Raw genomic sequence first — 113,063 nt, forward strand, 5'->3', positions numbered from 1 at the left:
CGCGTAGTTGGACTCGCGCCGGGTGGGCAGCGTCGACGGGAAGACCTCGAGGGATTCGAGGATTTCGACCTCGGCCTGCTCATTGTGCCGGGCGCGGTCGAGCAGCGCGGGCAGTGATCCGATGTTGTGGGTACCGAAGACCACGTCGACCCAGGGCGCCTTGGTGACGATGTCGCCCCGGTCCTTCTGCGCCAGGCAGCCCCCGACCGCGATCTGCATGCCCGGGTGGTTCAGCTTGGTGGGGCGCAGGTGGCCGAGGTTGCCGTACAGCCGGTTGTCGGCGTTCTCCCTGACCGCGCAGGTGTTGAAGACGACGACGTCCGGTGTGTCGGCTTCGTCGGCTCGGACATATCCGGCAGTCTCCAGCAGACCGGAGATGCGCTCCGAGTCGTGCGTGTTCATCTGGCAGCCGTACGTCACGACCTTGAAACTTCTTGGCACCTCTCGGCCCCTTCTCGTCGACCACCCAGAGTAGCTGGAGAGGTGCTCGCCTCCGCCACACCCCGGCTCCGGCTGCGCCCCTCGAACGTAGCTGGAGAGGTGCTCGCCTCCGCCACACCCCGGCTCCGGCTGCGCCCCTCAAACGTAGCTGGAGAGGTGCTCGCCTCCGCCACACCCCGGCTCCGGCTGCGCCCCTCAAACGTAGGCGTCCGCGCGAGGGGCGGAGTCCGGGGCGAGTGCGTCAGGACCGGCGGGCCCTCCCCGGCTCAGCGGGCGATCTCGGTGACCCTCGATTCGCGCACGACCGTGACCCGGATCTGGCCGGGGTAGGTCAGCTCCTCTTCGATCTGCTTGGCCACGTCCCGGGCCAGCACCGCGGCGCCGATGTCGTCCACGTCGTCCGGCTTGACCATTACCCGGATCTCCCGGCCGGCCTGCATGGCGAAGACCTTCTCCACTCCCTGCTTGCCGCCGGCGATCTCCTCGATCCGCTCCAGCCGCTTGACGTACGCCTCCAGGCTCTCCCGCCGAGCCCCCGGCCGGCCGCCGGAGCAGGCGTCCGACGCCTGGGTGAGGACGGCCTCGATGGTCTGCGGCGGTACCTCGTTGTGGTGCGCCTCGATCGCGTGCACCACCTCCTCGGCCTCGCCGTACTTGCGGGCCAGGTCGGCGCCGATCAGCGCGTGGCTGCCCTCGACCTCGTGGGTCAGCGCCTTCCCGATGTCGTGCAGGAACGCGCACCGCTTGATCAACGGGGCGTCCAGCCGCAGCTCGGCCGCCATGATTCCGGAGATGTGAGCGGTCTCTACAAGGTGCTTGAGCACGTTCTGCCCGTAGCTGGTGCGGTAGCGGAGGCGGCCCAACAGCGCGATCAGTTCGGGATGCAGATCGGTGATGCCGACCTCGACCAGAGCGTCCTCGGCCGCCCGCAGGCACAGCCGCTCCACCTCGTGCTTGGCGAGGTCGAAGACCTCCTCGATGCGGTGCGGATGGATTCGCCCGTCGAGTACCAGCTTCTCCAGGGTCAGCCGGCCGATCTCCCTGCGTACCGGATCAAAGCAGGACAGCAGCACCGCCTCGGGCGTGTCATCGATGATCAGGTTGACCCCGGTGACCGACTCGAAGGCACGGATGTTGCGGCCCTCGCGGCCGATGATGCGGCCCTTCATCTCGTCGGTCGGCAGGTGCAGGACGCTGACCACGCTCTCCGCGGTCTGCTCGCTGGCCACCCGCTGGATGGCGTCCACCACGATGTGCCGGGCCCGCTGGTCGGCGGTGTTGCGCGCGTCGCTCTCGATGTCCCGGACCAGCAGCGCGGCCTCGCGCTTGGCCTGCGTCTCGATCCCCTCGATGAGCTCGGACTTGGCCATGTCGGCGGTCAGCCCGGCCACCCGTTCCAGCTCGCGGTGGCGGTCCTCCTCCAGCTGGGTGATCGCGTTCTCCCTGCCCAGCAGGCCGGTCTCCCGCTCGGTCAGGTCCAGCTCGGAGGCGGCGATCCGGCGGTCCCGCTCGGCGAGGCGCTCGGCCTCCTCGGCGAGCAGCCGCTCGCGCTCGTCGAGCCGCTGCTGCCGGCGCTCGGCATCGGCGGACTGCTCCCGGGCCGTCGCGGTGAGCATGGCGATCTCCCGTTCGCCGGTGCGCCGGGCCGTCACCCGGGCCTGCTCGGCGTCCTGCTCGGCCTGCCGGTGAGCGCGCTCCAGGATGGTGTCGGCCTCGGTGTGCGCGGCGGCGAGCACCCGCTTGGCCTCCGCGCGGGCCGCGTTCGCCTCGGCCTTGGCCGCGGCCAGCTCGGTACGCGCGGTGGTGGCCTTGGCCCGCGCCTCCTCCGCCACGGTGCTGGCCTCGTCGGCGGCGTCGCGCAGCGCGGCCAGAGACTGTTCCTGCCGGTCCCGCTCGGCGACGAACCCCTCGTCGTCGGCCAGCTGCGCCGCGCCCGACTGCTCGGTACGCAGCGGACGCACGACCCGGAGGGTCGCGACGAGGCCCACGGCGACGAGGGCGACGAGTATGACGACCACGCCCACGAGAACCACGACGAGGGCTGTCACGGCCGCCTCCCTTCCCGCCGCGCCGGGCTAGGGAAGCCAGAGCGCGTTGCCCGGTCGAGGAGACGTCCGATGCGCGGGTGCGGTCAACGGTGCCGTACGGCGATGGTGCCGTAAAGCGGGTACGCCAAGTCGTCGCGCATTGACCGTGCGTCGACGAAAGGTGGTGCATGCCGCGTAACCGCGACAAAATGATGTCGTACTGTTATGCGATCTATGTTGTGCGGTTAGCCGCGATGGTCGGACGTTCTCCTCTGGTAACCCGAGGCTAGGTGTCCGATACCGGTTCGGTCAAGAACACCTGATCGGACAGCAGCCGGTACAGACTGCTACGCCTCGCCTACCAGGGGAAACGTCCGCATCGTTATTTCGGCCGACGGGGGGTCAGCGGATCGGATCGTCGGTCTCGCCGACCAGATCGGGCAGGTCGTCCGGATCGACGACGTCGGCGAACTCCCCGATCTCGTCCCTCCGGGCCGCGACCGCCTCCTTGACCACGGTGATCGCCAGCCCCGGCGGGTACCCCTTCCGGGCGAGCATCCCGACCAGCCGACGGAACACGGCCTCGGGCGACACGGCCGGCATGCTACGCAGCCTCCGGTCCACCAGCGCTCGCGCGGTGGCCGCCTCGGTCTCCTGGTCGACCTCCTCCAGGGCGGCCCCGACCAGTTCACCGTCGACCCCGCGCTTCTTCAGCTCGCCGGCGAGTGCCCGACGGGCCAGCCCCTTGCCGTGGTGCCGGCTGGTGACCCACGCCTTGGCGAAGGCGGCATCGTCGATCAGCCCTACCTCGTCATAACGGTCGAGGACCTCGGTCGCCACTTGGTCGGAGATGCCCCGTTTATGCAGCACGGCCGCAAGCTCGGACCTGGTACGGGGACGGACCGCCAGCTGCTGCAGGCAGATGTCCCGGGCCACCTGGGCGGGGTCCCGGGGCGGCTCCGGCCGACGCTCAGCATCGTCCCGCCCGCCGCTGCCCTGCCCGCCACCGTCGCGCCCGCCACCGTCTCGCCCGCCGCCGTCGCGCCCGCGACCGCCTCGGCCGCCTCCGGCCCGGCCGTCGCCCCACCGTGAGCGGCCCCGGCCGCCTCGCTCGCGCGACTCCCGCGCACCGCGTTCGTCGGCGCCTTGGTCGTCAACGGCCCGGCCCTCGACGACCAGGTCGTCGGCCGCCCAGTCGTCGGCGGACCGGTCCTCGGAGCCTCGGTCCTCGGAGCCTCGGTCCTCGGAGCCTCGGTCCTCGGAGCCTCGGTCACTGGAGCCTCGGTCACCGGCGACCCGGGCACCGAGGCCGCCGCCCCCGCCCGGCTCGCGGCCCCGGGCCGGGGCCGGGGCGCGGGTGTACGTGTCCTCCTCCGGAGTCCACAGCGGATCGTCCGCGGCGGCCCAGGTGACCTCGTCGTCCGAGGTCGCGGCCGACCCGGCCGGCGGCGAGTCTTGACGAGGACGGGGTGGAGCGGCATCCCAGCCCCGCCCGGTGCGAGCGCCGCGTCGCCTAGCCGGCACGATCAGAAGTCAACCGCGACGACCTCGGGGCCGCCGGCAGCATCGGTCGCCAGCCCGGCGCCCACGCCCAGCTTCTCGAGAATCTTCTTCTCGATCTCGGCGGCCACGTCGGGGTTCTCCTTCATGAACTTGCGGGCGTTCTCCTTGCCCTGGCCGAGCTGGTCGCCGTCGTAGGTGTACCAGGCGCCGGACTTGCGGATGATGCTCTGCTCGACGCCGACGTCAATGAGCGAACCCTCCCGCGAGATGCCGTGCCCGTAGATGATGTCGAACTCGGCCTGCTTGAACGGCGAGGCCACCTTGTTCTTCACTACCTTGACCCGGGTCCGGTTGCCGACCGCGTCCCCGCCGTCCTTCAGACTCTCGATGCGCCGCACGTCCAGCCGCACCGAGGCGTAGAACTTGAGCGCCTTGCCACCGGTCGTCGTCTCGGGGCTGCCGAACATGACACCGATCTTCTCGCGCAGCTGGTTGATGAAGATCGCGGTGGTACCGGAATTGTTGAGCGCACCGGTGATCTTCCGCAGCGCCTGGCTCATCAGCCGGGCCTGCAGGCCGACGTGGCTGTCGCCCATCTCGCCCTCGATCTCGGCGCGCGGCACCAGGGCGGCCACCGAGTCGATCACGATCACGTCCAGCGCGCCGGAGCGGACCAGCATGTCCGCGATCTCCAGCGCCTGCTCACCGGTGTCGGGCTGCGAGACCAGCAGCGCGTCGGTGTCGACCCCGAGCGCCCGGGCGTAGTCGGCGTCGAGCGCGTGCTCGGCGTCGATGAACGCCGCGATGCCGCCGGCGGCCTGCGCGTTGGCCACCGCGTGGAGGGCGACCGTGGTCTTACCGCTGGACTCCGGCCCGTAGACCTCAATGATCCGGCCGCGCGGCAGGCCACCCACGCCGAGCGCCACGTCCAGGGCGATCGAGCCGGTCGGGATCACCGCCATCGGGACCACCGGCCGCTCGCCCATGCGCATGACTGAGCCCTTGCCGAACTGTTTATCGATCTGCGCGAGGGCAAGGTCGAGTGCCTTCTCGCGGTCAGGCGCTGCTGCTCCCATCGCTGCCACCCCTACGTTCGCGGATTTCGCTGATGTCTTGGCCGAGGAACTCTTGGTCACGCGGACACGCTAGGCGCTGGGTCCGACAGAAAACAGCCGACTGGCCGAGCCCTGTGGATAAGCACCATGCTGTGGACAATACCCGTACAGGTGTACGACGCATGGAGCGACACCCCGAGGTCAGCGGATTGTCTTAGGTACCCGGTCCGGATAGGCCGCCACGACCGCGCGCCAGACCACGACGGTCTCCTCCCCCGCGGCCAGGGCCTGCTGGATGGTCCGGCCGCCAAGCTGGGGCAGCACCTGGTCGGCGGCGACGCTGGCCGCGTAACCAGGCCCGAAGACCTGGTCCAGCCGGTACCAGAAGTCGGTCAGCCGCACGTCGCACCCCTTCGAGGTCAGCCCCGCGGCCGCGGGGCGCCGACCCGGCAACGGTACCCCGGCCCGGGGCGGCCGGCCGGCGCCATTTCGGCCGAGCCATCCGGGGGGCGATCGGCAGGTTTCGCGGGACCCGGGACAGACCGGAGGGCGATACCCAGACCGGACGCGATGCCCGACCGTCAATGCCCGGACCGTCGATGCACCGACCGTCAATGCCAGGCCACCGATGCCGGGGCCCGCCGAACCCGGCCCGGCCCAGCGCCCGCCCGGGCGGCGGAGCCCGGACGGTGCGGCGCAGCCCGGACGGGAGCCCGGACGGGAGCCGGGACGGTGAAGCCCGAGGGGCGGATGTGACAGCGGGCGGGCGCGGCATCGGGCGGTACGCCGCGTTGCTAGGGTCCTTACGTGCAGCAGGAGATGCTTGGAGACTGGCTGGAGCAGTTGGGCTCGTCAGCCTCAACACCCGGCGGCGGCGCGGCCGCCGCACTCGCGGCGGCCTCCGGTGCCGCACTGGTCGAGATGGTGGTCAACCTGACCGTCGGCAAGAACGCGTACGCCGAACATGAGGCGTACGTCCGGCCGATCGGCGAGGAGGCCCGGCAGTTGCGCCTGCGCGCGCTGGAGCTGGCGGGGGCCGATCAGGCCGCGTTCGACGCGGTGATGGCCGCCTACGGCTTGGCGAAGCAGACCGACGAGGAGAAGGCGGCGCGGAGCCTGGCGATCCAGACGGCCACCGCCGAGGCCGCCCAGCCCCCGCTGCGGGTCGCCGGGGTGGCCGCACGGATCATCGAACTGGCGGCGTCGCTGCCCGGCCGGTCCAACCGCAACGTGCTCTCCGATGTCGGGGTGGCGGCGTCGCTGGCAGTGTCCGCGCTGGAGTCCGCCGCGATCAACGTCGAGGTCAACCTGGCCACGCTGAAGGACGAGACCGTCCGCTCCGAGCTGCGCCGGGAACTGGACGCTCACGTGGCGACGGGCCAGCTGGGTCGGGAGATCGTCGGCAACGTGCGGCGGGGCGTCTCGGGCTAGCCGGGAGCCTCCCGTCGGCGGGTGGATCGCGAGGTAGGGGAAGCATGTTGATCGACGGCAAGAAGATCGCCGAGGAGCTGCGCGGCGAGCTGACCGGGCGGATCGCCGCGCTGGGCGAGGCCGGTGTCGTACCGGGGCTGGTCATCGTGGTGGCCACCGAGGACGAGGGCTCCGCGTGGTACGTGCGATCGCTGGTACGCGCCGCCGGAAAGCTGGGCATTCAGGCCCGCACCGTCGAACTGCCCACCGACGCCGACGCCGCCACGATCCGGGACGCGCTGGCCCGCGCCGGCGCCGACCCCGAGGTGCACGGTGTCATGTGCCAGACCCCGCTGCCCGCCGGGCTGCGCCTGGAGGACGTCGGGAGCGCGATCCCGCCCGAGGTCGACGTGGACGGGGCCAACCCGGTATCGCTGGGACTGCTGGCCTCCGGTTCGGCGGACGCGTTCCCGCCGGCGACGGCCGCCGCGGTACTCAAGATCTTGAAGCACGAGGACACCCCGCTGGCCGGCCGCCGAGCGGTGGTCATCGGCCGTTCCAACGTGGTCGGCAAGCCGGCGGCGCTGATGCTGCTCGCCGAGCACGCGACCGTAACCGTGTGCCACTCCCGCACCGCCGACCTGCCGGCGGTGGCGAAGGAGGCGGACGTCCTGGTGGCCGCGGTGGGCCGGGCCCAGATGGTCACCGCCGACTACGTGAAGCCGGGCGCGGTGGTCATCGACGTGGGTACCAACGCGACGCCGGACGGCGGGCTGGTGGGCGACGTGGACACCGCGGCGGTGGCGGAGGTGGCGGGCGCCATCACGCCGGTGCCCGGCGGGGTCGGCCCGGTCACCACCATGCTGCTGATGAGCCATGTGGTGACCGTGGCGGAGCGCCGCCGCGCCTGACGCCGAGCCCTAGAGGCCCAGCGAACGGCCGACGATCTCTTTCATGATCTCGGTGGTGCCGCCGTAGATGGTCTGCACCCGGCTGTCCAGCCAGGCCTTGGCCACCGGGTACTCCCGCATGTAGCCGTACCCGCCGTGCAGCTGCACGCAGCGGTCGGCGACCTTGGTCTGCAGTTCGGTCGTCCACCACTTCGCCATCGCCGCGTCCGCGATGGTCAGCCGGCCCGCGTTGTACTCCGTCACGCAGTGGTTCAGGAACGTGCGGGCGATCGTCACCTCGGTGGCCAACTCCGCGAGCAGGAACCGGTTGTGCTGGAACGTCCCGATCGGGCGGCCGAACGCCTCGCGGGTACGCGCGTAGTCCAGCGTGACGCCGAGGATGTGCTCGGCGCCCGCGACCGCGGCGACGGCGATGCTCAGCCGTTCCCGGGGCAGGTTTGCCGTCAGGTGGTAGAAGCCCTGGTTCTCCGCGCCGATCAGGTTGGTCGCGGGCACCCGGCAGTCGGCGAAGAACAGCTCAGCCGTGTCGTTGGCCGACAGCCCCACCTTGTCCAGCCGCCGGCCGCGCTCGAACCCGGGCGTACCGCGCTCCACCCCGAACAGCGACAGCCCGTGCGCGCCGGCCTCCGGATCGGTACGAGCGACCACGATCACGAGATCGGCGAGCTCGCCGTTGGTGATGAAGGTCTTCTGCCCATTGAGGACATAGTCGGAGCCGTCGCGCACGGCCGAGGTGCGCACCCCTGCCAGATCGGAGCCCGCGCCCGGTTCGGACATCGCGATGGCCGTGATGGCCTGCCCTGAGCAGAACCCGGGCAGCCAGCGCTTGCGCTGCTCGTCGGTGGTCAACTCGGTGAGGTAGGGCGCCACTATGTCGTTGTGCAGCCCGAAACCCAGGCCGCTGGTGCCGGCGGCGCACATCTCCTCGACGAGTACCGCGTTGAACCGGAAGTCGCGCTGGCCGCCACCGCCGTACTCCTCGGGCACGTCCGGGCCGAGCAGACCGGCCGCGCCGGCCTTGCGCCAGACCGCGCGATCGACCAGGCCGGCCTTCTCCCAGGCGGCGTGGTGCGGCACGGCCTCGCGGGCCAGGAACGTCCGGCACAGTTCCCGGAACTCCTCATGGACCGGCTCGTACAGATGCTGCTCCATGGCAACCGAGTCTGTCAGATTCGCCATCGACGCGCCCCGCTCGACAACCGACCGGTCAGGTTCCTTCGGTCCAATACCTGGCCAGCCGCGCCACGGCCTCATCCCTGGACATCGCCGCGATGTCCGACTCGTACCGCGTGGATGAGCGCGGGCGCCTGGTCAGGTCAGCGCGTCCGCGACCACTTTGAGGTCCTTGACGAAGCCCGCGTACGCCGCGTCCCGGTCGTCCGCGCGCAGGATCGCCGACGGGTGCAGCGTCGCCATCACCTGGGCCGACCCGCCGGGCTGCGCGTAGTCCTCCGGGTGGTAGGCCGACTCCGGCCACGGCATCAGCCTCCCGCGCGATCGGGTGACCCGGAACGACGGGCCGAGCAGCGCCTGGCCGGCCGTCGCGCCCAGGGCGATCACGAAGCGCGGCGCCAGCTGGGCGAACTCCGCAAGCAGCCACGGGCGGCACGCGACGATCTCGACCCGGTCCGGAGTCTGGTGGATGCGGCGCTTGCCGGTGGCCGCCTGCCGGAACTTGAAGTGCTTCACGGCATTCGTGATGTAGAGGTCCTTCGGCTGCAGGCCGACGTCGCCGACCGCGCGGCGCAGCAGTACCCCGGCCGGCCCGACGAACGGCTCGCCACGCCGGTCCTCGACGTCGCCGGGCTGCTCGCCGACCAGCACCACCCGGGCCCGGGAACCACCCTTCCCGAACACCGTCTGGGTGGCGTCCCGCCACAGGTCGCAGCCCCGGCAGGAGCGCGCCTCCTCGCGAAGTTCGTCGAGGTCGGCACCGGCCGGTACGAAGGAAGCCATGTCGGACATACCGAAGGTGTACCCGATCCTTCGGGGTTTAGCACGGCGCGGCCGGAACGCCCGCGGGCGCGGGCCGGCGAGCTACACCGCCGCCTCGACGACCGCCCGCGAGGTCATCCAGACCCCGTCGTGCGCGCTGCAGTCGTACGGCACACAGTGCAGATCCTGGACGCCCCGGTCCCAGGCCACGCTGTTGATGAGGTCGGCCAGGTGCACGTCGGGAACGATGTATTCATTGCGGACGTCCTGCTTGCGCACGGTCAGCCGCCAGAGCCGACCGATGGGGAACTCCAGATACCGCTCCACGTCGCTCTCCTCGCTATCGAATTGTGGGCGCAGCGGATGACTCGCGCCTCGGCCCGGTAGCGGCCAGGCCGAGGATCAGGACCAGGATGAACGCACCGGGGGCGACGCCGAGCACTATCCAGCCGCTCGCGCCGGCCAGGGAGCAGAGGAGAAACGCGACCACCCCGACCGCCAGGGCGACCCCGCAGACCACCGCGTAGTTCGTCGCCGCGTGCAGCCCGCCGTTGACGTGCACCTCGGTCTCGATCGACACGGGGGGAACGGTGACCTGAAACCGCATGCGATCGGGCACCAGCGGTGGCCCGTAGACCCTCGGCGAGGGCTCCACCGCGGACTCGTCGATCGAGTCCGCGACATCGGGAGCCGCACTCTCCGCGGAGCTTGCCATGCCTCGTCCCCCACCCGTTTCCGTACGGCGACCACTCCGCCCGGCAGTCACGCACCGTCGATATTAACCTAGGTCACTCAACTTTCACGCACTGATCCGTCACTAGAAATTACAATAAGACGCACACGTTCGCGGTCATAAGACTCTGATCACGCGAGCATGCCTGACCGGCGACAATGCGTGGCCGCCGCGCTCGCTGGGCATCCCGATCACGCCCCGCCAGGGTACGCCGCATCGGTGATCTAGCAACGCAGCGTTAGTTACCCGACAGTACGGACAGTGATCATCCGGCCCGGCGCCACGGCTTCCCGACCCGCTGTAGGCCCCTCACCAGCAACGATAGGGGCGGGCGACGCGTGGACTTGTGACGTTTGCACGACTACCGTAAGAGCGTTCGTCACACATCGGAGCGCGGAATGAGCGACTGACATGAGCGCATTATGGGAACAGAATGTGGTGCTCCAGTTACCCGATCAATACTCGATATGGCATCATGAGCCGTACGAGAGGAGACGAACGCAATGAGTGATCGGCGCCATCAATAAGGCGGGCGGCGCACCGATGCCCCGGTAACGCCGCCCTCGTCGCAACCCCTCGACCGAGATCAGGAGATCGGACTACATGAGTCTGCTACATACGGTTGCTGGAAACACACAGGGGGACACTGAAAAAATGGAACCCGACAGTGCGAAGCGCCGCGCCTCCGGCCAACCGCCGACTCCGCCTGCGGCCAGCCCGGCTCACACCGGGGGATCGCTGACGCGGGTCACCGCCAACTTCACTCCGCGGGCCGCCGCCTCACTCGAGCGCATCGCGGAGAAGACCGGCGATTCCCGGACCGATGTCCTCAACATGGCCGTCATGGCGTACGAGACCATCCTCGAGCTGATCGAGGAAGGGGACGGCCGCACGCTGCGGGTCCAACTGCCCAACGGAGAGGTGCGGGTCCTGCAGTTCATCGGCTGAGTGCCGGACCGCGACCTGCCGCCACTCTCGCCGGCGCGCGTCGCCAACGCCGTCGAGACGCGTGCGCGCCCGTGGCTCACACGCGGTACCCGTGCGCCGCGCCGCGCACCGCGTCCAGCATCGCGTCCGCCAACGGCTCGATGTCCTTCATGGACAGTGGGCTGACCGTGATCCGGATCGCCGGCGGGGTGGCCAGGCGGAACAGCGAGCCCGGGGCGACCGCGTACCCCGCGTCGCGCAGCCGGCCCACCGCCACCGTCTCGTCCGGCACCGGCAGCCAGACATTCAGCCCGCTCTCGCCGGCCGCGACCAGCCCGCGCGCCGCCAGCGCCGAGCGCAGCCCGGCCCGCCGGGACGCGTAGGAGTCCCGCGCCCGGTCGATCTGGGCGGTCACGGCCTCGTCCCGCCACAGCCGCGCCACGATCCGCTGCAGGATGCTGGACACCCAGCCGCCGCCGACGCGCATCCGGCCCTCGACCCTGGCCACCGTCGCCTCATCGCCAGCCAGCGCGGCCAGCCGCAGATCCGGCCCGTACGGCTTGGACACCGAACGCAGGAACGCCCACCGCCCGGTCGTGCCGGCCAGCGGGTGCAGGGACAGCATGGACAGCTCCGCGGCGTGATCGTCCTCGATCAGCAGCAGGTCGGGGTGCCGGCGCAGCAGGGTGCGCAGCGCAGCGGCCCTGCCCCGGGTCACCGTCGCGCCGGTCGGGTTGTGCGCGCGGGCGGTCACCACCAGCGCGTCGATGCCGGCGGACAGCGCCGCGACCAGCCCGTCGGGGGACGGCCCCTGCTCATCGACCGGGATCGGCACCGGCGTCAGCCCCTGAGCGGCGACCAGATCGAGCAGGCTGGACCAGCCCGGATCCTCGACGCCCACCCGGTCACCGGGTCGCAGATGCGCGGCGAGCAGCCTGTCCATGCCGTCCAGGGCACCGCCGGTAACGGTCAGCGCGGGCACCGGTACGCCGTCGGACTCCAGCCTGGCGACGATCAGCTCGGCCAACTCCGGGATCGGGCTGTCGTCGCCGTACCCGTGCGGGGCGGCCGGCTCCGGGCGGGGTACCCGGGGCAGCAGCCGGGCGTCGGGCTCGCCGGCCGACAGGTCGAGCACACCCGGCGGTACGGGCAGCCGGCGCACGCTACGGGTCGGCGCCACCGGAGGCCGGGGCCGGATCCGGGTGCCGTTGCGCCCGGCGGTCTCCACGATCCCCCGCTGCCGCAGCGCCTGGTATGCCGAGGCGACCGTGCCGGCGCTGACGCCGAGGGTGCCGGCCAGCTCCCTGACCGGAGGCAGGCTCTGCCCCGCCGCCAGGGCTCCGCGGCGCACACCCGACTCGATGCTGCCGGAAATAGCCGCGGCTGTAGCACCCTCAATCTGATAACGTACCGCCACAGTTCAGGGATTGTACCAGAACAAAGGAGCCACCGATGGGAACGGACTACTCGGTGACCGCACGCATCACCCCGACCCGGTACCCGGACCGGGTCTCCTACCGGCGCGACCTCGCGCACGCGATCCTCGACGAGGCGTACGTCTGCCATCTCGGCCTGATCGGCGACGGCCTGCCCCGGGTGCTGCCCACCCTGTTCGCCCGCGTCGACGACACCCTGTACGTGCACGGCTCCACCGGCAGCGGGCCGCTGCTCGCACTGCGCGACGGCGGCCCGGTGTGCGTCACCGTGACCCAGCTCGACGCGCTGGTCTTCGGCCGCTCGCAGTTTCACCACAGCGCCAACTACCGGTCGGTGGTCTGCTACGGCACCGCGCGGCCGGTCACCGACCCCGACGAGAAGTCCCGGGCGATGACCGCACTGGTAGACAAGATCGCCAACGGGCGCTCGGCGGACAGCCGCCCGCCCACCCCCCGCGAACTGGCCGCCACCGGCGTGCTGGCGCTGTCGCTGTCCGAGGTCTCGGTGAAGGTTCGGGCGGGTGGGCCGGCGGACGACCCCGACGATCTCGGGCTGCCGTACTGGGCGGGGATCGTCCCGCTGCGCTCGACCGCCGGCGTACCGGTGCCGGGCGACGACGTCGCCGTGCCGGTCCCCGGGTACCTGCGCCCCGCCCGCTCGCCCTGGCTCGAACCGGTCACCATGGCCGGCCGGCACGTGATCCTCGAACCGCTGGACCCGTGCCACGCCCAGGCGCTGTTCGAGGCGCTCGACGACGACGAAGCACACCGCTACATTCCGCAGCCCAGGCCGACCTCACCTGCGGAGATGGCCGCGACGGTGGCCCGCCTGCTGAGCGAGGCCGCGGACGGCCGCCGGGTGCCGTGGGTCCAGCGGCATCCGGGCACCGGCGAAGTGATCGGCACCACGTCCTACGCCCCCGCGGATGAGATCAACCGGGGGGTTCACATAGGCTCGACGCAGCTGGGCCAGCGGTGGCGACGCACCGGCGTCAACACCGAGGCCAAGCTCCTGCTGATGACCCGGGCCTTCGAGGACCTGGGCGCGGTACGGGTGGAGTGGCAGACCGACATCCTCAACTCGCGCTCACAGGCCGCCATCGAGCGGTTGGGCGCGACCCGGGAGGGCGTGCTGCGCCGGCACAAGCGGCGGGCAGACGGCACCTGGCGGGATTCGGTGTTCTACGGGATGACAGTGGACGAGTGGCCATTGGCCAAGAAGCGGCTGGTCGAGCGGCTTTCCCGGGGGTAGCACGCGCCCCGGGTCGCCGGCTTCGACCGATGCGTGTCGGGCGTAGCTCGGAAGGAGGATGGGACGTGTTCGGTGTCACCAATATCTGGGCGTATCTCCTCGGTACGGTCGCGATCGTCCTGTTACCCGGGCCGAACTCGATGTACGTGCTGTCCACCGCGGCGCGGTCGGGGATTCGCAGCGGGTACGCCGGGGCGTCCGGGGTGTTCCTCGGCGACGCGCTGCTCATGACGCTGTCCGCGGCCGGGGTCGCCTCGCTGCTGCGGGCGCAGCCGACGCTGTTCCTGCTGGTGAAGTACGCCGGCGCCGGGTACCTGTGCTGGATAGGGCTGACCATGCTGCGCCGGGCCTGGCGCGGCCGGCGCGCCGCGGCACCAGGCCGGACGTCACCGGACGGGGCGGTATCGGACGAGATGGCATCGGACCGGGCCGACCCCGCTGAGAACCGGCCGGACGGAGTGGGTGCCGGGTCGACGGCCCGCAGCCCGTTCCGCAAGTCGCTGGTGGTCAGCCTGCTCAACCCGAAGGCGATCCTGTTCTTCATCTCCTTCTTCAGCCAGTTCGTCCGGCCCGGATACTCCCACCCGTGGCTGTCGTTCCTGGTGCTGGGCGTGATCCTGGAGGTGATCAGCGCCGCGTACCTGACGACGCTGATCTTCACCGGCAGCTACCTGTCGGCCTGGTTCCGCCGCCGCAGGCGGCTGTCCGGAGCGCTCGCCGCCGGCGTCGGCGCGGTCTTCGTCGGCTTCGCGATCAAGCTCGCCACCGGGTCGCTCGGGTAGCTCGCCGGGCTACGAACCGTCGGTCAGGCCGTGCCGGTAGGCGTACTGCACGGCCTGCGCCCGGTCGCGTACCCCGGTCTTCGCGAACAGCCGGTTGATGTGCGACTTGACGGTGGCCTCGCTGACGAAGAGTTTGGCGGCGATCTCCCGGTTGGACAGGCCGCCCGCGATCAGGCGCAGGACGTCGCCCTCGCGCGCGGTCAGGCCGTCCGGCAGTGCGCCCTCCGCGGCCGGCCCGGCACCGCTGGCCGCCGCGAGCAGCCGCTGCTGCACCTGGGGATCCAGTACCGACTGGCCGCCGGCCGCCGCCCGGACCGCCGCCGCGATCTGCGCCCGGCCGGCGTCCTTCGTCAGGTACCCGAGGGCCCCGGCACGCAGGGCGGCCAGGATGTCGGCGTCCTCCGCGTACGTGGTCAGCACGACGATCTGCGTCTCCGGGTGCTCGGCGCGGATGCGGGCGGTGGCGGTGGGCCCGTCGCAGCGGGGCATCCGCAGATCCATCAGCACGACATCGGCGCCACGCTCGTTGACCAGCGCGATCGCCTCTTCCCCATCCGCCGCCGCGCCGACCACCGTCACGTCGTCGAGCAGGTCAAGCAGCAGCGCGAGCCCTTCGCGTACCGCTGTCTGGTCGTCGGCGACGACCACCCGGATTGTCATGCCGAAATCCTTGCACTCGCTGGCCGGTCCTGCCCGGCCCACCCCTCCGGCGGACCGAGCGGACCGGTGATCATCGATAGTGTGCCGGGATGGACCACGACAACCCCATCCGGCTACGGCCGGTGATCGAAGACGATCTGGCCATGTTCCGGCGGTTCCTCACGGAGCCGTTCCTCATCGGCCGCGACTGGTTCGGTTTCCGGGACGCGCAGGGGCCGGCGCGCCGGTTCGCCACCGACGGGTACCTCGGCGAGGACAACGGCCGGCTGATCGTCGAGGTCGAACGGGACCGGGCGGTCGCCGGGTTCGTCAGCTACATGTCCGGGGTGTACGGCGGGGCGGCCAGGTACTGGGAGATCGGGATCGCGCTGCTGCCCGACTGGCGCGGGCTCGGCATCGGCTGGCGGGCGCAGGCGATGCTGTGCGACTACCTGTTCAGCCACACGCCGGCCCAGCGCGTCCAGGCCGGTACCCAGCCGGAGAACGTCGCCGAGCAGCGGTCGCTGACCAAGGCCGGCTTCCAGTTGGAGGGCGTCGTGCGGGCATGCGAGTTCCGGGCGGGCCAGTGGCGCGACGGGTACCTCTACAGCCGGCTGCGCGACGACCCCTCGCCGCTGTGATGTCCGGTTCGCGATCCCGACGAATCCCACCCGCTACGCGGGCTCCGGGGCCAGCCGGATCAGCAGGTCCTGCCGGTTGAGGGCGGCCAGGATCTCGTTGACCACCCGGGCGTCCTCGGTGAGCGTCCGCACCGCGCCCCGCTCGCCGCGCCCGTCCCGACGCAGTACGAAGTAGTGCACGGCGGCCCGGACCTTGGCGCGGTCGGCGGCGCTCGCCCGCATCGTCTCGGTGACGAGGCCGCCCAGCACCTCGGTGATCCGCTCGGCCAGCATGACGTCGCCGGGTCCTCGTGCCGCCCGAAGGCCGGCGAGGTTCCCGTCGAGTTGACGGAGCAGTACGTCCGTTTCATGCCGCGATCCGCGCGATGCCCTGATCACTGGGGATACCTTCCGTACGGTGACGATTACGTCACTCTTCGTCGCCGGTGCGTCGAACCTACTTGATTGCCGGATATGACGGCAAGTCTGAAGCGGCGTACACACGGAAGATTCCGCCATTAAGCGGACGCGGGCCGGCCTGTCGTACCCGCGAGAGAGTATTGACCCGTGTTCAACGAATTCGGGCCGACGACGAGCGCGTGGTTCCAGTCCGCGTTCGCCGGTCCGACGGCTGCGCAGGCCGGTGCCTGGCGCGCGATCAGCGCCGGACACAACGCGCTGGTGGTCGCGCCGACCGGATCGGGCAAGACGCTCGCCGCTTTCCTGTGGTCGCTCGACCGGCTCGCCACCACGCCGCCGCCGGAGGACCCGACGCAACGCTGCCGGGTGCTCTACATCAGTCCGCTCAAGGCGCTCGCGGTGGACGTCGAGCGCAACCTGCGCACCCCGCTCACCGGCATCCGGCAGGCGGCCCACCGCCTCGGGCTCGAACCGCCGGACATCACCGTCGGCATGCGCACCGGCGACACCCCGGCCGACGAGCGCCGCGCCTTCGTCAAGCACCCGCCGGACATCCTGATCACCACTCCCGAGTCGCTGTTCCTGTTGCTCACCTCGTCGGCACGGGAGTCGCTGGCCAGCGTGGAGACGGTGATCGTCGACGAGGTGCACGCGGTCTGCGGCACGAAGCGCGGCGCGCACCTGGCGCTGTCGCTGGAGCGGCTGGACGCGCTGCTGCCCCGGCCCGCCCAGCGCATCGGGCTGTCCGCGACGGTCCGGCCGGTCGACGAGACAGCGCGGTTCCTCGGCGGTGCGGCGCCGGTGGACATCGTCGCGCCACGCTCGGCGAAGACCATCGAGGTCACCGTGCAGGTGCCGGTCGAGGACATGACCAACCTGGCCGGCGGCCCTCGCTCGCCCAACGACCCGGCTCCCGATGGCGACCGGCCCCGCGCCTCAATCTGGCCGGCCGTCGAGGAGCGGGTGCTCGACCTGATCCAGGCGCACCGCTCGACCATCGTCTTCGTCAACGCCCGGCGCGCCGCCGAGCGGCTGTGCGCGCGCCTCAACGAGCTGGCGCTGGAGCGCGCGGGGGTCGAGGTCGAGCCGACCGGCTCGCGGATGCCGTCCGAGATCATCGCCCAGTCCGGAGTGGGGCTCGGGGTGGGCCCGGCCGGCGAGCAACTCCGGGCGGACCCGACCGGCTTGGGCCCGGCCACCGCTGGTTCGGCCTCCGCTGGTTCGGTCGCCGTGAGTTCGGCCGGGTCCGACGGCAGCGCGCGGGTGGTGGCCCGGGCGCACCACGGCTCGATGTCGAAGGAGGAGCGCAAGCACATCGAGGAGTTGCTGAAATCCGGCCGCCTGCCCGCGGTCGTCGCCACCAGCAGCCTCGAACTGGGCATCGACATGGGCGCGGTGGACCTGGTCGTGCAGGTCGAGGCGCCGCCGAGCGTGGCCGCCGGGCTGCAGCGCATCGGCCGGGCGGGGCACCAGGTGGGCGCCGTGTCGCGGGGCGTGGTGTTCCCCAAGCACCGCGGCGACCTGGTGTCCTGCGCGGTCGTCGCCGAGCGGATGTCCGAGGGCGCGATCGAGGAGCTGCGGTACCCACGCAATCCCCTCGACGTGCTCGCCCAGCAGGTCGTCGCGATGGTCGCGATGGACCCGTGGCACGTAGCCGACCTCGCCGCGCTGATCCGGCGCAGCGCGCCGTTCGCCGAGCTGCCCGCCTCGGCGCTGGAGGCGACGCTGGACATGCTGGCCGGCCGGTACCCGTCGACCGCCTTCGCCGAGCTACGCCCGCGGCTGGTCTGGGACCGGCACACCGACCTGCTCACGGGCCGCCCCGGGGCACAGCGGCTCGCGGTGACCAGCGGAGGCACCATCCCGGACCGGGGACTGTTCGGCGTGTTCCTGGTCGGCGCCGAGCGGGCCGCCAGGGTCGGCGAGCTCGACGAGGAGATGGTGTACGAGTCCCGGGTCGGGGACGTCTTCCTGCTCGGCTCGACCTCCTGGCGGATCGAGGAGATCACCCCCGATCGGGTGCTGGTCTCCCCCGCGCCGGGCGCGCCGGCCCGGATGCCGTTCTGGAAGGGCGACACGCTCGGCCGACCGGTGGAGCTGGGCCGGGCCATCGGCGCCCGGCTGCGCGGTCTGGTCAAGGCCGCCCCGGACGACGCCCGGTCGTCGCTGGCCGAGGCCGGGCTGGACGAGTGGGCGGTGGACAACCTGCTGTCCTATGTGACCGAGCAGCGGGAGGCGACCCGTTCGCTGCCCGATGACCGCACGGTGGTCGTGGAGCGGTTCCGGGACGAGCTGGGCGACTGGCGCCTGACCGTCCACTGTGTACTCGGAGCGCGGGTCAACTCGCCCTGGGGGCTGGCGATCGGCCGCCGGCTGACCGAGCGGTACGGGTTCGACGCACAGGTGCTGCCGTCGGACGATGGCATCGTGATCCGGCTGCCCGACATCGCGGACGAGCCGCCCGGCGCCGACCTGGTCGCGTTCGATCCGGAGGAGATGGCCTCGATCGTCGAGGAGACCGTGGGCACCTCCGCGCTGTTCGCCGCCAGGTTCCGGGAGTGCGCGGCCCGGGCGCTGCTGTTGCCCCGCCGCGACCCGCGCCGGCGCAGCCCGCTGTGGCAGCAGCGGCAGCGTTCGGCTCAGCTGCTCGACGTGGCCCGCGAGTACGCCGACTTCCCGATCACGCTGGAGGCGGCCCGCGAGTGCCTGCAGGACGTGTTCGACGTTCCGGGCCTGGTCGGCCTGATGCGCGACCTCGCCGCGCGGAAGGTCCGGATCGTCGAGGTGGAGACGTCCAGCCCGTCGCCGTTCGCGCGGTCGCTGCTGTTCGGCTATGTCGGCGCCTTCGTCTACGAGGGCGACGCGCCGCTGGCCGAGCGGCGGGCCGCGGCGCTGGCCCTGGACTCCACCCTGCTGGGCGAGCTACTCGGCCGGGTCGACCTGCGCGAACTGCTGGACCCGGCGGTGGTCGCCGAGACCGAGCGCCGGCTGCAGTGGCTGACGGAGGACCGCCGGCCACGCGATGCGGAGGACGCCGCCGAAATCCTGCGCCTACTCGGGGATCTGTCCACAGTGGAGGCCCAGGAACGGGGCGTGGAGCCGGCCTGGCTGGAGGAGCTGGAACGGGCCCGCCGGGCCATCCGGGTCCGGATCGCCGGGCAGGAACGCTGGCTGGCGGTCGAGGACGCGGGACGGGTCCGCGACGCGCTGGGGGTGGCCCTGCCGGTCGGGCTCGCCGCCGCGTTCGTCGAGGCCGGCCCGGACCCGCTCGGCGACCTCGTCGCCCGGTACGCGCGCACCCGCGGCCCGTTCGCGGCGGCGACCTGTGCGGCGCGGTTCGGGCTCGGCGTGTTCGTGGTCGAGCAGGCGCTGCGCCGGCTCGCGGCGACCGGGCGCGTCGCGTCCGGCGAGTTCACCCCGAGCGGGGCGGGCAGCGAGTGGTGCGACACGCAGGTCCTGCGCATGCTGCGCCGCCGGTCGCTGGCCGCGCTACGCAAGGAGATCGAGCCGGTACCGCCGGCCGCGCTGGCCCGCTTCCTGCCGGCCTGGCAGCACGTCGGCTCCTCGGCCCGGGGCGTGGAGGCAACGGCCGCCGCCATCGAGGGACTGCAGGGCCTCGCGCTGCCCGCCTCGGCCCTGGAACGGCTGGTGCTGCCGGCCCGGGTCGCCGACTACTCGCCGGCCCACCTCGACGAGCTGTGCGCTTCCGGCGAGGTGGTCTGGGCAGGCACGGGCGCGATCGCCGGCGGAGACGGCTGGATCAGCCTGGCCTTCGCCGACGCCGCGCCGCTGCTGCTGCCCGAGCCGGCACCGAGCTTCACGCCGACCCCGCTGCACGACGCCATCCTGGCCGCCCTCGACGGCGGGGGCGCCCTGTTCTTCCGGGCGCTGGCCGACCGGGTGGCGGCGAGCGGGGCCGGGCAGCCCTCCGGCCCGGCCACCGGCGCCGGTGCGGTTGGCGCGGCCGGCGACGGGGCGGTGGCCGATGGCGGCGCGGCGCCGACCGATGCCGAGTTGCTGGCCGCGCTCTGGGATCTGGTCTGGGCCGGGCTGGTGTCCGGCGACACCCTGGCTCCGCTGCGCGCCGCGCTGTCCGGCTCGGGGGCGCACCGGGGCCGGCCGGCCGCGGGCCGCAGCCGGTACCGGCGGCCGGGCCGGCCCGGCGGGCCACTGAGCGGCGGCTCACGGGCCGGCGGGTCACTGGCCGTGGCACGGTCCGGGCCGCCCACCGCCGCGGGGCGGTGGTACAGGCTGCCCGGGCGTGATCCCGACCCAACCCGGCGCGTCGCGGCGCTCGGCGACGCGCTGCTTGAGCGGCACGGCGTGGTGACTCGGGGCGCCGTGATGGCCGAGGGCGTCGAGGGCGGGTTCGCCCGGGTGTACCCGGTACTCGCCGCGCTGGAGGAGCGCGGGGCGGTGCGCCGCGGGTACTTCGTGGAGGGCCTGGGCGCGGCGCAGTTCGCCGTGCCGGGCGCGGTCGACCGGCTGCGCTCGCCGACCGAGGGCAACCGGTGCACCGTGCTGGCCGCCACCGACCCGGCCAACCCGTACGGTGCCGCGCTGCCCTGGCCCGAGCGCGTGGTGGACGCCGGCGATCCCGAGCCGACCGGGCACCGGCCCGGGCGCAAGGCGGGCGCGCTGACCGTGCTCGTCGGCGGAGAGCTGGTGCTCTACGTCGAGCGGGGCGGACGGACGCTGCTGTCCTACAGCGACGAGCAGGAGACGCTGGCGCTCGCCGCCAAGGCGTTGGCCGACGCCGTACACGGCGGGGCGCTGGGGCAGATGTCGGTGGAGCGCGCGGACGGCGCACCGGTACACGCGACCCCGCTGCGGGAGGCGCTGGCCGGCGCGGGCTTCCGGGCCACGCCCCGGGGCCTGAGGCTGCGCGGCTGACCCGGGCCGCCCGCCGGCGGTCGGGCAATCGGCCGGCGGAAGCAGACCCTGCGGAAACAGAGGTCGGCCGCGGGGGCAATGGTCGATCCGGGGCGGGCGCGGGTCCGCCCCGGACCCGATCTGGTTCATCGGGTCCGGGGCGGAGCCCCTGCTCTTGAGTTGTCGGGTTACCCCATCTGCCGGGCCGAGGTTCAGCCGAAGCAGTTGGGCACCGTGGTGGTGCCGCCGGCGCAGTTGCCCGGCCGGTTCCCCACGATGACCGACGCGGGGTCCACCGTGATGGGGCTGTTCTGGGCGAAGAGCCCGCCCGGCCCCGCGGTCGAGCTGTTGTTCTCGATGTGGGTCGAGAACAGGGCAACGGTGCCGCCGGACACGGAAGCGAGGCCACCCTGCGCGTCCCTACCGATCGCGTTGTTGTCGCTAATCTCGCCACGCCGCAGGACCACGTCGGACCCCGAGTTGAACAGCCCGCTGCCGTCGCCCAGGCTGGTGTTACCAGTGATCTTGCTGTCCTCGACCGTCGTGGCCGAGCCGCCGGAGACGAAGACGCCGCCGCCGTTGCCGCCGGTGTAGTTGCCGCTCACCGTGCTGTTGCCCCGCAGGGACAGGATGCCCTGGCTGAAGATGCCACCGCCGTTGGACGCGGCGTTGTTGTCGCTGATGGTGCTGTGGTTGACGGTCGTGGTACCCGCCAGGTTGTTCAGGAACACCGCGCCACCCTGCTGGGAGGCGTGGTTGTGGCTCAGCGTGCTGTCGATGAGCTCGAGCCCACCGTTGCTGAAGACCGCCCCACCCCGCGCCCCGGTGTTGCCGCTGAGCGTGGAGTCGTCGACGCCGAGGAATCCGTTGTTGCGGGCCCCTCCTCCGTCGCCGGCGGCGGTGTTGCCGGTGACCACGCTGTCGGCGAGCACGACAACGCCGGCGTTGTCGATGCCGCCGCCCCCGCCCGCGACCGACTGGTTGCCCCGTACCGTGATGTGGCTCAGGTTGGCGTTGCCGCCCGCCTGAACTCGGATCCCGGCACCACCGGCGGACGCAGAACTGTCCAGACCGCCGGAGACGGTCAGGTTCTGCAGCGTCAGGCTGCCGCCGTTACCCACATCGAAGATGCGGAACGCGGTGGCGCTGGCCGCTCGCACGATGGTGGCGTTGTTACCGACGATCGTGACCGGCTGCACGATGGTCGGCAGTCCGTCCCCAACCTGGGCGGCCGGCGGAGCCGATACCGCAGTCAGGGTGTAGGTGCAGTTGTTGGCGAGCGACAGGGTGCCGCCGCCACCGGTGTTGGTCGACACCAGCGCCGAGATCAACGCGTCCGCGTTACAGTCCACCGACGTGGTCGGGCCCGTGGTGGTGCCACCGGGCGCGGTACCACCAGGCGCGGTACCACCAGGCGCGGTACCACCAGGCGCGGTACCACCAGGCGCGGTACCACCAGGCGCGGTACCACCAGGCGCGGTACCACCAGGCGCGGTACCACCAGGCGCGGTACCACCAGGCGCCGAACCACCGCGCTGACCCGAACCACCGCGCTGACCCTGACCACCCCGGGCCGGACCGGCATCGGGGCCGGGGTCGGGGCGGGCGTCCGGAGCCGCATCGGGCCGGGAGCCCTGGGCCTGCGCGGCATCCGGCGCGCTACCGTCCGGCCCCCCGCTGCTCGATGGGCCCGGTGCCGGGTCGTCCGCCGCCCCGTCGTCGCCGCCGGTGACCGGCTGCGGATCGTTGTAGACCGGATTGGCGATCGCCGGCGACGGCTGCGTCACCGGCTGCATGTTGGGCGTGCCGGGGGCGCCGAAGGCCACCCCGGTCATTCCCGCGATTAGACCCCCGGCAAGGACCCCGGCCAGCGGCCACCTGGCCCTTCGCGTTCGTTGTGCCGCCGGAGGGGCGGCGTCCGGCAGTCGAGTTCCTTCCTCGGCCATAGATGCTGCCTGCCCTTCTTTCAGTTCAGACGCGGCCACATCATCGCTATACAGGCGACGCTGCAGCCACAAAACGGGCGTTTGTCCTAGTCGCCACCATAGAATCGCTTTCACCTCAATAGGTGCCTAAACGAGCAATCTACACATAAGAGTGGAAAACATCTCAAGACGGCCAGCCCGCGCGGTGGATGGGGTCGGATAGTGTCCGCACATGGCCGCAGAAGTACAGATGTCCGAGGTCCACGACCATCCGGAGTCCCACCCTCAGCCAGCGCCGGAAGCGGACACGCCACCCCACCCGGAGCCCGCCGACGACCTGGTGACCACTCGGCACACTTTGCGGATCGGTGGCGCCGAGCGGGCGTACACGACCACGGCCGGCCGGATAGTGGTGCGCCAGGAGGTGCACAAGGACGACGTCTTCAACGGCCACAGGGCCAAGGCCGAGGTGTTCCTGACCTCATACACGCTCGACGGGGTCGAGCCGGGGCAGCGGCCGGTGACGTTCGCCTTCAACGGCGGGCCCGGCTCCGCCAGCGTCTGGCTGCACATCGGTCTGCTCGGGCCGCGCCGCGTGGTGATGGGCGACGCCGGTGCCCTGCTGCCGCCGCCGTACGGCGTGACCGACAACGCCGAGACCCTGCTCGCCCACTCCGATCTGGTCTTCATCGACCCGGTCTCGACCGGGTATTCGCGGGCCGCGCAGGGCGAGAAGCCCAAGGACTACCACGGCTACACCGGGGACATCGAGTCGGTCGGCGAGGTGATCCGGCTGTGGACCTCACGCAACAACCGCTGGCTGTCGCCCAAGTACCTGTGCGGCGAGTCCTACGGAACCCTGCGCGCGGCGGCCCTGTGCCGTCACCTCCAGGAGCGCTTCGGCATGAACCTCAACGGCCTGATGCTCATCTCCTCGGTGCTGGACCTCGGCACCCTCGAATTCAGCCCGGACCAGGACGTCTCGTACCCGCTCTACCTGCCCACCTACGCGGCCATCGCGCACTACCACGGGCTGCACGGCGAGCGCCCGCTGGCGGACGTGCTCGCCGAGGCCGAACGGTTCGCCGGCCGCGAGTACCCGTGGGCCCTGGCCCGGGGCTCCCGGCTGGCGCCGCAGGAGCGGGCCGAGGTCCTGACCACCCTGGCGCGGCTGACCGGCCTCGACGCGGGCTACCTCGACCGGGTCAACCTGAGGGTCGAGCACGTCAGGTTCTTCACCGAACTGCTCCGCTCCCGCCAGCGCACCGTCGGCCGCCTGGACGGCCGGTTCCTCGGCTGGGACGCCGACTACGGCCAGGAGCGCTTCACCGCCGACCCGTCCTACGACGCGATAGTGGGGCCATACACCGCCGCGATCAACCACTACCTCCGGGCCGAGCTGGGTTACGCCAACGACCTGCCGTACGAGGTGCTCACCAACCGGGTGGAGCCCTGGTCGTACAAGGAGTTCGAGGGTAAGCCCGTCACGGTGGCCGACAAGCTCGCCGCCGCCATGCGGGCCAACCCGCACCTGCGCGTGTACGTCGCCTGCGGGTACCACGACGGCGCCACGGCCTATCACGCCACCGAGCACACCATCTCGCACCTGGCCATCCCCGACCAGCTGCGCGCGAACATCGAGCTGCGCTACTTCGAGGCGGGCCACATGATGTACGTGCACGAGCCGAGCCGGCTGGCCCTGTCCCGGCAGCTGGCCGCGTTCGTGAGCGGGGCGGCGAGCGAGGATTCCTGACCCGGGCGGCCGCCGGCACTAATCTTCCAGGCATGCCTCGGTACGACTGGATGACGCTGACCACCGACTACGGGCTCACCGACGGATTCGTGGCCGCGCTGCACGGGGTGGCGGCCAGGCGCTGTCCCTGGCTGCGGGTCATCGACGTCACCCACCAGATCCCGGCGGGCGACGTGGCCCGGGGCTCGGCCGTACTGGCCCAGACGGTGGCGTACCTGCCGGCGGCCGTGCACGTGGCGGTGGTCGACCCGGGCGTGGGTACCGCCCGCCGGGCCATCGCCGTCCAGGCGCGCGACGGGATCCTGGTCGGCCCGGACAACGGCCTGCTGCCGGCGGCCGCCGACGCGCTGGGCGGGGTGCGGCTGGCGGTGTGGCTGGACGATCCGGGCTGGTTCCTGCCGGAGGTCTCCCGCACCTTCCACGGCCGGGACGTGTTCGTGCCGGTGGCCACGCGGCTGGCCGGCGGGGCGCCGATCGAGTCCGCGGGTACCCGGCTCGACCCGGCCGCCCTGGTGCGGCTGCCCGACCCGGTGGTCAGCGTCGGCGACGGGTACCTGGAGGCCGAGGTGCTCACGGTGGACGGCTTCGGCAACGTCCAGCTGGCCGCCGCCGGGGCGGCCCTGGACGGCCTGGGCGAGCGGCTGACCGCGGGGGGCCAGCACGCGGCCAGGGGCGGCACGTTCGGCGATGCGCCGCCCGGCGAGCTGGTGGTCTTTGTGGACTCGGCCGGCCTGGTGGCGCTGGCCATCAATGGGGGACGGGCCGCGGACGTGCTGACCGTCTCCCCCGGCGACGTGCTGCGGGTCGCCACCCGCTAGTGCGCCACCCGTGCGTCAGCGTGCCACCCGTGCGTCAGGGCGCCACCGGGTCGGCCGCCTGGCCGGGCTCGACCGCGGACTCGAGGCTCAGCGACTTCGGCTCGAAGCCGTGCCGGCGGTAGAAGGCGATGGCGCGCTCGTTGGCCGCGTATGCGGTCACCGACATCCGGCGGGCCCCCTGGCTCGCCGCCCACCGCGCGAACGTCAGCACCAGTCCGGTGCCCACGCCCTTGTCGCGCGCGTCGGGCTCGACGAACACGTTCTCCAGCTCGGCCACCTTGATCGGCCGGGTCGGGTACGGCCCGTTCACCCGCGCGACCAGGTACCCGATCGTCCGCCCGTCCTCGACGGCGATCCAGCACGCCGCGCCATGGGTGGTGAGCACGGCCCGGTAGTAGCGGTGCCCCTCCCGGGCGGGCCAGCCCACGTCGAGGTAGGCGTCACGCAGCCCGCCATCCTCGGCGAACAGGCCGCTGGACAGCGCGACGACCGCGGGAATGTCGTCGAACGACGCCAGGCGAATCTCCATCCGAACGACGGTACGCGGCGCGGGCCCCACCCGAGCGCCATCCCGCTAACGGCACGCGATGGCCCGCCAACGCCACGCGACGGCCCGCCAGCAGGAGGCGACGCCCCGCCGCCAGCGGCGCCCAACACACCGCAGCCGGACGTGCGGAACCAGCCGGACGTGCGGAACCAGCCGGACATGCGGAACCAGCCGGACGTGCGGAACCAGCCGGCACGCCGAGGCCGACGCCGACGCGGACGGCCGTGGTCAGGCCGATCCGGTCAGCAGCAGTGCGCCCAGGGCGCCGGCCATCCCGACCACCGCAAGGCAGGCCCCCGTGCGACTCAGCCGGCCCAGCGACACCGCCACCCCCTGCGAGCGGCAGCGCTCGTACCAGATCAGGGTGGCCAGCGACGCCCACGGCGTGATGATGGGGCCGAGGTTGGTACCGACGAGCAGCGCCAGCAACTGGTCGTGGTTGGGTACCGGCACCACGGCCTCCCCCGCCAAGTACGCCGGCAGATTGTTAAGCAGGTTGGACAGCCCGGCGCCCACGCCCGCCGCCCGGAACAGCCCGACCGCTCCGCCGTCGGGACCGATCAGCGTCCGCAGCAGTGAGTCCAGCCCGTGCCGTCCGATCGTCTGGATGACCAGGAACAGCCCGGTGACGAACACCAGCAGCCGCAGCGGGATCAGGCCCCAGCGCAGGTTCGCCCGGTCGGCGACGAGGAACCCCACCACCGCGATGCCGGCCGCGACGGCGCTGGCCACCTCCAGCGGCACCGCCAGCAGGATGCCCACGATGAACAGCAGGCACGCCCCGCAGCAGACCAGGAACAGCCCGGACCGGTGGGGCCGACGCGGCAGCGGCGGGGTGTACCGGTCGGCACCCCGCGCGCCACGACGCCAGTAGAAGACCCAGAGGAACAGCATCGTGGCCAGGATCGCGGCCAGTTGGGGCAGCAACATCCGGTGCGCGAACACCACCGGCGCCAACCCGACCCGCTGGGCCGCCAGGACGTTGGTGAGGTTGGACACGGGCAGCAGGAGGCTGGCGGTGTTGGCCAGCCAGACCGTGGTCATTGCCAGCGGCAGCGGGCTGCCGCCGATCCTCGTCGCCAGCGCGAGCATGACCGGGGTCAGCAGCACCGCCGTGGTGTCCAGGTTGAGGGTGATGGTGGTGAACGAGGCGAGCACGACGCAGAGCAGGAACAGCAGCGGGTAGCTGCCCCGGGCCAGGCGCGCGATCCAGGCCGCGATCACGTCGAACACCTCGGCCGCTGCGGTCAGCTCGGCGAGCGGGATCACCGTGGCCAGGAACAGCAGGATGGGCAGGATGCGCCGCAGGGTGGCGTCGGTCTCAGACAGCGGCAGCAGGCCGCTGGCCACACACCCGGCACCGGCGACAAACAGGACGATCGCGACCCAATCCAGCGGGTGCAGCCCACGCAGCCGGTACGCCAGACCGGCCGGGCCCGGCATCGATGGCGGATTCTCCGGCTTGATCATTGGGCGGCATCCTAACCCGGGGGTCCGGCCGGACGTCGAACGACGCTCGGCCCGTACCGAGCCGGCCCGGACCGAGCCGGCCCGTCCCGCCGGTACGCGATGGTCGGCCTCGACCGACCTGGCCATACGGCAGGATGGTGGCATGCCGGAGGGGGACACGGTCTGGAACACCGCGCGCGTGCTTCACCGCGCGCTGGCGGGCTGCCGGCTGACCGCCTCGGACTTCCGGGTACCACGGCTGGCCACCGTCGACCTGACCGGCGCCACGGTGCTGGAGTCGGTCAGCCGCGGCAAGCACCTGCTGCTGCGCCTGCTCGAACCGGACGGCGAGGGCCGGGTGAGCCTGCACTCACACCTGCGGATGGACGGTGCCTGGCGGGTGTACGAGGCGGGTGCCCGGTGGGCATCGCATCCGGCACACCTGATCCGGGTGGTACTGCGCACCCACGACCACGTGGCGGTCGGACACCACCTGCACGACCTGGCCCTCGTCCCGACCGGGCAGGAGGAGACCCTGGTCGGGCACCTGGGGCCCGACCTGCTCGGCCCGGACTGGGACGAGGACGAGGCGGTGCGCCGACTCGCCGCCCACCCGGACACCAGCATCGCCGAGGCGCTGCTGGACCAGTCCAACCTGGCCGGCATCGGCAACCTGTACAAGTCCGAGGTGCTGTACCTGCGGGGCGTCTGGCCGTGGACCCCGGTGCGGAAGGTTGCCAACCTCGGTGCCGTCGTCGGGCTCGCCAAGAAGCTGCTGCACGCGAACCAGGGCCGGTGGACTCAGAGCACCACCGGATCGCTGCGTAGGGGCCAGACGACCTACGTCTACAACCGCCGCACCCAGCCGTGCCGGCGCTGCGGAACCCTCATCGAAGAGGCCGAGCAGGGCGAGCGGATCACCTTCTGGTGCCCGGTCTGCCAGCCCGCGCCCGCCTGACCCGGCCGCCGCCCGTGGCCCGCGGCCGATGGCGCGTACCGGGGTGGGCCGGCCGCGTGCCAGAAGCGGCGGGCGGTGCGGCTCAGCCGAGGGTACGCAGCTCGGACAGGCCGGCCGCGACCCCGCGCAGCAGGTCGGTGGCCTCCCGCATGCGGCCGACCGCGGTGCCGTCCGTCGACAGCCGGCCGTTGGCCGCCACGTACCCCGCGGCCGCCCCGACCAGCTTCTCGTAGGCGTCCACGCCCTCGGTGAAGTGCCTGAGCAGGTCGGCGTGCGCGCGCTCCAGTTCGGCGTCGTCCGACGTCACGGTCAGCGCCCGCTCCACGGCCGCGGTGCGCTCCCCGAGGTCGCGCAGGGTGTGCTCGGCGGACCTCGCCTCCAGTGCCACCGGCTGCGCCGTTCCGTCCAGCCGCGGGGCGAGCCCGGCGAAGGTGTGCGCGGCCCGGTCGAGGCGCGTCCACGCCGGCAGCACCGAGGATCCGTGCAGCCGTGCTCGCGTCCGGACGCGCTGAAGCTCGGCGACCGCGCTGCGCCCGGCCGGCAGCCGGGACACCAGCGCCTCGACCCGGGACCAGCTCCGCTCGCCGGGCCGGATCGGATCCGGCGGCTCGGGGGCCGGCTGGGCGGTCAGCTCACGCAGGTCGCTCCACCGCCACCAGGTCAGCGCGGCCGAGCCACCGAACAGTGCGGCCCAGACCGCGTCAGGCCAGCCGACGCCGTGGTACGGCACCAGGATCGCGGTCGCTCCGGCGAACGATCCGGCCACCACACTCCACCGGCGGGCGGAGCGGCGCAGCCGGCGGAGCTGCCGGAAATACCGTGCCCGTTGGTCAGCCATCGCCACTCCCCCCGTTACGGTGCCAGGGCTCAGCCGGTCGCCTGGTCGCCGGTCGCCTTGTCACGCGACATGTTGGCGCGGATCTCGTCCAGCCGAGCGACGCTCGCGTCCTTCTGCGCGTTGCCGGCGGGAGCGGCCTCGACCGCGGGCTGCGCGGGCGCGCCGGCCAGCTGCTCGCCGGCCATGCTGGCCCGGATCTGCTCCAGCCGGGAGGCGCCCGCCATGTCCAGCGTGGACTTCTGCACCTCCAGCATGCGGCCCTCGACCGAGTTCGAGGCCAGCTCGGCGCGGCCCATCGCGGTCGCGTACCGCTGCTCGATCTTGTCCCGCACCTCGTCGAGCGAGGGCGTGTTGCCCGGCGCCGCCAACGAGGACATCGACTCCAGCGACCTCGCCACGGTCTCCTGCATCTTGGCCTGCTCCAGCTGGCTCATCAGCTGGGTGCGCTCGGCCAGCTTCTGCTGGAGGATCTGCGCGTTGTTCTCCACCGCACGGCGGGCCTGGGTGGCCGCCGACAGCGCCTGGTCGTGCAGGGTCTTGAGATCCTCCATCGACTGCTCGCTGGAGACCAGCTGGGTCGCGAAGGTCTGCGCGGTGGTCTCGTACTTGACCGCCTCGTTCTCGTTGCCTGTCGTACGGGCCTTGTCCGCGAGCACCAGGGCCTGGCGCGCCGAGGACTGCAGCTTCTGGACCTCGTCCATGGTGCGGGACAGCTTCATCTCCAGCTGGCGCTGGTTTCCGATGACCGCCGCCGCCTGCTGGACCAGGGCCTGGTGCTGCCGCTGTGCGTCCTCGATCGCCTGCTGGATCTGCACCTTGGGATCGGCATACTCGTCGATCTTGGCGCCGAACAGCGCCATCAAGTAGCGCCAGCCCTTGACGAACGGATTCGCCATATCTGTCGGTTCCTCTCTGCGGCCGTGGTGATGTGCGTCGCCTCTGTCGTCTTCCCCATCGTCGCAGGAGGATGCGAACCCGTCACGCCGGCTACGGGGCAACTCAAGGTTGGTCCGGACAATACGCTTATCCGGACCAGGCGCAGATACCCAGTGTGCGCGCTGCTCGGGGCAGGTGGCCACTTCTCCGGCCGCCCTCGGCTTGATCGCCTGGCGCCCAAACGGACGCGGGTAGGGCCACGGCGGAATTCGCTCATCCGGGCGGCGAACCCGGCGTGGGCGATCCCGGCTGCGAACCCGACCCGATCATCTTGATCAAATTCCGATATTGATCAAGCCTCGGCGCTCAATCGGTCAGACAATTTCGGGCCGCCACCCCGGTGATCCTTGATCGGTTCGCCGCCGGAAAGGCGTGGGACGCTGGCCCCACGCCGCCTGGGCGGACCCTCGGAGGAGACGGCGCCGATCAGACGCCGGACAACACGTCGCGCCGGATGGTCCGGGCGCGCAGCGTGGTGGACAGCGGAGTATCCCGCCGGATCATCACGGCCATGTGGCCGTCGACCGTGGTCGCGACGCTCGCCTCGGCGGCGGCGTGCCCTGGACGCGCGGCGGACGCCGACGCGAGTGCGGCCGAGTCGGACCCCTGACGACCTTCGGAGGCCCCGACCAGGGCCACCGGCTCGGACGCCTGGCCCTCCGGAACCTCGGCGGACCGCTCGGGTGCGGAGGCCACTGCCCGCTGCTCGGGGGTCGGCGCGGCGGTTTCGCCCCGCTCGCTGCTGGCCACCGTGGAGCTGACCTCGCGAAGGAGCTCGGAGAGCCGCGCGCCAAGGGCGTCGCAGACCGCCGCCAGCAACTCGCTGGAGGCCTCCTTCTGGCCGCGCTCGATCTCGGAGAGGTAGCCCAGGCTGACGTTGGCGGCGGTGGAGACTTCCCGCAGGGTCCGGTGCTGTGCCTGCCGGCGGGCTCGCAGTGCGTCGCCGATCACCCGACGTAACAGGATCATCGCACCCCCTCGCGGTTTCCCGCCACGGTACCCGGTTCCGGCGCCACGACACCACTGCCCCGCCGAGCCGGACACTCTTGCACAGGCAATAACGCCCGGCACCCGAGCACAGCTTCCCGAACCGTCGAAAAAGTTTTGGCGCGTCCGGACCGCCCGGCCGCCTCCGGCCTCCCCCGGCCCTCCGGGCGGATGGCCCCGGTCGAGACCACCGGGCGAGACCACCGGACGAGTGACCGACGATATCCGCAGGCGCCTCCGCTGGACCGGCGCCTCTGCTAGGCCGGCGCCTCCGCTAGGCCGCCAGCGCCTCGGCGAGCAGGGCCAGCACGGCCCGGACGGCGGCACGCCGGATGCCGGGCCGGTCACCCGTCAGGGCGAGGCGGCGCACCTCATCCCGACCGCCGGGGCCGTGCAGCCCGATGTAGACGGTGCCGGCCGGTACCCCGTCCTGCGGGCCCGGCCCGGCGACGCCGGTGGTGGACAGGCCCCAGTCGGACCCGCAGCGCTCGCAGACGCCGCGGGCGAGCGCGACCGCCACGTCGGGGTCGACCGGCCCCCGCTCGGCGAGCAGCCCCGTGTCCACACCCGCCAGCGTCGCCTTCAGGTCAGTGGCGTAGACCACCAGGCCGCCCCGGAACGCGGCGCTGGCACCGGGGACGTCGACGATCGTCGCGGCCAGCAGGCCCCCAGTCAGCGACTCGGCCACCGACAGGGTCTGCCCCCGGCCGCGCAGCGCGGCCAGCAGGTCGCCGGTCGGCGACTCCGCCACCGGGACCGGCCCGGCGACACCGCTGGCCCCGCCGGACGAGGCAAGATCGCTCATGCCGGATCCTCGCTCCGCTGCGGTCCAGCATGAGGCACAGTCGCGCCGCAATTCCGATTCGCTCGCTCACGCTCGCTCATGCCGACTGCCACGCCTCGTGGGCGGCGCTGACCCGCCGCCACAGCTGATCGCGCTCGTACTCGCCGAGGTCCGGGGTGAGCCCGAAGACATCGGCCAGCGCCTCGTACCACTCCGACCGGCTGGCCAGCTCGCGGACGCCGCCGTCCGGCAGCCGGTGCAGGATCCGGCCGCGCAGCATGTCCACGCCGGTACCGTGGCGCCGCTGCACGGTGACCACCCGCGCGTACGGCGACTCCGGCGCGGTGGACAGCCACTCGTGCATGGCCTGGAATTCGCTGGGCACGGCCGTGTCCGCCCTCAGGTCAAGCGCGGCGAAGGAGCCGGCCGGGTCGTGGCGCATCCGCCAGCCGAGCAGCTCGACGGTCGAGGGCTCGAGCACGTACCGGTGCGGGCCGTCGGGATACTCCCCGGGGCGCAGCGGCAGCGGGGAGTATGGCCCGTCGCCGAGGCCGACATCGACCAGCCACATGCCGTCCGGGTTCCCCCGCGCCGGCAGGCCATGCACGGTGAGCCCGAGATGGTTGCCGTTCGCGCCGACCGGCCCGGGCTCGTCGCGGCCCTGCACGCCGGCCCGGTGCCAGCGCACCGAGTACCCGAGGGCGGACAGCAGCAGCGAGAAGGCGCCGTTGAGGTGGTAGCAGTACCCGCCCCGGCCGGCCAGGATCCGGGCGGCCGAGTCGTACGGGTTGATAGTGGTGATCTCGCCGAGGTGGACGTGCAGGTTCTCGTACGGCACCCGCTCGACGTGCGCGCGCTGGAGGGCGGCGAGGCCCTCCGCGCTGGGCCGGCCGGGATCGGTTATCCCGAGCCGGTTCAGGTAGCCGGCGACGTCGAACTCGAACACCCTCACGCCCTTCCCGCACGGCGCAGCCGAACCGCCCGTACCACGTAGTCCAACCCCGTGATCACGGTGACCACCACCGCCGCCGCCATGATCGCTGCCCCTACCCGCTCCACCTGCGCCGAAAACGGCCAGAGGTACCAGGCGATGGCGAGGATCTGCAGGGCAGTCTTGATCTTGCCGCCCCGGCTGGCCGGGATCACTCCGTGCCGGATGACCCAGAACCGCAACCCGGTCACCCCCAGCTCCCGGGCCAGGATCACCACCGTCACCCACCAGGGCAGCTGGTCGTACCAGGACAACAGGATCAGGGCCGTACCGGTCAGCAGCTTGTCCGCGATCGGATCGGCGACCTTGCCGAAGGAGGTGACCAGATCCCAGGTGCGGGCGATCCAGCCGTCCACGAAGTCGGTCAGCGAGGCCACCAGGAACGCGCCGCAGGCCAGCATCCGCAGCCCGGGGTGGACCAGACCGGAACTCGCCGTCAGCACGACGAAGACCGGAATGAGCACGAGCCGCAGCGCGGTCAAGCCATTTGCCGGATTTGCGATGGAGACTTGGCGCTGGGCCGCCCCGACCGCAGGGTCCGGCGGTTCGCTCATCCCCGCGCCGCCCGGCCGGCCCGCGCCGGGCCGCCGCTCACCGAGGCGCCGTCCCCGACCTCTCCGCCGGCCCGATCGGCGTCGCCGGGGTCGTGGTGGGTGGGGATCGGGCTGGCGACCAGGTCGACGCCGCTGCTGCCGGTGACCACCGCCGTGACGAGATCGCCCGGGCGCAGCCCCGCGACGTCGCCGACCAGCGTGGTGCTTCCGTCGATCTCGGGTGCCTGGTGCGCGGCCCGGCCCTCCACCTCGTCCGCGTCGACCTGCTCGACCAGCACCTCGACGGTGGAGCCGATCCGCTCCTCGGCGCGCTGCGCGCACAGCTCATCGACCAGCGCGGACAGTCGGTCGTACCGGCGCTTGATCGTCGCCCGGGAGACCTTCCCGGGCAGCGTGACGGCCTCGGTGCCCTCCTCGTCGCTGTAGTCGAACACCCCGATCGCGTCGAGCCGAGCCGAGGTCAGGAAGCGCTCCAGCTCGGCGACGTCGGCGCGCGACTCACCGGGGAAGCCCACGATCACGTTGCTGCGCGCCCCGGCCTCCGGCGCCAGCGCCCGGACCGAGTCCAGCAGCTCCAGGAACCGCTCGGTCGAGCCGAACCGGCGCATCCGGCGCAGCACGGGCTCGGACGAGTGCTGGAACGACAGGTCGAAGTAGGGCGCGACGCCGGGCGTGGTGGCGATCGCCTCGACCAGGCCCGGCCGGGTCTCCGCGGGCTGGAGGTAGGACACCCGGACCCGCACGATGCCGGCCACCCCGGCGAGCTGGGGCAGCAGCTTCTCCAGCAGCCGAGGGTCGCCGAGGTCCTTGCCGTACGACGTGGAATTCTCGCTGACCAGCACCAGCTCGCGGACGCCCTCGCCGGCCAACCACTCGGCCTCGGCGAGCAGTTCGTCGGGCGTGCGGGAGACGAACGCGCCGCGGAAGGTCGGGATGGCGCAGAACGCGCACCGCCGGTCGCAGCCGCTAGCCAGCTTGAGCGAGGCGACCGGCCCCTTGGTCAGCCGCTGGCGCAGCACCGGGCGCAGGTGCGCCGGGGTGTGCCGGTCGACCGTCGAGTGGCCCGGCAGCACCACGTCGGAGACGCGCCGCTCGACCGGGGTCAGCGGCAGCAGCGTGCGCCGGTCGCGGGGCGCGTGCGACTCGATGGTCTCGCCGGCCGCGATCGCGGCGAGCTTGGCCGAGATGTCCGGATAGTGGTCGAAGCCGAGCACGGCGGCCGCCTCGGGCAGGCTATTGGCCAGCTCACGCCCGTAGCGCTCGGCCATGCAGCCGGTGGCCACCACCTTCGCGCCGGTATCCGCGGCGGCCAGCAGCGTCTCGATCGAGTCCTGCTTGGCCTTCTCCACGAAGCCACAGGTGTTGACGAGCACCACGTCGGCGGCGGAGCCGTCGGTGGTTACCTGCCAGCCGTCGGTGGACAGCCGCGCCGCCAACTCCTCGGAGTCGACCTCGTTACGGGCGCAGCCGAGGGTGAGCAGCGCAACGCGGCGGCCTTCGGGGGCGGGTATGGACACCCTCCGAGGTTACCGGGCCGGCCGGACGGGATCGCGGCCCGCCCGGCGTGATTGCGCACGACCGGTCCGGTGCCGCCCGTCTGGCCCCCGCACACCGACGCAGACGCCGCACGGCGACCCAGACCGGCCGTCAGCCTGCCGGACGGGCCCGGTGCGCCTCCACCGCCAGCAGGACGGTCAGCGCGGCGGTGATCACGGCCAGCTGCCAGATGCCCAGCACCCGGCCCACCGGCACGGTGACCAGCGCACCGACCGCGCAGGCCACCCGGTACCAGGGCCGGCCGATCCGCATGATCCGCCGGAAGATCAGATCCCCGGCCAGGAACACCGCGATCCCGCCGCCCAGCGCCAGGGCACCCGGGGTGCTCATCGGCCGGAATGTGTGTCCGATCACGTTCTTGACGCCGGCGGCCACCAGCACGATGCCCAGCAGAATCGGGTAGTGCGCGTACCCGTAGGCGCGCAGCGCGGTACGGGCACGCCGCGTGGCGTCCTCGATCCGGTCCATCGCGTGCTCCGCGCGCTCGTCGTCCCCGCCGAAGTAGGCCCACCAGAGGTTGTAGGCCAGGACCAGTCCGAGCACCGCGGCCAGGATCAGCCGCCAGCCCAGCGACGTGCCCCGAGCGCCGACGCCGATCGCCACCACCGACTCGCCCAGCGCGATGATGACCACCAGGCCGTGCCGCTCGACGAAGTGCGCCGCGGAGATCGTGAACCCGCCGATGGGGTGCAGGTACGGCGACGCGATCTGCACCGCGAGCGCCGCGCCCCAGGCCACGGACCGCCACGCAACCGGCAGGAACCCGCCGGCCAGCACCAGGCCCGCGCTGGTCAGGTTCAGCGGGAAGAGGGCCGCCGCGGCCCGCGCCGCGCCCCGGCCGGCGGAGTACCGGAACAGTCCGCTATGGACGAGATTGACCGCGAAGTACCCGACCCCGAACGCCCAGCCGGTGCCGCCGAACGCGTCCGGGATGGCCAGCGCCATGACGAGGAAGCCCGCCATCCCGATGATCATCATGCCGCGCCGGTACGAGCTGACCGGCGCGACGGCGTTGGTGAGCCAGGCGTAGCCGCCGTACATCCACCAGATCACCCCGAGCAGCAGCATCACGCGCAGCACCGCGAGGACGGTCACGTCCTCGTCGACAACGCTGGTCAGCTGGGTGATCGTGAACACGAAGACGAGATCTAAGAACAACTCGAGCGTGCTGACCCGTACCGCCGGCTCGGTCGCGCGCTCGGCCTCCACCATCCCGCGAGACTACCCATCGGGCGCGCACGCGCTCGCCGGAGAGCCTCACTCGGCCGAGGAGCCCCGCAACTCCGCCATCACGCCGTCCAGCTCGTCGGGCTTGATGAGCACCTCCCGGGCCTTGGAACCCTCGGACGGGCCGACGATGCTCCGGGTCTCCATCAAGTCCATCAGCCGACCGGCCTTGGCGAAGCCGACGCGCAGCTTGCGCTGCAGCATCGAGGTGGAGCCGAACTGGCTGGTCACCACCAGCTCGATCGCCTGCACCAGCAGGTCGAGGTCGTCGCCGATGTCCTCGTCGACCTTCTTCTTCTCCTGCACGGGCGTCAGCACGTCCGGCCGGAACTCCGGCTCCCGCTGGTCCTTGCAGAACTTCACCACGTCGTGGATCTCGGACTCGTTCACCCAGGCGCCCTGGATCCGGATCGGCTTGGACGCGCCCATCGGCAGGAAGAGTCCGTCGCCCCGGCCGATCAGCTTCTCGGCGCCGGGCTGGTCGAGGATGACCCGGGAGTCCGCCAGCGAGCTGGTGGCGAACGCGAGCCGGGAGGGCACGTTGGCCTTGATGAGGCCGGTCACCACGTCCACCGAGGGGCGCTGGGTCGCCAGTACCAGGTGGATGCCCGCCGCCCGGGCGAGCTGCGTGATCCGGACCACCGCGTCCTCGACGTCACGCGGCGCCACCATCATGAGGTCGGCCAGCTCGTCGACCACGACCAGCAGGTACGGGTACGGGCGGATCACCCGCTCGCTGCCCGGTGGCGGCTTGATCTGGCCGGCCCGCACCTTCTTGTTGTAGTCGTCGATGTGCCGCACTCCGCTGGCCGCCAGGTCGTCGTAGCGCATGTCCATCTCGCGCACTACCCAGTCCAGCGCGTCGGCGGCCTTCTTCGGATTGGTCACGATCGGCGTGACGAGGTGCGGAATCCCCTCGTACGAGGTCAGCTCCACCCGCTTCGGGTCGACGAGCAGCAGCCGCACCTCGTCCGGCGTGGCCCGGGTCAGCAGCGAGACCAGCAGCGAATTCAGCATCGAACTCTTGCCGGCGCCGGTGGCCCCGGCGATCAGGATGTGCGGCATCTTGGCCAGGTTGGCCACCACGTAGCCGCCCTCGATGTCCTTGCCGAGCGCGACCAGCAGCGGGTGGTGGTCGCCGGTCGCGGCGCGGGAGCGCAGCACGTCGCCGAGGGACACGTTCTCCCGGTCGACGTTGGGAATCTCCACGCCGACCGCGCTCTTGCCCGGGATCGGGCTGATGATGCGCACGTCCGGAGATTTGACGGCGTAGGCGACGTTGCGCGACAGCTGGGTGATCCGCTCGACCTTCACGCCGGGCCCGAGCTCGACCTCGTACCGCGTGACGGTCGGCCCCCGGGTGAAGCCGGTGACCGCGGCGTCCACGTCGAACTGCTCGAAGACTCCCTGCAGCGCGTTGATCATCTCGTCGTTGGCCTTGCTGCGCGACTTCGGCGTCTCACCCACGACGAGCAGCTGCGGCGGCGGCAGCTTGTAGCCGGCGTCGGTGAGCGCCAGCTGTTCGGCCCGGGTGGGCAGCGGCGAGTGCTCCGGCGCCTCCGGCTCCAGCCGGCGGGGCGCTTTCCGCCGGCGGGGTGGCGGGGCCTCCTCGATCGTTTCGGCCTCGGTGTCGTGCGGCTCGTCCGGGGTCTCCTCCACGAACGTGGCCTGCCGGCGCCGGGACGGGCGGCGACGGGTCACCGGCGGCGGCTCCGGTTCGAACTCCTCCTCGTCCTCCAGATACTCCTCGTCCTCGTCGGCCTCGGCCTCGCCGGTGCGGCCCAGCGCCAGGTCGCGTAGCTGGGCGAGCCGCTGGGGAACCCGGTTGATCGGCGTGGCGGTGACCACGAGCAGCCCGAACGCGGACAGCATCGCCAGCAGCGGCGTCGCCACCCACGCGGTCACCGCCTGGGCCAGCAGTCCGCCGGCGGCCCGCCCGACGAAGCCTCCCGCGTGCTCGATGCCGTGCAGGTCGTCCGGGTGGCCGGCGCCGAGGTGGAACAGTCCGGTGGTGCCGACGAACAGCGCGGTCCAGCCGACCACGCCGCGGCCGGCGCGCGTCTCCTCGTTCGGGGTGCGCATCAGTCGCACCGCACGGACCACCAGCAGCACCGGCAGGGTCACCGCGATGTTGCCGATGACCAGCCGGGTCAGCAGCGCGACGTAGACGCCGAACGGTCCGCCGGCCCGGAACCACACGGCGGCGGCCAGCAGCAGGGCCAGCGCCAGCACCAGCAGGCCAGCCCCGTCCCGGCGGTGCTCCTGGTCGAGCTCGCGGGCGTCCGCCGCCCGGCGCCCGACGGCGCGGACGATCCAGCCGACGCCGTGCGCGATGCCCATCCAGAGCAGAACGAACAGCCTGCCGAGAACGTCGAGGGGTCCGCCTCCGCGGTTGTTCGCGTACCCGCCGCGCCCGGCCCGCCCGCGTGCCGCGGTGCCGCGACGGCGGCTCGCCTGAGAGGTGCGGCCCGCCATGCTGCCACGGTAACGGGGGCATGCCCGTATCGGTACCAGGCTCGCCGGCCGCCTGGGCGGGGGGTGGGCGCACGGGCGGCCGGCCCTGAGGGGCGGCAGCGATCAGCCGGCGCCGAACAGTTGGCCGATGGTGTGCACGATGTCCGCGTAGAAGGTGCCGTTGAGGTGGCGGAACAGGGAGAACGGCTGGCCCGGGTCGCCGAAGAACGGCCGCAGCGTCCAGCCGAGCTGGGTGCCCACGAAGCCGAACAGCAGGATCCAGATGTACAGCAGGCCCATGCTCGCCTGTTGCGGCTGCGGATTCGCCGGCGGCTGCCGGTGCTGTGGCGACGGAAACGGTCCGTATCCGGACGGCTGCGCCATCGGGTGAGGCGGGATCGGCCCGTGCCCGGCCGGCGGCACCATCGGTTGCGGCGCCTTGGCCACCAACGGGACCGGCGCGCCCGAGGTCGCCTGGGCCGCGGCGAGTGCGTCGTTCCCGGCCTCGGCGCCGCTGGGAAGGCCGCCGGCCGCGACGCCCCCGGCACCGCCCGCGTCCCGACCGTTCGCGCCGACCTGTGCCGGCACGGGCGCCGGCAGCGGTACCGGCGCGACGGCCGGGGATGCGGCCAGTCCCTGCTGCTCGTTGAGCGCACGCATGCCCTGCACCAGGAAGCGCAGTCCGACGATGGCGGTGAGCATCAGGATCGCGACGTTGAGCAGCTTGAAGAACGCGTAGCCGTGCGCGGTGACCAGGAAGAACAGGCTGATCGGTGCGAACGCGAGGGTGAGCACCGAAGTAACGGTCACCGACACCATGATGAGCGCCACCGCCTGGACCACCGACAGCCGCGCGCCGAACACCAGGTTGAACAGGTACAGCGTGGGCAGGCAGATGCACAGCGTGATGAGGAACAGCAGCGGGAGCTTGACCAGCGAGGACAGGGCCTGCTGCCAGCCGAGCGAGGCGCCGAGCACGGCACCGTAGAGCGCCAGGCTGACCCCGGCGCTGACGAGCATCCGCACGATCAGCTCGCGCAGGCCGCGCTCCTCGACGATCTGGCGCCAGATGCCGTCGCGGTCGCGAAGAATGCGTTCGATGACGAGAGACCCGCCACCAGGTGAAGGACCCGTCATGTTCTACCACCCCCATCGAAACATTGAGTGGCGTCACGGTACCTTCGTGCGCACCACCACGCTGCCCCAACGCCTAGGCTGGCGGCCATGGACACCTCGCGGCAGCGGGCGTCGGACGAGGACCGACAGCGGGTGGTGCGCGCGCTGGAGCGGCACACGGCGGCAGGGCGGCTGGATCTCGACGAGTACGCCGAGCGGGTGGACCGCGTGCTCGCCGCGCGCACACACGGCGAGCTGGCCGAGGTGACCACCGACCTGCCGGCGGATCCGCGGCCCGAGCCGGGCGACGCCGCAGCCGGCCCGCGGGTCGGTCAGCTCGGCGTCGCCTTCCTGCTGGCGCTCCTGGCCCTGATCGTGGTGGCCGGCCTGGCCGCGCTGCGCTCGGCCTGATCGGAGGTGGCGGGTCGAGCCGTCAGACCTCGACCACGTTCGGGAAGATCAGCGGCCGGCGCCGGTACGTGTCGTTGACCCACCTGCCGACCGTGCGCCGCACGATCTGCTGGAGCTGGTGCGGGTCGGTGATGCCGTCGGTCGCGGCCCGGTCCAGCGCCTCGGTCACCAGCGGAAGCATCCCCTCGAACACCGCAGGATCGTCGGAGAAGCCCTTCGCCGAGACAGTCGGGCCGCCGACCACCTTGCCGGTCACCGAGTCGACCACCACGGTCGCCGCGATGAAGCCACCATCGCCCAGGATGCGCCGCTCGGTGAGCAGCGACTCGCCCACGTCGCCGACCGCCAGGCCGTCCACGTACACGTACCGGCTCTTGACGTGCCCGACCAGGCGGGCCTGCCCGTCGACCAGGTCGACCACGTCGCCGTCCTCGCAGAGCACCACCCGCTCCGGGGCCACCCCGGACTCGACCGCGAGCCGCGCGTGCGCGCGCAGGTGCCGCCACTCCCCGTGTACGGGCAGGAAGTTGCTCGGCTTGACGACGTTGAGCAGGTACAGCAGCTCGCCGGCCGGCGAGTGGCCGGATACGTGCACCTTGGCCACGTCCTTGTGCACCACGAACGCGCCCGCCCGGGACAGCTGGTTGATGACCCGGTAGACCGCCGTCTCGTTGCCCGGCACCAGGGAGGAGGCGAGCACCACGGTGTCGCCGGGCGCGATCACGATGTGCCGGTGATCGCCGGTCGCCATCCGGCCCAACGCGCTCATCGGTTCGCCCTGCGACCCGGTGGACATCAGCACTATCTGCTCGGGCGGCAGCGTGGTCGCCTCGTCGAGCCCGACCACCAGCCCGCCGGGGATGCGCAGCAGGCCGAGGTCGCGGGCGATGCCCATGTTGCGCACCATGGAGCGACCGATGAAGGCCACCTTGCGGCCGTGCGCGGCGGCAGAGTCGAGCACCTGCTGCACCCGGTGCACGTGCGACGCGAACGAGGCCACGATGATCCGGCCCCGGGCGGCCCGGAAGATGCCGTCCAGCACCGGGCCGATCTCGCGCTCCGGCGCGACGAAGCCCGGCACCTCGGCGTTGGTGGAGTCGGCCAGCAGCAGGTCCACGCCGTCGGCACCGAGCCGGGCGAAGCCGGGCACGTCGGTGAGGCGGCCGTCCAGCGGCAGCTGGTCCATCTTGAAGTCGCCGGTGTGCAGCACCACTCCGGCCGAGGTGCGGATGGCTACCGCCAGCGCGTCCGGGATCGAGTGGTTCACCGCGAAGAACTCGCACTGGAACGGGCCGAGCAGCTCGGTCTGCCCCTCGTGGACGGTCAGCGTGTACGGCTCGATGCGCCGCTCGGCCAGCTTCGCCTCGACCAGCGCCAGGGTGAACTGGGAGCCGACCAGCGGGATGTCGGCCTTGTGGGCGAGCAGGTAGGGCACCGCGCCGATGTGGTCCTCGTGGCCGTGGGTGAGCACGATGGCCTGCACGTCGTCGAGCCGGTCCAGGATGGCCGAGAAGTCCGGCAGGATGAGGTCGACCCCGGGCTGGTCGACGTCGGGGAACAGCACCCCGCAGTCGACGATCAGGAGCCGGCCGTCGAATTCGAACACGGTCATGTTGCGGCCGATCGCGCCGAGGCCGCCCAGCGGGATCACCCGGAGCGCCCCCGCGGCCAGCGGGCCAGGAGCGGTGACCTCGGGTTCGGACGACTCGCTCACCATGCCGACTGCTCCGCGTCCGCCCGCGAGACCGTGCCCGGCAGGACTATCCCGGCCTGCGCGCAGTCCGCGCGCAGGGCGTCGATCTCGGCCTCGGTGGCGTCCACCATCGGTGGCCGGACCGGCCCGCTGGGCAGATCGAGCAGGGCCAGCGCCGCCTTCACCAGAACCACCCCCTGGCTCCGGAAGATGCCGGTGAACAGGGGCAACAGCTCGCGGTGCAGGGCCAGCGCCCCGGCGACGTCGCCCGCCTCGTGAGCCAGGATCATGCGCTTGGCCCGCGCGCCGGTCAGGTGCGTGGACGTGCCGACCAGCCCGACACCGCCGACCGACAGCAGCGGCAGGGTCACCGCGTCGTCCCCGCTGTAGTAGGCGAGGTCGCATCGGCTGGTCACCCAGGAGGTGGCGGTCAGGTCGCCCTTGGCGTCCTTGACCGCCACGACCCGCTCGTGCTCGGCGAGCCTCACCAGCGTGTCGGTGGCGATCGCGGTGCCCGTGCGATGCGGGATGTCGTAGAGCATCACCGGCAGCTCGGAGGCGTCGGCCACCGCGGTGAAGTGCGCGACCAGGCCGGACTGCGGCGGCTTGTTGTAGTACGGGGTGACCAGGAGCACGCCGTGCGCGCCGGCCTTCTCGGCCGCCCGGGTCAGCTCCACGGAGTGGTGGGTGTCGTTGGTTCCGACGCCGGCCACTACCTTCGCCCGGTCGCCCACCGCCTCGACCACCGCGCGCAGCAGAGCTTCCTTCTCCCCGTCGCTGGTGGTCGGCGCCTCGCCGGTGGTGCCGCTGATCACGAGCCCGTCGTTGCCCTGCTCATCCACCAGATAGGTGGCAAGCCGGCCGGCGCCGTCGAGATCCAGCGAGCCGTCCGGACGGAGCGGGGTGACCATGGCGGTCAGCAGCCGGCCGAATGGCCGGTTCGGTTCGGTACCCGTACTACTCATGTTCTTAACCTAACTGACCGGAACGACTTGGTGGATGCTGACTGTGGCCGGCCGCGTGCCTCCGCCGGTCAGCACTCCCAGGCGTAAGGACTGGCCGCGATCTCGGTGCCGTCGTCCAGCGCCGAGATGGTGAAGTCGGCGAATACGTTGGGCGCCACCTCCTGGAGCTGCCGCAGGCACTCCACGGCCAGCTCGCGGATCTCCACGTCCGCGTGCTCGGACGCCCGCATCGCGATGAAGTGCCGCCAGGCCCGGTAGTTGCCGGTGACCACTATCCGGGTCTCGGTGGCGTTGGGCAGGATTGCCCGCGCCGCCTGCCTGGCCTGTTTGCGGCGCAGCGTGGCGTTGGGCACGTCGGCGAACCGCTTCTCCAGGCCCTCCAGCAGCTCCGTGTACGCCCGGACGGCCGTCTGGGTGGCCTCCATGAACGTCTTGTGCAGCTCCGGATCCTCGGCGATGGCCTCCGGCTCCACCATGGCGGCGTCCCGTTCCGGCACGTAGCGCTGGGACAGCTGGCTGTACGAGAAGTGCCGGTGGCGGATCAGCTCGTGGGTGAAGGACCGGGACACCCCGGTGAAGTAGAAGGTGACGGTGCCGTGCTCGAGCACGGACAGGTGCCCGACCTCGAGGAGGTGCGCCAGGTAGCCGGCGTTGGTCGCGGTAGCCGGGTTCGGCTTGCTCCAGGACTGGTAGCAGGCCCGGCCGGCGAACTCGGCCAGCGCCTGGCCCCCCTCCGCGTCGGTGGACCACGGCACGTCCTCCGGCGGCTGGAAGTGCGTCCAGGCGATGAGCTTCACCCGGGGCTCCTCGATCTCGGCCACGGGCGGCTCCTCTCCGGTCGGCTCTTCCCGATTTTCTGGACTTCACCCGAGCGTAACGGTCGACCGGGTGAGTGCGGCTCGTGGTACGCCGGCCGGTCAAGGTACCCGCATCGGGTGACGGTTGACTGACGCCACCTATGACGTCATAGTGACGTCATGAACCTCGGGCCGCACATCGACTCGCTACGCCGGGATCTCATCGCCAGCGCCGCCCCGGGCGGGCCGGAGGTTCGCGGCGCCGCCGAACTGCTCGCCGGAGCACTGGACGCCTCGGCCCGGCTCACCATGCTGGAGCTGCTCGCGGACGCGGCCGCCGAGATCACCGCCCAGTTCGGCTCGGCCACCGTGGAGGTGCGCCTGCGGGGCCGGGACCCCGAGCTCGTGATCACGGAGCTGGCCTTGGTCGAGGAGCGAGAGCCGCCGGCGGCTCCGGCGCCCGAGAGCGGTCACGTGTCGCGGATCACACTGCGCCTACCCGAGCCGCTCAAGGACCAGGCGGAGCGTGCCGCGTCGGGCGAGGGCATCTCGGTCAACGCGTGGCTGGTCAGGGCAGTTGCCGCCGCGCTGCGCGGGCCGGACAGCCTCGGCCGCCGCCCGACCGGCTACGCCCGAAGCTGAGGGCGGTCCGCACCGGGCACGGTTCAGACGAAGAACCAGTTGAACGGGGCCCAGGGCAGGTTGCGCAGCACGGTGAACACGCCCCAGGCCCCCAGGAAAATGGCCAGCGCCTTCGGGGACACGCGCAGCGGAGGCAGCTTCCGCTTGAACGCCGTGTCGGCGACCCAGACGATGTACGCGTAGACCAGGAACGGCGCGGCGAACACCGCCAGCAGGTGCGACCGGGCGGCGGCCGGAATGTTGCCGTGCAGCAGGTACCAGAAGGCGCGGGTGCCACCGCAGCCCGGGCAGTCGAAGCCGGTGGTGAGCCGGATCAGGCAGGTGGGGCTCGACATCGCGTTGGCGTCGGTCGGGTTGGTGGCCAGCACGTAGCCCACCCCGCCGAGGAAGCAGACCAGCATCGTCACCGGGGTGGCCCAGATCGGGACCCGTGACCAGAACCGGATCAGCAGCCGGCTGAACGGGTCGGAGGGCACCGTCGGGGCCAGCACGTACATCTGGGGGTGCTGGTGGTCATGATCATGGCTGGGAACCATCGCCGGCTGCGCCGCCACGTCGCTCATGCGTCCGCCTCGCTCCGCTCACCCGATTCGCATTGCCGCCAAGCATCAAACTACACCGGCCCCGCCCTCCGGCTGCGCGTCGAGTTCGGCCCAGAGCGACCCGGCCAGGTCGCCGCGCTCCGGCGCGGCCACCTCGGCCAGGCCAAGCCAGCCGGCGAGCCGGTGCAGCTCGGCGGCGAGCGCCGCCGCGGTCTCCGGGGGCGCCTTCGGCTCGGCCCACGCGGCAGGCACCCGCAGCACCGAGGCCGCCCGGTCGGCCTTGAGGTCGACCCGCGCCACCAGCCGGTCGCCAAGCAGGAACGGCAGCACGTAGTAGCCATAGACCCGCTGGGCGGCCGGGGTGTAGATCTCGATGCGGTAGCTGAAGTCGAACAAGCGCTGGGCGCGGTCCCGCTTCCACACCACCGGATCGAACGGGCTGACCAGCGTGCTGGCCCGGACCCAGCGCGGCAGGCGGGCGTCGCGGTGCAGGTAGACCGGGGTTCGCCAGCCGGCCACCGAGACGACGATCAGCTCGCCCGCCTCCACCAGGTCGGCGATGGCCGTGCGGGTGGGCCGCACCGGCAACCGGAAGTAGTCGCGCAGATCCGGCTCGGCCGCCACCCCCAGCGAGAGGGCCGAGCGGCGCACCAGCTCGCGGTATGCCTCCGCCGGCTCGGGCGTGGGCGCTCTCAGGACCGAGGCCGGCAGGATCCGCTCCGGGATGTCGTAAACCCGGGCGAAGGCAGAGTTTCGGCGGTCGACCAGCACCTCGCCCCGCCAGAACAGCCACTCGAGCGCGATCTTGGTCTCGGACCAGTTCCACCCCCAGTTGCCGGTGCGCCGGGGCACGTCGGCCTCGATCTGAGCAGCGGTCAACGGGCCATTGTCGATCACCTCGTTGCGCACCCAGTCGACCAGGCCGCGCTGGCGCTGCGCCAGCCGCGACACCCCGCCCCAGGGGTGGTCGGTGGCCATCCGCCAGCGCAGGAAGGGGTGCAGGTCGATGGGGAGCAGCGAGGCCTCGTGCCCCCAGTATTCGAACAGCTCCCGGTCGCCCCGGTAGGCGGCCCGGTCGAGCAGTTGCGTCGGGTAGGGCCCGAGCCGGCTGTACAGCGGGAGGTAGTGCGCGCGCTGCAGGACATTGACCGAGTCCATCTGGAGCAGCCCCAACCGGCCCAGCACCCGGCGCAGGTGGCGACGGTCGACCGCACCGGCGGGCGCGGGGTCGAGGAACCCCTGCGCGGCCAGCGCGATCCGGCGAGCCTGCGCGGGAGACAGCGAGTCGAGTGCCCGTGGGCGCGGCATGAGATCGTTCATCGTGCCCGCAGATTAGCCGACGGGTACGACACTCCGGCCCTCCTCGGCGGTCCCGACCACCGGCCGTGAGCAGGGCACCGGCGGCGCGAAACGGGCCGGCCGCCCCGGCGCTTCGCCCCCGCGCCCGTGCCGCTGGCCAGCTATCCTCCCCGACATGCTGACGGTGCGGCCGGCGATGCCGCGAGACGCGCTCGACATAGCGCGGATCAATGTCACCTGCTGGCAGCGGGCCTACGTGGGCATGGTGCCGGACGATGTCCTGACGTCCATGGACGTGCACACCGCCGAGAGCAGGTACCGGCGGCGGCTGTCCGCGCCGGGCCCACACGAGACGCTGCTCGCCACCGACGGCGGGGTCACCGCCGGATACGTCTACTTCGGCCCGTACCGGGAGGGCAGGAGGCTGGACTCGACCGTCGGCGAGATCATCGGCATCTACGTCGACCCGGCGGCCTGGCGCACCGGGGCCGGCCGCACGCTGATGACCGCCGCCCTCAAGCGGCTGTCCGAGCGGGGCTGGGACGAGGTGCGGCTATGGGTGCTGGAAGCGAACGACTCCGCCCGCGGGTTCTACGCGCGGCTCGGCTTCCGGCCCGACGGCGCCACCGCCGGCTACCCGGTCCGGCGCGTCGACGGCAGCGCGGTCGAACTGGCCGAGGTCCGCTACACCAACGGCGCGGGCTGACCGCGACCCGCCCGATGCCAGCCGGTCCGGAGCCAGGTCTTCCTGGGCCAGATCATCCGAGGCGAGAGCGTCCGAGGTGAGGTGCCCCGGGGCCAGCGCGTCCGAGGACGGGCGGCTCGAGGCCGGCTCGCTCGGCGCCGGCCCGGCGTCGCCTGATGCCGCCGGGCGGCCGGCGGCCGACAACGGCAGGCAGACCAGCAGCACGACGCTGGCGATCACGTAGCTGTCACTCAGGATCGCGCCCCAGCCGGTGAAGTGGTTGTCGAAGCGCCAGACCAGCTTGCTGGACAGCAGCACGTACAGCCCGAGATCGAGGAGCAGCAGGCGGGTCCGGCGGCGGCCGGTGGCCGTCAGCCCCCGCGCGGTCAGCAGCAGCATGGCCGGCAGCAGCCAGACCAGGTGGTGCACCCAGGTCACCGGGCTGACCAGGCAGCCCAGCACCCCGGTCAACGCCAGGCCGGCCAACTCGTCGCCGAGTCGCAGCGAACGCCGCAGCTGCCACACCCACACGACCAGGACAGCGATGATCATCAAGCCCCAGACGACGTTGCTGGGCTGATCCGGATTGATCCGGGCAGCGACGCCCTCCAGCGACTGGTTGGAGATGTATGACAGCGAACCGACCCGGTCGGTGTCGAAGACCGCGCTGCTCCAGAAGATCAGGGAGGCGTGCGGGGCCACGATGGCGGCGACGAGCGTGGCCGCCCCGGTGGTGGCGATCGAGACCACCGCCGCCCGCCACTTGCGGGCGAGCAACAGGTACAGGATGAACACGCCGGGGGTGAGCTTGATCGCGGTGGCCAGGCCGATGCCCACCCCGCCCCAGCGGCGGGCCGGGCTGTTCGGCGCGGCCGACGGCCGGTCATACACCAGCAGGATGAGGTCGGCCACCACGAGGAACACCAGCAGCATGTTGACCTGGCCGAAGTTCACCGTCTCGCGCAACGGCTCGAACACGGCGGCCAGGATCGCCGCCACGGCGAGGGTGAACCAGGGCGTCCAGTTGAACCGGGCGATCACCGGCCGGAGGAACCAGTAGATGATCAGCAGGGTGACCAGCACGGTGGCGGCCACGCTGACGATGATCGTGACGGTCCAGGGCAGGATCGCCATGGGCAGCATGGTCAGGGCGGCGAACGGCGGGTACGTGTAGCCGTACTTGCTCAGCGGCTTCAGGTAGTCGTAGATCTCGCCATGGCCGTGGGCCCAATAGTTGGTCGCGCCGTAATAGACCTTGAGGTCGAAGAAGCCGTGCCGGGTGGCGAAGGCCGCGAGAAAGGCGAATGCCGCCGCCGCCAGGACGACGAGGATGGTGACCTGCCGGGCAACGGTACGACCCACTATTCTCCTCCAGCTCCGCCCGCCGCCTCACCACGGCGTGCTCCTACCGCCTGGCCGCCCGACCCCGACCCGCGGAAACTTCGGCCGCCGACAGACCGCTGGTCCGGCACACGGCAGCCCGGGCGATCTCCGCCCGCACGCCCCCGTAGGCTAAGCCCATGGCGCTCGGGTACGTCCGGCCGGCCCGTCCCGACGACGCTGGCGAGATCGCACGAATCCAGTTGTCGACCTGGCGCACCGCGTACCGTCGGCTGCTGCCCAAGCATGTCCTCGACCAGCTCGACGAGGACTGGATGGCGCAGCAGTGGCGGGAGGCAGTGACCAACCCGCCGTCGGACCGGCACCACGTGCTGGTGGCCGTGGAGCAAGCCGATCAATCCTACCTGGTGGGGTTCCTCGCGGCCGGGCCGCCGGACGAACTGGCGCTCGCCCCCGAGGAGCCGGCGGAGGCGCTCGGGGACACCGCGGTCGCGATCACCGACCTGCTGGTGGAGCCGCGGTGGGGCCGACGCGGGCACGGCAGCAGGCTGCTCGCCGCCGGCGTGGACCTGTGGCGCGACGCCGGCTTCACCACCGCCGTGGCCTGGGCGTACGAGCAGGACAAGGCGATGAGCGGCTTCCTGAGCAGCGCCGGATGGCAACCGGACGGAGCCGCCCGGTCACTGGACGTAGACGACCTGCTCGTTCCGCAACTGCGGCTGCACGTGTCCCTAATCGAGGAGAGCGCCGAGGCCGACGGTGAGCCCGGGGCGGCTCACGACTGACCGAATGGCCAGCAGCACGCCGGGCATGAACGACGCCCGGTCGTACGAGTCGTGCCGGATGGTCAGCGTCTCGCCGACGGTGCCGAACAGCACCTCCTGATGCGCCACCAGCCCGGTCGCCCGTACCGAGTGCACGTGCACCCCGTTGACCAGCGCCCCTCGCGCCCCGTCGAGCTGGTCCTTGGTCGCGTCGGGCATCTCGCCCAGCCCCGCCTCGACCCGGGCCGTCGCGATCACCGATGCGGTGTTCAGCGCGGTTCCGCTCGGCGCGTCCACCTTCTTGGGGTGGTGCTGCTCGATGATCTCGACGGACTCGAAGAACCGGGCGGCCCGCGCCGCGAACTCCATCATCAGCACCGCACCGACCCCGAAGTTGGGGGCGACGATCACACCCACCTGCGGCTTGTGCGACAGCCAGGAACGCACCCGCTCCAGCCGGTGCTCGGTGAACCCGCTGGTGCCGACCACCACGTTGATCCCCTGCTCGATGCACCAGTGCAGGTTGTCCATCACCGCGTCCGGCGTGGTGAAGTCCACAACGACCTCGGCCGCGGCGTCCGAGGCGCTGAACAGCCCGTCGCCCTGGTCGATCATCGCCACCAGTTCCAGGTCGTCGGCCGCGTCGACGGCGCGGCACGCCTCGGTGCCCATCCGGCCCCGGGCGCCGAGGATTCCTACCCGAATCGGTTCGCGTTCGTCATTCACGCGCTCAACTTATCGGAAACCGGGGCAACGGATACCGGGGCGGGGTGCCGGTGGGCCGGGCAGCCGGCCTCGGTGGGCGGGTAGGCGGTCACCCGTTCGAGCAGGCTCCTGGCATCGTCGTCGATCGGGGTGTAGACCACCATCCGGGCCTCCGGGGTGGCGGAGACGGCGAAGCTGGTCGAAACGGTGGCTATTGGCCGCCCCATCACGTTCTGGAAGACCTTCGTCTGGGTCCCCGGGCCGGCCACGTCGTGGTTCGCCCACATCCGCGCGAACTCCGGGCTGGCCGCCGCCAGCCGCCGGATGAACCCGGTCCAGGACGGCTCGCCGAGGTGGCGGGCGAACGCCGCCCGGAAGGTGGCCACCAACCGGGGCTTCTCCACCTCCGTCTGTGCCATCGAGGAGCAGCAGTCGGGCACGGTGAACATCTGCCACAGCACGTTACGTTCGCAGGCTGCGACGCCCACCATGTCCGGCACCAACGCCGCGTAGCTGCGGTTCCAGGCGAGCACGTCGTAGCGGCCGCTGTAGACCGCGGCGGGCAGCGGGCACAGGTTGTCCAGCACCGTCTGTACTTCCGGGTGCAGGCCCTCGCCCTGCTGCTCCTCGGCGACCGTGGGCACCTCGGCCAGCCGGTACAGGTGCTGCCGCTCGGCCTGGTCGAGCCGCAGGGTGCGGGCGACGGCGTCGAGGATCTGGACGCTCGCGTTGATCGGTCGACCCTGCTCCAGCCAGGTGTACCAGGTCACACCGACGCCAGAGAGCTGAGCGACCTCCTCCCGGCGCAGTCCGGGGGTGCGGCGGCGCAGGCCGCCCGGGATGCCGACGTCGGCGGGTGAGATCCGGGCCCGGCGGCTGCGCAGGAACTGCGCCAGATCGACGCGGCGCCCCCCGGCCTGGGTCATGGTCATCCCTCCATTGTTCGGCGGCCCGGTACCAGTTGCCGGGTGCCGCTGGTACCAGGATCACGGGGCTCTCCCCATGATTACGCGGAGTTGTTAATCCTTGATGTCATGAGCCAAACGATCGCGACATCACCCGGCGGGACGCACACCCGCCGACGATCCTCCGGAGAGTCGACCGGGCGTCGCTCCGGCATACTCCTAACGATCCTGCTCGTCGGTCAGTTCATGGCCATCCTGGACGTGCAGGTGACCAATGTCGCAGCCCCGACCATCCGCACCGACCTGCACGCCAGCAGCGGCGGACTGCAGTTGATCATCACTGGCTACACGATCGCGTACGCCATGCTCCTGATCACCGGCGCCCGGCTCGGCGACCGGCTCGGTCACCGGCGGCTGTTCCTCGGCGGCCTCGCGCTGTTCACCGCCGCCTCGCTGGCGTGCGGGTTGGCCGGCTCGTCCGGGATGCTGATCGGCTTCCGGCTGGTTCAGGGCGCCGGCGCGGCGCTGATGATTCCGCAGGTGTTCAGCCTGATCCAGCGCCAGTTCCACGGCCGCGAGCGGATGCGGGCGCTGAGCCTGTACGGCGCGGTGATCGCCGGCGGTGCGATCGCCGGCCAGGTGGTCGGCGGCGTGCTGGTCAGCGCCGACCTCTGGGGCACCGGCTGGCGGCCGGTATTCCTGATCAACGTCCCGATCGGTGTGGTGCTGCTGATCGCCGGACTGCGGGCCCTGCCCACCGATCACGGCGAGCCAGGACGCGGCCTCGACCTGCCGGGCCTGGTCGTCCTGTCACTGGCGGTGCTCGGGTTCGTGGTGCCGCTGGTCTTCGGGCACGAGGAGGGCTGGCCGCTGTGGGGCTGGCTGTGCCTGGCCGGCGCCGCGGTGCTGATGGCCGTCTTCGTGGCGGTCGAACGCCGGGCCCGCTCCCCGCTGATCCCGGGCCGGGTGCTGCGCTCCCCCGGCATGATCACCGCCGTAATAACGATCTTCGCGCTGATGACCTCGTACGGTGGCTTCCTGTTCACGCTGGCCCTGCACCTGCAGTCCGGGCTCGGCTTCAGCCCGCTGCGCGCCGGCCTCACCTTCGTGCCCAGCGCGGTCTGCTTCGCCATCTCGAGCCTGAACTGGCGCCGGATGCCGCCGCACACGTACCACCGCATGATCCCGACCGGGCTGTTCGTCGGCACCCTGAGCCTGGTGCTGCTGCTGTTGTCGGTGCGGTCGGGCGACGCGCCCGGAACCCTGTTCTACATCTCCCAGGTGATCTTCGGGCTGGGCTTCGGGGCGGCGTTCTCACCCCTGCTGACGGTGGCGCTCAGCCACGTGGCGCCCAGCGACGCGGCGGACGCCAGCGGCCTGCTCACCACGGTGACCCAGCTCGGCAACGTGGTGGGGGTGGCCACCTTCGGCACCCTGTACCTGAGCCAGGTGGCCACCTCGCCCTCGGGCCACGCGGAGTCGTTGACCAGCGGCGTCGAGGCGCTGCTGACCCTGGTGGCCGGGGGCCTCGCGCTGCTGCTGCCTCGCCTGGCGGGCCCGAAGACCACGGGCGAGTCGGCCAGTCTGGACACACCCAGTCACTGATTTGGCGTAAAATGTAACTCTGTGTCGACTAGCCGGACCGTCGAGGAGACCCCACCGGGGCCGCCGGAAGACGAGCCCGCACGGTCACCGTCCCCGCCCCGGCCCACCCTGCCCGCGTGGTTGCCCTTCCTCGCCGGCTCGCTGGCGATGCTGGCCGTGGGCGGGTACCGGCTCACGGCGGTGTCGCTGGACTGGGACGAAGGCGCCACCGTCTCGGCGTCCGGCCGGCCGGTACCCGAGATCCTCGGGCTGGCCGGCCACGTCGATGGGGTGATCGCCCCGTACTACCTGTTCCTGCACTTCTGGACCAGGGTGTTCGGCTCCTCCGACCTCGCCCTGCGGGCCCCGTCCCTGATCGCCATGGCGCTGGGCGTGGGCCTGGTCGCGGAGCTGGGCCGACGCCTGATCGGCCCGGCCACCGGCCTGGTCGCCGGGCTGATCTGCGCCGCGATTCCGGCGCTGTCCTACTACAGCGCGCAGGCCCGGCCGTACGCCCTGGCCTTCGCGCTGGCCACGCTCGCCACGCTGAGCCTGTACCGGGCCGTCGAGCGGCCGTCGTGGCGCCGCTGGTGCTGGTACGCGGGGTTCCTGCTGGCCGCCGGGGTGGTGCACATCCTGGCCGCCACGGTGCTGGTCGCGCATTTGATCATCGTTGCCGGGCGCTGGTACGCCGGGCGGGACCGGGCACTGCTGCGGGCGCTGCCCGCCTCGGCGGTGACGGCCGTCGCGCTGGCCCCGCTGGCCGTGCTGGGCGCCCGGGAACAGCAGGTCCAGCTCGCCTGGGTCACCTCACCCACCTGGCGTGACGTGGCGGCGGCACCGGAGCAGGTGGTGCAGAGTGCCCAGGTGGCCTTCCTGCTGGTCGGCCTGGCGCTGGTGGCCACCGTGGTACTGCGTCGCCGTACCGCGGCGGAGCTTGTCGTCCTCGCCGTGGTACCGGTGGGGCTGATGCTGCTCGTGTCGCTGGCCGTACCGGTCTGGGTGCCGAGGTACGGCACCTTCGCGCTCGGGCCGCTGGCGATCCTGGCCGCCGGTACGGTGACCGCCCCGGCCCGCCCGTCCGCGGGCACGCTCCCCCGGGTGGCGCTGCGCGCGACGGTGGTGCTGGCCCTGATCGCGGTGGAGGCGCTGCCGGCACAGATCCTCGCCCGCCAGTCGCACTCGTCGCCGGACTCGCGCGGGCTGGCGGGCGTGATCGAGGCCAACGTGGCACCCGGCGACGGGTTGGTCTTCGGCGACTTCGCGTGGTCGCTACGCCCGACCGTCGAGCACTACCTGGCCCGGCATTCCTGGACGGCACCGGACGCGGCCCCCCGCGACCTGCTGCTGACTCGCGACGCCGGCCGGCTCGGCTCGCTCGACGCCCAGGAATGCGCCGACGTCGCCGCGTGCCTGGGTACCACCCCGCGGATCTGGCTGGTGACCCCGGTGAGCCCGGCCCACCCGATCGACGCCGCCACCTCCAAGATGCACGCGCTGCGCGCGCGGTACGCGGTGACCGCGACCTGGGCCAAGGATCAGGGGATGGTCAGCCTGCTGGTGAGACGGTGACTCAGACGGAGAAGTGGTCTTCGTCGAACGGGCCGACCACGGCCAGCGACATCGGCTTGGACAGCACCTGCGCGGCGACCTGCCGGACCTGCTCGACGGTCACGGCGTCGACCCTGGCCAGCAGCTCGTCGACGGACAGCAGTTCCGGGTAGAGCAGCTCGCCCTTGCCCAGCCGGCTCATCCGCGACCCGGTGTCCTCCAGACCGAGCACCAGCGAGCCCTTGACCATGCCCCGACCCCGGGCCACCTCGTCCTCGCTCAACCCGTCGGCGGCCACCCGGGCCAGCTCCGCACGGGTCAGCGCGAGCACCTCGTCCACCTTGCCGGGGGCGCAGCCGGCGTAGACCGCGAACATGCCGGCGTCGGCGTACTGGGTGGTGTACGAGTACACCGAGTACGCCAGGCCACGCTTCTCCCGGATCTCCTGGAACAGCCGGCTGGACATCCCGCCGCCGAGCACGTTGTTCAGCACGCTCAGCGCGAAGCGCCGATCATCGGTGCGGGCGATGGCCGGGCAGCCGAGGACCAGGTGCGCCTGCTCGGTCTCCTTGTCCCTGGCCGTCACCGTGGCCGGCCTGGCGGGCACCCGCCCGCTCGGCGAGCGGTACGGGGCCGGGTTGGCGTCCTCGCCCCTACCCAGCATGGTGTCGCGCACCAGCTTCACCACGACGCCGTGGTCGAGGTTGCCGGCGGCGGCCACCACAATGTTCGCCGGCACGTACCGGCGCCGGTAGAAGTCCAGGATCTGACGGCGGGTCATCGCGCTGACCGTCTCGGCGGTGCCGGAGATCAGCCGACCCAGCGCGTGGTTGCCGTAGATCGCCGAGGTGAGCAGGTCGTGCACCTCGTCGTCGGGCTCGTCGTCGTGCATGGCGATCTCCTCCAGGATCACGCCACGCTCGGTCTCCACGTCCGGTTCGGCCAGCACCGACGAGGCCACCAGGTCACACATCACGTCGATGGCCAGCGGCAGGTCGGCGTCGAGCACCCGTGCGTAGTAGCACGTGTACTCCTTGGTGGTGAACGCGTTGGTCTCCCCGCCGACGGCCTCGATCTGCGCCGCGATGTCCAGGGCGCTGCGCCGGGCGGTGCCCTTGAACAGCAGGTGCTCCAGGAAGTGCGAGACGCCGGACAGCTTGGGCGCCTCGTCCCGCGAGCCGACCGCCACCCAGATCCCGAACGACACGCTGCGCATCGTCGGGATCGCCTCGGTCAGCACGCGGAGCCCGCTGGGCAGCACGGTACGGCGTACCGTACCGCCCAGCGGGTCGGCGTCGAGCGTGGTGGTGACGGCCCTGGTGGCCCGCGCCCTACCCGGCGCCTTGTCGCGTTCTGGCACGGTCGCGGTCAGCGCTGACGCCGACGGCGACGGCGGGCCTCGTCGTCCCCGCCGGCCTCACCGGAGTCGTCGCCGGAGCCCTCGCCGGCCGGACGGTCGGTGGCCGGGCCACGGTCGACGCCCCGGCCCGGGCCACGGTCCCGGTCGCCCCGGTCCGAACCGCGGTCACGCGGGCCGCGGTCGCCCCGGTCCCGGCTGGCCGGACGGTCGGCGGTCGCCTCTGCCTCCGGCGCCTCCTCGCCCTCCGGGCGCACCTTGTCCAGGTAGATCTTGCCGCGCTGGTCGATGTCGGCGATCTGCACCTCGACCTTGTCGCCGACGTTGAGGAAGTCCTCGACCCGGTCGACCCGCTTGCCGTTGCCCACCTTCGAGATGTGCAGCAGGCCGTCGCGGCCGGGCAGCAGCGAGATGAAGGCGCCGAACGCGGCGGTCTTCACCACGGTGCCGAGGAACTTGTCGCCGATCTTCGGCAGGGTCGGGTTGGCGATCGCGTTGATCCGCTCCACCGCGGCGTCGGCCGAGGGGCCGTCCGTCGCGCCGACGTAGATCGTGCCGTCGTCCTCGATGGTGATGTCGGCGCCGGTCTCGTCCTGGATGGCGTTGATCATCTGGCCCTTCGGGCCGATCACCGCGCCGATCTTGTCGACCGGGATCTTGATGGTGGTGACCCGCGGCGCGAACTGCGACATGCCGGCCGGCGAGGTGATCGCGTCGGCCATCACCTCGAGGATGGTCTGCCGGGCGTCGTGCGCCTGCTGCAGGGCACCGGCCAGCACGTCGGACGGGATGCCGTCGAGCTTGGTGTCCAGCTGCAGGGCGGTGACGAACTGTTCGGTGCCGGCGACCTTGAAGTCCATGTCGCCGTACGCGTCCTCGGCGCCGAGGATGTCGGTCAGCGTGACGAACTCGGTCTTGCCGTCGACCTCGTCGGAGATCAGACCCATGGCGATGCCGGCCACCGGGGCCTTGAGCGGCACGCCGGCCGACAGCAGCGACATGGTGCTGGCGCAGACCGACCCCATCGAGGTCGAGCCGTTGGAGCCGAGCGCCTCCGAGACCTGCCGGATCGCGTACGGGAACTCCTCGCGCGAGGGCAGCACCGGGATCAGGGCCCGCTCGGCCAGCGCGCCGTGGCCGATCTCGCGACGCTTCGGCGCACCCACCCGGCCGGTCTCACCGGTCGAGTACGGCGGGAAGTTGTAGTTGTGCATGTAGCGCTTGGTCTTCTGCGGCGACAGGGTGTCCAGCGCCTGCTCCATGCGCAGCATGTTCAGCGTGGTGACGCCCATGATCTGGGTCTCGCCGCGCTCGAACAGCGCCGACCCGTGTACCCGCGGCAGCACCTGCACCTCGGCGGTCAGCGGCCGGATGTCGCGCAGCCCCCGGCCGTCGATGCGGATCTGGTCGCGCAGGACCCGGGTCCGCACCTCCTTCTTGGTCACCGACCGGAAGGCGGCGCTGATCTCCTTCTCGCGCCCCTCGAACTGGCCGTCGAGCCGCTCGTGGGCCGAGTCCTTGATCCGGTCCAGGGCCTCCTCGCGCTCCGCCTTGCCGGCGATGCGCAGCGCCTCGGCCACCTGGTCGCCCACGGCGGACTGCACCGCGGCGAGCGCGTCGTCCTGGTAGTCCAGGAACACCGGGAACTCCACAGTCGGCTTGGCGGCCACCGCGGCCAGCGCCTCCTGGGCCCGGCACAGCTCACGGATGGTCGGCTTGGCCGCCTCCAGGCCCCCGGCCACGACCTCCTCGGTCGGGGCGGTGGCACCGCCCGCGATCAGGTTCACCGTGTGCTCGGTCGCCTCGGCCTCGACCATCATGATCGCGACCTCGCCGTCGGGCAGCACCCGGCCGGCCACCACCATGTCGAAGGTGGCGCGCTCCAGCTCCTCGTGGGTCGGGAAGGACACCCAGACCCCCTCGATGTGCGCCACCCGGGTCGCCCCGATCGGGCCGGAGAACGGCAGGCCCGACAGCTTGGTGGACATCGACGCCGCGTTGATCGCCACCACGTCGTACGGGTGCCGGGGGTCCAGCGCCAGCACGGTCTCGACGACCTGGACCTCATTGCGCAGGCCCTTGACGAAGCTCGGCCGCAGCGGCCGGTCGATCAGACGGCAGGTGAGGATCGCGTCCTCGGTGGGGCGGCCCTCACGGCGGAAGAACGAGCCGGGGATCCGGCCCGCCGCGTACATCCGCTCCTCCACGTCGACGGTCAGCGGGAAGAAGTCGAACTGATCCTTGGGCGACTTGCCGGCCGTGGTCGTGGACAGCACGACGGTGTCGCCGAGCTGCGCGATCACGGAACCGGCGGCCTGGCGGGCCAGGCGGCCGGTGGAGAAGGTCACCTCGCGGGTCCCGAACGACCCGTTGTCGATGACCGCCTTGCTGTGTTCGGTGCCTAGTGTGTCTTGTTCGGACATGTGTACGACGTACTCCTTCGGTCGTGGCTACGACCTCGAGGAGCTTCCAGGCGTCCGGTCTTCGATCGAAGTCCACGGGACCATCTCGTCCCGAGGACCACTACCGAGGACCGGTGCACGTGGCGGCCGACCGCGCGACGCGGCGTCCCGCCGACTGGCTCCCCTCGTCGAGGCCGATGCCCTGGACTTTTGATGCGGGGGAAGCGACATGGCCGCTTCCCCCGACTGGCCTATCGGCGCAGGCCGAGCCGCTCGATGAGCGACCGGTAGCGCTGGATGTCGGTCTTCTGCAGGTAGTTGAGCAACCGCCGGCGGCGGCCGACCAGCAGCAGCAGGCCACGCCGGCTGTGGTGGTCGTGCTTGTGCGTGCGCAGGTGCTCGGTCAGGTCGGAGATCCGCCTGCTCAGCACCGCGACCTGCACCTCCGGCGAGCCGGTGTCGCCCTCGGTGGTCGCGTAATCCTGCATGATCTTGGTCTTGAGTTCAGCGGCGAGCGCCATGGTCTCCCTATCGGTGGGTGTGCCCATCAGCCCCGCACCCACGGCGTCGAGCAGGCACGCGGAGCCACGCCGGTAACCCGGCGTCTGGTCAACATTATCAGTAGGGGTTCGGGCGTCCCAGCAGGTGCCCGGCAAGTCGGCGGCGCCGGGGCGGGCGGGGGTCAGGACAGGATCGCCCGGGTGTCCGCGACGTCCTGTTCGATCTGGGCGATCAGCGGGGGGAGGCTGTCGTAGGTGCGCATCTCCCGCAGGTGGGCGACGAAGTCCAGGGCCAGCCGCTCGCCGTACAGATCGCCGGAGAAGTCCAGCGCGTACGCCTCGATCCGGCGCTCCCGCCCGGAGAAGGTCGGGTTGGTCCCGATCGACACCGCCGCCATGTACCGCTGGTCGCGGCGCACCAGCCAGGCCGCGTACACCCCGTCGGCCGGGACGGCGGTGCGGTTGGCGCACAGCAGGTTGGCGGTCGGGAAGCCGATCTCGCGACCGCGCTGGTCGCCGCGCACCACAATGCCCTCGATCCGGTGTGGCCGGCCCAGCGCGGCGGCGGCCGCCCGGACGTCCCCGGCGTCCACGCAGGCCCGGATGTAGGTCGAGGAGAAGATCAGTCCGTCGGAGACGACCAGCGGCGCGTCCTCCACCGCGTAGCCGAAGCTGCGGCCCAGCCGGCGCAGCTGCTCGACGTCGCCCGCCGCCCGGTGGCCGAAGCGGAAGTTCTCCCCCACCACCACGAGGGCGGCGTGCAGGTGCTCGACCAGCACCTCGTGCACGAACTCCTCGGGAGAGCGCCGGGAGAAGTCGGGGGTGAACGGGATGACGCACAGCACGTCGGCCCCGAGCGCCTCGATCAACTCGGCCTTGCGGCCCGGCGGGGTCAGCACGGCCGGGTGCGAACCGGGGCGCACGACCTCGGCGGGGTGCGGATCGAAGGTCACCACCACGGACTGGATGCCCAGGTCACGTGCTCGTTTGACGGTGTAGCCGATGATCTCCTGGTGTCCCCGGTGTACGCCGTCGAAGACACCGATCGTCACGACCGACCGACCCCACCCACCGGGCGCCGCCTCGAACCCCCGCCATCGCTGCACGGCACCAGGATATCCGGCCGGGACCGGGCCGATCGCCTGACCGCGACCGCCGTCAGCCCGCGGGGGTCAGGTACGCCGCCAGGCCGGCCGCGAAGCCCTCGGCCATCCGCTGCCGGTCGGTCGCGTTGGTCATCATGGCCGCGTCGCCGGCGTTGCGCATGTTGCCGCACTCGACCATCACCTTCGGTACCACCGAGAGGTTCAGCCCACCCATGTCGCCGCGGGTGTTGATGCCGTCCTTGCCGATGTAGTTCGCCGGCGGGATGCCGGTGCGCGCCCGGTAGTTGTCCCGGATCAGCGTGGCCAGCCGGTGCGACTGCGTGATGATCGCATTGGACGGGGCACCGACCCGGGCGGGTTCGAGCACGTGGAAACCGTGGTCCCTGGTCGGCGCCCCGTCGCCGTGGATCGAGATGGCCACGTCCGCGTGGTTGTCGTTGCCGATGGCGGCCCGCTGGTCGACGCACGGCCCGACCCCGTTGTCGTCGTCCCGAGTCATGATCACCTTCGCGCCGGCCGCGCGCAGCAGGGCGGCCAGCCGGGTGGACACGTCGAAGGTGAACGCCGCCTCCTGGTACCCGCCGTTGGTCTCGGTACCGGTGGTGTCGCACGCCTTGTCACCGGTGCCCATCGGTACCGGGCTGGCCATCAGCCTGGGCTGTTTGACGTTGCCGCCGTTGTGCCCCGGGTCGATGACGATCACCTTGCCGGCGACCGGCCCGAGCGACAGCTGGCCGGACACGCCCACGGTCCGGCCGGCCAGGGTGGACGCCGCCGCGGAGGGGGTCGCCGAGCGGGCCGACGGGGGCGCGCTCCAGGTGGCACCCGCCCGCGCCGAGGCGACACCGCACCCGACGGGCAGCGTCAGCAGCACCGCGAACGCCAGGCAGGAGCCCGACAGCCTCGTCAGCCGGTGGCGCACACCCATGCCGCTCATCTCCTCGCCGGATGCCTGCCTGCGGGCGGACCCTGCCGGGCGACCGTGCGGGCGGACCCTGCCGGCGGACCCTGCCGGCGGACCCAGCCGGGCGGCCGCCGCCGGGCAACGGCTCATCGTACGGGCGTCGCCGGCCGCCCCGGTACCCCGACGAACCGGCGACGGTCACGAGTCATCCGCCGGCCGGCGCCAGCACGACCTCCGGCCGGGCCCGGCCGTCCCGCTCGGCGACGATGGCCAGCACCTCGCCGCCCGGCGCGAAGACCGCGTACGGACCCGCCAGGCCGACCGGCCCGAGCGGGCCGCCGTGCCCGAGGACCCGGGCCTCGGAGTCGGTCGCCTCGCGCCGGGGAAAGAACCGCGCCGCCGCCTCGGGCAGGGGCAGCGTGATCGGGTCCTCGCGCTCGGCGAGTTCGTCGAGGGTGACCGCCTCGGCAAGGGTGAACCCGGTCGCGTCCGGGGTGCTGGCGGCCACCGAGGTGCGGCGCAGCGCGGTCAGGTGGCCGCCGACGCCCAGCCCGGCACCGAGGTCGCGGGCCAGCGCCCGGACGTAGGTGCCCGACGAGCAGGCCACCTCGACGTCGAGGTCGATCAGTCCGGGCAGCCGCCGCACCGCCAGCAGCTCCAGCCGCGACACGGTGATCTCCCGGGCCGCCAACTCGACGTCCTGCCCGGCGCGGACCCTGGCGTACGACCGTTGTCCGTTCACCTTGATGGCGCTCACCGCGCTGGGTACCTGGGAGATCCGCCCGGTCAGGGTCGCCAGGCCGGCGCGGATCGACTCGTCACCGACCTCGTCGGCCGGAGCGGACGAAACGACCTCGCCCTCGGCGTCGTCGGTCACGGTCGACTGCCCCAGGCGGATCGTTCCCCGGTACACCTTGTCCGACCCGATCACGTAGGTGAGCAGCCTGGTCGCGCGCCCGACGCCGATGATGAGCACGCCGGTGGCCATCGGGTCCAGGGTGCCGCCGTGCCCGACGCGCCGGGTCTTGGCCAGCCTGCGCACCCGGGCCACCACGTCGTGGGAGGTCATCCCTCCGGGTTTGTCCACCACTATCAGACCAGTCGGCTCCACCGGCACACCCTTTCATGCCCGAACGGGTGCGCCGCATTCGACGTGACCTGAGACAATCGCGGCCGTTGACCCACGCGATCAGGATGGCCTCTCGTGTTCCCGGATCCGACCGCACCGTCGCCGCGGCCCGACGCCGCCCCAGCCGAGCCGACCCAGCACGCGCCGGCGGGGCCGGACGCGACACCGGCCGGTCAGCACCAGACCGCGCCGCACCAGACCGCGCCGCCGGGATATGTGCCGCAGCCCGCCGAGCCGGCCTGGGATCCGCCGGCGCCGGCCTGGCCCGCCGGCCCGCCGCAGCCGGCCCCGCCGGTCTGGGATCCATCGGCGCCGGCCTGGCCGGCCGGCCCGCCCGAGCGGGAGGCGCCGCAACGGGTCGCGTCCGGCCCGTCCACCGGGCTGGCCCGGGTCGGAAAGATAATCCTGGTCAGGATCGCGGTCGCCGCCCTGGCCATCGCCGCCGTCGTGGCCTTCGCCGTGGTACGCGGAGACAGGGGTACGGGAGTGCAGGCCTTCCCGACCACCGGCCCGACCACCGGCGCCCGGGTCACAAACACCCCACGGGTCAACCCGGACGCGCCGTTCGACGGCACGCCCGCCGCCTCCTACCCCGACGGGGCCGCCGGGCTGGTGATGCCCGAGGCCACCGCCGTCACCGGCTTCAGCCGGCAGCAGGTCGCGGACGCCCTGGCCCAGGTGCGTCAGGCGCTCATCGCCGCCCGGCTCGACGACCGGATGCTGACCCAGCACGATGCCGACGGGTTCATCTCGCTGTTCGCCAGCGCCGAGCGCGACGACCTGCGTGGCCAGTTCGACGACCACAAGTTCACCACGTACGCCAGCCAGATCGGGTCCGGGCACCGGCTGCTGCCGACCCCGCCCAGGGTCAAGGGTCAGACCACCTTCAAGGCCACCACCAACAGCAATGAGGTGGACGAGATCCAGATCACCACCAACTACGTGTGGGTGTACGCGTTCGACGCGCCGGCCAGCCAGCCGGGCGACAACCTGGTGATCGTGCATGACAACGTGACCTGGGAGGTGCCCAGCAGCGCGGAGGTCAGCAGTGCCGACCGGGGCCTGTGGCTGGACCAGTCGGAGTCATATGTGTCCAATGTGGACTGTAACCAGTTCGACCAGGGTCTGATCGCACCCGGCGTACCGCAGCCGGACACCGGCGGCGGCTCCGAGGACCCGAACTCGATGTTCGACCCCAACCGCAGCTTGGACATCGCCAACACCTGCTGAGCAGGGATCAGCGCACCGTGCCGGTCACCAGCCAGCGGTCGGTGCGCAGCCGGTAGAGCAGCAGCACCAACCGGATCACGATGAACAGGGTCAGGCCGGCCCACACCCCGCCCAGTCCCAGGCGCAGCCCGTACGCCAGCCAGATCATCGGCAGGAATCCGCCCAGCGCCGCGACGATGGTCAGGTTGCGCATGTACCCGACATCGCCGGCGCCGATGAGCACCCCGTCCAGCGCGAACACGACGCCGGCCAGGGGCTGCATGCCGACGAACCACGGCCAGGCGAGCATGGCCTGGTGGTACACCTCGGGGTCGGAGCTGAACAGCCGCGGCAGCACCGGCGCCCCGGCCAGGATGACGGCACCGAAGGCCACGCCGCAGACCAGGCCGATCACCGCGATCCGCCGCCCCAGCCAGCGCGCCTCGGCGACGCGGCCCCCGCCCAGCGCGGCGCCGACCAGCGACTGCGCCGCGATCGCCACGGCGTCCAACGCCAGCGAACAGAAGTTCCACAGTTGCAGGGCGACCTGGTGGGCGCCCACCGCCGCCGCGCCGAACCGGGCGGCCACCGCGGTCGCGGACAGGAAGCACGCCTGGAACGCCAGCCCGCGCACGGCCAGGTCCCGGCCGAACCGGAGCTGAGCGCGGATCATCGCGGGCTGGGGCCGCAGTGGCGCCCGCTCGGCCACCAGTGCGCGCACGAACAGCGTGCCGGACACGGTCTGCGCGGCCGCGTTGGCCACGGCCGACCCGGCCAGCCCGAGCCCGAGCCAGTAGACGAGGACCGGGGACAGCGCGACGGACAGCAGGTTGGCGCCGAGCACGTACCGCAGCGGTCGCCGGGTGTCCTGCACCCCGCGCAGCCAGCCGTTGCCGGCCGTCGCGACCAGCAGGCCGGGTACGCCCAGTGCCGCGATGCGCAGCCAGGTCGCGGCGGAGTCGGCCACCCCGGCGCCGCCGGCGAGGGTACGGGTCACCGGCCCGGCCAACGGCTGGGCGGCGAGCAGGATGACCAGCCCGAGGCCTAAGGCCAGCCAGGATGCCTGGACGCCCTCGGCGACCGCGGACGCACGGGATCCGGCCCCGAACTGTCGCGCGGAGCGGCCGGTGGTGCCGTAGGCGATGACGGTGCCGAACCAGGAGGCGAAGGTGAGCACCACCCCGCCGACCGCGAGGGCCGCCAGCGGTACCCGACCGAGATGCCCGACGACGGCGGTGTCGACCAGCAGATACAGCGGCTCGGCCGCGAGGACGACGAGCGCCGGGAGCGCGAGTTCAGCTATCCGGCGCGATGTCGAGGGGGCCGCCATCGCGGTCACGCAACAATGATCGCATGACCGGGGTAAGGAGCGAAATGCCTAGCTGACCGGTACGGCTTACTGGCGGGTGTCCATGGAGGTCTGCAGTGCGCGGCGGGCCTGCTCGCGCTCGTCGTCGGACGGCTGCGGCTCGGTCCGCGGCGCAGGCGCGGGCGCGGGCCGCGTCACGGTGGACGTGGGCATGATGGCGTTCCTTCCGGGGGGATCGACAACTACGCGAATCTCGCGCCGACCGAAACGGCGCTGTCGTCGCGATCGCCCGCCACCCGGTCCGGGGTTTCCGGAAGGGGGCCGCCGGCGCTGGCACGGGCCGGTAGACCCTGCTTATCTGAAAACCAAGCTATCGTTCAGGTCCCACGCAGTGCACATTGATCCCGGATTCTGGAACGGTCGTTAAGGTGACCTACAGCACCCGTAACCAAACCGTTCGTGTTCGGGCTCACCTCGCGAACAGGTGCCAGCCCAGCCAGCACCAGACCGCGTAGACCCCGATCCGCCCGACCGGCACGATCCCGGCCCGGTACCGCATCACGTACCCGCACAGCTGGCCGACCGTGGGCAGCCGCGAACCCTCCCGACGGGCCAGCAGTTCCAGCGCGGCCAGCGCGAGCCAGCCCGCGACAAAGGCGCCGATCGCCACGGTTCTGGTCAGGCTCATGCCAACCACCCGCCGCTCATCGCCGCACCATCGCCCAGAAGGCCGCCAGCCAGCCGAAGTACGCGGCGGAGCGGGCCCCGTAGTGATCGAGTACCGGATCCATCAGTTTCGACATGGTTGGATGGGGATAGGTCGATCCAAGGAGGAGATCGACGACCTCGAAGGCCGCCAGCAGCAGCGCCGGGACCAGCCACCACAACGCGGCCCGGGACGGCCGGGCGGGGTCGGCGCGCCGGTGCACCCGGCCAGACAGCCCGAGCCAGGCTATCCCCGCGCCGAGCACCAGCACGTAGAGGTTGGCCTGCCGCGAGAACGACGGGAACGCGCCGCCGACCAGTGCCAGCACCGCCAGGACCAGCAGCCCGAGCAGGGTACGCGGCCGAACCCGCGCGTGTGACGCGGGTGTCGCGAGGCCCCGGGGGTGGTCCATCATTCGATTGTTCGCGCCCCGGCGCGGGGTGACCAGTGGCCCGCACCGCAGGTCGGTGGCGCTGGCGCGCGGGGCGACCCGACCTCCGGCCGCCGGCCCTCGACGGCGGGGCGCGCAGCGTGCCGGCCGCCGCCGGTGGCGCCGTCAGAGCGCGGCGCGCACCAGGTCGACCACCTCGGCCAGGGTCCCGAGCCCGGTGAACCCGGCGGCCAGCCGGTGCCCGCCGCCGCCCAGCCCGACCGCCACCCGCGCCACGTCCACCGCGCCCTTGCTGCGCAGTGACACCGACCACTCCTGCGCGCTGACCTGCTTGAGGACGCAGGTGACGTCCGCCTCCTCGGCAACCCGGACAGCGTCGATCAGGCCCTCCAGCACGTGCCGGCGCTGGTCGTGCCGGACCAGATCCTCCAGCGTCGCGTACGACCAGACCAGCCCGGCGCCGCCGGCCGCCGCCGGCTCCAGGCTCGCCCGGGCCAGCACGTCGCCGTACAGCTTCATGGCGCCGAACGGCCGGCTGTCGAACAGCCGGCGGGAGATCTCCGCCGGCCGGATCCCGGTGGCCAGCAGCCGGGCGGCCAGTTCGTGCACGGCCGAGGTGGTCAGGTCGAACTTGAACGAACCGGTGTCGGTGGCCAGCGCCACGTACAGGCACTCCGCCATGGCCTTGTCGAGCGTCACGCCCAGCCGGCTCAGCAGGGACTCCGCCACGACCGAGGTGGCCGCGGCCGTGGGCTCCACGAGCGGGATGTCGCCGAACCTCGCGTTGGACGCGTGGTGGTCGAGCACGATGCTGGTGTTCGCGGTGTCGAGCCGGTCGGCCAACTCGCCGAGCCGGCCGATGCTGGCCGCGTCGAAGCAGATCAGCAGGTCCGGTGCCGCCGGGGCCTCGGCCGGGTCGATGAGCAGTTCCAGGCCGGGCAGCTCGGTGAAGGGCGGGACCAGCTCGTACGGCGCCGGGAAGGTGGCCAGCGGCTCGCGGCCGAGCTGGCGCAGCCCCAGCCCGAAGCCGAGCATGCTGCCCAGCGCGTCACCGTCCGGGTTGACGTGGCAGACCAGCAGGATGGTGCCTTCGGCCGGCAGCCGACGGATGGCCTCGACCGCGCCCGCCCACTCGTCCTCGGTGCTGGCGCGCAGGGGCGCCGCCGGGGCCGCCGCGGTCACCGGGATTCCCCGCCAGGCGCGGCGGAGTTCGGCAGCTCGTCCGAATCCGGCAACTCCGTCGAATCGGGCGAACCGTCGAGCTCCTCGAGCTCGCCCGCGTCCTCCGGCTCCTCCAACCGGTACGGCTGGGAGTCGCCCGCGTACTCGGCGCCGGCCGCCAGCCGCTCCACCTCGGCATCGGACTCCCGGGCGACCGCGAGCAGCTCGTCGATGTGCTTGACGTGGTCCTGCACGTTGTCCAGGACGAAGGTGAGCGTCGGCGAGTGGCGCAGCCCCAACGCCTTGCCCACCGTGCTGCGCAGCAGGCCCTTGGCGCTCTCCAGCGCCGCCGCCGTGGCCGCCTGCTCGTCCGCGTCGCCGAGGACCGTGTAGAACACCGTGGCGTCACGCAGGTCCGCGGTGATCCGGGCGTCGGTGATCGTGATCATGCCCAGGCGAGGATCTTTGATCTGGGTACGCACGACGGAGGCCACGAGCTCCCGGACGCGCTCCGCATGTCGACGTACCCGTGCCGGATCCGTCATCTCACACCTCCGCTGGACTAGCTGCTGAACACTCAGACATTACCTAAGTCGAACTCACTCGTCGTCACCGTGCAGGCGGCGCCTCACCGAGAGCAGATCAAGCTCGGGGCGGCCGGCCACCAGCCGCTCACAGGCATCGAGGACCTCCCGGACGTGGCCGGTGTCGGCGGCGACCACGGCCACCCCGATCTCGGCCCGTCCATGCCGATCCAATGCCCCGACCTCGGCGGCGGACACCTCGAACTTGCGGAGCGCGGCGATGATCGGCCTGACGTACGAACGCTTGGTCTTCAACGACTGCGAGTCGCCGGGCAGCAGAAGATCAAAAAGAGCCGTTCCCGTATACACGCTGAGTGAGGCTAGCGGTTCGTCGGCCGGCGCGCTGCCTCGTATCGGCGGCGGCCTCCCATCGCGCGGCCCAGCGGCAGTCCTACGCGCTGTCGAGCCCGGACTCCGGGCCGGGCCGCCCGGGCGCGCCGCACCACTCGCGACCGACCCGAGCGCGAGGCGCCGCGGCCGGGTGACCCGAGGCATCCGGGAGTTGGAACGTTCAATCCGGCATGCGTGCCGTTCTCGCCCGAGCCAAGCCGAGGCGCGCCGCACCAAGCCGCGGCGCCGGCGCCCCAGCGCCACGCCGTGCCACGTCCGGCATCCCTCGGCGGGCGGCCGGGGCCGGCCGGGCCGGGCCGGCCCGCCCAGCCGACGGGCTGCTCAAGCGGGGCGCCGGCCGGTCAGCCGACGGGCTGGTCGAGCGGGCGCGGGTCGGTCGGCCCGATCAGATCCTCGGGCGGGCGGGCGACGATCAGCGGCTCCGGCTCGCTGGGCACCTCGGCGCCCCCCGAGCCGACCCGCGGCTTCGGCCGGCGACGGTCGCCGGAGCCCGAGCTGCCGCCCCGGCCCTGGTAGATCATCAGACCGTTGATCGGATCCGGCACCGCGTCCAGCGCCGCCGTCACCGCCGGCAGCCTCCGGAAGTCGAGCCAGGCCTCGCTGTCCGGAAACGCGATCTCAAAGACGGTTCCCCAGGAGTGGCGCTCCCAGTTCCAGTCGAGGGCACCGTGCGTGACCGCCGCCTCGATGAGGGAGTTGCCGTGTGCCTCGCGCCACCGCTCCGCCGAGAACACACCGTCCAGGACCTCGATCGACCACCAATGCTCCGACATGGGCATTCTCCCGGTCTGGAGTTTCACGGGGCGTCGCCCCGCTCCCCGAGCGGCCGATCAACGATGACTGCTGTCAATGGCCGCGCGCCTCGACCGTAGCGCGGTCACTTCCGAGCGACCAGTACGTCCCTGATGATCGCCTGATCGACCCGGTGCTCTAGATCGTCGTACCCGGGCCCGTCCAGCACCGTCAGTCCGTTGTCGGCCAGGATGCCCGCCACGTCGGGTCGGGGCGCCAGATAGGTGTTCCAGGCCAGGCCGATGGTGCCACCGGGGCGCAGCAGCTGGGTCCAGACCGGTACAGCGGAGCGCAGCAGGTCGGACACGCCACGGCTGCGCCCGCCCGCCGCGGGAACGTGGGCGACCCCGTACGGCGCGTCCGCGACCAGCACGTCGGCGGAGCCGGCCCGGAGGAAGTCGCGGGCCTTCGTGGTGTCCGCGTTGAACACGGTCAGCCGCTGGTCGCCGCCGATGGTGACCTCGAACCGTCGGGCTACCAGCTTGCGGTCCCGGCGCACCGGGTTGGTCTCGGCATGGTGCTTGATCCGCTTGCGCTTCAGCCAGGTGCGCAGGAACGCCGAGTACGCGTCGACGTCCTTGCCGTCCACCTCGATGCCGATGCCGTGGTACCCGTACATGAGCGCCTGGTTGAGCGTGGTACCCCGGCCGCACAGCGGATCCAGCACGGTCAGCTGCCGGGTCAGCATGGCCGGGCCGGCGTCGCTGCCCAGCACGGCGGCGTTGAGCAGCAGCTTGGTGAACTGCTCGTTGGTCTTGCCGGCGTACTTCGGAATGGTGATCAGGTCGTCGTCGTACCGCTCCATCGGGCGCAGCTCGATCGGGCGCAGCAGGCCGTCGCCCTCCATCGCGAACAGGGCGTAGATGGACGACAGGTTGGCCAGCAGCGCCACGTCGTCCCCGGTCAACTCGGCGTCGAACCCGACGTAGCGCACCCCACCCAGCCGCAGCTCACCCACCCCGTCCGGCGGCGTGGACAGCCGGGGCGCGAAGATCGCGAGCTCGGCCTGGGTGAGCCGGACCGAGGCGTCGGCGTACACCCGGTTCGACGAGGGCGCGATGAGCAGGGCGTACCGGGTCACAACAGCTCTCCAAGGGTTGAACGGTTCAGACGAACAAGCCCGGACCCCGTCGGGGGTCCGGGCTTGTCTCAGGCCGGCGTCACGCGCGCGGCTTTTCCCGCATCTCGTACGTCTCGATGAGGTCGCCCACCTTGACGTCGTTGTAGTTGCCCAGGGTCAGACCGCACTCGAAGCCCTCGCGGACCTCGGTCGCGTCGTCCTTGAACCGCTTGAGCGACGAGATGGTGAGGTTTTCCGCCACCACCTGGCCGTCGCGCAGCAGCCGGGCCTTGGCGTTGCGCCGCAGGATCCCGGACCGGACGATGCAGCCGGAGATGTTGCCGACCTTGGACGAGCGGAAGATCTCGCGGATCTCCGCCGAACCCAGCTCGGCCTCCTCGTACTCCGGCTTGAGCATGCCCTTGAGCGCCGACTCCACCTCTTCGATGGCCTGGTAGATCACGGTGTAGTACCGGATCTCCACGCCCTCGCGCTCGGCGTAGTCGCGGACCTTGCCCTCGGCCCGCACGTTGAACCCGATGATGATCGCGTCCGACGCGCTGGCCAGGTTGACGTCGTCCTGGGTGACCGAACCGACACCCCGGTGGATGATCCGCAGCTGCACCTCGTCCGAGATCTCGATCTTGACGAGTGCGTCCTCCAGAGCCTCCACCGAACCGGAGACGTCGCCCTTGAGGATCAGGTTGAGCGAGGTCTTCTCGCCCTCCTTGATCCGGTCGAGCAGGTTCTCCAGGGTGACCCGACCGCCGCGGTTGGCGATCTGGGCGGCACGGTCGCGGGCCTGCCGCTGCTCGGCGATCTGCCGGGCGGTACGGTCCTCGGCCACGGCCAGGAACGTGTCGCCGGCACCCGGTACGGCGGTCAGACCGAGCACCATGACCGGTCGGGCCGGCCCGGCCTCGGGGACCTGCTTGCCGTTCTCGTCGAGCATGGCCCGGACGCGACCATGCGCGTCACCGGCCACGATCGCGTCACCGACCCGCAGCGTGCCCTTCTGGACCAGCACCGTGGCGACCGGACCGCGACCGCGGTCCAGGTGCGCCTCGATCGCGATGCCCTGCGCCTGCCCGTCGATCGGGGCGCGCAGATCGAGCGCCGCGTCGGCGGTGAGCAGCACGGCCTCCAGCAGGCCATCGATGTTCGTCCGGCTCTTCGCCGAAATGTTCACGAACATCGTCTCGCCGCCGTATTCCTCGGCGACCAGGCCGTACTCGGTCAGCTGCTGGCGTACCTTGTCGGGGTTCGCCTCCGGCTTGTCGATCTTGTTGACCGCCACCACGATCGGCACCTCGGCCGCCTTGGCGTGGTTCAGCGCCTCGATCGTCTGCGGCATGACGCCGTCGTCCGCCGCGACCACCAGCACCACGATGTCGGTGGCCTGGGCACCACGGGCACGCATGGCGGTGAACGCCTCGTGACCCGGGGTGTCGATGAAGGTGATCGCCCGGTCGTTGTCGTCGTGCTCGACGTGGACCTGGTAGGCACCGATGTGCTGGGTGATGCCGCCGGCCTCGCCCTCGACCACGTTGCTCTCGCGGATCGCGTCGAGCAGCTTGGTCTTACCGTGGTCGACGTGACCCATCACGGTCACCACCGGCGGCCGGGTGACCAGCCGCTCCTCGGCGATGTCGGCGTCGAGGTCGATGTCGAACCGGGCCAGAAGCTCCCGGTCCTCCTCTTCCTTGGTCACGATCTGCACGTCGAAGCCCAGGTGCTCGCCGAGCAGCAGCAGCGTCTCGTCGGTGCACGACTGGGTAGCCGTGACCATCTCGCCCAGGTTGAACATCTCCTGGACCAGCGAGCCGGGGTTGGCGTTGATCCGCTCGGCGAAGTCGGACAGCGACGCGCCACGCGGGAGCCGGACGACCTGTCCCTGCCCACGCGGGGCACCCGAACTCATCGTCGGGGCGGACAGATTGTCGAACTCTTGCCTGCGCTGCTTCTTCGACTTGCGGCCACGCGCCGGCTTGCCACCGGGACGCCCGAAGGCACCCGCGGCACCACCGCCACGGCCGCGACCACCGGCGCCCGGGCGACCCGCGCCGCCCGTGGTGCCCGTACCGGTACCGGTACCACCGCCGCCGCCGGGACCGCCGCGGTAGCCACCGCCACCGCCGCCGCCACCACCGGGACCGCCGCGGTAGCCACCGCCACCGCCGCCGCCACCGCCGGGACCGCCGCGGTAGCCACCGCCACCGCCACCGCCACCACCGCCGCCACCACCGGGACCGCCGCGGTAGCCACCGCCACCGCCGCCGGGACGCCCGGCACCGCCGGGACCGCCGCCCGGACGACCCGGACGCTCACGGTCGGCGGGCCGACCGGGGCGCTGGCTGGGCATCTGTGACGGACTCGGCCGGGGCCCGCCCATCGAGGCGGGGTTGGGCCGGGGCGGCATCGACGCGGGGTTGGGCCGCGGCACGCCAGCCGGCGTGGGCCGCGGTCCGCCGCTGATGCCGAACGGGTTGTTGCCGCCGGTCCGCGGCGGACGGTTGCCACCGGGACGGGGACCACCGCCCTGGCCACCGGCGCCGGGCCCACCCGACGGGCTGGGCGCGGGGCCGGGACGCGGAGGAACCGCGCCCGGGCCTGGCTTCGGCGCGGTCGCCGCGCCGCCGTGCTCGCCGGCTGGCCGTTGCCGGGCGGCCTGCTGGGCCTTGACCGCGGCAGCCTGCTCAGCCTTGAGCGCCGCGGCGCGGGCCTCCGCCGCCGCGACCTCGATGTCGTGGGCGCTCGCCGGCTTGACCGGCGGCGTGGGAACGGGGGCTGTCTTCTTGGCCGGCGGCGCCACCTTGCGTGGCGGAGCCGGCTTCGCCGAGATCCGAGGCTCGGAGACACCCGCCGGTGTCGGGGACGGCGCTGGCGCCGGTGCCGCCGTCACGGGCGGTGCCGAGTTGGCCGCCGGAAGCACGCCGGATGCCTCCAAAGATGCGCGCAACCGGCGCGCGACGGGAGCCTCCACTGTGCTCGACGCCGACTTAACGTACTCACCCATCTCCTGAAGCTTGGCCAGTACGGTCTTGCTTTCGACCCCGAGCTCCTTTGCCAGCTCGTGTACGCGGGCCTTACCTGCCACTGCACTCCTCACTCCGAGGCCGCGCGGGCAGGACCCGCAGCGACCTCACTCCCGCACTTGAAGCCCGGTCATTTCAGCGACTTCATCGTGTGCCCATGTCGGTCGTCCTACCTTGCTGATTCGGGCGGGGCGATGCCCCGCCGTCGGGTGTTCCGAGAAGCTGCCACAACGCACCGGCGTCGGTGACTCCGGTGACACGCAACGCGCGCCCGAAGGCGCGACGCCGCTCCGCGAGCGTGAGACACGCAGGATCGGGATGCAGATGAGCTCCGCGACCCGGCCTGACGCGTGCCGGATCGGGTTCGAGGACTATGACGCCGTCCGCGGGCCCGGTCGCGACAACTCGCAACAACTCGGAGGTCGAGGCCCGCTTCCGACAACCCACACAGGTTCGAACCGGCAGAAAAGCCCGGTCCGGCGGAATCGCCGGACGCGCGCCACGTACCACTCGTAAAGTCTACCCCGTCGGCTGTGCGGCGGCTCCGCCCGCCTCTACGGCGTGATCGCCGGACGGCTGCGCGGCCACCCGAGTCACATCGATGATCTCTTGACCGGTCGGCTGCTGGCCGACCGGAGCCGACTCGACGACCTGCTCACCGGCCCCGCCGGCCGGCTCGGTATCCGGACGAATGTCGATGCGCCAGCCGGTCAACCGGGCCGCCAGCCTGGCGTTTTGCCCCTCCCGACCGATCGCCAGCGAGAGCTGGTAGTCGGGCACCGTCACCCGGGCGGTGCGAGCGGAGGCGTCCACCACATCGACGCGCAGCGCCTTGGCCGGCGACAGCGCGTTACCGACGAAGGTCGCCGGGTCCTCGGACCAGTCGATGATGTCGATCTTCTCACCGTGCAGCTCGCTCATGACCGAGCGCACCCGCTGCCCCATCGGGCCGATGCAGGCGCCCTTGGCGTTGACGCCGGGCTGGGTCGAGCGTACCGCGATCTTGGTGCGGTGACCCGCCTCGCGGGCGATGGCCGCGATCTCCACGGTGCCGTCCGCGATCTCCGGAACCTCCAGCGCGAACAGCTTCTTCACCAGTCCCGGGTGCGATCGGGACAGCGTGATCTGCGGCCCGCGGAAGCCCTTGGCGACATGCACCACGACCGCCTTGATCCGCAGCCCGTGCTCGTACGACTCTCCCGGCACCTGCTCCGCGGCCGGCAGGACCGCCTCCAGCTTGCCCAGGTCGATCGTGACGATGCCCTTCTCGGCCCGCGCCTCGTGCGCCTGAATCACGCCGGTGACCAGGTCGCCGTCCCGGCCGACGTACTCGCCGAAGTGCACCTCGTCGGTGGCCTCCCGCAGCCGCTGGAGGATCACCTGCTTGGCGGTCATCGCCGCGATCCGACCGAAGTCGTGCGGCGTGTCGTCATACTCCCGGACGATCGAGCCGTCCTCGGCATCCACTTCCTGTGCGAAGACGGTGGCGGCACCGGTCCGGCGGTCGATCTCCACCCGGGCATGCGGGTTCGCACCGTCGGTGTGCCGGTACGCGGTCAGCAGCGCGGTCTCGATCGCCGCGAGAATCGTCTCGAACGGGATCTCCCGCTCGCGCTCCAGTGCACGGAGGGCCGCGAGGTCGATGTTCACTCTTCGTCCTCCTCTCGCTCCTCGTCAAAGTCGGCAAACTCGCCGTCCGGGTCGGCCGGGTCGTCGTCGACATCATCGTCGCCGATGTCGTCCAGCCGGCCGAATTCGATCTGTACCCGGCCCGGACCCAGCACCCCGTACCCGAGGTCCTGCTTCCGGCCGTCCACGTCCAGGGTGACCCGCTCGTCGTCGGCGGCAGCGATCCGGCCGGTCAACTGCCGGTCCTCCGCCTTCACCGCGACCAGCCGGCCGATGTTGCGCCGCCAGTGCCTGGGCAGGGTCAGCGGTCGGTCCACTCCGGGCGAGCCGACCTCCAGCACGTACTCCCCTGCGGTGAAGGCCCCGCCGGTCTCCTCGGCGGCGTCCAGCGCGGCGGAGATCTCCCGGGAGAGGTCGGCGACCTCGTCCAGGCTCACGCCGCCGTCCCCGTCCACCAGGACCCGCAGCAGGTGCCGCCGGCCCGCCCGGGAGACGGTCAGCTCCTCCAAGTCGAACCCCGCGGCCTCGACCACCGGCCCGACCACCACTCGCAGCCGGGCGCGTTGCGCCACCAGCTCGCTGCCTCCGGGCCTCACGACGGGCCGCGCGGCCGCGCCGGCCCGAGATCCTCGGTCAGACGCCGCGACGGCGCGACCCCCTGATCGTCCAGAGGCGCGGTTACGGTTAACCACCCCACACCTCCGATCCCACGCTAAACGGACACGACGACACGCCGCACGCCCGGCGTACCGGCGGCGGCTGCGCTGAGCGTAACGCGCCGTAACCCAAGATGGGCCAGCGCCGCTCCGACAGCGCGTCGGAAGGATCCCGTGGACCACCGATTTCGCACCGATGGTGTTCGCTTACTACGCTGCGACGGGTCTGTGGTTGATACGCGTCGGCTGGAGGCAAAGAGATGGTCTATAACGGGCATTCCCGGCGGACCCTGCTCGGCGCAATGATCGGTGGTGCGGCCCTGACCGGCGCGGCCGGATGCGGCGTGTTCGGCGACGGCGACCGGTCGGAGCTCACCTCCTCGCCGAAACCGGACCCGCTGGCTCCGATGATGGCCGGCACGCTGGCGTTGATCGGCGTGTACACCGCCACCATCGCGGCCCAGCCGACCCTGGCCAACCGGCTGAATCCCCTGCTGGCCGAGCACCGCGCACACGTCGACGCGCTGCGTGCGGCGGCGGGCGGCCCCTCGTCCGGCCCGTCGACCGGCCCCTCGTCCGTGCCGTCCGGCACCGGCCCGAGCGTGCCCGCGAACCCGACCGAGGCGCTGGCCGCCGTCCACACGGCCGAGCAGTCCGCGCGGGACACGGCGGTCCGCGACTGCCTGGCCGCCCAGCCGCGGTACGCGGCCCTGCTGGGCTCGATCGCCGCCAGCCGGGCCTGTCACCTGGAGGTGCTGGGATGACCGGCCTGCCCGACGCGCTGACCGGGGAGCACGCCGCGATCTACGGGTACGGGGTGCTGGGCGCGCACCTGCGCGGCCCGGCCCTGGACGCGGCCCGGCAGGCCCAGGCGGCACACCGCAGCCGGCGGGACACCCTCTTCGTCGACCTGGCCGCGGCCGACGAGCCGGCACCGGAGGCGGCACCCGCCTACGATCTACCGTTCTCGGTCACCAATCAGGACACGGCGGTCGCCCTCGCCACCCAGATCGAGGAGCGCACCGGTGCGGTGTGGCGGACCACCCTGCCCGACGTCACCGGGAGCCAACGCCGGCTCGCGCTCGACGCGCTGACCGACTGCGCGCTCCGCGCGGCCCGCTGGCGGCGGATGGCCGGCAAGGCTCCGGGGACCGTCGCCCTGCCCTGAGGGCGCCGATGTGCCGGCCGGGCCGCGCCGGTTCACACCCGTAGCGGCCGGTCGGGGGCACAATGACGGCGTGCCGACCAACCCGTACCCGACCAGCCCGCGCTGGACGCTGGCCGAGGAGATCACCGACGCTGTGCGCCGGCGCTACTCGACCGATGTCCTCGCGGTCGGGGTGCACGGTGCCGTGGCGCACGGCGACGACACCGAGGACAGCTACCTGGACCTGATGGTGATCATCGAGGGGTCGCGGACGGGGCCGCAGCCGGCCACCCGCCGGGTCAACGGGAGCATCATCGACCTGGGCGTGATCAGTGCCGGCGAGTACCTGGCGCACGCCCGTACCCTGTCCACCGCCTGGCCGCTGGCCGCCGACCAGTACCTGACGGCGAGGCCCACCTACGATCCGGACGGCTGGTATCCGAGACTCCGCGACGCCCACCTGGCCCGGCTGGCCGGGGCGGGCGCGGGCGAGTTCACGGCGCTGGCCCTGCAGGCCTGGTACCGGGCGTGCTCCGCGATCGGCCGGGCCCGGCAGCTGGCCGGCGGGTTCGAGGCGGACGCGGGGCTGGTGGCGCTGTCCGATGCCCGGGTGGGCGCGGCCGTGGTCGAGGGGCTGCTGACCCGCACCTACTTCCGGGACGACGCCGACGCCGTACGCCGTACCGGCATCGCCGGAATGGGACTGCCCGACCTCAACGAACGGCTCGCCGTCCAGGCCGGGCTGCTCGCCCACCGGGGCCGGCCGGTCGACGGCACGGTTGCGGATCTGTTCCCCTGAGCGCAGCCGCGGCCACAGCCCAGCCGGTTCGGCTCAGCCGATGCCGCTGATCCCGATCGCCCGCCCGATCAGGAACGTGGCGCCGGCCGCGGCCAGGCCGAGCACCAGCTGGCGCAGTCCGCTGACGTACCACCGGCGGTTGGTGAAGCGGGCGGTCAGCGCACCCGCCACGAACAGCCCCACCCCACCCACGATCAGCGAGAGCCACAGCTGGGTCGCGCCGACCAGGTACGGCAGCAGCGGGACGAGCGCCCCGGCCGAGAAGCACAGGAACGAGGAGAACGCCGCCACCCACGGGCTGGGCTGCTCGGCCGGGTTGACGCCCAGCTCCTCCTGGGCGTGCAGGCGCAGCGCCGCGTCCGGGTTGCGGCCGACCGCCACGGCCACCTGGCGCGCCAGGTCCGCCGGCAGGCCGCGCTCGATCCACATGGAGGCCAGTTCCTCGGCCTCGGCCTCGGGGTTGCGTTCCAGCTCCCGGCGCTCCTTGGCCAGCTCGAACGCGACCTGGTCGTTCTGGGTGCGCACGCTGGTGTACTCGCCGAGCCCCATCGAGATCGCCCCGGCGACGAGCCCGGCGAAGCCGGTGAGGATCACGTTGTGCGCGGAGACCCCGCCGCCGCCGACGCCCGCGATCAGGGCGATGTTGGTGACCAGCCCGTCCATGGCGCCGAAGACGGCCGGCCGCAGCCAGCCGCCGGAGACGTCGGCGTGGTGGTGGCTGTCCTCGGCCGCAGGCGGGGCATCGGGCGCCTGGGACAGCGGCGTGAACGGGTCAGTCATGTCTCACGGCAGGGTCAGGATGTCGGCGCCGTCCTCGGTGACCACCAGGGTGTGCTCGAACTGGGCGGTCCACCGGCGGTCCCGGGTGACCACCGTCCACCCGTCGGCCCACATCTCGTACTCGTGGGTGCCGAGGGTGATCATCGGTTCGATGGTGAAGGTCATCCCGACCTCCATGGTCGTGGTCAACGCCGGATTGTCGTAGTGCGGGATGTACAGGCCGCTGTGGAATGCCTCGCCGATCCCGTGACCAGTGAAGTCACGGACCACACCGTAACCGAAGCGCTTGGCGTACGCCTCGATGACACGGCCGATCACATTGATCGGCCTGCCCGGCGCGACCGACTTGATCGCCCGCATCATCGCCTCGTGCGTGCGCTCGACCAGCAGCCGGGCCTCCTCGCTGACCTCCCCGACGCAGAAGGTGGCGTCCGTGTCCCCGTGCACGCCGTCCAAGAACGCCGTGACATCGACATTGATGATGTCGCCGTCCTCGATCACCGTCGAGTCGGGGATGCCGTGGCAGATCACCTCGTTGAGGGAGGTGCAGCAGGACTTGGAGAAGCCGCGGTACCCGAGGGTGGACGGGTAGGCGCCGTGATCGCACAGGAACTCGTGCACCACCCGGTCGATCTCGTCCGTGGTCACGCCCGGCTTGCAGTGCTCCCCGGCCAGCACGGTGGCCTGCGCGGCCAGCCGGCCGGCGACCCGCATCTTCTCGATCGTCTCGGGCCGCTGGACGTGCGAGCCCGTGTACGGGCGGGGCCGCTTCTTCCCGACGTACTCGGGGCGGGGAATGCTGGGTGGGACCTGCCGCCAGGGGCCGATCGTGCCAGGGGTGAGCGCAGCGCGGACGGTCATGCTCCCCACCCTATCCGCCCCCGCCGGCCGGTCCGCCCGACGATCGCCCCCGGAGCCCTGCCGCCGAGGCGGGGCCGGTCAGCACCCGATCGGTACCGGGCAATTCCGGGCGATCCGGTCGAGAGCGGGCGGCCCGTCGGCGCCGGTCGGACGCCCGCGGACCCGGCTCACCTCGACATCGACGATGGTGCGCGGTCCGTGGAACGGAGGGCCGCCCGCCGGGTCGCGCCGGCACTGGCCTCCCCGGCGAGGGCCTCGAACAGGCGCGGATCGGTCAGCTCCTCGGGGTGCCACTGCACGCCGAGGACGAACCGCCGCCGCGGATCCTCCACCGCCTCGATGACACCGTCGTCGGAGCGGGCCGTCACCACCAGCGACCCGGGATCCCGAACCGCCTGGTGGTGGTAGGAGTTCACCAGCGCGGTCGGACCGAGGATCGTGTGCAGCGTCGATCCGGCCGCGACCGTCACCGGGTGCTCCCCGTACCGGCCGGGCGCCGGCTGGTGCCGCTCGTGCCCCACCAGCTCCGGCAGGTGCTGATGCAGCGAACCACCGGCCGCCACGGCGAGCAGCTGCATGCCCCGGCACACGCCGAGTACCGGAAGGTCGGCGTCGAGCGCGGCGCCCAGCAGGGCCAGTTCCCCCGCGTCGCGGTCGGGCCGGGTCACGGTACGCGGATGAGCGGACTCGCCGTACTGGTCGGGGGTCACGTCCGCGCCGCCGGCCAGTAGCAGCCCGTCCAGCCGGCCGAGCAGATCGGCGTCCACGTCATCCGGAGGGATCACCACCGCCCGGGCTCCGGCCGCTGTGACCCGCCGCACATAGGCGTACGGAACCAGGGCCGCCGGGGCCTGCCACACCCCCCAGGCGGCGTCCTCGACGTAGCAGGTGATGCCGATCACCGGCCGGGCGTGCGGGCTCACAGCGGGGTCACGTACGCGCCGGTGAGGCCGCCGTCCACCACGAACGTGTTGGCGGTCATGAACGAGGAATCGTCGCTGGCCAGGAACGCGACGGCGGCGGCGATCTCCTCGGGCTCGCCGAACCGGCCCATCGGCACATGCACCAGCCGCCGCGCGGCCCGCTCCGGATCCTTCGCGAACAGCTCCTTGAGCAGCGGCGTGTTCACCGGCCCGGGGCACAACGCGTTGACCCGCACGCCCTGCCTGGCGAACTGGACGCCGAGTTCGCGGGTCATCGCCAGCACCCCGCCCTTGCTGGCGGTGTACGAGATCTGGGAGGTGGCGGCGCCCATCAGCGCGACGAAGCTGGCCGTGTTGATGATCGAGCCCTTGCCCTGCCGGACCATGTGCGGGATGGCGTGCTTGCAGCAGAGGTAGACGCTGGTCAGGTTGACCCGCTGTACCCGCTCCCAGGCCTCGATCCCGGTGTCCAGGATCGAATCGTCATCGGGCGGGGAGATGCCCGCGTTGTTGAACGCGATGTCCACCCGGCCGTACCGGTCGACGACGCCGTCGAACAGGGCGGCCACGGCCGGCGCATCGGTGACGTCGACCTCCACGCACTCGCCGCCAACCTCCCGTGCGCAGGCCCGCCCGGCCTCGGCGTTCACGTCTGCGGCGACGACCCGGGCGCCCTCGCTGGCGAACCGGCGCGCGGTCGCGAGACCGATCCCGCTGCCCGCGCCGGTGATCACCGCTACCCGCCCGTCAAGACGACCAGCCACTCAGTCCTCCGAACTGATGAAGACGTTCTTGCATTCCGTGAACGCTTGGACCGCGTCCGGCCCCAGCTCCCGCCCGAGCCCGGACTGCTTGACGCCGCCGAAGGGCGTCCAGTAGCGCACCGAGGAGTGCGAGTTGACGCTCAGCGTGCCGGTCTCCACGCCTCTGGCGACCCGGATGGCCCGCCCGACGTCGCGGGTCCAGACCGAGCCGGACAGGCCGTACTCGGTGTCGTTGGCCTTCGCGATGGCGTCGGCCTCGTCCTCGAACGGCAGGACGGACACCACCGGCCCGAAGATCTCCTCGCGCCAGTGCCGGTCCGTCGTGGACCGGGCCAGCAGAACCGTCGGCGGGTACCAGAACCCGGCTCCGCCGGGCGCCGTGCCCCGGAATGCCACGTTCGCTCCGTCCACATAGGACGCCACGGTGTCCCGGTGTCCGGCGGAGATCAACGGTCCCATCTGCGCCGTCTCGGACCGGGGATCCTCGCAGCGGAACGCCGCGACGGCCGGTTCGAGCAGTTCGAGGAACCGGTCGTAGACGCTGGCCTGCACCAGGATTCGGGATCGGGCGCAGCAGTCCTGGCCGGCGTTGTCGAACACACTGGCCGGCGCGGTGGCGGCCGCCTTCTCCAGGTCGGCGTCGGCGAACACGATGTTCGCGCTCTTACCGCCCAACTCCAGGGTCACCCGCTTCACCTGTTCGGCGCAGCCGCCCATGATGCGCCTGCCGACCTCGGTCGAACCGGTGAAGCAGATCTTCCGCACCGCCGGGTGGGCCACCAACCGCTGGCCCACCACGCCACCGCTGCCCGGGATCACGGTGAACACCCCGTCGGGCAGCCCGGCCTGGCGGCCCAGTTCGGCCAGGCGCAGCGCGGTCAGCGGGGTCAGCTCGGCCGGCTTGAGCACCACCGTGTTGCCGGCCGCCAGCGCCGGGGCGAAGCTCCAGCCCGCGATCGGCATCGGGAAGTTCCACGGCACGATGACGCCGACCACCCCGTACGGCTCGTAGAAGGTGACGTCCAGGCCGCCCGGTACCGGAATCTGCCTACCGGACAACCGCTCCGGCGCACCGGCGTAGTAGTTGAGGACATCGCGTACGTTGCCCGCCTCCCATCGGGCGTTGCCGATCGTGTGGCCCGAGTTGCGCACCTCGATGGCGGCCAACTCCTCAAGGTGCGTGTCCACAATGGACGCGAACCGGCGCAGCAGCCCGGCCCGTTCGCCGGGTGAGGCCTTCCGCCAGGATTCGAACGCCCCCCTCGCGCGTTCGATCGCGGCGTCGGTCTGCTCGACGCTGCTGGCCGGTACGGTGGCGACCACGTCCCCGGTCGCCGGGTTGAGCACATCCATGTCCGTGTTCCGAAGCCCTTTCCGGCTCGACGCTGGTCCGGCGCGCCGCTCGATTCCTCCGGCGGCTCGACCCGCGCCCGGTCGGCCGCGCACACCCGGTCGTTCACATCCGCTCGAAGCCCCGGTACAGCTCCCAGTCGGTCACCGCGGCGTCGAACGCGGCCAGTTCGACCCGCGCGTTGTTGGCGTAATGCTCGACAACCCCGTCACCAAAGGCGGTTCGTGCCAGGGCGGAGGACTCCCACAACTCCGCCGCGTCGCGCAGGTTCGCCGGCACCCGCGGCGCGGCACCGTCGCGGTACGCGTCGCCGTCGTACTCGTCCTCCAGCGCCAGGTCCGCCTCGATGCCGTGCAGCGCGCCGGCCACCATGCCGGCCAGCGCCAGGTACGGGTTCACGTCACCGCCCGGCACCCGATTTTCCACCCGCGTCGATGCCGGCGAGTGGCCCACCAGGCGCAGGGCGCAGGTGCGGTTGTCCCGACCCCAGCGCACCGCCGTCGGCGCGAACGAGCCCGGCTGGTACCGCTTGTACGAGTTGACGTTCGGCGCGTACAGCAGGGTCAGCTCGCGCATGCTCGCCAGCAGGCCGGCCAGGACGTTGCGGCCGAGGGCGGACATGCCTTGCCCGTCGACCATCGCGAATGATCCGTCCACTGTGGAGCGTAAGGAAAAGTGAATGTGGCAGGAGTTGCCCTCCCGCGCGTTCGGCTTGGCCATGAAGGTCAGCGCCATCCCCTCCTGGGCGGCGATCTCCTTGGCCCCGTTCTTGTAGATGACGTGGTGGTCGGCGCAGGCCAGCGCCTGGTCGTAGCGGAAGGCGATCTCGTGCTGGCCGAGGTTGCACTCGCCCTTGGCGCTCTCCGGAACGAGCCCGGCGCCGGCCATCTCGGTGCGAATCCGGCGCAGCAGGGGCTCCACCCGGGCGGTGCCGAGCAGCGAGTAGTCGTTGTTGTAGAGGTTGGCGGGCGTGAGGTCCCGGTACCCGCCGCGCCACGCGTCCTCGTAGGAGTCGCGGTAGACGACGAACTCCAGTTCGGTGCCGGCATAGGCGGTCAGGCCGTGCTCGGCGAGCCGCCCCAGCGCCCGGCGCAGAATCTGGCGGGGCGAGGGCGCCACCTCGGTCCCGTCGAACCACTTCAGGTCGGCCAGCAGCATGGCCGAGCCCGGCTGCCAGGGCACCCGGCGCAGCGTGGCGAGGTCCGGAACCATGGCGAAGTCGCCGTACCCCGTCGACCATGACGACATGGCGTAGCCGTCGACGGTGTTCATGTCGACGTCCACCGCGAGCAGGTAGTTACACCCCTCGGTGCCGTTGGCGAGCACCTCGTCGATGAAGTGCCGGGCATGGAATCGCTTGCCCTGCAACCGTCCCTGCATGTCGACGATGCCGACCACGACGGTGTCGATGGCGCCGGATTCAACCTCCGCCCGCAGCGCCTCGACGGGAAGCGGTGCGGTCATGTCGGGCACCTCCCAAGGTCTACTCCCAAACCATTTGCCGGTCAATCAGCCAGGCGGCCCGGCGGTCCTCGCGGCGGTTCGCCGGCGCCGTCGCGGTACGTCCGCACATCCGCCGCGGCGGCGGCACCGACCCCGTGGGCGCCGCCGCGGCAGCCGCGCCTATTCCACCTGCGCCGGGGTGGGCTGGGGGGTGGGCGCCTCGTCGATGGTGCGCCGGGGCCCGGTGAACCACTTGCGCGCGGACAGCAGCCACCACAGGCCGACGCCGAGCACCATCACGCCGACCGCGATCGGCGCGTAGTTGACCGAAGGCCAGCTGAATCCCTTGGTGAACGGCACGCCCGCCGGGACCGTGGGCAGGATGAAGTACACCGCCACCACGATGATCTCGATCGACGCCGCCCAGCCCATCCACTTGTAGTGCCGACCCAGGGTCCACGGGCCCGGGGTGAACCGGTCCCCCATCCGCAGCCGCAGCATGATGGGGATCAGGAAGGCGAGGTACAGCCCGATGACGGCCACCGAGACCACCGCGTAGAAGGCGATCGGCGCGCCGTTGTTCTGGTACAGGGCGGGGAGGGTCAGCAGCCCGCCGGCCACGCAGCCGGCGATCACGGCGTTGACCGGGGTGCCGTTGCCGTCCAACCGCGTCCAGACCCGCCAGCCCGGCACCGCGCCGTCCCGGCTGAACGCGAACATCATCCGCGACATGCTGGTCACACAGCTCATCCCACAGAGGAACTGCCCGATCGTGGAGATGACGAGCACGGCCTTGAAGAACCCGGAGGACAGCGCGTCCTGCAGCAGGGTGCCCGAGAAGCCGAACGAGGCGGTCAGGTTGTTGGGATCCTTGACCGCGAACAGGAACGCCAGCAGCAGGATCCAGCCGCCGACCGCCGAGTAGAAGATCGAGCGCCACAGCCCACTGGCCGCGGTGCGGGCCGCGCCAACGGTCTCCTCGGAGACGTGCGCGCAGGCGTCGAAGCCGGTGATCGTGTACTGGGTGAGCAGACCGCCCAGCGGTAGCACGTAGAGCCAGAATCCGGCCGTGCCGGTGTGCTGGTGGAAGAACCCGTTGGCGTTGATGGTCCTGGTGAAGACGAACGACGCGCTCTGGTGCGTGGCGGGCACGAACACCAGGATCAGCACGACCGCGGCGACCCCGGCCACGTGCCACCACACCGAGATGTTCTGCAGGCTGTCGATGACCCTGGCACCGAAGATGTTGATGAGCGCGTGCAGCGCCAGGATCGCGATGAACAGTCCGAAGGCCTGGTGCAGGCTGCCCGACCAGCCGTTGATCGTGTTGGCGAAAATCAGGTTGAGGAAGGTCGCGCAGCCGTAGTCGACCGACGCGGTGACCGCCACCAGCCCGATCAGGTTGAACCAGCCGGTGAACCACCCGTACGCCGGGCCGCCCAGCCGGGACGCCCACCAGTAGATCCCGCCGGCGGTCGGGAACGCGGACACCAGCTCGGACATGCACAGACCGATGATCAGAATGAACGCCGAGATGATGGGCCAGCCCCAGGAGATGGCGATCGGGCCGCCGTTCATCCAGGCCTGCCCGAACGTGGTGAAGCAGCCGGACAGGATGGAGATGATGGAGAACGAGATGGCGAAGTTGGAGAAGCCGCTCCAGCCGCGGTGCAGTTCCTGCTTGTACCCCAGTTCGGCGAGCCGCTTGGAGTCGTCGTCGGCTGGATTGGCGGACTGCGGTGGCGATGCCGTTGCCATGGCGCCTCCTCGTGCGAGGGGTTAGGGGGTGAAGGCGGGGCGGAAAGCGACTCCGGGGCACACGAGTCCGCAGTGGACACGAACCCACGGCACCCGGGTGGCCGCGCACTGATCGTGATCGGGGTTCGCCCCGGCGGCGAGGTCGCCGAGACCCGCGATCGTTCCGTCCATAGTGGACTGTGTGGCACGACGCCGCCGGCAGGCGGCGACGACCGGACCGATGGCGCCGGGCGCGTCGCCCGACCGCGCCGGACACACCGCCGGGAACGCCGCCGGCTCGGCAATCCGCCGACTGGTCTGGGTCGTGGCGCGGCGTCGGACGCGCCGAGCCAGACCGGTCGGTAAAGGCGCCTCGTCCATCGTGATGAGCCCGGTCATCGCCCCGCCTCTCATCGAGCACGGCAGGTGTGGTGGGCAAAGTGTGAAACTAGGCGATCAAGACCGTCAATACCCCGGAGGTGCCGATCTGAGCTGGCCGGATGAGCCCTACGGGCCCGGCCGGTTTGGTGCTAATGACTCGCTGGGCGGCTACCGGTCGTCCAGGGTGGGGTCCGGCTGCCCGGTGGACGTGGGCGGGTGCGACGACCCGGCGTCCGCGGCCGTGGCGGCGTCCACGCCGTACGATCCGATCCAATCGCGGGTGCGCGGCGCGGGCGGTGGCGCCGGAACCGTGGTGGCGTCCGAGCCCGGGCGCAGCGGAACCGTGGTGGCGTCCGAACCCGGAACGGGCGGCAGATCGGCCGGCCTCGCCGTGCGGCCCAGCCGCTCGTAGAGCGCGCCGGCCTGATGCGCGAGCGCGCCGGCCACCGCCGGTACCGCCGGCAGCAGCCAGTTCGCCACGAAGCCGGCCGCCGCGAGGTTGGCGATCAGCAGCGCCGCGGTCGCGCCACCGATTCCCTGGACCAGGCCCCGCCAGGCGGCGTGCCCGGCGTGCACCACCGCCGCGCGGCGGGAACCCTTGGGGCCCGGCTCCGGAAAGTCCCTGGCGCCCCGGAAGTCCCGGCGGCCCAGGTTGAAGCCGGCCATGCCCACGGTCAGCGAGATGCCCACGGTGACGGCCAGCAACGTGCGGTGCGTACCGAGTTCGAGCACGCCGTACGCGGCGGCGCCCAGGGCCACCGCCCAGACGGCGCGGACCCAGTCCTTCTTCTCCCCCGGGTACCAGACGTAGCGCGTCCGGTTCTCGGAGAGCTTCTTGACGACTTGCCCCATCGGAGGTTCACCCCACTGGTCGGGCGCACGGGTGCGGGCGGCTGACCGAACGCGCTGGCCGGAGTATTCGTGACCTTCGCCGTGATCCTCGGCCCCGGACACCCCGCCCGGGGCCGTTTCGCGCCCGACCTCTCACATGATGGGAGGTCAGAACAGGACGGTGGCGAAGGTACCCACCCGTTCGAACCCACATCGGGCGTAAACCCTCCGAGCTGGCTCGTTGTAGTCGTTGACGTACAGGCTGACCGTCGGCGCCACCCGGTGCAGCGCGTCGTGCACCACCGCCGCGACCCCGCGCGTGGCCAGGCCACGACCGCGCCACTCCGGCGCCACCCAGACCCCCTGCACCTGCGCGGTGTGCCGGGTCACCACCGCGAGCTCCGCCTTGAACACCACCCGTCCGTCCACGATCCGGGCGTACGCCCGGCGGGCCCGGATCAGCTCGGCGATCCGCTCCCGGTAGCCGCGCTCGCCACCGTCCACCGTCGGCGAGACGCCGACCTCCTCGGTATACATCGCCACCGCGGCCGGGAACAGCAGGTCGAGCTCCTTCGGGCGAACCAGGCGCACCTCCGGATCCGGCGGCACCGCCGGCAGGGCGCCGGTGGCCAGCAGGGGCTGGCACGGCCGGACATCCCGGGCGGGGCCCCAACGCACCGCCAGCCGGGTCCACAGGTCCAGCACCGCGTCCGCGGTGCCCACTATCGAGGAGCAGCTGCGCCCGTTGAGCCCGGCCAGGTCGGCGAAGGCCGCGGTCGCCTGTGGCGTGGCACGCACCGGGATCAGGTTGTTACCCAGCCAGCACAGCGACTGGAGATTTCGGCGGCTGCCGTAGCCGAACACCCTCGCCTCGGTCCGCCACCAGGCCAGCCCGAACGCGGCGACCTGCTCGGCGACCTGCGCCGCGGCGTAGGGGTCGCGGTCGAGCAGCCGCTCGACAGCAATCCGTTCGGCGTCTCCGAGCAGCCGGGCGGGAACCGTGAGCACGCCCCTAGCCTGCCAGACTCGACGGGCGGATGCGTACCGGGGAAATGAGACACTGTTATCCGTGCGGGTGGCCATCCTCGGACCGTTGGCGGTCACCGACGACGGCGGCCAGCCGGTGGACCTCGATGGCCCCCGGTTGCGGACCCTGGTGATCCGTCGCGCGCTGGCCGGCAGTCGACCGGTGGACAGCGGCGCCCTGATCGATGCGGTCTGGGGTGATTCGCCCCGACCTCGGCCGTCAATGCCCTGCAGACCCTGGTGTCCAGGTTGCGCCGCCTCCTGCCGCGCTGGTCGCCGAGCCGACCGGGTACCGGCTGAGGGGCACGCGCCTGGACACCGAGGAGTTCGAGCGGCTGACCGCCGAGGGACGCCGGGCGCTGCGGGACGGCGACCCGACCCCGCTCGACGTCGCCCCGCCCGGCACTCCCGACCCCGCCGACTTCCACGGGCGGGCGGGCGGGAGCGGCCTGGCCGGCCAACGCCCCCGTGACGTCGGCCGGCCGAGCGGACCGGATCAGGATTTGCGGCGGTAGGCCGTCACCGCCAGGGGTGCGAACACCACGACGATGCCCACGATCCAGGCCATCGCGTGCCAGGCCGGCGTGGCTACCGGGCCGGTGCCGAGCATCAGGCCGCGGGTCGCGTCGGTCAGCGCGGTGATCGGGTTGATCTTCACCCAGGCCTGCAGCCAGCCCGGCAGCGTGACGGTCTGGGTGAAGATGTTGCTGCCGAAGGTCAGCGGGAAGCCCACCACGAAGCCGAGCCCCTGCAGGCTCTGCGGGCTCTTGACCACCGTGCCGAGCAGCACCCAGATCCAGCACAACGCCAGCGCGAACGCCATGACCAGCGCGACGGCGCCGATCACCGGCAGCACGCCGTTGTGGAACCGGAAGCCGAGCAGCGAGCCGTAGGCCAGCAGGACCCCGATCGAGATCACGTAGCGCACCACGTCGCCGAGGACCAGGCCGGTCAGCGGGGCGGACCGGGCGATCGGCAGGCTGCGGAACCTGTCGAAGATGCCCTTGGTGATGTCCGTGTTCAGGTTGATCCCGGAGCCCATGCTCGCGAACACCACCGTCTGCACCGTGATGCCGGGCAGCACGAACTGCAGGTACTGGTGGCGGTTCATGCCGCTGATCGCGCCGCCGAACAGGAACACGAACATGGTCACGAAGATGATCGGTTGCAGGCTCACGTCCAGGAGCTGCTCCGGGTTGTGCCTGATCTTCACCACGGCACGCCAGGCCAGGGTGAACGAGTGCCGGACCGCGCGGACGGGGTTGATCTTCCGGACCAGTACCGGTTGGGCGATGGCGACCATCAGTTCTCCTCCTCCGCGCCGTGTCCGGTCAGTGACAGGAACACCTCGTCCAGGCTGGCCAGGCGCAGGGCCAGTTCGGTTACCGCGATGTGCTCCTCGCGGAGCCGACCCACCACCGTGGCGAACGCGTCATCGTCGTCCACCGGCACCGACAGCAGCCCGGCGTCGTCGGCGCGCTGGCTGGGCACGGTACCCACGGCCTTGCCCACGATCTCGGACACCGCCGGCAGGTCGGCCGGGTCGGACGGGCGTACGTCCAGCGTCTGCCCGCCCACCTTCGCCTTGAGCTCGGACGGCGTGCCGCTGGCGATCACCCGGCCGTGGTCGATGACCGCTATCTCGTTGGCCAGCCGGTCGGCCTCGTCCAGGTACTGCGTGGTGAGCAGCACCGTCACCCCGTCTGCCACCAGGTCCCGGACCATGCGCCAGACCTCGCCCCGGCTACGCGGGTCGAGCCCGGTGGTCGGCTCGTCCAGGAACAGGATCTCCGGCCGGCTGACCAGGCTGGCGGCCAGGTCGAGCCGGCGGCGCATGCCGCCGGAGTAGGTCTTCACGCTGCGCCGGCCGGCCTCGGACAGCTCGAACTGCTCCAGCAACTCGGTGGCCCGCCGCTTCGCGTCCCGCCGAGGCAGTTCCAGCAGCCGGCCGATCAGGAGCAGGTTCTCGAACCCGGTCAGGTCCTCGTCGACCGCCGCGTACTGGCCCGTCAGCCCGATCAGCGAGCGGACCCGGTCGGCGTCGTGACGCACGTCGTATCCGCCCACCTTGGCCTGGCCCTCATCCGCCCGGATCAGGGTGGTCAGCACCCGCACGGCGGTGGTCTTGCCCGCGCCGTTGGGCCCAAGCACGCCGAGCACGGTGCCCTGCCGGACGGTCAGGTCGACGCCGTCCAGCGCCTTCGTCTTTCCAAATCGCTTCACCAGGCCGGTGGCCTCCACCGCGTAGTTCATCGCCCGACTCCGCTTCGACCGGTGCGGGCGTGGCGGCGCGAACGTCCCGCGCTGGCACCCCACCAGCTGCACTCGCTCATGACTGTCAGTCCCCTCGTGTGTCCGTCGATGCACATGGTGGCCGACGGCGCTGACAGCGCGCGCACGCGCCGCTGACAGCCGACAGAAGTCCAACTGACGCGGCCTCGTCCAGCGACGGCCATCACGCCGACCACGGTTGCACACCGATAGGTTAGCGATATATCGTCAACACATCAACGACAGAACGGAGGGAGTCACGATGGACTTCCGAGCGATGCACGAGGCGCGGGCGCGCGCCTTCGGGGGCTGGCGTCCGCCGTTCCCACCGCCCGGGCACGGGCACGGCAGGGGTCGCGGCGGACGCGGTGGACGAGGGGGTCGCCGGGGCAATGTGCGCGCCGCGGTCCTGGCGCTGCTCGCCGAGCGCCCGATGCACGGCTACGAGATGATCCAGGAGCTGGACACCCGCACCGGCGGCGTGTGGCGGCCGAGCCCCGGTTCGATCTACCCAACTCTGCAGCTGCTGGAGGACGAGGGTCTGATCGTCAGCGAGGAGAGCGGCGGCCGCAAGCGGTTCACCCTCACCGACACCGGCCAGACCGAGGCCGCCACGGCGGCGGCCGACCCGCCGTGGAACGAGTTCAGCGAGGAGACGGTCGCCAGCGGGCAGGACACCCGGGACGCCATCTTCGGGATCATGAACGCGCTGCGGCAGATCGGCTTCGAGGGCGACCGCGAGCAGTGGCAGCGGGCCGTCGAGGTACTGAATGAGACCAAGCGCAAGCTGTACGCCATCCTCGCCGACAGCAGCGAGTGACGCGCACACGCAGCGGGGGGCGGCCGGTCGGCCGCCCCCCGCTGTCGTCAGTTCGTGGTCAGCCCACGGTGACCGTCGGGCCGGTCAGTCCCTGGAGCTCCTCGGGCAGCTCGGCGCCCATCTCGCCGGCCATCCGCACGGCCTCCTCGACCAGCACCTCGACGATCTGCGACTCAGGCACAGTCTTGATCACTTCGCCCTTGACGAAGATCTGACCCTTGCCGTTGCCGGAGGCGACGCCGAGGTCGGCCTCCCGGGCCTCGCCCGGTCCGTTGACGACGCAGCCCATGACCGCCACCCGCAGCGGCACCGGGAACCCGTCCAGCGCGGCGTGTACCTGGTCGGCCAGCGAGTAGACGTCGACCTGGGCCCGGCCGCAGGACGGGCAGGAGACGATCTCCAGGCCGCGCTCGCGCAGGCCCAGCGACTCCAGGATCTGGGCGCCGACCTTGACCTCCTCGACCGGAGGCGCGGACAGCGAGACCCGGATGGTGTCGCCGATCCCCTCGGCCAGCAGCGCGCCGAACGCCACCGACGACTTGATGGTGCCCTGGAACGCCGGGCCGGCCTCGGTGACCCCGAGGTGCAGCGGGTAGTCGCAGCGCTGGGCGAGCAGCCGGTACGCCTTGATCATGACTATCGGGTCGTTGTGCTTGACCGAGATCTTGATGTCCCGGAACCCGTGCTCCTCGAACAGCGAGCACTCCCACAGCGCGGACTCGACCAGCGCCTCGGGCGTGGCCTTGCCGTACTTCTGGAGCAGCCTGGGGTCCAGCGACCCGGCGTTGACGCCGATCCGGATCGGGGTGCCGGCGTCCTGCGCCGCCCGGGCGATCTCGGCGACCTTGTCGTCGAACTTCTTGATGTTGCCGGGGTTGACCCGTACCGCGGCGCAGCCCGCGTCGATCGCGGCGAACACGTACTTCGGCTGGAAGTGGATGTCCGCGATCACCGGGATCTGCGACTTCTTCGCGATCATCGGCAGCGCGTCGGCGTCGTCCTGCGAAGGCACGGCGACCCGCACGATCTGACAGCCCGCGGCGGTCAGCTCGGCGATCTGCTGAAGGGTTGCATTGACATCCGAGGTCAGTGTCGTGGTCATCGACTGAACGGACACTGGTGCGCCCCCGCCGACCGGCACGGTGCCCACCATGATCTGGCGGGACTCGCGACGCGGGGCAAGCGGCTCGACGGGCGCACTGGGCATACCAAGATTGACAGCGGTCACAGCAGGATCACTCGCTCCTAATTGCCGAATAGAGTGACGGGGTTGATGATATCGGCGGCGACTGTCAGCAGCGTGAACCCACCGAAAACAAGGATCACCGCGTAGGTGATGGGCATGAGTTTGAGGTAATCGACCCGGCCCGGGTCACGCCGGCCGATCTTGGCATAGAACCAGGACCGGACCCGCTCGAACCAGGAGATGGCGATGTGTCCACCATCCAACGGCAGCAGCGGCAGCAGGTTGAACACGCCGATGAAGAAGTTAAGGCTGATCAAGAAGCTGAGAAACAGCGTCCAGGCACCGTGCTGCACGCTCTCGCCGCCGAGCCGGGTGGCGCCGACCACACTGATCGGGCCGTTCGGGTCGCGGGGCTTGCCGGACAGCGAGTCCCACAGGTTCGGGATCTTGCTTGGGATGGTCTTGAGTGACGAGCCGATGCCCTCGAACAGCTGGCCAGTGAAGCGGCCCGACTGGCCGATCGACTCGATCGGCCCGTAGGTCACGGTCGTCGGGATGTTGGATGGGAGGGCCTGGCTGACCCCGAGCGCGGCCACCGTGGTCGGCGGGCCGCTGGGGTTGTCGGCCGGGTGCCGCGGCGCGGCCACCAGGTCGATGTTGGCGGTCTTGGTGACCCCGGCATGCTCGAAGGTCAGGGTGGCCGGGCCCGGCTTGGCCGCCCGGATCGTGTTGACCAGGCCGATGTAGGTGGCGACCTGGGTGCCGTTCACGGCCGTGATCTTGTCGCCGTTCTGCAGGCCGGCCTGCCTCGCCGGCGACTGCGGGTCGCTGGGTAGGCAGTTGGTCCGGTCGGCGTTCAGCTGCACGCAGTTCTCGATCGAGACGGTCGCCGGCAGCGCGTCGACCTTCGCCTGATCGTTCAGGTCGGGGTTGGGCACGCCGACCAGGAACAGAGTGACCCAGAGCACGACGAACCCGAGGATGAAGTGCATGATCGAGCCGGCGGACATCACGATCGTGCGCTTCCAGACGGGGTAGCGCCACATCGCCTTCGGCTCGTCCTCGGGCGCCACGTCGTCGTCCTGCGGCGTCATGCCGACGATCTTCACGAACGCGCCGGCCGGGATCGCCTTCAGCCCGTACTCGGTCTCACCCCGGCGGAATGAGAACAAAGTAGGGCCAAAACCGACAAAGTAGCGGGTAACCTTCATCCCGAACGCCTTGGCAGTGGCCATGTGACCGGCTTCGTGCAGGGCGACCGAAATGAAGATCGCCAGCGCGAAGAGCACGACACCGATCAGGTATGCCATCAGGCTCCTTCCCCATCGGCCGCGACCAGCTCGCGGGCCCGGGCCCGCGCCCATGACTCGGCGGCGAGCACCTCCTCGACCGTACCTGGTTCCGCGAAGTCGGGTGCCTCGCTCAGTACCCGTTCGAGCGCGTCCACGATCCCGAGGAACGGCAGCCGTCCGGCCACGAACGCCGCTACCAACTCCTCGTTGGCCGCGTTGTAGATCGCCGGCCGGCAGCGGCCCGCCCGCCCGGCCGCCTTGGCCAGCCGCACGGCCGGGAACGCCTCGTCGTCCAGCGGTCGCAGCTCCCAGGTGTGCGCCGCGGTCCAGTCCAGCCCCGGCGCCGCGTCCGCCACCCGCTGCGGCCAGCCGAGCGCCAGCGCGATGGGCAGCCGCATGTCCGGCGGACTGCACTGGGCGATGGTCGAGCCGTCGACGAACTCGACCATGGAGTGGATCACCGACTGCGGGTGGACCATCACCCGGATCGCGTCGTACTCGATGCCGAACAGCTCGTGCGCCTCGATCACCTCGAGGCCCTTGTTGACCAGAGTGGCCGAGTTGATCGTGACGACCGGGCCCATGTCCCAGGTCGGATGCGCCAGCGCCTGCTCCGGCGTGACCTGGGTCAACTCCTCCCGGCGCCGGCCCCGGAACGGTCCCCCGCTCGCGGTCAGCACCAGCCGGCGCACCTCGTTGCCGGCCCCCGAGCGCAGGCACTGGGCCAGCGCGGAGTGCTCGGAGTCGACGGGGGTGATCTGCCCCGGCCGGGCCGCCTCGCGGACCAGCGGGCCGCCGGCCACCAGCGATTCCTTGTTGGCCAGCGCCAACCGCCGACCGGCGCGCAGCGCGGCCAGCGTGGGCGCCAGCCCGAGCGAGCCGACCACCCCGTTGAGCACGGTGTCGCACGGCCACTGGGCCAGCTCGGTCATGGCGTCCGGCCCGGCCACGATCTTCGGGATCCGGTACCCACCGGTCGAGTACCCGCGGCGCTGGGCCTCGGCGTAGAAGGCGAGCTGCAGGTCCTGCGCCGCCGAGGCGCGGGCCACCCCTACGACGTCCACCCCCAGCTCGAGCGCCTGGGCGGCGAGCAGGTCCACGTTGCCCCCGCCGGCGCCCAGCCCGACCACCCGGAACCGGTCCGGGTTGCGGCGCACGATATCGATGGCCTGAGTACCGATGGAGCCGGTCGAACCGAGCAAGATGATCTCGCGGACAGCGCTCACCAGATCATTGTCCCCGATCGTCCGGCGCGGCATCGACGCAGGCCGCGGCAACCGCCCCGATCGGGTCGAGATAGCACCGGGCCAGCAACGACATCCACCGGTGAACCGCGTCCTCGCCGGCGGCCAGCGGGCCGGGGCGGAAGTGCGGCGAGGACAGCCCGCGCTGAACGGACTCGCAGGCCGCCCAGTCCTGACGGTTGGTGAGGTCCCAGAAGTCCACGGCGTAGCCCGGATCCGTACCGACCCGGGGGAAGTACCAGGCGCACTCCACCCGGGTGGCACCGGGCGACAGCGGCTCCAGCCGGTGGGTCATCACGTAGTCCGGGTGCGCCGAGATCAGCAGGTTCGGAAAGACGGCCACATAGCGAACGGTCCCCTCGGGCGCGCCCTCGATGGCGGTGCCCGCCGACCGGCCGTCCAGCGACATCGTCTCGGCGGTTGGGCGCAGGTCCATCGCACCGCCCACCCAGGCACCGGGCAACGCCCAGTTCTGCCCCGATCGCGGCGGCGAGACCCGGCACAACTCGGGATGGATCAGCGGGCAGTGGCAGCACTCCTGGTAGTTCTCGACGATCACCTTCCAGTTGGCGGCCACCCGATACTCATGCCGGGCGCCGCGCCACAGCGACCCGGGCCGGTAGGGCGCGATCAGGCCGGCCAGCCCGCCGAGGTAGCTCGGGAACGGGGGCGCGCCGCCGAGGGCGTTGACGAACACCCAGCCGTGCCACACCTCCACCGGAAGTTCGACCAGACCGTACCGGGCCGGGTCGAACGGCGACGTGGCCACCACGCCGGCCCCGGGCGCGCGGGCCAGCGAACCGTCCAGCCGGTACGACCAGCCGTGGTACGGGCAGATCACCGACGGGCGGCCGGCCGTACCCCCATCAGGCAGCAATTCGTGCCCTCGGTGCCGGCACACGTTGGCGAACCCGCGCACGCCGCCGTGCCCGCGCCCGTCGCCGTCGCCGCCGCCGTCGCCGCCGTCCCCGCCGTGCCCGACATTCCGGGCGGGCGCGGTCAGCAGGACGCCGACGTCGCCGACGGTCAGCGCGCGCTGCGTGATCTCGCTGCCGCCGAGTCCGTCGCCGGCAGCGAGGGGACTCTCGGCGCCGAAAAGAACGCCGGGGCCGGGCCGGCCGCCGGCGAAGAGGTCGTCCACGCGGCCGACGCAGGTCCAGGCGCCGGCGAACAGCTGCCGGCGCTCCCAGTCCAGTACCGCGGGATCGGTGTAGGCCGCGGCGGGCAGCGTCCGGGACGCGCCGAACGGTCGCAGCGCCTCGGCGACCGCGGCGGGATCGAGCGGCGCGGCCGGCCCGAATGATCCCGCTGGCCCGGGCCACCCGGATGATCCGACCGACCCGGATGATCCGACTGGCCCGGTCATCGTCGGGCGGGGGCCGCGTCGGCCCGGCGGCCGCGCGGCTCGGTCGGCTCCGCGCCCGATGAGACGTCGATGGCTGTGCTCGATGGAACGTCACTGACCGCGCCCGATGAGATGTCGATGGCCGCGCCCAGTGGAACGTGGATGTCGGTGTGCACCCCGGCCCTCCGATCGATCAACCCAGATCGTAGACACGCGCCGCCCCGCCGCGCTGCCCGCGCCGGCCGGCGCCGCGGCGGTTACCGTAGGCGAATGCGCCTGGCCACCTGGAACGTCAACTCGGTCACCGCCCGGCTGCCCCGGCTGCTCGACTGGCTGCCGGCGGTGGCGCCGGACGTGGTGTGCCTTCAGGAGACCAAGACGGCGGAGTTCCCGACGACCGAGGTCACCAAGCTCGGGTACGAGGTGGCCGCGCACGGCTCCGGCCGGTGGAACGGGGTGGCGGTGCTGTCCCGGGTCGGGCTGGCCGACGTGAGCCTCGGGTTCCCCGGCGAACCGGGCTTTCCGGACCCGGAGGCGCGGGCCATCGGCGCCACCTGCGGCGGGCTGCGGGTCTGGTCGGTCTACGTGCCGAACGGTCGCACCATCGACTCGCCGCACTACCAGTACAAGCTGGCCTGGTTGGCGGCGCTGCGCAGCGCCCTGGAGCCGGAGCTCGCGGCCCATGACCGGCTCGCCGTGTGCGGGGACTTCAACGTGGCGCCCACCGACGCGGACGTCTGGGACCCGGCCGCGTTCGCCGGCTCGACCCACGTGACCGAGCCCGAGCGGGACGCCCTGGCCGCGCTGCGCGGGCTCCGCCTGGTCGACGTGGTACCGCGCCCGATGAAGGGGCCGAACCCGTTCACCTACTGGGACTACCGGGCCGGCATGTTCCACCAGGACATGGGCATGCGCATCGACCTGGTCTACGCGACGCGGCAGGTCGCCGAGGCGGTCCAGGACGCGTACATCGACCGGGAGGCGCGCAAGGGCAAGGGGCCCTCCGATCACGCCCCAGTCGTGATCGACTTCTGAGACCCTCCGCCGCCAGGCCCTAGGGTGGGCTGATGAGTGACATCCCTCAGCGCGCCGACGTCGTGATCATCGGCGCCGGACACAACGGCCTGGTCGCCGCGGTGCTGCTGGCCCGCGCCGGACTCGCGGTCACGGTGCTGGAGGCGGCGCCGGTGATCGGCGGGGCCGCCCGCACCGAGCACCCCTTCCCGAAGGTGCCCGGCCTGGGGCACTCCACCGGCTCGTACCTGCTGGGCCTGATGCCGCCGGAGCTGATCGCGAAGCTCGGCGTGGACATCCCGGTGCTGCGCCGGGACCCGCACTACTTCCTGCCCACGCCCGGCGGGCCGGGCGCGCCGTACCTGCTGTTCGGCCGGGACCGGGCGGCCACCCGGGAGCAGCTGACCACGTTCTTCTCGGCCGCCGATGTGGCGGCCGACGACGCGATGCAGGCCGAGTTGGCCAGCCTGCGCGAGGACCTGGCCCCGGCCTGGCTGGCCGAGCCGCTGCCGGTCGAGGCGACCGCCGAGCGCTACATCCGGGCCGAGCTGCGCCAGGTCTTCATCGATCTGGTACGCGGATCCGTCGCCGACTACCTGGCCCGGTTCGACTTCCAATCCGAGCTGTTGATCGCCATGTACGCGGTGACCGACGGGCTGTCCGGGCTCAACGCGGGTCCCGACGACCCCGGCACCGGCCACAATTTCCTGGTCCACAACATGTGCCGGCTACCCGGCTCGGACGGCACCTGGATGATCGCCCGCGGCGGCATGGGTACGGTCTCCGGCACCTTCGCCGCCGCCGCGCGGGCCGCCGGCGCGACGATCGTGGCCGGCGCTCCCGTCGCGGAGGTGCTGACCGATGCCGGGGCGGCCTCCGGCGTACGGCTGGCCGACGGGCGCACCGTGGCCGCCACGGTGGTGCTGGGTGCCTGCGACCCGTACCGGCTGTTCGCACTGGCTCCCGGGCTGCCGGTCGAGGACCGCGTCCGCGCGGTACGCCGCCCCGGCACCACGCTGAAGCTCAACCTCGCGCTGCGCGACCTGCCCGACTTCTCCTGCCTGCCGGCCGGCGCGCCCAGCCCGTTCGGCTCGACCATCCACCTGCTGCCCGGCTCGGCCCGGGACGGGCGGCCAATGGCCGAGTTGCGCGGGATGTGGGCCGACGTGTCGGCCGGACGGCTGCCCGACGAGCCGACCATCGAGTGGTACGTGCACACGACCGTGGACCCCACGCTGCAGGATCCCCAGCGGCACCACTCCTCGGCGCTGTTCGTGCAGTCGGTGCCGTACGACATCGCCGGTTCGAGCTGGGATGCCGAGCTGCCGTCCTACGTCGAGCGCCTGCTGGCGATCTGCGACCGGTACGCGCCCGGCACCAGCGACCTGGTGGTGGACATGCTGCCGCTCTCGCCGCCCGGAATCGAGGCGCATTTCGGGATCACCGGCGGGCACATCCACCACGTCGACAACACGGTGTCCTTCACCGACCGGATGCCGTACGCGACCGGCCTGCCGGGCCTGTACGCGGGTAGCGCCGGCGCGTTCCCGGCCGGCAGCGTGATCGGGGCGGCCGGACACAACGCCGCCCAGCGCATCCTGGCCGACCTGGGCCTGCCAGCCGCCTGAGCAACCGCCCGGGGCTGGCCTCGACCAGCCCCGGAAACGGCACCGGACCCCGTAGCACAGGGCAGAGTACGGGGTCCGGTTCCCACGTCGTCCCGGCCGGCGCCGGGACGACGATGATGGTTCAGATCGGACGGACGGACTCCGCCTGCGGGCCCTTGGCACCCTGCACGATCTCGAACTCCACCCGCTGGTTCTCGTCCAGCGAACGGTAGCCGGTGGTCTGAATCGCGGAGTGGTGTACGAAAACGTCGGCGCCGCCGCCGTCGACGGAGATGAAGCCGAAGCCCTTCTCCGCGTTGAACCACTTCACGGTTCCCTGAGTCATTCTGTTTCTCCTCGGAGATCTTTCGTCCGGCCCCACTCGCTGCGAGGCCGGTTGGCCGTTTTCGAGCAGCGCTAGCCGGGGCTCATCCCTCGTGAGGAGACGACCGTGCCGCCACCTGGAGGGTGACGGAAGCCAGGTACACAAAAACTTCGCAAACTACACTACACCAAAGGGCCCACGATTGTGAGGTACACGCCAGAAGACGTGATCCGTTTTACCCCGCGCCCCTGGTCAGGCCCCGCGCCCAACCGCCCCTACGCCTCGACGTCGACCGTGGCCGGCCGGCACCGCAGCTCGTGGCCGGCGCTGGTCAGGCAGCGCCCGCTGGTCAGATCGAACTTCCAGCCGTGCAGCTGGCAGGTCAGCGTCTCGCCCTCGATCACCCCGAACCGGGTCAGGTCCGCCTTCAGGTGCGGGCAGCGCCGCTGCACCACCCAGTCACCCAGCGTGATGTCCTCGGCGTCGGTGGTGCGCTCGTTCTCGTCGTACCAGCCCTCCGCGTACTGCAGGCGCTCCTCGGACAGGCACTTGAAGAACGAGTATACGAACTCGTTGTACTGGCCCACCCGGGCCGCCGAGAACCGGCAGGACAGGAACAGCGAGTTGACCCAGTCCACCTCGCCGATGTGCAGCAGGTGCTCGACCAGCGCGCGGCCGGTACGGAACCGGTACCGGACCTTCTCGTCGGCGTACTCCCGCACCTGCTTGCCGGGGAAGTCCACGACTATCGAGTCGAGCACCTCGCCGTCAGGACCGTCGGAGTCGGTCAGGTCGATCCGGACCGGCCCTCCGACCCCCTTGGCGAGGTAGATCGACTCCTCCAGCAGGGGCTCGATCCGCTTCTTCAGCTCGCCGAGCACGTCGATCTCGGGGTGCCGCCAGGACGCCTTGGCCGCCTCGATCACCGGGCGCTGCCGCTCCTGGTACGCGCGCAGGTGCTCCTCCTTGCCCGCGAAGAACTCCGCGACGTCGTCCACCGGCTGGGTGGTCCGCGCCTCGGAGACCTCCGAGGAGACGGTCAGCTCGGTGACCGTGCCGGGCAGCAGGACGGTCGCGTTGGTGCCGCCGACCTTCGCGTACTCCTCCATGAAACGCTGCTGGTCGGGGAAGATGTTGCCCTCGTCGTCGCCCAGGTCGTTGAACTGCCACAGGGCGTCGTCAAGGAAGCACGGCGGCCCGGCGATCGGGAAGACGTGGTCGGCCTTGAGGTCGTCGATGTAGCGGAAGGTGCGGTCGAACTGCCGCTCGCGCTTCTGCTTGCCGAACGCCGTCTTCGCCGCGTCGGGCAGCTCGTAGACCATCGGGTACCAGATGGCGCCGGAGAACTGCAGCAGGTGCGCGTGCACCTGACCCAGCTCGGCGAAGGTGGACAGATCGGACGGGCGGGCGTCGTTCTGGTTGAGCAGCCGGACGCCGTCGTACTCGACCCAGAGCGAGGAGTCGCCGATCGGCCCGTCGGTCGGGCTGGTCAGCGCCTGAATCATGACCTTGAGCCCGCCGTCGAGCTCGTGCACCTCGTTGGAGGTGGTGCGGAAGAAGTCGGTGAAGCCCAGCTCGCGCAGCTGGTCCTCCAGCTCGCTGGTCGGGTACTCGGGCAGCAACACCGTCGCCTGCTTGCTCACGAAACGCTTCAGGTGCTCCGCGTCGAAGTGGTCCCGGTGCAGGTGGGAGACGTACAGGTAGTCGGTCTGCCCGAGCGACTCCCAGTCCAGCTGCGAGTTGTCCGGAAACGGGAACCAGGAGGCGAAGTAGGCCGGATTCACCCAGGGGTCGCACAGGATGCTTCCCGCCGGGGTGTCGATCCGCATGCTCGCGTGGCCGGTACCGGTGATCCGCACTGCGGTGCCCCTTCTGACTCGCGATCCGTACCCCCCGACGCTACCGGAGGCGCCACCGGCGGTGTGCGGATGCTCAGCACTGCCCTCCAACGCCCACCGCCGCCACCTCCGTAACGTCCACCCGGCCAGGGCACCCGAGGCGGACCGCCCGGTGAGGCTCCCGGACGGCATGCCAAACTAAGCCTGCACCCGATCGAGCGAATGATCATCAAAGGGGATCGACGTGGCCGACGAAGAGCCAGTGACCTCACCGGACCAGCACAAGCCGGGCAACGCCAAGTTGGCCCGCATCGGTGCTGTCGGGGTCATCGTGGTCCTGCTGGCGATGCTGTGCGGCAACCAGCGCGGCCACATCGAGGACATCTTCTTGATCGTTTTCGCCGCGCTGCTCGCGGTGGTCCTGGTCGGGGACTGGCTGCTGCGCAAGAACGGCCTGCGCTGACCAGCGCGGGTACGCACCCGCGCACCGACCCCATCCGCCCCCGGCAGGCCCCGAACCTCACGCATGCCTACCGGAGCAACGCCTGCCGCGGCCGTCACGCATGCCACCGCGGTAACGCATGCCCCGCCGTCACGCTTGCCACCGCTCGGCCCCGGAGCACGGCCGCGATCCGTGCCGGGGCCGGCGGCGTAGCTGCTCAGCGTCGCCGCAGGATGTCGCGGACCTCCCGCAGCGCCTGATCCACCTCTGCCTCGTAGTAGCCGCCCGGCACCAGGTTGAACTGCCCCGGGTCCAGCTCCGTGTCGTTGATCGCCACCGAGGACCGGCTGGACATCGCGCTGAGAATTCCCTCGAACAGGCGATCCACCTGGACCGGGTCGTACCCGCTGCCAAACCGGCGCGGGTGGAACGTGCGGCGCAACTGGTCGACGCGGAGGGCGTCTCCGCCCAGACCCGCGGCGGCTCCGCCGACGCCCAGGTCCTGCGGCATCCTGATCTCGGTGGTCATGTCCGTCTTGCCGTGCCGGCCGGGCTCGAACCCCTCGAAACCCCGGCCGAAGGCGTTGGTCGGCTCCTCGTACCGGTCGGGCTCCCCATAGCGTGGCGGAGCGTCGTATCGGGTCGGCTCGTCGAACCGGGCGAAGCCGCCGCTGGTCGACGGCGACATCGGGGGCACCGGACGGGACTGCGGCGGCGGCATCGGCGGGCGATCGTCACGCACCGGCGGCGGCCCGAACCGGTCCGGCTGGGGCGGCATCATCCGGTCGTCGCGCATCGGCGGCGGGCCGGCCCGATCCGGCGGCGGCATGGTCCGGTCGTCGCGCATGACCGGAGCCATCCGGTCCGGCCCGCCCATCGGGGCGCCCATGGGCGCACCCATGCGCTCGGGCGGCGCGAGTCGATCCGGAGGCGCCATCCGATCCGGAGGTCCGAGGCGGTCGGGCGGCCCCATCCGGTCCGGGGGGCCCATTCGATCCGGCGGGCCCAGACGGTCCGGGGGGCCTAGACGGTCCGGCGGGCCCAGACGGTCCGGCGGGCCCAGACGGTCCGGCGGGCCCAGGCGATCCGGCGGTCCCAGGCGGTCAGCGGAGCCCACGCGGTCCTCGGCCATCCGGTCGGCCATCCGATCGGAGCCGCGCGCGCCCGTGCGCTCCTCCAGCTCGCTGAGCTGCCGTTCGACCCGGTCGAGGTGCAGGTCGACCTGCCACTCGTCGTACCCGCCGAAGCGCACCCGGAAGACCACGTCGTGGACCTCCTGAGCGGCGACCGGGGAGCTCGCCTCGCCGTTGAGCGTCGCCTCGACCCGGTCGAGGAAGGTGTCCACCTCGTCCACCTTGTACCCGCGACGCAGCGCCCTTCGCCGGAACCGCTGACCTTGACTCACTGTGCCGCCTTTCGCTCACTGCGTGAGGCATTCGCCCCTGGCCCCCGCCTTGGCTCATCCGACCGCGACTGCGCCGAAGCGTCGCCAGCGGCTCGTTCATCCGCCAGCGCGGCCAGCTGCCCACAGGCACCGTCGATCTCGCGGCCCCTCGTGTCGCGCACGGTGGCCGCCACTCCGGCCGCGCGCAGTCGCCGGACGAACTCGCGCTCGACCGGCTTGGGGCTGGCGTCCCAGCGGCTGCCCGGGGTCGGGTTCAGCGGGATCAGGTTGACATGCGCCAACCTCCCGGCCAACAGCCGACCGAGCAGATCCGCCCGCCACGGTTGGTCATTTACGTCTTTGATCATGGCGTACTCGATAGAGACACGGCGCCCAGTGCGTGCCGCGTACGACCATGCGGCATCCAGCACCTCGGCCACCTTCCACCGTTGGTTGACCGGTACGAGTTCGTCGCGCAGCTCATCATCTGGCGCGTGCAACGACAGCGCAAGGGTGACTGGCAGGTCCTCGCCGGCCAGTCGGTGGATGGCCGGCACCAGGCCGACTGTCGAGATCGTGACATGTCGTGCGGACAGGCCCAAGCCGCCCGGCGCTGGCTCGGTGAGCCGGCGTACCGCCTCGGTCACCCGCGAGTAGTTGGCCAGCGGCTCGCCCATGCCCATGAACACCACCCGGGACAGCCGGTCCGGGCAGTCGGGCAGCGCGCCCTCGGCGGCCAGCCCGGCGAACCAGACCACCTGGTCGACGATCTCGGCGGTGGACAGGTTGCGGGTCAGCCCGGCCTGGCCGGTCGCGCAGAACGGGCAGGCCATGCCGCAGCCCGCCTGGCTGGAGACGCAGACCGTGACCCGGTCCGGATACCCCATCAGCACGCTCTCCACCAGCGAGCCGTCGTGCAGCCGCCAGAGCGTCTTACGGGTACGGCCATCGTCACAGGTCAGCTGGCGCACCGGCGTCAGCAGCGTGGGCAGCAGCTCGGCGGCGAGCCGGCCGCGCGCGGTCGCGGGGATGTCGGTCATCCGCTGCGGGTCGCGGATCAGCCGCCCGAAGTAGTGGGTGGACAGCTGCCCGGCCCGGAACTCCTTGTCGCCGAGGCCGGCGACGGCCGCCCGGCGGCCGGCGAGGTCCAGGTCGGCGAGGTGGCGCGGCGGCATCGCGGCCCGTTGCCGGCGACCGGCCGGGGCCGCCTGCGCATCACCGGGCAGTTCGGCGAGCGCGAGGCCGGGCGGGCCGGCGACGGTGCGCGACCGCGCGGCGCCGGGCGCGGCCGGGGCGGGGCTCGCGACCTCGGGGGTCGCGGGCAGCAGGGCCAGTGGCTGGCCGGGTCCGGTGACGGGCTGTGTTGTCATAGCCGGTCCAGTCTCGCACGACCGGGCACGATCGCCCTCTCACGCCGAGGACGGCCACGCCGCGTGCCGGCCGGCCCGGGGGTGGCGCGACGGCCCGAGCCGGGCTTTGGCGGGGGCCAGAATCCCCCTCGCGTGCCCCGAGGCGCCCCGAAGCGGCGTCGCGGCGGCTATTTGCCGACCGGCGCGAGCACCGAGAGCAGCACGAAGGCGGTCGGAATGGCGAAAAGGATCGAGTCGAGCCGGTCCATCAGGCCGCCGTGCCCGGGCAGCAGGTTACTCATGTCCTTGATCTTGAGATCCCGCTTGATCAGGGATTCTGTGAGATCGCCAACAACGGCGGCGATCGACACGGCGACCCCGAAGATCACGCCGTGCCACCAGGGCTCGTGGAGCAGGAGGTCGATCAGCACCGCACCGCCGAGGCCGGTGGCCAGCAGCGAGCCGCACAGCCCCTCCCAGGACTTCTTCGGGCTGATCGACGGCGCCATCGGATGCTGACCGAAGAACACCCCGGCGGCGTAGCCACCCGTGTCGGAGAGCACCACCGAGGCAAGGGTCAGCACCACCCGGAGTGGGCCATCGTGCGGCTTGTCCAGCATGACCGCGAAGGACGCGAGGAACGGCACATAGACCGCGATCAGAGCCGCGGTGGTGGCGTCGCGCTGGTATCCGGCGGGGCCGTCGGCCAGGCGCCAGATCAGCGCCGCGACGACGGACAGCGTCAGGCCCAGGATCAGCGGTTCGGTCCCGCCCTCCCAAGCCAGCCCGACCATCACCGGACAGGCCAGCAGCAGCGGAATCAGCGGCGCTCGGATGCCCGTCCCGCGCACGGCTCGGACCATCTCGAAGACCCCGATGCCGGTCGCCAGCACGATCAGGCCGAGGAAGGCGGGACGCCAGACGAACAGCGAGACGATGACTATCGCGCCGAGGGTGACACCCACCCCGATCGCCGCGGGCAGGTTGCGGCCGGCACGGCTCTTGCGCGGGCCCTGGGGCGACGGCTCGCTGGCGCGCTGCTCACGGGACCGGGCGGTGCGGCCGTCCTCGAGGTTGAGGTCCAGCTCGTCGACGGGCCCCTTCGGGTACGCCGGGATGATCGCCGTGCCGTCCTTGTCGTACGGGACGGGTTGCGGCGCCGGCTCTGGGTACGGCTCGGGCGCGGCCACGTCGGCGTGCCGCGCCCGATGACGTGCCCGAGATCCCTGGCGGTCCGGAGGATCGACGTAGGACATCAGACCTCGAGGAGCTCGGTTTCCTTGTGCCTGACGATCTCGTCGATGCTGGCGGTGTACTTGTGGGTGAGGTCGTCGAGCTCCTTCTCCGCCCGGCGCACCTCGTCCTCGCCCGCCTCGCCGTCCTTGACGATGCGGTCCAGCTCCTCCTTGGCCTTGCGTCGCACGTTGCGAACGGAGACCTTGGCCTCCTCGCCCTTGTGCCGGGCCACCTTGATCATGTCCCGGCGCCGCTCCTCGGTCATCTGCGGCAGTACGATGCGCAGCTGGTTGCCCTCGTTATTCGGGTTCACCCCGAGATCCGAGTCGCGGATCGCCTTCTCCATCGCCTGGAGCTGGCCGTTGTCGTACGGCTTGATGATCGCCATCCGTGGCTCCGGGGTGCCGATCGAGGCCATCTGCGGCAGCGGGGTCGGGCTGCCGTAGTAGTCGATGATGATCTTGGAGAACATCGCCGCCGTGGCTCGACCGGTACGGATCGCGGCGAACTCCTCCTTGGCGACCTCGATCGCCCGCTCCATCTTCTCTTCTGCCTCGAAGAGCGTTTCGTCGATCACGTGCTCCGTCGCCTCCTTCGGGCGGTTGCGTGGCAGGTCACGCGGTTACTGCCGGCCGGTCAGGCGGTGATCAGTGTGCCGATCTTCTCGCCGCTGACCGCCTTGATGATGGTGTCCTCGCCCTCGGCACCGAAGACGAGCATCGGAAGGCGATTGTCCTTGCACAGGCTGAAGGCCGCCGCATCGGCCACCCCCAGACCCTCGCGAAGCATCTCATCGAACGTGATGGAGGCCAACTTGACGGCGGTCGGATCGATCCTCGGGTCGGCGGTGTAGACGCCGTCCACGCCGTTCTTGCTCATCAGCACGGAGTCAGCGTGAATCTCCAGAGCCCGCTGCACAGCCACGGTGTCGGTCGAGAAGTACGGCATCCCGGCGCCCGCCCCGAAGATGACCACGCGGCCCTTTTCCAGGTGCCGGATCGCCTTGCGGGGAATGTACGGCTCGGCCACCTGGGCCATGGTGATCGCCGTCTGCACCCGGGTGTCGATGCCCGACTTCTCCAGAAAGTCCTGCAGCGCCAGACAGTTCATCACCGTCGCGATCATGCCCATGTAGTCGGCGCGGGAGCGGTCCATGCCGCGCTTCTCCAGCTCCACGCCGCGGAAGAAGTTGCCGCCGCCGACCACCACGGCGATCTGGGTCCCGAGCTGGACCACGTGCCCGATCTGCCGGGCCAGGTCCTGGACCACGTCCGGATCCACGCCGATCTCGCCGCCGCCGAACACCTCGCCGGACAGCTTCAGCACAACCCGTCGGGCTCGCGGCGGCCCGCCGCTGGCCAGCCGGCCCGCCGCAGCGGTCACGATCTCGTCGGCCACCGTGTCAGTCATCGCGCCCTCCAGGTCTGTCATTACCAATCTGTCATGTCCCGGCGCAAGCTGGGCGACGCGCCCCGCCGCCGGTGGCTGGTCTGGGTCGCTGTGCGGCGCCAGACGTGCCGGGCCAGACCGGCCCTACTATGCGACGGGGAGGCCGGCGCGTGGTTTTCGTCCACCCGCGGCCTCCCCGTCTGCCGTACTGCTAGGCCTGCCCGACCTCGAACCGGACGAACCGGTTCACGGTGAGCCCGGCCTCCTTGAGGATCTGCTGCACAGTCTTTTTCTGGTCCTGCACCGACGACTGCTCCAGCAGGACGAAGTCCTTGAAGAAGGCGCCGACCCGGCCCTCGACGATCCGCGCGAGGGCCTGCTCGGGCTTGCCCTCCTCGCGGGCGGTCTCCTCGGCGATGCGCCGCTCGGTCGCGACCACGTCCGTGGGGACCTCGTCGCGGCTGAGGTACTTCGGCCGCATAGCCGCGATCTGCATCGCGACGCCGCGCGCGTCCGCCTCGCCCGCCTCGTCGGACTTGCCCGCGTACTCGACCATCACCCCCACGGCCGGCGGCAGGTCCGCGCTCTTGCGGTGCAGGTAGACGGCGACCTGGCCGTTGAGCACCGCGAACCGGTTGACCACCAGACGCTCACCGATCTTCGCGGACTGCTCGTCCACGGCGGCGGCGACGGTGCGACCGTCGGGCAGCGTGGAGGCCAGCAGCGCGTCCAGGTCGGCCGGGTTCGTGTTCGCCACCTGCTCCACCAGGCTCTGCGCCAGGGCGATGAAGTCGGCGTTCTTGGCCACGAAGTCGGTCTCGCAGTTGATCTCGAGCAGAGCCGTGCCGGAGTGGGCGACCAGCCCGTTGGCGGCGGTCCGGCCGGCCCGCTTGCCGACGTCCTTCGCACCCTTGATGCGGAGGATCTCTACCGCTTTCTCGAAGTCGCCGTCGGCCTCGTCCAGCGCCTTCTTGCAGTCCATCATGCCAGCGCCGGTCAGTTCGCGGAGCTTCTTGACGTCCGCGGAAGTGAAGTTCGCCATGTCCCTCTTCTATCCGTCCGCTTGCGGGCGGCACTCTGCCTTCTCGCCCGGGTACCCGACCCCGGCGCCACATTCCCTGACGCCGATGGCGCCCGATACCCGGTTCGACGGCGCCGGCTCACGAGAATCCTCGCAGACCTCGTCGAGCGACCCGGCGCCGCCGCCCGCCGCGATTCGCTTCGGGCGCATCCGTCCCCGGACGCGCCCGTCGCGCACCGCCGCGAGCGGCCGGCCTTGCTATGTCCTCATGTCCGTTTGCCGGACGGCGGAGTTCCGCCATCCGGCGCGACCGTCAGGCCGAGGTGGCCTCGGTGGCCGGGGCAGCCTCGGCGGCCGGAGCAGCCTCCGCAGCCGGAGCGGCCTCCGCAGCCGCAGCGGCCTCCGCAGCCGGACCAGCCTCCGCAGCCGGAGCGGCCGGAGCGGCCTCGGTGGTGCCCGGCTGCGCCTCCTTGCGCTGCAGCAGCTCGCGCTCCCACTCGGCCAGCGGCTCGTCGACCGCCACCGCGCCCGGCTCGGGCTTCTCGTCGGCGGCGCCGCGCCCCGTGCCCCGTCCGGACCGGGAGATCAGACCGTCCGCGACCGCGTCCGCGATCACGCGGGTCAGCAGCGCGGCCGAGCGGATGGCGTCATCGTTGCCGGGGATCGGGAAGTCGACCTCGTCCGGGTCGCAGTTGGTGTCCAGCACCGCGATCACCGGGATGCCCAGCTTGCGGGCCTCGTCGACGGCGATGTGCTCCTTCTTGGTGTCCACCACCCAGATCGCGGCCGGGGTCTTCTGCATGTCCCGCAGACCGCCCAGGGTCCGGGTCAGCTTGTCCTTCTCCCGAGTCAGCTGGAGGGTCTCCTTCTTCGTGTACCCCTGCGCCGCGCCGGTCTGCTCGATCGACTCCAGCTCCTTCATCCGCTGCAGCCGCTTGTAGACCGTCTGGAAGTTGGTGAGCATGCCACCCAACCAGCGGTGGTTCACGTACGGCATGCCGACCCGCGACGCCTGCTCCGACATCGCCTCCTGGGCCTGCTTCTTGGTGCCGACGAACAGGATGCTGCCGCCCTCGGCGACCGTGTTGCGGACGAAGTCGTACGCCTTCTCGATGTAGTCGAGGCTCTGGCGCAGATCGATGATGTAGATCCCGTTGCGCTCGGTGAGGATGAAGCGCTTCATCTTCGGGTTCCAGCGCCGAGTCTGGTGTCCGAAGTGGACACCGCTCTCCAGAAGCTGGCGCATGGTTACCACTGCCATGGCGGGGTGCTCCTCAGTTTCCCTGGTTGTCCCGGCGCTCCGGTCGGACCGCCGGCCTGGCGCCTGATCGTCGGCCGGGGTTGAGCCCGCGCGCCGGAGTGGCGCATCGGGACCAGGGCGGCCGCCGCCCCACCGATGAGGTGAGGAGGGCGCGCGAGGTCGACCACGCGAGGTGGTCGCCGTTGTCGAGTGTACGCGGTGCTCAGGCCGCAGCCGCCCCTGGGCGTACACCCTGGGGGCTTTTGTCGGTTTTGCCCTTAAAATGCTATATAGCGAGGGCGCCGGCCACGATGAGCGCCAGCCCGATCGGCAGGAACGCCAGCGGCGGTCGCAGCCATGCGCGGCCCGGCGCCGGCCCGGACGCATTGGCCGCACCGGTGATCAACCCGTACAGGCCCATCGCGACGAGCGGGGTGCCGCCCATGGTGAAGATCCCGCCCAGCACCTCGGCCGGCTGGAACGGGTGCCCGAACTCGCCCGAGAACAGCATCCGCACGGTCAGCAATTCGGCCAGGATCGCCACGACGACCAGCAGGATCGCCGCGCCGGTGTGCCGGGAGCGGTACACGGCGCCGCTCTGGTCGACGGGCATGGGCGGCGCCGGCTGGGATGCCGGGCCCGGCATCCCGCCACCGGCCGGCCCGAGCGGCGGGGGCGGATTGCCCTGCATGGGCCCGGCCTGCATCGGCGTCGCGGCCTGCATCGGTGGCCCCGCCTGGATCGGCGGCGGGTTGATCGGCTGGGTCTGGATGGGCGGCGCGAGCTGCGTCGGCGCCCCGACCGACCCGGGCGCCCGGCGCAGCGCCGCGCGGTCTATCGGCTCGGTCTGGAATCGCGACTCCGGCCCCTCGGCATGGAACCGCGGCTCGGCCTGTTCCTGGTGGAACCGGGGCTCGACCTGCTCCTGATGGAACCGGGGCTCGACCTGCTCCTGATGGAAGCGCGGCTCGACCTGCTCCTGGTGGAACCGGGACTCGGTCGAGTCGTGGAAACGTGAGTCCGACAGGTCGGCCGGCGGCGGCAACGGCGGCAACTCCACACCCGAGCGCGGCCCGGTCGGGCTGGCGCTCCGGGCGGCCAGACCAGGATCGGACCGGGAGCCATACGCCTCGGCCTCGGGGTAACCCTCCCGGAACCGGCCCGACTCGCCGCCCGCCTCACCCGGCTCCGAGTAGCGCGGCTCCGGCACCCGATGCCGCTCGTCGTCCTCGAACCGGCTGTCCACCGCCGGGTACCGCTCGGCGTAACCCGAGTACCAGCGTCCATCCGACTCGTCTTGATAGTTGCGAGGTCCGTCCACGACTCGCACGGTAGGCGACTGCCGGCCCGGCTCGCCAGCGCGCTGACCTGGATGCCTGGATTGTCATTCGAACGTCCCCGGCATAATGACAACCGTGGAGGTACCGGACGATCTCCTCGCCATCGCAGACGCGTTGATGCCGGGGAGCGCGTGGGAGCGCGCACGGCTGGGTCGGGGCGGCTCGCACGATGTCGTCCTGCTGCCCGGCGTCGCGGCGGTGCGGATCGCCAAGTACGCCAGCACCGCGGCCCTGCTGCCCCAGCGCTGCCAGCTGCTGTCCCGCCTGGAGAAGGCCGGATTGCCGTTCGCCGTGCCAGTACCGCTGACCGACGTGGTCGACGTCAACGGGCGGGCCGCGGTCGCGCTGTCCTGGGTACCGGGCGCGCCGACCGCCCGCGGGCAGGGCCAGCCGGCCGGACTGCGCGACCTGATGGCCGCCCTGGCCTCGGTGCACCTCGCCGACGTCGACGGGCTGCTCGGCCCGGCCCACGCGTACGCGGGTGGGCCCCGCTGGCCGGAGCTGATGCGTGAGGTGAGCGCGCTGCTGCCGGACGAGTGGCGGGCCGAGGCGGCCGAGCGCGTGGCGCGGGCGCGGGACCTGCCGCCGGTACCGGTCCGGCTGGTACACGGGGATCTGGCCGGCGAGAACGTGCACTGGGATCCGGCCGGCCGGCACTGTGTCGGCGTGCTGGACTGGGATTTCGCGCAGCCGTTCGATCCGGCTGTGGACGCCGCCTGCCTGGCCTGGCACGGCTGGTCGACGCTGCGCGAGGCAGTCGATCCGCAGACATACCAGCGTGCCCGGATCTGGTACCTGACCTTCGGGCTCGACCAGGTGGCGGTCAGTCTGCTGCGCGGGGACCCGGCCCGGGTGCTGGCGGAGCAGGTCGCCCAGGCCGTCGCCTGGCTGGAGCGCACCACCCAGCAGCCCCCACCGCCGCGCTGAGGACCCGCCGCCGCGCTGAGGACCCGCCGCCGCGTTCAGGGCCTGCGGCCGGCGGCTGGCCGCCAGGGCAGGCATAGGCTGGCCGGCATGGATCCGCTCGTCGCCCGGATGCAGCCGTTCGGCACCACCATCTTCGCCGAGATGTCCGCACTCGCCGTGCGCACCGGCGCGGTCAACCTCGGTCAGGGCTTCCCAGACACCGACGGGCCGCCCGGCATGCTCGACGCCGCAGCCAAGGCCCTGCAGACCGGCGCGAACCAGTACCCGCCGGGGCCCGGCATCCCCGCCCTGCGCTCGGCGATCGCCGACCACCAGAGCACCTTCTGGGGGCTGGAGTACGACCCCGACGGTGAGGTGCTGGTGACGGCCGGCGCGACCGAGGCCATCACCGCCGCGATCCTGGCGCTGTGCGAGCCCGGCGACGAGGTGATCTGCTTCGAGCCGTACTACGACTCCTACGCGGCGGCCATCGCGCTGGCCGGTGCGGTGCGCCGGCCGGTGACCCTGCGACCGGGTTCCGACGGGCGCTACGAGTTCGACGCCGCCGCGCTGCGCGCGGCCTTCGGCCCGCGTACCCGGCTGGTGCTGCTCAACTCCCCGCACAACCCGACCGGCAAGGTGTTCACCCGCGACGAACTGGCGCTCATCGCGCGGCTTTGCGTATCGCACGACGTGTACGCGGTCACCGACGAGGTGTACGAGCACCTGATCTTCGACGGCGGCTCACACGTCCCGCTGGCCACCCTGCCCGGGATGCGCGACCGTACGCTGCAGATCTCGTCGGCTGGGAAGACCTTTTCGTGCACCGGTTGGAAGGTCGGCTGGGCGTGCGGGCCGGTCGAACTGGTCTCCGCCGTACTGCGGGTCAAGCAGTTCCTGACCTTCGTCAACGCCGCTCCCCTGCAGCCGGCCGTCGCGTACGCGCTGTCGCTGCCCCGCTCGTACTACGAGGAGTTCCGCGCCGACCTGCAGGCCAAGCGGGATCGACTGATCGGTGGCCTGACCGAGGCCGGGTTCTCGGTGCTGGTACCCGAGGGCACCTACTTCGTCACCGCGGACATCACCGGGTTGGGTGGCACGGACGGCGTCGAGTTCTGCCGCGAGTTGCCGGCACGGTGCGGCGTGGTCGCGGTACCGAGCCAGGTCTTCTACGACAACGTCGCCGCCGGCCGGCACCTGGTCAGGTTCGCGTTCTGCAAGAAACCCGAGGTGCTCGACGAGGCCGTGTCCCGGCTGCGCCGGCTCGCCAGCGCCTGAGGCCCGGTCCGCGTCCGGTACCTTCGCACCCCCGGCGCCTTCGCACCCCGCATCCCCGCGCGTTCGCGGCCGCGCGTCCGGCGGGTCGGCGCGTAGGCCGGCGGCATAGCAGATCATCGTCTTGATCGTTCGACCGTCCACAAGCACCGTCGCTGTCCACATGTCGATCTCCCGGCTCTGGTGAGCGCCGGGCGGGTCCGACAGCCTCACCGGCATGAGGCGAGCCAAGGATGCGGTGGGCGCCTACGGCGAGCGAGTCGCCGTGCGTCACCTGCTGGATCAGGGCATGGTGCTGTTGGCCCGCAACTGGCGGTGCCCGTCCGGTGAGATCGACGCTATCCTGCGCGACCGCGACACCGTGGTTTTCGTCGAGGTCAAGACCAGGCGCGGTGAGGGCTTCGGCAGCCCGGCCTCCGCCGTCGGCCCGGCGAAAGTGGCCCGGCTGCGCCGGCTGGCGGCGCAGTGGCTGGCTGAGACGGGCATCCATTCCGGGGAGGTCCGGTTCGACGTGGTCGAGGTCCGGACGCGGCGGGCCGGTGCCGCAGCCGTCGAGCACTTGCGCGGTGCGTTCTAAATGTCCTATGCGAAAGTCCTCGCCGTGGCCCTGGTCGGGCTCGCCGGCCACGTCGTCGAGATCGAGGCCGACCTCGCCGCCGGGCTGCCCGGCCTGACCCTGACCGGGCTGCCCGACGCCGCCCTCTCCGAGGCCCGCGACCGGGTCCGCGCGGCCCTGGTCAACTCCGGCGAGAGCTGGCCCAACCGCAGGATCACCGTCAACCTGCTGCCGGCCGCGATGCCCAAGCACGGCTCCACCTTCGACCTGGCGGTCGCAGTGAGCATCCTGGCCGCCGCGGGCGTGCTTCCGCTGGCGCCGCTGCAGGGCGTGGTGCTGCTGGGCGAGTTGGGGCTCGACGGCGCCGTGCGGCCGGTGCGCGGGGTGCTGCCCAGCGTCCTGGCCGCGGCGCGCGAGGGCGTCCGCCGCGTGGTGGTGCCGGCGGGAAACGTCCGGGAGGCCGCCCTGGTGCCGGGGGTCACGGTCCGCGCCACCGATTGCCTACGTCGCCTGGTGTCCTTCGTCCGCGACGGCACCGCGCTGCTCGATCCGCCGCCCGCCCCGGCGGTCGAGGGCGACTCCGACCTGGATCTCGCCGACGTCGTCGGGCAGGAGTTGGGCAGGCGTGGGCTGGAGCTGGCCGCCGCGGGCGGACATCACCTCTCGATGATCGGGCCGCCCGGCGCGGGTAAAACGATGCTGGCCCAGCGGCTACCGTCGATCCTGCCTCCGCTGTCCGACGCCGCCGCGCTGGAGGTGACGGCGGTGCACTCGATCGCCGGGGTGCTGCCCGCCGACTCGCCGATGATCCGCCGGCCGCCGTTCCAGGCGCCGCATCACACGGCGAGCGTGGCGGCCCTGGTGGGCGGCGGCTCCGGCCTGGCCCGTCCGGGCGCCATCTCCCTGTCCCACATGGGGATTCTCTTCCTCGACGAAGCCCCCGAATTCGGCGCGCAGGCGTTGGAGACGCTGCGCCAGCCGCTGGAGGACGGCTACGTGGTGCTGTCCCGGTCCAACGGTTCGGCCCGGTACCCGGCCCGCATCCAACTGATCATGGCCGCCAATCCGTGCCCCTGCGCCCGTCCCGCCGGCGATGAGCACTGCGAGTGCAGCCCCACGATGCGCCGCCGATACCTGGGCCGGCTGTCCGGGCCGCTGATGGACCGGGTCGACCTGCAGGTGCCGCTGATGCCGGTGACCGCGGCCCAGCTCATCGAGGAGACGGTTCAGGCCGAGCCGTCGTCGGTGGTGGCCGCCCGGGTGGCCCAGGCTCGCGCCGCGGCGGCCGTCCGCTGGTCCGACCACGGCTGGTCGACCAATGCCGAGGTGCCCGGGCCGGTGCTGCGCCGCCCGCCCTGGCGGTTGCCGGCGGCGGCCACCGCCGGCCTGCACCGGGCAGTGGACGCGGGCTCGATCTCCGCGCGCGGGTTCGATCGCGTGCTGCGGGTCGCTTGGACCATCGCGGATCTCGACGGCCGGTCGGGTCCGGATCACGGAGACGTACAGGAGGCGTTGGCGATGCGCATCGGACGGATCGGATGAACACCGACATCCAGGACCCGCGGACGGCCCGGGCCGCGCTGGCCTGTCTGGCCGAGCCGGGCGGCCTGGCAATCTACGACCTGGTCCGCGAGCACGGGCCGGCGCAGGCACTGAGCCGCGTCCTGGCCGGCGCGGCCTGGCGTGATCTGGTCGACTCGGTGCGCGCCCGGCTCGCCGGTACGACGGTGGAAGAGATCGCCGCCACCGTCCTGGCCCGGACCAGACGGATCGGCGCCCGGGTGGTGATCCCGGAGGACGAGGAGTGGCCGGCGCAGCTGGCCGACCTGCGCATGATCAGTCGGTCCGACGGTGACCGGATCGGGCGCGACACCTACCCGCCGGTCTGCCTGTGGGTCCGCGGCGAGCGACCACTGGC

At 71.8% G+C, this 113,063-nt stretch carries 104 protein-coding genes and 3 pseudogenes (2 of these 107 cut by a window edge); 30 read left to right on the forward strand and 77 right to left on the reverse strand.

Translation table 11 applies throughout. From position 1 onward, the window contains the following. From miaB to ABEA87_RS08465, 5 genes and pseudogenes are all read right to left on the reverse strand, one after another. Window positions 1-441 carry the start of a tRNA (N6-isopentenyl adenosine(37)-C2)-methylthiotransferase MiaB gene (miaB, locus tag ABEA87_RS08445; RefSeq protein ID WP_345627647.1) on the reverse strand. It extends 1,083 nt beyond the left edge of the window, so only the first 441 of its 1,524 coding nucleotides appear in the window; the start codon lies at window positions 439-441; the stop codon falls past the left edge of the window. Window positions 442-707: 266 nt separating this feature from the next. After that, a complete protein-coding gene (gene rny, locus ABEA87_RS08450; protein ID WP_345627648.1) occupies window positions 708-2,489 on the reverse strand; it encodes a ribonuclease Y in 1,782 nt (593 codons plus the stop codon). Between the two features lie 381 nt (window positions 2,490-2,870). Beyond that, a pseudogene (locus ABEA87_RS08455) lies at window positions 2,871-3,518 on the reverse strand (regulatory protein RecX); the annotation flags it as partial. Window positions 3,519-3,994: 476 nt separating this feature from the next. Next, window positions 3,995-5,047, reverse strand: coding sequence for a recombinase RecA (recA, locus tag ABEA87_RS08460; protein WP_345627650.1), 1,053 nt, complete (start codon window positions 5,045-5,047; stop codon window positions 3,995-3,997). 180 nt (window positions 5,048-5,227) lie between these two features. Continuing rightward, window positions 5,228-5,428: a DUF3046 domain-containing protein gene (locus ABEA87_RS08465; protein ID WP_345627652.1), complete on the reverse strand. Its 201-nt coding sequence runs from the start codon at window positions 5,426-5,428 to the stop codon at window positions 5,228-5,230. Between the two features lie 405 nt (window positions 5,429-5,833). Here ABEA87_RS08465 and ABEA87_RS08470 point away from each other — a divergent pair, with 405 nt between their 5' ends. Both ABEA87_RS08470 and ABEA87_RS08475 read left to right on the forward strand, forming a co-directional pair. Further along, window positions 5,834-6,457: a cyclodeaminase/cyclohydrolase family protein gene (locus ABEA87_RS08470; RefSeq protein ID WP_345627654.1), complete on the forward strand. Its 624-nt coding sequence runs from the start codon at window positions 5,834-5,836 to the stop codon at window positions 6,455-6,457. Between the two features lie 44 nt (window positions 6,458-6,501). Further along, window positions 6,502-7,347: a bifunctional 5,10-methylenetetrahydrofolate dehydrogenase/5,10-methenyltetrahydrofolate cyclohydrolase gene (locus tag ABEA87_RS08475; protein ID WP_345627656.1), complete on the forward strand. Its 846-nt coding sequence runs from the start codon at window positions 6,502-6,504 to the stop codon at window positions 7,345-7,347. Between the two features lie 9 nt (window positions 7,348-7,356). Here the strand turns inward: ABEA87_RS08475 and ABEA87_RS08480 are convergent, their stop codons facing one another. From ABEA87_RS08480 to ABEA87_RS08495, 4 genes are all read right to left on the reverse strand, one after another. Then, window positions 7,357-8,499 (reverse strand): acyl-CoA dehydrogenase family protein, encoded by a 1,143-nt coding sequence (locus tag ABEA87_RS08480; RefSeq protein ID WP_345627658.1) that lies wholly within the window; start codon window positions 8,497-8,499, stop codon window positions 7,357-7,359. A 159-nt stretch (window positions 8,500-8,658) separates the two neighbouring features. After that, complete coding sequence (locus tag ABEA87_RS08485) at window positions 8,659-9,312, reverse strand: UdgX family uracil-DNA binding protein (RefSeq protein ID WP_345627660.1); 654 nt, start codon at window positions 9,310-9,312, stop codon at window positions 8,659-8,661. 72 nt (window positions 9,313-9,384) lie between these two features. Further along, the gene (locus ABEA87_RS08490; RefSeq protein ID WP_345627662.1) at window positions 9,385-9,609 is read right to left on the reverse strand and encodes a hypothetical protein; all 225 of its coding nucleotides are present in this window, start codon (window positions 9,607-9,609) and stop codon (window positions 9,385-9,387) included. A gap of 13 nt (window positions 9,610-9,622) precedes the next feature. After that, window positions 9,623-9,997 (reverse strand): hypothetical protein, encoded by a 375-nt coding sequence (locus ABEA87_RS08495; protein WP_345627664.1) that lies wholly within the window; start codon window positions 9,995-9,997, stop codon window positions 9,623-9,625. Between the two features lie 672 nt (window positions 9,998-10,669). Here ABEA87_RS08495 and ABEA87_RS08500 point away from each other — a divergent pair. Next, window positions 10,670-10,963 (forward strand): hypothetical protein, encoded by a 294-nt coding sequence (locus tag ABEA87_RS08500; protein WP_345627666.1) that lies wholly within the window; start codon window positions 10,670-10,672, stop codon window positions 10,961-10,963. A gap of 76 nt (window positions 10,964-11,039) precedes the next feature. On the opposite strand, the gene ABEA87_RS08505 is transcribed toward ABEA87_RS08500, so the two are convergent. After that, complete coding sequence (locus ABEA87_RS08505) at window positions 11,040-12,359, reverse strand: aminotransferase class I/II-fold pyridoxal phosphate-dependent enzyme (RefSeq protein ID WP_345627668.1); 1,320 nt, start codon at window positions 12,357-12,359, stop codon at window positions 11,040-11,042. A 35-nt stretch (window positions 12,360-12,394) separates the two neighbouring features. Between ABEA87_RS08505 and ABEA87_RS08510 the strand changes: the two genes are divergently transcribed. Then, window positions 12,395-13,630 (forward strand): bifunctional pyridoxamine 5'-phosphate oxidase family protein/GNAT family N-acetyltransferase, encoded by a 1,236-nt coding sequence (locus ABEA87_RS08510; protein WP_345627670.1) that lies wholly within the window; start codon window positions 12,395-12,397, stop codon window positions 13,628-13,630. A 65-nt stretch (window positions 13,631-13,695) separates the two neighbouring features. After that, on the forward strand, window positions 13,696-14,412 hold the full coding sequence (leuE, locus tag ABEA87_RS08515) for a leucine efflux protein LeuE (protein WP_345627671.1): 717 nt from the start codon (window positions 13,696-13,698) through the stop codon (window positions 14,410-14,412). A 9-nt stretch (window positions 14,413-14,421) separates the two neighbouring features. Here leuE and ABEA87_RS08520 read toward each other — a convergent pair whose 3' ends face one another. After that, window positions 14,422-15,072 carry a response regulator transcription factor gene (locus ABEA87_RS08520; protein WP_345627673.1) on the reverse strand — a complete coding sequence of 217 codons (651 nt, stop codon included), beginning with the start codon at window positions 15,070-15,072 and terminating at the stop codon, window positions 14,422-14,424. 89 nt (window positions 15,073-15,161) lie between these two features. Here ABEA87_RS08520 and ABEA87_RS08525 point away from each other — a divergent pair, with 89 nt between their 5' ends. Continuing rightward, entirely contained in the window at window positions 15,162-15,692 is a 531-nt protein-coding gene (locus ABEA87_RS08525; RefSeq protein WP_345627674.1) for a GNAT family N-acetyltransferase, read from the forward strand. A gap of 33 nt (window positions 15,693-15,725) precedes the next feature. On the opposite strand, the gene ABEA87_RS08530 is transcribed toward ABEA87_RS08525, so the two are convergent. Then, window positions 15,726-16,070, reverse strand: a complete 345-nt coding sequence (locus ABEA87_RS08530; protein WP_345627676.1) for a hypothetical protein — start codon at window positions 16,068-16,070, stop codon at window positions 15,726-15,728. A 168-nt stretch (window positions 16,071-16,238) separates the two neighbouring features. On the opposite strand from ABEA87_RS08530, the gene ABEA87_RS08535 reads away from it, so the two are divergent. Further along, a complete protein-coding gene (locus ABEA87_RS08535; RefSeq protein ID WP_345627678.1) occupies window positions 16,239-20,984 on the forward strand; it encodes an ATP-dependent helicase in 4,746 nt (1,581 codons plus the stop codon). Window positions 20,985-21,175: 191 nt separating this feature from the next. Here the strand turns inward: ABEA87_RS08535 and ABEA87_RS08540 are convergent, their stop codons facing one another. Further along, window positions 21,176-22,798 (reverse strand): right-handed parallel beta-helix repeat-containing protein, encoded by a 1,623-nt coding sequence (locus ABEA87_RS08540; protein ID WP_345627679.1) that lies wholly within the window; start codon window positions 22,796-22,798, stop codon window positions 21,176-21,178. A 322-nt stretch (window positions 22,799-23,120) separates the two neighbouring features. Between ABEA87_RS08540 and ABEA87_RS08545 the strand changes: the two genes are divergently transcribed. Then, entirely contained in the window at window positions 23,121-24,641 is a 1,521-nt protein-coding gene (locus tag ABEA87_RS08545) for a S10 family peptidase (RefSeq protein ID WP_345627681.1), read from the forward strand. A 32-nt stretch (window positions 24,642-24,673) separates the two neighbouring features. Further along, window positions 24,674-25,459, forward strand: coding sequence for an SAM hydrolase/SAM-dependent halogenase family protein (locus ABEA87_RS08550; RefSeq protein WP_345627683.1), 786 nt, complete (start codon window positions 24,674-24,676; stop codon window positions 25,457-25,459). Between the two features lie 34 nt (window positions 25,460-25,493). Here ABEA87_RS08550 and ABEA87_RS08555 read toward each other — a convergent pair whose 3' ends face one another. Next, the gene (locus tag ABEA87_RS08555) at window positions 25,494-25,988 is read right to left on the reverse strand and encodes a GNAT family N-acetyltransferase (RefSeq protein WP_345627685.1); all 495 of its coding nucleotides are present in this window, start codon (window positions 25,986-25,988) and stop codon (window positions 25,494-25,496) included. Between the two features lie 246 nt (window positions 25,989-26,234). After that, entirely contained in the window at window positions 26,235-27,476 is a 1,242-nt protein-coding gene (locus ABEA87_RS08560; RefSeq protein ID WP_345627687.1) for an ArsB/NhaD family transporter, read from the reverse strand. Between the two features lie 142 nt (window positions 27,477-27,618). On the opposite strand from ABEA87_RS08560, the gene ABEA87_RS08565 reads away from it, so the two are divergent. Further along, a complete protein-coding gene (locus ABEA87_RS08565) occupies window positions 27,619-28,413 on the forward strand; it encodes a DNA-formamidopyrimidine glycosylase family protein (RefSeq protein ID WP_345627689.1) in 795 nt (264 codons plus the stop codon). 82 nt (window positions 28,414-28,495) lie between these two features. Here the strand turns inward: ABEA87_RS08565 and pspM are convergent, their stop codons facing one another. The 10 genes from pspM to ABEA87_RS08615 all read right to left on the reverse strand — a co-directional run bounded on the left by pspM (window position 28,496) and on the right by ABEA87_RS08615 (window position 39,878). After that, on the reverse strand, window positions 28,496-29,251 hold the full coding sequence (gene pspM / locus ABEA87_RS08570; RefSeq protein ID WP_345627691.1) for a phage shock envelope stress response protein PspM: 756 nt from the start codon (window positions 29,249-29,251) through the stop codon (window positions 28,496-28,498). A 29-nt stretch (window positions 29,252-29,280) separates the two neighbouring features. Next, on the reverse strand, window positions 29,281-30,147 hold the full coding sequence (locus ABEA87_RS08575; protein WP_345627693.1) for a PspA/IM30 family protein: 867 nt from the start codon (window positions 30,145-30,147) through the stop codon (window positions 29,281-29,283). 466 nt (window positions 30,148-30,613) lie between these two features. Further along, complete coding sequence (locus ABEA87_RS08580) at window positions 30,614-31,156, reverse strand: helix-turn-helix domain-containing protein (RefSeq protein ID WP_345627695.1); 543 nt, start codon at window positions 31,154-31,156, stop codon at window positions 30,614-30,616. A 292-nt stretch (window positions 31,157-31,448) separates the two neighbouring features. Continuing rightward, the gene (locus ABEA87_RS08585) at window positions 31,449-31,979 is read right to left on the reverse strand and encodes a CinA family protein (RefSeq protein ID WP_345627697.1); all 531 of its coding nucleotides are present in this window, start codon (window positions 31,977-31,979) and stop codon (window positions 31,449-31,451) included. A 76-nt stretch (window positions 31,980-32,055) separates the two neighbouring features. Beyond that, window positions 32,056-32,910: an arylamine N-acetyltransferase family protein gene (locus tag ABEA87_RS08590; RefSeq protein WP_345627698.1), complete on the reverse strand. Its 855-nt coding sequence runs from the start codon at window positions 32,908-32,910 to the stop codon at window positions 32,056-32,058. Further along, window positions 32,907-33,503, reverse strand: a complete 597-nt coding sequence (gene pgsA / locus ABEA87_RS08595; protein ID WP_345627699.1) for a CDP-diacylglycerol--glycerol-3-phosphate 3-phosphatidyltransferase — start codon at window positions 33,501-33,503, stop codon at window positions 32,907-32,909. The genes ABEA87_RS08590 and pgsA overlap by 4 nt, the downstream gene beginning before the upstream one ends. Then, a complete protein-coding gene (gene rimO / locus ABEA87_RS08600; RefSeq protein ID WP_345627701.1) occupies window positions 33,500-35,020 on the reverse strand; it encodes a 30S ribosomal protein S12 methylthiotransferase RimO in 1,521 nt (506 codons plus the stop codon). The genes pgsA and rimO overlap by 4 nt, the downstream gene beginning before the upstream one ends. A gap of 130 nt (window positions 35,021-35,150) precedes the next feature. Continuing rightward, complete coding sequence (locus ABEA87_RS08605; protein ID WP_345627702.1) at window positions 35,151-36,272, reverse strand: low temperature requirement protein A; 1,122 nt, start codon at window positions 36,270-36,272, stop codon at window positions 35,151-35,153. Window positions 36,273-36,317: 45 nt separating this feature from the next. After that, window positions 36,318-38,762 (reverse strand): FtsK/SpoIIIE family DNA translocase, encoded by a 2,445-nt coding sequence (locus ABEA87_RS08610; RefSeq protein ID WP_345627704.1) that lies wholly within the window; start codon window positions 38,760-38,762, stop codon window positions 36,318-36,320. 102 nt (window positions 38,763-38,864) lie between these two features. Next, window positions 38,865-39,878 (reverse strand): hypothetical protein, encoded by a 1,014-nt coding sequence (locus tag ABEA87_RS08615; RefSeq protein ID WP_345627706.1) that lies wholly within the window; start codon window positions 39,876-39,878, stop codon window positions 38,865-38,867. A gap of 87 nt (window positions 39,879-39,965) precedes the next feature. On the opposite strand from ABEA87_RS08615, the gene ABEA87_RS08620 reads away from it, so the two are divergent. After that, window positions 39,966-40,268, forward strand: coding sequence for a DUF1707 SHOCT-like domain-containing protein (locus ABEA87_RS08620; RefSeq protein WP_345627708.1), 303 nt, complete (start codon window positions 39,966-39,968; stop codon window positions 40,266-40,268). A gap of 22 nt (window positions 40,269-40,290) precedes the next feature. Here the strand turns inward: ABEA87_RS08620 and ABEA87_RS08625 are convergent, their stop codons facing one another. The 3 genes from ABEA87_RS08625 to thyX all read right to left on the reverse strand — a co-directional run bounded on the left by ABEA87_RS08625 (window position 40,291) and on the right by thyX (window position 43,738). Continuing rightward, entirely contained in the window at window positions 40,291-41,985 is a 1,695-nt protein-coding gene (locus tag ABEA87_RS08625; RefSeq protein ID WP_345627710.1) for a ribonuclease J, read from the reverse strand. Beyond that, window positions 41,979-42,926, reverse strand: a complete 948-nt coding sequence (dapA, locus tag ABEA87_RS08630) for a 4-hydroxy-tetrahydrodipicolinate synthase (RefSeq protein WP_345627712.1) — start codon at window positions 42,924-42,926, stop codon at window positions 41,979-41,981. Before dapA ends, ABEA87_RS08625 begins: the two co-directional genes overlap by 7 nt. A gap of 68 nt (window positions 42,927-42,994) precedes the next feature. After that, window positions 42,995-43,738 carry an FAD-dependent thymidylate synthase gene (gene thyX / locus ABEA87_RS08635; RefSeq protein ID WP_345628177.1) on the reverse strand — a complete coding sequence of 248 codons (744 nt, stop codon included), beginning with the start codon at window positions 43,736-43,738 and terminating at the stop codon, window positions 42,995-42,997. A gap of 165 nt (window positions 43,739-43,903) precedes the next feature. Here thyX and ABEA87_RS08640 point away from each other — a divergent pair, with 165 nt between their 5' ends. Then, window positions 43,904-44,365 carry a toxin-antitoxin system HicB family antitoxin gene (locus ABEA87_RS08640; RefSeq protein ID WP_345627714.1) on the forward strand — a complete coding sequence of 154 codons (462 nt, stop codon included), beginning with the start codon at window positions 43,904-43,906 and terminating at the stop codon, window positions 44,363-44,365. Window positions 44,366-44,388: 23 nt separating this feature from the next. Here the strand turns inward: ABEA87_RS08640 and ABEA87_RS08645 are convergent, their stop codons facing one another. Together ABEA87_RS08645 and ABEA87_RS08650 are read right to left on the reverse strand one after the other, a co-directional pair. Then, window positions 44,389-44,928, reverse strand: a complete 540-nt coding sequence (locus ABEA87_RS08645; RefSeq protein WP_345627715.1) for a DUF2752 domain-containing protein — start codon at window positions 44,926-44,928, stop codon at window positions 44,389-44,391. Window positions 44,929-44,973: 45 nt separating this feature from the next. Continuing rightward, entirely contained in the window at window positions 44,974-46,227 is a 1,254-nt protein-coding gene (locus tag ABEA87_RS08650) for a winged helix-turn-helix domain-containing protein (protein WP_345627717.1), read from the reverse strand. A gap of 154 nt (window positions 46,228-46,381) precedes the next feature. On the opposite strand from ABEA87_RS08650, the gene ABEA87_RS08655 reads away from it, so the two are divergent. Next, window positions 46,382-46,912 (forward strand): GNAT family N-acetyltransferase, encoded by a 531-nt coding sequence (locus tag ABEA87_RS08655; protein WP_345627719.1) that lies wholly within the window; start codon window positions 46,382-46,384, stop codon window positions 46,910-46,912. A 138-nt stretch (window positions 46,913-47,050) separates the two neighbouring features. Here ABEA87_RS08655 and ABEA87_RS08660 read toward each other — a convergent pair. After that, a pseudogene (locus ABEA87_RS08660) lies at window positions 47,051-48,256 on the reverse strand (glycosyltransferase 87 family protein); the annotation flags it as partial. A gap of 155 nt (window positions 48,257-48,411) precedes the next feature. Between ABEA87_RS08660 and ABEA87_RS08665 the strand changes: the two are divergent. Continuing rightward, window positions 48,412-49,017, forward strand: a complete 606-nt coding sequence (locus ABEA87_RS08665) for a GNAT family N-acetyltransferase (protein ID WP_345627721.1) — start codon at window positions 48,412-48,414, stop codon at window positions 49,015-49,017. Here ABEA87_RS08665 and dapB read toward each other — a convergent pair. Both dapB and ABEA87_RS08675 read right to left on the reverse strand, forming a co-directional pair. Further along, window positions 48,964-49,722: a 4-hydroxy-tetrahydrodipicolinate reductase gene (gene dapB, locus ABEA87_RS08670; protein ID WP_345627722.1), complete on the reverse strand. Its 759-nt coding sequence runs from the start codon at window positions 49,720-49,722 to the stop codon at window positions 48,964-48,966. The two genes, ABEA87_RS08665 and dapB, sit on opposite strands and share 54 nt — an antisense overlap. Then, window positions 49,719-50,633 (reverse strand): helix-turn-helix transcriptional regulator, encoded by a 915-nt coding sequence (locus ABEA87_RS08675; RefSeq protein ID WP_345627724.1) that lies wholly within the window; start codon window positions 50,631-50,633, stop codon window positions 49,719-49,721. The genes dapB and ABEA87_RS08675 overlap by 4 nt, the downstream gene beginning before the upstream one ends. Before the next feature lie 102 nt (window positions 50,634-50,735). Here ABEA87_RS08675 and ABEA87_RS08680 point away from each other — a divergent pair, with 102 nt between their 5' ends. Both ABEA87_RS08680 and ABEA87_RS08685 read left to right on the forward strand, forming a co-directional pair. Then, window positions 50,736-52,211, forward strand: coding sequence for an MFS transporter (locus ABEA87_RS08680; RefSeq protein WP_345627726.1), 1,476 nt, complete (start codon window positions 50,736-50,738; stop codon window positions 52,209-52,211). Between the two features lie 21 nt (window positions 52,212-52,232). After that, window positions 52,233-53,762: a glycosyltransferase family 39 protein gene (locus ABEA87_RS08685; RefSeq protein WP_345627727.1), complete on the forward strand. Its 1,530-nt coding sequence runs from the start codon at window positions 52,233-52,235 to the stop codon at window positions 53,760-53,762. Between the two features lies 1 nt (window position 53,763). On the opposite strand, the gene ABEA87_RS08690 is transcribed toward ABEA87_RS08685, so the two are convergent. The 6 genes from ABEA87_RS08690 to truB form a co-directional block, all read right to left on the reverse strand. Next, window positions 53,764-55,101 (reverse strand): M16 family metallopeptidase, encoded by a 1,338-nt coding sequence (locus ABEA87_RS08690; RefSeq protein ID WP_345627728.1) that lies wholly within the window; start codon window positions 55,099-55,101, stop codon window positions 53,764-53,766. Window positions 55,102-55,109: 8 nt separating this feature from the next. Next, window positions 55,110-57,521 (reverse strand): polyribonucleotide nucleotidyltransferase, encoded by a 2,412-nt coding sequence (locus tag ABEA87_RS08695; RefSeq protein ID WP_345627729.1) that lies wholly within the window; start codon window positions 57,519-57,521, stop codon window positions 55,110-55,112. Between the two features lie 230 nt (window positions 57,522-57,751). Continuing rightward, window positions 57,752-58,021 carry a 30S ribosomal protein S15 gene (gene rpsO / locus ABEA87_RS08700; RefSeq protein WP_345628179.1) on the reverse strand — a complete coding sequence of 90 codons (270 nt, stop codon included), beginning with the start codon at window positions 58,019-58,021 and terminating at the stop codon, window positions 57,752-57,754. Between the two features lie 161 nt (window positions 58,022-58,182). Then, window positions 58,183-59,106: a bifunctional riboflavin kinase/FAD synthetase gene (locus tag ABEA87_RS08705; RefSeq protein ID WP_345627731.1), complete on the reverse strand. Its 924-nt coding sequence runs from the start codon at window positions 59,104-59,106 to the stop codon at window positions 58,183-58,185. A gap of 52 nt (window positions 59,107-59,158) precedes the next feature. Beyond that, on the reverse strand, window positions 59,159-60,034 hold the full coding sequence (locus tag ABEA87_RS08710; protein ID WP_345627733.1) for an N-acetylmuramoyl-L-alanine amidase: 876 nt from the start codon (window positions 60,032-60,034) through the stop codon (window positions 59,159-59,161). Between the two features lie 181 nt (window positions 60,035-60,215). Next, window positions 60,216-61,121, reverse strand: coding sequence for a tRNA pseudouridine(55) synthase TruB (truB, locus tag ABEA87_RS08715; protein WP_345627735.1), 906 nt, complete (start codon window positions 61,119-61,121; stop codon window positions 60,216-60,218). Between the two features lie 93 nt (window positions 61,122-61,214). Between truB and ABEA87_RS08720 the strand changes: the two genes are divergently transcribed. Beyond that, complete coding sequence (locus tag ABEA87_RS08720; RefSeq protein ID WP_345627737.1) at window positions 61,215-62,369, forward strand: hypothetical protein; 1,155 nt, start codon at window positions 61,215-61,217, stop codon at window positions 62,367-62,369. Between the two features lie 7 nt (window positions 62,370-62,376). On the opposite strand, the gene ABEA87_RS08725 is transcribed toward ABEA87_RS08720, so the two are convergent. The 13 genes and pseudogenes from ABEA87_RS08725 to rimP all read right to left on the reverse strand — a co-directional run bounded on the left by ABEA87_RS08725 (window position 62,377) and on the right by rimP (window position 74,058). After that, a complete protein-coding gene (locus ABEA87_RS08725) occupies window positions 62,377-63,678 on the reverse strand; it encodes an MATE family efflux transporter (protein WP_345628181.1) in 1,302 nt (433 codons plus the stop codon). A 66-nt stretch (window positions 63,679-63,744) separates the two neighbouring features. Then, complete coding sequence (locus ABEA87_RS08730; RefSeq protein WP_345627739.1) at window positions 63,745-63,870, reverse strand: hypothetical protein; 126 nt, start codon at window positions 63,868-63,870, stop codon at window positions 63,745-63,747. Between the two features lie 256 nt (window positions 63,871-64,126). Then, window positions 64,127-64,345 (reverse strand): DUF6186 family protein, encoded by a 219-nt coding sequence (locus ABEA87_RS08735; RefSeq protein WP_345627741.1) that lies wholly within the window; start codon window positions 64,343-64,345, stop codon window positions 64,127-64,129. 16 nt (window positions 64,346-64,361) lie between these two features. After that, window positions 64,362-64,775: a hypothetical protein gene (locus tag ABEA87_RS08740; protein WP_345627743.1), complete on the reverse strand. Its 414-nt coding sequence runs from the start codon at window positions 64,773-64,775 to the stop codon at window positions 64,362-64,364. Window positions 64,776-64,919: 144 nt separating this feature from the next. Continuing rightward, on the reverse strand, window positions 64,920-65,936 hold the full coding sequence (locus ABEA87_RS08745) for a DHH family phosphoesterase (protein ID WP_345627745.1): 1,017 nt from the start codon (window positions 65,934-65,936) through the stop codon (window positions 64,920-64,922). Beyond that, entirely contained in the window at window positions 65,933-66,460 is a 528-nt protein-coding gene (gene rbfA, locus ABEA87_RS08750) for a 30S ribosome-binding factor RbfA (RefSeq protein WP_345627747.1), read from the reverse strand. The genes ABEA87_RS08745 and rbfA overlap by 4 nt, the downstream gene beginning before the upstream one ends. Before the next feature lie 54 nt (window positions 66,461-66,514). Next, on the reverse strand, window positions 66,515-66,808 hold the full coding sequence (locus ABEA87_RS08755; RefSeq protein WP_345627749.1) for a DUF503 domain-containing protein: 294 nt from the start codon (window positions 66,806-66,808) through the stop codon (window positions 66,515-66,517). Window positions 66,809-67,191: 383 nt separating this feature from the next. Next, complete coding sequence (locus ABEA87_RS08760; protein WP_345627751.1) at window positions 67,192-67,623, reverse strand: hypothetical protein; 432 nt, start codon at window positions 67,621-67,623, stop codon at window positions 67,192-67,194. Between the two features lie 104 nt (window positions 67,624-67,727). Then, complete coding sequence (locus ABEA87_RS08765) at window positions 67,728-68,723, reverse strand: TRM11 family SAM-dependent methyltransferase (protein ID WP_345627753.1); 996 nt, start codon at window positions 68,721-68,723, stop codon at window positions 67,728-67,730. Window positions 68,724-68,802: 79 nt separating this feature from the next. After that, complete coding sequence (gene infB, locus ABEA87_RS08770) at window positions 68,803-71,799, reverse strand: translation initiation factor IF-2 (protein WP_345627755.1); 2,997 nt, start codon at window positions 71,797-71,799, stop codon at window positions 68,803-68,805. 82 nt (window positions 71,800-71,881) lie between these two features. Next, the gene (locus ABEA87_RS08775; RefSeq protein ID WP_425570800.1) at window positions 71,882-72,247 is read right to left on the reverse strand and encodes a YlxR family protein; all 366 of its coding nucleotides are present in this window, start codon (window positions 72,245-72,247) and stop codon (window positions 71,882-71,884) included. 123 nt (window positions 72,248-72,370) lie between these two features. Further along, window positions 72,371-73,387: pseudogene (nusA, locus tag ABEA87_RS08780) on the reverse strand (transcription termination factor NusA); the annotation flags it as partial. After that, window positions 73,384-74,058, reverse strand: a complete 675-nt coding sequence (rimP, locus tag ABEA87_RS08785; protein WP_345627757.1) for a ribosome maturation factor RimP — start codon at window positions 74,056-74,058, stop codon at window positions 73,384-73,386. The gene rimP and the pseudogene nusA, both read right to left, overlap by 4 nt. Before the next feature lie 224 nt (window positions 74,059-74,282). Here rimP and ABEA87_RS08790 point away from each other — a divergent pair, with 224 nt between their 5' ends. The 3 genes from ABEA87_RS08790 to ABEA87_RS08800 all read left to right on the forward strand — a co-directional run bounded on the left by ABEA87_RS08790 (window position 74,283) and on the right by ABEA87_RS08800 (window position 75,968). Then, window positions 74,283-74,786, forward strand: coding sequence for a hypothetical protein (locus tag ABEA87_RS08790; RefSeq protein ID WP_345627759.1), 504 nt, complete (start codon window positions 74,283-74,285; stop codon window positions 74,784-74,786). Beyond that, the gene (locus tag ABEA87_RS08795; protein ID WP_345627761.1) at window positions 74,783-75,190 is read left to right on the forward strand and encodes a ferritin-like domain-containing protein; all 408 of its coding nucleotides are present in this window, start codon (window positions 74,783-74,785) and stop codon (window positions 75,188-75,190) included. The genes ABEA87_RS08790 and ABEA87_RS08795 overlap by 4 nt, the downstream gene beginning before the upstream one ends. A gap of 70 nt (window positions 75,191-75,260) precedes the next feature. Then, entirely contained in the window at window positions 75,261-75,968 is a 708-nt protein-coding gene (locus ABEA87_RS08800; RefSeq protein WP_345627763.1) for a nucleotidyltransferase domain-containing protein, read from the forward strand. Between the two features lie 33 nt (window positions 75,969-76,001). Here the strand turns inward: ABEA87_RS08800 and ABEA87_RS08805 are convergent, their stop codons facing one another. The 9 genes from ABEA87_RS08805 to ABEA87_RS08845 all read right to left on the reverse strand — a co-directional run bounded on the left by ABEA87_RS08805 (window position 76,002) and on the right by ABEA87_RS08845 (window position 86,047). Next, a complete protein-coding gene (locus ABEA87_RS08805; protein WP_345627765.1) occupies window positions 76,002-76,748 on the reverse strand; it encodes a VIT1/CCC1 transporter family protein in 747 nt (248 codons plus the stop codon). A gap of 3 nt (window positions 76,749-76,751) precedes the next feature. Then, complete coding sequence (gene map / locus ABEA87_RS08810) at window positions 76,752-77,609, reverse strand: type I methionyl aminopeptidase (protein ID WP_345627767.1); 858 nt, start codon at window positions 77,607-77,609, stop codon at window positions 76,752-76,754. A gap of 167 nt (window positions 77,610-77,776) precedes the next feature. Continuing rightward, window positions 77,777-78,532: a gamma-glutamyl-gamma-aminobutyrate hydrolase family protein gene (locus tag ABEA87_RS08815; protein WP_345627769.1), complete on the reverse strand. Its 756-nt coding sequence runs from the start codon at window positions 78,530-78,532 to the stop codon at window positions 77,777-77,779. Continuing rightward, entirely contained in the window at window positions 78,529-79,296 is a 768-nt protein-coding gene (locus ABEA87_RS08820; RefSeq protein ID WP_345627771.1) for a 3-oxoacyl-ACP reductase, read from the reverse strand. Before ABEA87_RS08820 ends, ABEA87_RS08815 begins: the two co-directional genes overlap by 4 nt. Beyond that, window positions 79,297-80,649 (reverse strand): aldehyde dehydrogenase family protein, encoded by a 1,353-nt coding sequence (locus ABEA87_RS08825; RefSeq protein WP_345627773.1) that lies wholly within the window; start codon window positions 80,647-80,649, stop codon window positions 79,297-79,299. It abuts the gene before it with no gap. A 103-nt stretch (window positions 80,650-80,752) separates the two neighbouring features. Further along, window positions 80,753-82,111 (reverse strand): glutamine synthetase family protein, encoded by a 1,359-nt coding sequence (locus tag ABEA87_RS08830; RefSeq protein ID WP_345627775.1) that lies wholly within the window; start codon window positions 82,109-82,111, stop codon window positions 80,753-80,755. 159 nt (window positions 82,112-82,270) lie between these two features. Beyond that, the gene (locus ABEA87_RS08835) at window positions 82,271-83,848 is read right to left on the reverse strand and encodes an amino acid permease (protein WP_345627777.1); all 1,578 of its coding nucleotides are present in this window, start codon (window positions 83,846-83,848) and stop codon (window positions 82,271-82,273) included. Between the two features lie 528 nt (window positions 83,849-84,376). Then, complete coding sequence (locus ABEA87_RS08840) at window positions 84,377-85,060, reverse strand: hypothetical protein (RefSeq protein ID WP_345627779.1); 684 nt, start codon at window positions 85,058-85,060, stop codon at window positions 84,377-84,379. 147 nt (window positions 85,061-85,207) lie between these two features. Next, window positions 85,208-86,047 carry a GNAT family N-acetyltransferase gene (locus ABEA87_RS08845; protein ID WP_345627780.1) on the reverse strand — a complete coding sequence of 280 codons (840 nt, stop codon included), beginning with the start codon at window positions 86,045-86,047 and terminating at the stop codon, window positions 85,208-85,210. Between the two features lie 215 nt (window positions 86,048-86,262). Here ABEA87_RS08845 and ABEA87_RS08850 point away from each other — a divergent pair, with 215 nt between their 5' ends. Next, window positions 86,263-86,580 carry a hypothetical protein gene (locus ABEA87_RS08850; protein ID WP_345627781.1) on the forward strand — a complete coding sequence of 106 codons (318 nt, stop codon included), beginning with the start codon at window positions 86,263-86,265 and terminating at the stop codon, window positions 86,578-86,580. Here ABEA87_RS08850 and ABEA87_RS08855 read toward each other — a convergent pair. Next, window positions 86,562-87,368 carry an ABC transporter permease gene (locus ABEA87_RS08855; RefSeq protein ID WP_345627783.1) on the reverse strand — a complete coding sequence of 269 codons (807 nt, stop codon included), beginning with the start codon at window positions 87,366-87,368 and terminating at the stop codon, window positions 86,562-86,564. The two genes, ABEA87_RS08850 and ABEA87_RS08855, sit on opposite strands and share 19 nt — an antisense overlap. Continuing rightward, window positions 87,368-88,318, reverse strand: coding sequence for an ATP-binding cassette domain-containing protein (locus ABEA87_RS08860; protein WP_345627785.1), 951 nt, complete (start codon window positions 88,316-88,318; stop codon window positions 87,368-87,370). Before ABEA87_RS08860 ends, ABEA87_RS08855 begins: the two co-directional genes overlap by 1 nt. Before the next feature lie 280 nt (window positions 88,319-88,598). On the opposite strand from ABEA87_RS08860, the gene ABEA87_RS08865 reads away from it, so the two are divergent. Continuing rightward, complete coding sequence (locus ABEA87_RS08865; RefSeq protein WP_345627787.1) at window positions 88,599-89,156, forward strand: PadR family transcriptional regulator; 558 nt, start codon at window positions 88,599-88,601, stop codon at window positions 89,154-89,156. A gap of 58 nt (window positions 89,157-89,214) precedes the next feature. Here the strand turns inward: ABEA87_RS08865 and ispG are convergent, their stop codons facing one another. Genes ispG through ABEA87_RS08885 form a run of 4 tightly spaced genes read right to left on the reverse strand, consistent with a single transcriptional unit; the run spans window position 89,215 to window position 94,244 of the window. Then, window positions 89,215-90,384, reverse strand: a complete 1,170-nt coding sequence (gene ispG / locus ABEA87_RS08870; protein ID WP_345627789.1) for a flavodoxin-dependent (E)-4-hydroxy-3-methylbut-2-enyl-diphosphate synthase — start codon at window positions 90,382-90,384, stop codon at window positions 89,215-89,217. A gap of 17 nt (window positions 90,385-90,401) precedes the next feature. Beyond that, entirely contained in the window at window positions 90,402-91,652 is a 1,251-nt protein-coding gene (locus ABEA87_RS08875; RefSeq protein ID WP_345627791.1) for a M50 family metallopeptidase, read from the reverse strand. Then, entirely contained in the window at window positions 91,652-92,839 is a 1,188-nt protein-coding gene (gene dxr / locus ABEA87_RS08880; RefSeq protein ID WP_345628185.1) for a 1-deoxy-D-xylulose-5-phosphate reductoisomerase, read from the reverse strand. The genes ABEA87_RS08875 and dxr overlap by 1 nt, the downstream gene beginning before the upstream one ends. Window positions 92,840-92,864: 25 nt before the next feature. Next, window positions 92,865-94,244, reverse strand: a complete 1,380-nt coding sequence (locus ABEA87_RS08885) for an aromatic ring-hydroxylating oxygenase subunit alpha (RefSeq protein WP_345627793.1) — start codon at window positions 94,242-94,244, stop codon at window positions 92,865-92,867. A 249-nt stretch (window positions 94,245-94,493) separates the two neighbouring features. Here ABEA87_RS08885 and ABEA87_RS08890 point away from each other — a divergent pair, with 249 nt between their 5' ends. Together ABEA87_RS08890 and ABEA87_RS08895 are read left to right on the forward strand one after the other, a co-directional pair. Then, entirely contained in the window at window positions 94,494-95,258 is a 765-nt protein-coding gene (locus tag ABEA87_RS08890; protein ID WP_345627795.1) for an exodeoxyribonuclease III, read from the forward strand. Between the two features lie 32 nt (window positions 95,259-95,290). After that, window positions 95,291-96,865 (forward strand): phytoene desaturase family protein, encoded by a 1,575-nt coding sequence (locus ABEA87_RS08895; RefSeq protein ID WP_345627797.1) that lies wholly within the window; start codon window positions 95,291-95,293, stop codon window positions 96,863-96,865. A 121-nt stretch (window positions 96,866-96,986) separates the two neighbouring features. Here ABEA87_RS08895 and ABEA87_RS08900 read toward each other — a convergent pair whose 3' ends face one another. Both ABEA87_RS08900 and ABEA87_RS08905 read right to left on the reverse strand, forming a co-directional pair. After that, complete coding sequence (locus ABEA87_RS08900) at window positions 96,987-97,190, reverse strand: cold-shock protein (RefSeq protein WP_345627799.1); 204 nt, start codon at window positions 97,188-97,190, stop codon at window positions 96,987-96,989. 254 nt (window positions 97,191-97,444) lie between these two features. Then, on the reverse strand, window positions 97,445-99,028 hold the full coding sequence (locus ABEA87_RS08905; RefSeq protein ID WP_345627801.1) for a Rieske 2Fe-2S domain-containing protein: 1,584 nt from the start codon (window positions 99,026-99,028) through the stop codon (window positions 97,445-97,447). A gap of 223 nt (window positions 99,029-99,251) precedes the next feature. On the opposite strand from ABEA87_RS08905, the gene ABEA87_RS08910 reads away from it, so the two are divergent. Continuing rightward, a complete protein-coding gene (locus ABEA87_RS08910) occupies window positions 99,252-99,470 on the forward strand; it encodes a DUF2631 domain-containing protein (RefSeq protein ID WP_345627803.1) in 219 nt (72 codons plus the stop codon). A gap of 196 nt (window positions 99,471-99,666) precedes the next feature. On the opposite strand, the gene ABEA87_RS08915 is transcribed toward ABEA87_RS08910, so the two are convergent. The 8 genes from ABEA87_RS08915 to ABEA87_RS08950 form a co-directional block, all read right to left on the reverse strand. Next, entirely contained in the window at window positions 99,667-100,854 is a 1,188-nt protein-coding gene (locus ABEA87_RS08915; protein ID WP_345627804.1) for a DivIVA domain-containing protein, read from the reverse strand. Beyond that, the gene (rlmN, locus tag ABEA87_RS08920; RefSeq protein ID WP_345628187.1) at window positions 100,851-102,008 is read right to left on the reverse strand and encodes a dual-specificity RNA methyltransferase RlmN; all 1,158 of its coding nucleotides are present in this window, start codon (window positions 102,006-102,008) and stop codon (window positions 100,851-100,853) included. Before rlmN ends, ABEA87_RS08915 begins: the two co-directional genes overlap by 4 nt. Window positions 102,009-102,370: 362 nt before the next feature. Further along, window positions 102,371-103,438: a phosphatidate cytidylyltransferase gene (locus ABEA87_RS08925; protein WP_345627806.1), complete on the reverse strand. Its 1,068-nt coding sequence runs from the start codon at window positions 103,436-103,438 to the stop codon at window positions 102,371-102,373. Then, a complete protein-coding gene (frr, locus tag ABEA87_RS08930) occupies window positions 103,438-103,995 on the reverse strand; it encodes a ribosome recycling factor (RefSeq protein WP_345627808.1) in 558 nt (185 codons plus the stop codon). Before frr ends, ABEA87_RS08925 begins: the two co-directional genes overlap by 1 nt. A 59-nt stretch (window positions 103,996-104,054) precedes the next feature. Continuing rightward, on the reverse strand, window positions 104,055-104,828 hold the full coding sequence (gene pyrH, locus ABEA87_RS08935) for a UMP kinase (protein WP_345627810.1): 774 nt from the start codon (window positions 104,826-104,828) through the stop codon (window positions 104,055-104,057). Window positions 104,829-105,018: 190 nt separating this feature from the next. Continuing rightward, a complete protein-coding gene (gene tsf, locus ABEA87_RS08940; RefSeq protein ID WP_345627812.1) occupies window positions 105,019-105,849 on the reverse strand; it encodes a translation elongation factor Ts in 831 nt (276 codons plus the stop codon). A 292-nt stretch (window positions 105,850-106,141) separates the two neighbouring features. Then, window positions 106,142-107,089, reverse strand: coding sequence for a 30S ribosomal protein S2 (gene rpsB, locus ABEA87_RS08945; RefSeq protein ID WP_345627814.1), 948 nt, complete (start codon window positions 107,087-107,089; stop codon window positions 106,142-106,144). A 265-nt stretch (window positions 107,090-107,354) separates the two neighbouring features. Then, the gene (locus ABEA87_RS08950) at window positions 107,355-108,389 is read right to left on the reverse strand and encodes a hypothetical protein (RefSeq protein WP_345627816.1); all 1,035 of its coding nucleotides are present in this window, start codon (window positions 108,387-108,389) and stop codon (window positions 107,355-107,357) included. A gap of 94 nt (window positions 108,390-108,483) precedes the next feature. Here ABEA87_RS08950 and ABEA87_RS08955 point away from each other — a divergent pair, with 94 nt between their 5' ends. The 5 genes from ABEA87_RS08955 to dprA form a co-directional block, all read left to right on the forward strand. Further along, complete coding sequence (locus tag ABEA87_RS08955; protein ID WP_345627818.1) at window positions 108,484-109,335, forward strand: aminoglycoside phosphotransferase family protein; 852 nt, start codon at window positions 108,484-108,486, stop codon at window positions 109,333-109,335. Window positions 109,336-109,422: 87 nt separating this feature from the next. Beyond that, a complete protein-coding gene (locus ABEA87_RS08960; RefSeq protein ID WP_345627819.1) occupies window positions 109,423-110,592 on the forward strand; it encodes a pyridoxal phosphate-dependent aminotransferase in 1,170 nt (389 codons plus the stop codon). A 214-nt stretch (window positions 110,593-110,806) separates the two neighbouring features. Further along, window positions 110,807-111,166 (forward strand): YraN family protein, encoded by a 360-nt coding sequence (locus tag ABEA87_RS08965; protein WP_345627821.1) that lies wholly within the window; start codon window positions 110,807-110,809, stop codon window positions 111,164-111,166. Next, complete coding sequence (locus ABEA87_RS08970) at window positions 111,167-112,687, forward strand: YifB family Mg chelatase-like AAA ATPase (RefSeq protein WP_345627823.1); 1,521 nt, start codon at window positions 111,167-111,169, stop codon at window positions 112,685-112,687. Beyond that, a protein-coding gene (gene dprA, locus ABEA87_RS08975; protein WP_345627825.1) for a DNA-processing protein DprA crosses the window boundary here: on the forward strand, window positions 112,684-113,063 show its 5' end (the start). It continues 1,039 nt past the right edge of the window; 380 of the gene's 1,419 nt are visible here — the first part of the coding sequence; it begins with the start codon at window positions 112,684-112,686; its stop codon lies off the right edge, out of view. The genes ABEA87_RS08970 and dprA overlap by 4 nt, the downstream gene beginning before the upstream one ends.

Origin of the sequence: Rugosimonospora acidiphila (assembly GCF_039543385.1) — a bacterium.
Classification (GTDB): Bacteria; Actinomycetota; Actinomycetes; order Mycobacteriales; family Micromonosporaceae; genus Rugosimonospora; species Rugosimonospora acidiphila.

Excerpts from the sequence above, each read along its gene's own strand:
- ABEA87_RS08760 (WP_345627751.1), bottom strand. The coding sequence starts at position 67,623 with ATGTCGGAGCATTGGTGGTCGATCGAGGTCCTGGACGGTGTGTTCTCG.
- rpsB (WP_345627814.1), bottom strand. The coding sequence starts at position 107,089 with ATGGCAGTGGTAACCATGCGCCAGCTTCTGGAGAGCGGTGTCCACTTC.
- ABEA87_RS08525 (WP_345627674.1), top strand. The coding sequence starts at position 15,162 with ATGGACCACGACAACCCCATCCGGCTACGGCCGGTGATCGAAGACGAT.
- ABEA87_RS08605 (WP_345627702.1), bottom strand. The coding sequence starts at position 36,272 with ATGGTGGAGGCCGAGCGCGCGACCGAGCCGGCGGTACGGGTCAGCACG.
- ABEA87_RS08495 (WP_345627664.1), bottom strand. The coding sequence starts at position 9,997 with ATGGCAAGCTCCGCGGAGAGTGCGGCTCCCGATGTCGCGGACTCGATC.
- ABEA87_RS08900 (WP_345627799.1), bottom strand. The coding sequence starts at position 97,190 with ATGACTCAGGGAACCGTGAAGTGGTTCAACGCGGAGAAGGGCTTCGGC.
- ABEA87_RS08795 (WP_345627761.1), top strand. The coding sequence starts at position 74,783 with ATGACCGGCCTGCCCGACGCGCTGACCGGGGAGCACGCCGCGATCTAC.
- ABEA87_RS08655 (WP_345627719.1), top strand. The coding sequence starts at position 46,382 with ATGCTGACGGTGCGGCCGGCGATGCCGCGAGACGCGCTCGACATAGCG.
- ABEA87_RS08695 (WP_345627729.1), bottom strand. The coding sequence starts at position 57,521 with ATGTCCGAACAAGACACACTAGGCACCGAACACAGCAAGGCGGTCATC.
- ABEA87_RS08610 (WP_345627704.1), bottom strand. The coding sequence starts at position 38,762 with ATGGCGGGCCGCACCTCTCAGGCGAGCCGCCGTCGCGGCACCGCGGCA.
- ABEA87_RS08510 (WP_345627670.1), top strand. The coding sequence starts at position 12,395 with ATGGGAACGGACTACTCGGTGACCGCACGCATCACCCCGACCCGGTAC.
- dapA (WP_345627712.1), bottom strand. The coding sequence starts at position 42,926 with ATGAGTAGTACGGGTACCGAACCGAACCGGCCATTCGGCCGGCTGCTG.
- ABEA87_RS08790 (WP_345627759.1), top strand. The coding sequence starts at position 74,283 with ATGGTCTATAACGGGCATTCCCGGCGGACCCTGCTCGGCGCAATGATC.
- pyrH (WP_345627810.1), bottom strand. The coding sequence starts at position 104,828 with ATGACTGACACGGTGGCCGACGAGATCGTGACCGCTGCGGCGGGCCGG.
- ABEA87_RS08555 (WP_345627685.1), bottom strand. The coding sequence starts at position 25,988 with ATGGAGATTCGCCTGGCGTCGTTCGACGACATTCCCGCGGTCGTCGCG.
- ABEA87_RS08485 (WP_345627660.1), bottom strand. The coding sequence starts at position 9,312 with ATGTCCGACATGGCTTCCTTCGTACCGGCCGGTGCCGACCTCGACGAA.
- map (WP_345627767.1), bottom strand. The coding sequence starts at position 77,609 with ATGACCGTCCGCGCTGCGCTCACCCCTGGCACGATCGGCCCCTGGCGG.
- ABEA87_RS08885 (WP_345627793.1), bottom strand. The coding sequence starts at position 94,244 with ATGACCGGGCCAGTCGGATCATCCGGGTCGGTCGGATCATCCGGGTGG.
- ABEA87_RS08970 (WP_345627823.1), top strand. The coding sequence starts at position 111,167 with ATGTCCTATGCGAAAGTCCTCGCCGTGGCCCTGGTCGGGCTCGCCGGC.
- ABEA87_RS08680 (WP_345627726.1), top strand. The coding sequence starts at position 50,736 with ATGAGCCAAACGATCGCGACATCACCCGGCGGGACGCACACCCGCCGA.
- rbfA (WP_345627747.1), bottom strand. The coding sequence starts at position 66,460 with ATGACGGATCCGGCACGGGTACGTCGACATGCGGAGCGCGTCCGGGAG.
- ABEA87_RS08925 (WP_345627806.1), bottom strand. The coding sequence starts at position 103,438 with ATGTCCTACGTCGATCCTCCGGACCGCCAGGGATCTCGGGCACGTCAT.
- ABEA87_RS08835 (WP_345627777.1), bottom strand. The coding sequence starts at position 83,848 with ATGGCAACGGCATCGCCACCGCAGTCCGCCAATCCAGCCGACGACGAC.
- ABEA87_RS08965 (WP_345627821.1), top strand. The coding sequence starts at position 110,807 with ATGAGGCGAGCCAAGGATGCGGTGGGCGCCTACGGCGAGCGAGTCGCC.
- pspM (WP_345627691.1), bottom strand. The coding sequence starts at position 29,251 with ATGGCTGACCAACGGGCACGGTATTTCCGGCAGCTCCGCCGGCTGCGC.
- ABEA87_RS08540 (WP_345627679.1), bottom strand. The coding sequence starts at position 22,798 with ATGACCGGGGTGGCCTTCGGCGCCCCCGGCACGCCCAACATGCAGCCG.
- ABEA87_RS08625 (WP_345627710.1), bottom strand. The coding sequence starts at position 41,985 with ATGGTGAGCGAGTCGTCCGAACCCGAGGTCACCGCTCCTGGCCCGCTG.
- pgsA (WP_345627699.1), bottom strand. The coding sequence starts at position 33,503 with ATGAGCGAACCGCCGGACCCTGCGGTCGGGGCGGCCCAGCGCCAAGTC.
- ABEA87_RS08710 (WP_345627733.1), bottom strand. The coding sequence starts at position 60,034 with ATGGGTGTGCGCCACCGGCTGACGAGGCTGTCGGGCTCCTGCCTGGCG.
- ABEA87_RS08865 (WP_345627787.1), top strand. The coding sequence starts at position 88,599 with ATGGACTTCCGAGCGATGCACGAGGCGCGGGCGCGCGCCTTCGGGGGC.
- ABEA87_RS08855 (WP_345627783.1), bottom strand. The coding sequence starts at position 87,368 with ATGGTCGCCATCGCCCAACCGGTACTGGTCCGGAAGATCAACCCCGTC.
- ABEA87_RS08890 (WP_345627795.1), top strand. The coding sequence starts at position 94,494 with ATGCGCCTGGCCACCTGGAACGTCAACTCGGTCACCGCCCGGCTGCCC.
- ABEA87_RS08875 (WP_345627791.1), bottom strand. The coding sequence starts at position 91,652 with ATGGCATACCTGATCGGTGTCGTGCTCTTCGCGCTGGCGATCTTCATT.
- ABEA87_RS08825 (WP_345627773.1), bottom strand. The coding sequence starts at position 80,649 with ATGGATGTGCTCAACCCGGCGACCGGGGACGTGGTCGCCACCGTACCG.
- ABEA87_RS08645 (WP_345627715.1), bottom strand. The coding sequence starts at position 44,928 with ATGAGCGACGTGGCGGCGCAGCCGGCGATGGTTCCCAGCCATGATCAT.
- ABEA87_RS08725 (WP_345628181.1), bottom strand. The coding sequence starts at position 63,678 with ATGGCGGCCCCCTCGACATCGCGCCGGATAGCTGAACTCGCGCTCCCG.
- ABEA87_RS08895 (WP_345627797.1), top strand. The coding sequence starts at position 95,291 with ATGAGTGACATCCCTCAGCGCGCCGACGTCGTGATCATCGGCGCCGGA.
- ABEA87_RS08565 (WP_345627689.1), top strand. The coding sequence starts at position 27,619 with ATGCCGGAGGGGGACACGGTCTGGAACACCGCGCGCGTGCTTCACCGC.
- rpsO (WP_345628179.1), bottom strand. The coding sequence starts at position 58,021 with ATGGCGCTCGCCGCTGAACTCAAGACCAAGATCATGCAGGATTACGCG.
- ABEA87_RS08665 (WP_345627721.1), top strand. The coding sequence starts at position 48,412 with ATGGCGCTCGGGTACGTCCGGCCGGCCCGTCCCGACGACGCTGGCGAG.
- ABEA87_RS08580 (WP_345627695.1), bottom strand. The coding sequence starts at position 31,156 with ATGATCCTGTTACGTCGGGTGATCGGCGACGCACTGCGAGCCCGCCGG.
- ABEA87_RS08550 (WP_345627683.1), top strand. The coding sequence starts at position 24,674 with ATGCCTCGGTACGACTGGATGACGCTGACCACCGACTACGGGCTCACC.
- ABEA87_RS08640 (WP_345627714.1), top strand. The coding sequence starts at position 43,904 with ATGAACCTCGGGCCGCACATCGACTCGCTACGCCGGGATCTCATCGCC.
- ABEA87_RS08545 (WP_345627681.1), top strand. The coding sequence starts at position 23,121 with ATGGCCGCAGAAGTACAGATGTCCGAGGTCCACGACCATCCGGAGTCC.
- ABEA87_RS08585 (WP_345627697.1), bottom strand. The coding sequence starts at position 31,979 with ATGAGCGATCTTGCCTCGTCCGGCGGGGCCAGCGGTGTCGCCGGGCCG.
- ABEA87_RS08960 (WP_345627819.1), top strand. The coding sequence starts at position 109,423 with ATGGATCCGCTCGTCGCCCGGATGCAGCCGTTCGGCACCACCATCTTC.
- ABEA87_RS08620 (WP_345627708.1), top strand. The coding sequence starts at position 39,966 with ATGGACACCTCGCGGCAGCGGGCGTCGGACGAGGACCGACAGCGGGTG.
- ABEA87_RS08860 (WP_345627785.1), bottom strand. The coding sequence starts at position 88,318 with ATGAACTACGCGGTGGAGGCCACCGGCCTGGTGAAGCGATTTGGAAAG.
- ABEA87_RS08480 (WP_345627658.1), bottom strand. The coding sequence starts at position 8,499 with ATGGAGCAGCATCTGTACGAGCCGGTCCATGAGGAGTTCCGGGAACTG.
- ABEA87_RS08805 (WP_345627765.1), bottom strand. The coding sequence starts at position 76,748 with ATGACTGACCCGTTCACGCCGCTGTCCCAGGCGCCCGATGCCCCGCCT.
- tsf (WP_345627812.1), bottom strand. The coding sequence starts at position 105,849 with ATGGCGAACTTCACTTCCGCGGACGTCAAGAAGCTCCGCGAACTGACC.
- ABEA87_RS08575 (WP_345627693.1), bottom strand. The coding sequence starts at position 30,147 with ATGGCGAATCCGTTCGTCAAGGGCTGGCGCTACTTGATGGCGCTGTTC.
- ABEA87_RS08650 (WP_345627717.1), bottom strand. The coding sequence starts at position 46,227 with ATGAACGATCTCATGCCGCGCCCACGGGCACTCGACTCGCTGTCTCCC.
- ABEA87_RS08675 (WP_345627724.1), bottom strand. The coding sequence starts at position 50,633 with ATGACCATGACCCAGGCCGGGGGGCGCCGCGTCGATCTGGCGCAGTTC.
- ABEA87_RS08840 (WP_345627779.1), bottom strand. The coding sequence starts at position 85,060 with ATGGGGCAAGTCGTCAAGAAGCTCTCCGAGAACCGGACGCGCTACGTC.
- ABEA87_RS08735 (WP_345627741.1), bottom strand. The coding sequence starts at position 64,345 with ATGAGCCTGACCAGAACCGTGGCGATCGGCGCCTTTGTCGCGGGCTGG.
- ABEA87_RS08520 (WP_345627673.1), bottom strand. The coding sequence starts at position 15,072 with ATGACAATCCGGGTGGTCGTCGCCGACGACCAGACAGCGGTACGCGAA.
- ABEA87_RS08560 (WP_345627687.1), bottom strand. The coding sequence starts at position 27,476 with ATGATCAAGCCGGAGAATCCGCCATCGATGCCGGGCCCGGCCGGTCTG.
- ABEA87_RS08730 (WP_345627739.1), bottom strand. The coding sequence starts at position 63,870 with ATGCCCACGTCCACCGTGACGCGGCCCGCGCCCGCGCCTGCGCCGCGG.
- ABEA87_RS08830 (WP_345627775.1), bottom strand. The coding sequence starts at position 82,111 with ATGACCGCACCGCTTCCCGTCGAGGCGCTGCGGGCGGAGGTTGAATCC.
- rlmN (WP_345628187.1), bottom strand. The coding sequence starts at position 102,008 with ATGCCGCCGCGCCACCTCGCCGACCTGGACCTCGCCGGCCGCCGGGCG.
- ABEA87_RS08615 (WP_345627706.1), bottom strand. The coding sequence starts at position 39,878 with ATGACGGGTCCTTCACCTGGTGGCGGGTCTCTCGTCATCGAACGCATT.
- ABEA87_RS08500 (WP_345627666.1), top strand. The coding sequence starts at position 10,670 with ATGGAACCCGACAGTGCGAAGCGCCGCGCCTCCGGCCAACCGCCGACT.
- ABEA87_RS08475 (WP_345627656.1), top strand. The coding sequence starts at position 6,502 with ATGTTGATCGACGGCAAGAAGATCGCCGAGGAGCTGCGCGGCGAGCTG.
- ABEA87_RS08740 (WP_345627743.1), bottom strand. The coding sequence starts at position 64,775 with ATGGACCACCCCCGGGGCCTCGCGACACCCGCGTCACACGCGCGGGTT.
- recA (WP_345627650.1), bottom strand. The coding sequence starts at position 5,047 with ATGGGAGCAGCAGCGCCTGACCGCGAGAAGGCACTCGACCTTGCCCTC.